The sequence below is a fragment of the Aureimonas jatrophae genome (assembly GCF_900104035.1).
Lineage (GTDB): Bacteria > Pseudomonadota > Alphaproteobacteria > Rhizobiales > Rhizobiaceae > Aureimonas > Aureimonas jatrophae.
The window spans coordinates 1-112408 of the sequence record NZ_FNIT01000009.1 but is presented as its reverse complement, the minus strand read 5'-3'; the positions used below and the strand labels follow the sequence as shown (position 1 = coordinate 112408).

At 69.6% G+C, this 112408-nt stretch carries 104 protein-coding genes, 1 tRNA gene, 1 pseudogene and 1 riboswitch (1 of these 107 cut by a window edge); of the genes and pseudogenes, 51 read left to right on the top strand and 55 right to left on the bottom strand.

The annotated features are described in order from the left end of the window. From BLQ76_RS17510 to BLQ76_RS17485, 6 genes are all read left to right on the top strand, one after another. Positions 1–1104, top strand: partial view of a DUF3772 domain-containing protein gene (locus BLQ76_RS17510; RefSeq protein WP_139184041.1) — the 3' end only. It extends 1230 nt beyond the left edge of the window; only the last 1104 of its 2334 coding nucleotides appear in the window; the start codon falls outside the window, past its left edge; its stop codon occupies positions 1102–1104. A 382-nt stretch (positions 1105–1486) separates the two neighbouring features. Further along, a complete protein-coding gene (locus BLQ76_RS17505; RefSeq protein WP_090676014.1) occupies positions 1487–2806 on the top strand; it encodes an NAD(P)H-dependent oxidoreductase in 1320 nt (439 codons plus the stop codon). Positions 2807–2835: 29 nt separating this feature from the next. After that, entirely contained in the window at positions 2836–3888 is a 1053-nt protein-coding gene (locus BLQ76_RS17500) for a thiamine pyrophosphate-dependent dehydrogenase E1 component subunit alpha (protein ID WP_090676012.1), read from the top strand. 27 nt (positions 3889–3915) lie between these two features. After that, positions 3916–4929, top strand: coding sequence for an alpha-ketoacid dehydrogenase subunit beta (locus tag BLQ76_RS17495; protein ID WP_210285955.1), 1014 nt, complete (start codon positions 3916–3918; stop codon positions 4927–4929). A 3-nt stretch (positions 4930–4932) separates the two neighbouring features. Continuing rightward, positions 4933–6351 carry an acetoin dehydrogenase dihydrolipoyllysine-residue acetyltransferase subunit gene (locus tag BLQ76_RS17490; protein ID WP_090676010.1) on the top strand — a complete coding sequence of 473 codons (1419 nt, stop codon included), beginning with the start codon at positions 4933–4935 and terminating at the stop codon, positions 6349–6351. A gap of 50 nt (positions 6352–6401) precedes the next feature. Then, positions 6402–7061, top strand: coding sequence for an HAD family hydrolase (locus tag BLQ76_RS17485; protein ID WP_090676008.1), 660 nt, complete (start codon positions 6402–6404; stop codon positions 7059–7061). 381 nt (positions 7062–7442) lie between these two features. On the opposite strand, the gene BLQ76_RS17480 is transcribed toward BLQ76_RS17485, so the two are convergent. From BLQ76_RS17480 to BLQ76_RS17450, 7 genes are all read right to left on the bottom strand, one after another. Further along, positions 7443–8585 carry a helix-turn-helix domain-containing protein gene (locus tag BLQ76_RS17480; protein ID WP_090676006.1) on the bottom strand — a complete coding sequence of 381 codons (1143 nt, stop codon included), beginning with the start codon at positions 8583–8585 and terminating at the stop codon, positions 7443–7445. Positions 8586–9070: 485 nt separating this feature from the next. After that, entirely contained in the window at positions 9071–11047 is a 1977-nt protein-coding gene (ptsP, locus tag BLQ76_RS17475) for a phosphoenolpyruvate--protein phosphotransferase (protein WP_210285954.1), read from the bottom strand. A 28-nt stretch (positions 11048–11075) separates the two neighbouring features. Further along, positions 11076–11456 (bottom strand): PTS glucitol/sorbitol transporter subunit IIA, encoded by a 381-nt coding sequence (locus tag BLQ76_RS17470; RefSeq protein WP_090676002.1) that lies wholly within the window; start codon positions 11454–11456, stop codon positions 11076–11078. 143 nt (positions 11457–11599) lie between these two features. Continuing rightward, positions 11600–12655, bottom strand: coding sequence for a PTS glucitol/sorbitol transporter subunit IIB (gene srlE, locus BLQ76_RS17465; protein ID WP_090675999.1), 1056 nt, complete (start codon positions 12653–12655; stop codon positions 11600–11602). Positions 12656–12680: 25 nt separating this feature from the next. Further along, positions 12681–13424 carry a PTS glucitol/sorbitol transporter subunit IIC gene (srlA, locus tag BLQ76_RS17460; protein ID WP_210184190.1) on the bottom strand — a complete coding sequence of 248 codons (744 nt, stop codon included), beginning with the start codon at positions 13422–13424 and terminating at the stop codon, positions 12681–12683. Positions 13425–13587: 163 nt separating this feature from the next. After that, the gene (locus tag BLQ76_RS17455; RefSeq protein WP_090675997.1) at positions 13588–14040 is read right to left on the bottom strand and encodes a transcriptional regulator GutM; all 453 of its coding nucleotides are present in this window, start codon (positions 14038–14040) and stop codon (positions 13588–13590) included. Positions 14041–14117: 77 nt separating this feature from the next. Beyond that, positions 14118–15131, bottom strand: coding sequence for a sugar-binding transcriptional regulator (locus tag BLQ76_RS17450; RefSeq protein ID WP_090675995.1), 1014 nt, complete (start codon positions 15129–15131; stop codon positions 14118–14120). A gap of 209 nt (positions 15132–15340) precedes the next feature. Here BLQ76_RS17450 and BLQ76_RS17445 point away from each other — a divergent pair, with 209 nt between their 5' ends. Both BLQ76_RS17445 and BLQ76_RS17440 read left to right on the top strand, forming a co-directional pair. Continuing rightward, complete coding sequence (locus tag BLQ76_RS17445) at positions 15341–16042, top strand: hypothetical protein (protein WP_090675992.1); 702 nt, start codon at positions 15341–15343, stop codon at positions 16040–16042. 20 nt (positions 16043–16062) lie between these two features. Further along, entirely contained in the window at positions 16063–16710 is a 648-nt protein-coding gene (locus BLQ76_RS17440) for a hypothetical protein (protein ID WP_090675989.1), read from the top strand. A gap of 6 nt (positions 16711–16716) precedes the next feature. Here the strand turns inward: BLQ76_RS17440 and BLQ76_RS17435 are convergent, their stop codons facing one another. The 3 genes from BLQ76_RS17435 to BLQ76_RS17425 are packed head-to-tail and all read right to left on the bottom strand — an operon-like array spanning position 16717 to position 19260. Next, positions 16717–18108 carry an FGGY-family carbohydrate kinase gene (locus BLQ76_RS17435; RefSeq protein ID WP_090675987.1) on the bottom strand — a complete coding sequence of 464 codons (1392 nt, stop codon included), beginning with the start codon at positions 18106–18108 and terminating at the stop codon, positions 16717–16719. Next, positions 18105–18419 carry an L-rhamnose mutarotase gene (locus BLQ76_RS17430; RefSeq protein WP_090676059.1) on the bottom strand — a complete coding sequence of 105 codons (315 nt, stop codon included), beginning with the start codon at positions 18417–18419 and terminating at the stop codon, positions 18105–18107. The genes BLQ76_RS17435 and BLQ76_RS17430 overlap by 4 nt, the downstream gene beginning before the upstream one ends. Before the next feature lie 37 nt (positions 18420–18456). After that, on the bottom strand, positions 18457–19260 hold the full coding sequence (locus BLQ76_RS17425) for a DeoR/GlpR family DNA-binding transcription regulator (protein ID WP_090675984.1): 804 nt from the start codon (positions 19258–19260) through the stop codon (positions 18457–18459). A 189-nt stretch (positions 19261–19449) separates the two neighbouring features. Here BLQ76_RS17425 and BLQ76_RS17420 point away from each other — a divergent pair, with 189 nt between their 5' ends. From BLQ76_RS17420 to BLQ76_RS17405, 4 genes are all read left to right on the top strand, one after another. Further along, the gene (locus tag BLQ76_RS17420; protein WP_090675981.1) at positions 19450–21546 is read left to right on the top strand and encodes a bifunctional rhamnulose-1-phosphate aldolase/short-chain dehydrogenase; all 2097 of its coding nucleotides are present in this window, start codon (positions 19450–19452) and stop codon (positions 21544–21546) included. Positions 21547–21589: 43 nt separating this feature from the next. Further along, positions 21590–22885, top strand: coding sequence for an L-rhamnose catabolism isomerase (gene rhaI, locus BLQ76_RS17415; RefSeq protein WP_090675979.1), 1296 nt, complete (start codon positions 21590–21592; stop codon positions 22883–22885). 81 nt (positions 22886–22966) lie between these two features. After that, entirely contained in the window at positions 22967–23683 is a 717-nt protein-coding gene (locus tag BLQ76_RS17410; protein ID WP_090675976.1) for a GntR family transcriptional regulator, read from the top strand. Between the two features lie 84 nt (positions 23684–23767). After that, on the top strand, positions 23768–24739 hold the full coding sequence (locus BLQ76_RS17405; protein WP_090675973.1) for a dihydrodipicolinate synthase family protein: 972 nt from the start codon (positions 23768–23770) through the stop codon (positions 24737–24739). Between the two features lie 23 nt (positions 24740–24762). Here BLQ76_RS17405 and alr read toward each other — a convergent pair whose 3' ends face one another. The 7 genes from alr to BLQ76_RS17375 all read right to left on the bottom strand — a co-directional run bounded on the left by alr (position 24763) and on the right by BLQ76_RS17375 (position 33166). Further along, positions 24763–25890, bottom strand: a complete 1128-nt coding sequence (gene alr, locus BLQ76_RS17400; RefSeq protein WP_090675970.1) for an alanine racemase — start codon at positions 25888–25890, stop codon at positions 24763–24765. Between the two features lie 215 nt (positions 25891–26105). Further along, a complete protein-coding gene (locus BLQ76_RS17395; protein ID WP_090675968.1) occupies positions 26106–27137 on the bottom strand; it encodes an aldo/keto reductase in 1032 nt (343 codons plus the stop codon). A gap of 94 nt (positions 27138–27231) precedes the next feature. Further along, entirely contained in the window at positions 27232–28518 is a 1287-nt protein-coding gene (locus BLQ76_RS17390) for a c-type cytochrome (protein ID WP_090675966.1), read from the bottom strand. Beyond that, the gene (locus BLQ76_RS17385) at positions 28515–29183 is read right to left on the bottom strand and encodes a cytochrome c oxidase assembly protein (protein ID WP_244519705.1); all 669 of its coding nucleotides are present in this window, start codon (positions 29181–29183) and stop codon (positions 28515–28517) included. The genes BLQ76_RS17390 and BLQ76_RS17385 overlap by 4 nt, the downstream gene beginning before the upstream one ends. Next, positions 29180–29560 carry a hypothetical protein gene (locus BLQ76_RS22565; protein WP_244519704.1) on the bottom strand — a complete coding sequence of 127 codons (381 nt, stop codon included), beginning with the start codon at positions 29558–29560 and terminating at the stop codon, positions 29180–29182. The genes BLQ76_RS17385 and BLQ76_RS22565 overlap by 4 nt, the downstream gene beginning before the upstream one ends. A gap of 7 nt (positions 29561–29567) precedes the next feature. After that, on the bottom strand, positions 29568–32129 hold the full coding sequence (locus BLQ76_RS17380) for a cbb3-type cytochrome c oxidase subunit I (protein ID WP_090675961.1): 2562 nt from the start codon (positions 32127–32129) through the stop codon (positions 29568–29570). Continuing rightward, positions 32126–33166 carry a cytochrome c oxidase subunit II gene (locus BLQ76_RS17375; RefSeq protein ID WP_090676057.1) on the bottom strand — a complete coding sequence of 347 codons (1041 nt, stop codon included), beginning with the start codon at positions 33164–33166 and terminating at the stop codon, positions 32126–32128. Before BLQ76_RS17375 ends, BLQ76_RS17380 begins: the two co-directional genes overlap by 4 nt. Before the next feature lie 195 nt (positions 33167–33361). Here BLQ76_RS17375 and BLQ76_RS17370 point away from each other — a divergent pair, with 195 nt between their 5' ends. Both BLQ76_RS17370 and BLQ76_RS22190 read left to right on the top strand, forming a co-directional pair. Further along, a complete protein-coding gene (locus BLQ76_RS17370) occupies positions 33362–33808 on the top strand; it encodes a DUF2383 domain-containing protein (protein WP_090675958.1) in 447 nt (148 codons plus the stop codon). A 121-nt stretch (positions 33809–33929) separates the two neighbouring features. Beyond that, entirely contained in the window at positions 33930–34079 is a 150-nt protein-coding gene (locus tag BLQ76_RS22190; protein WP_170842637.1) for a hypothetical protein, read from the top strand. A gap of 142 nt (positions 34080–34221) precedes the next feature. Here BLQ76_RS22190 and BLQ76_RS17365 read toward each other — a convergent pair whose 3' ends face one another. Next, complete coding sequence (locus BLQ76_RS17365; RefSeq protein ID WP_090675956.1) at positions 34222–34365, bottom strand: DUF1127 domain-containing protein; 144 nt, start codon at positions 34363–34365, stop codon at positions 34222–34224. 188 nt (positions 34366–34553) lie between these two features. Between BLQ76_RS17365 and ybaK the strand changes: the two genes are divergently transcribed. Next, the gene (gene ybaK / locus BLQ76_RS17360; protein ID WP_090675953.1) at positions 34554–35027 is read left to right on the top strand and encodes a Cys-tRNA(Pro) deacylase; all 474 of its coding nucleotides are present in this window, start codon (positions 34554–34556) and stop codon (positions 35025–35027) included. Positions 35028–35234: 207 nt separating this feature from the next. Continuing rightward, positions 35235–36668 carry an aldehyde dehydrogenase family protein gene (locus BLQ76_RS17355; protein WP_090675951.1) on the top strand — a complete coding sequence of 478 codons (1434 nt, stop codon included), beginning with the start codon at positions 35235–35237 and terminating at the stop codon, positions 36666–36668. A gap of 4 nt (positions 36669–36672) precedes the next feature. On the opposite strand, the gene BLQ76_RS22185 is transcribed toward BLQ76_RS17355, so the two are convergent. Continuing rightward, a complete protein-coding gene (locus BLQ76_RS22185; RefSeq protein ID WP_170842636.1) occupies positions 36673–36831 on the bottom strand; it encodes a hypothetical protein in 159 nt (52 codons plus the stop codon). A gap of 88 nt (positions 36832–36919) precedes the next feature. Then, positions 36920–37420 carry a DUF2726 domain-containing protein gene (locus tag BLQ76_RS17350; RefSeq protein ID WP_090675947.1) on the bottom strand — a complete coding sequence of 167 codons (501 nt, stop codon included), beginning with the start codon at positions 37418–37420 and terminating at the stop codon, positions 36920–36922. A gap of 204 nt (positions 37421–37624) precedes the next feature. Between BLQ76_RS17350 and budC the strand changes: the two genes are divergently transcribed. After that, positions 37625–38395: a meso-2,3-butanediol dehydrogenase gene (gene budC / locus BLQ76_RS17345; protein ID WP_090675945.1), complete on the top strand. Its 771-nt coding sequence runs from the start codon at positions 37625–37627 to the stop codon at positions 38393–38395. Between the two features lie 46 nt (positions 38396–38441). Here the strand turns inward: budC and BLQ76_RS17340 are convergent, their stop codons facing one another. From BLQ76_RS17340 to BLQ76_RS17325, 4 genes are all read right to left on the bottom strand, one after another. After that, entirely contained in the window at positions 38442–39443 is a 1002-nt protein-coding gene (locus tag BLQ76_RS17340; protein WP_090675943.1) for an SDR family oxidoreductase, read from the bottom strand. A gap of 96 nt (positions 39444–39539) precedes the next feature. Then, on the bottom strand, positions 39540–39728 hold the full coding sequence (locus BLQ76_RS17335) for a hypothetical protein (RefSeq protein ID WP_090675941.1): 189 nt from the start codon (positions 39726–39728) through the stop codon (positions 39540–39542). A 288-nt stretch (positions 39729–40016) separates the two neighbouring features. After that, the gene (ltnD, locus tag BLQ76_RS17330; RefSeq protein ID WP_342028265.1) at positions 40017–40949 is read right to left on the bottom strand and encodes an L-threonate dehydrogenase; all 933 of its coding nucleotides are present in this window, start codon (positions 40947–40949) and stop codon (positions 40017–40019) included. Positions 40950–41326: 377 nt separating this feature from the next. Then, the gene (locus BLQ76_RS17325) at positions 41327–42316 is read right to left on the bottom strand and encodes a sugar-binding protein (protein WP_090675935.1); all 990 of its coding nucleotides are present in this window, start codon (positions 42314–42316) and stop codon (positions 41327–41329) included. 490 nt (positions 42317–42806) lie between these two features. Between BLQ76_RS17325 and BLQ76_RS17320 the strand changes: the two genes are divergently transcribed. From BLQ76_RS17320 to BLQ76_RS17305, 4 genes are read left to right on the top strand one after another with little or no spacing between them, the layout of a single operon-like run. After that, positions 42807–43547 (top strand): ATP-binding cassette domain-containing protein, encoded by a 741-nt coding sequence (locus BLQ76_RS17320; RefSeq protein ID WP_244519703.1) that lies wholly within the window; start codon positions 42807–42809, stop codon positions 43545–43547. Positions 43548–43592: 45 nt separating this feature from the next. Then, on the top strand, positions 43593–44591 hold the full coding sequence (locus tag BLQ76_RS17315) for an ABC transporter permease (RefSeq protein WP_090675931.1): 999 nt from the start codon (positions 43593–43595) through the stop codon (positions 44589–44591). Positions 44592–44594: 3 nt separating this feature from the next. Next, complete coding sequence (locus BLQ76_RS17310; protein WP_090675929.1) at positions 44595–45158, top strand: SDR family NAD(P)-dependent oxidoreductase; 564 nt, start codon at positions 44595–44597, stop codon at positions 45156–45158. An 11-nt stretch (positions 45159–45169) separates the two neighbouring features. Continuing rightward, positions 45170–45967, top strand: a complete 798-nt coding sequence (locus tag BLQ76_RS17305; protein WP_090675927.1) for a hypothetical protein — start codon at positions 45170–45172, stop codon at positions 45965–45967. 322 nt (positions 45968–46289) lie between these two features. On the opposite strand, the gene BLQ76_RS17300 is transcribed toward BLQ76_RS17305, so the two are convergent. Further along, the gene (locus BLQ76_RS17300; RefSeq protein WP_090675924.1) at positions 46290–47093 is read right to left on the bottom strand and encodes an endonuclease III domain-containing protein; all 804 of its coding nucleotides are present in this window, start codon (positions 47091–47093) and stop codon (positions 46290–46292) included. 189 nt (positions 47094–47282) lie between these two features. Here BLQ76_RS17300 and BLQ76_RS17295 point away from each other — a divergent pair, with 189 nt between their 5' ends. Next, positions 47283–48821, top strand: a complete 1539-nt coding sequence (locus BLQ76_RS17295) for a UxaA family hydrolase (protein WP_090675921.1) — start codon at positions 47283–47285, stop codon at positions 48819–48821. 31 nt (positions 48822–48852) lie between these two features. Here BLQ76_RS17295 and BLQ76_RS17290 read toward each other — a convergent pair whose 3' ends face one another. Further along, positions 48853–49116: a DUF3297 family protein gene (locus BLQ76_RS17290; RefSeq protein WP_090675918.1), complete on the bottom strand. Its 264-nt coding sequence runs from the start codon at positions 49114–49116 to the stop codon at positions 48853–48855. A 63-nt stretch (positions 49117–49179) separates the two neighbouring features. Further along, positions 49180–49761 (bottom strand): GcrA family cell cycle regulator, encoded by a 582-nt coding sequence (locus BLQ76_RS17285; RefSeq protein ID WP_090675915.1) that lies wholly within the window; start codon positions 49759–49761, stop codon positions 49180–49182. Positions 49762–50156: 395 nt separating this feature from the next. On the opposite strand from BLQ76_RS17285, the gene BLQ76_RS17280 reads away from it, so the two are divergent. The 5 genes from BLQ76_RS17280 to BLQ76_RS17260 are packed head-to-tail and all read left to right on the top strand — an operon-like array spanning position 50157 to position 54268. Continuing rightward, on the top strand, positions 50157–51359 hold the full coding sequence (locus BLQ76_RS17280) for an aspartate aminotransferase family protein (RefSeq protein ID WP_090675912.1): 1203 nt from the start codon (positions 50157–50159) through the stop codon (positions 51357–51359). Then, positions 51356–52312, top strand: coding sequence for an ornithine carbamoyltransferase (argF, locus tag BLQ76_RS17275; RefSeq protein ID WP_090675910.1), 957 nt, complete (start codon positions 51356–51358; stop codon positions 52310–52312). The genes BLQ76_RS17280 and argF overlap by 4 nt, the downstream gene beginning before the upstream one ends. Next, positions 52305–53306 carry an Hsp33 family molecular chaperone gene (locus BLQ76_RS17270; protein WP_244519702.1) on the top strand — a complete coding sequence of 334 codons (1002 nt, stop codon included), beginning with the start codon at positions 52305–52307 and terminating at the stop codon, positions 53304–53306. Before argF ends, BLQ76_RS17270 begins: the two co-directional genes overlap by 8 nt. Before the next feature lie 48 nt (positions 53307–53354). After that, the gene (locus tag BLQ76_RS17265; protein WP_280140078.1) at positions 53355–53822 is read left to right on the top strand and encodes a DMT family transporter; all 468 of its coding nucleotides are present in this window, start codon (positions 53355–53357) and stop codon (positions 53820–53822) included. Next, complete coding sequence (locus BLQ76_RS17260; RefSeq protein ID WP_090675906.1) at positions 53819–54268, top strand: DMT family transporter; 450 nt, start codon at positions 53819–53821, stop codon at positions 54266–54268. The genes BLQ76_RS17265 and BLQ76_RS17260 overlap by 4 nt, the downstream gene beginning before the upstream one ends. A 7-nt stretch (positions 54269–54275) precedes the next feature. On the opposite strand, the gene apaG is transcribed toward BLQ76_RS17260, so the two are convergent. Together apaG and BLQ76_RS17250 are read right to left on the bottom strand one after the other, a co-directional pair. Continuing rightward, positions 54276–54671 (bottom strand): Co2+/Mg2+ efflux protein ApaG, encoded by a 396-nt coding sequence (gene apaG, locus BLQ76_RS17255; protein ID WP_090675904.1) that lies wholly within the window; start codon positions 54669–54671, stop codon positions 54276–54278. 103 nt (positions 54672–54774) lie between these two features. Beyond that, positions 54775–55971 (bottom strand): O-succinylhomoserine sulfhydrylase, encoded by a 1197-nt coding sequence (locus BLQ76_RS17250; protein WP_090675901.1) that lies wholly within the window; start codon positions 55969–55971, stop codon positions 54775–54777. A gap of 56 nt (positions 55972–56027) precedes the next feature. Continuing rightward, a riboswitch (SAM riboswitch) is annotated at positions 56028–56105 on the bottom strand. A gap of 88 nt (positions 56106–56193) precedes the next feature. Here BLQ76_RS17250 and BLQ76_RS17245 point away from each other — a divergent pair. Then, positions 56194–57276 (top strand): 2'-deoxycytidine 5'-triphosphate deaminase, encoded by a 1083-nt coding sequence (locus BLQ76_RS17245; RefSeq protein WP_090675899.1) that lies wholly within the window; start codon positions 56194–56196, stop codon positions 57274–57276. Between the two features lie 4 nt (positions 57277–57280). Continuing rightward, positions 57281–58327, top strand: coding sequence for an acyltransferase family protein (locus BLQ76_RS17240; RefSeq protein WP_090675897.1), 1047 nt, complete (start codon positions 57281–57283; stop codon positions 58325–58327). Between the two features lie 13 nt (positions 58328–58340). Here BLQ76_RS17240 and BLQ76_RS22180 read toward each other — a convergent pair whose 3' ends face one another. From BLQ76_RS22180 to BLQ76_RS17215, 5 genes are all read right to left on the bottom strand, one after another. Continuing rightward, complete coding sequence (locus BLQ76_RS22180; protein WP_170842635.1) at positions 58341–58511, bottom strand: hypothetical protein; 171 nt, start codon at positions 58509–58511, stop codon at positions 58341–58343. A 107-nt stretch (positions 58512–58618) separates the two neighbouring features. Further along, on the bottom strand, positions 58619–59389 hold the full coding sequence (locus tag BLQ76_RS17230) for an ABC transporter ATP-binding protein (protein ID WP_090675892.1): 771 nt from the start codon (positions 59387–59389) through the stop codon (positions 58619–58621). 5 nt (positions 59390–59394) lie between these two features. Next, on the bottom strand, positions 59395–60372 hold the full coding sequence (locus BLQ76_RS17225) for an iron chelate uptake ABC transporter family permease subunit (RefSeq protein WP_090675890.1): 978 nt from the start codon (positions 60370–60372) through the stop codon (positions 59395–59397). After that, positions 60369–61352 (bottom strand): FecCD family ABC transporter permease, encoded by a 984-nt coding sequence (locus BLQ76_RS17220; RefSeq protein WP_090675888.1) that lies wholly within the window; start codon positions 61350–61352, stop codon positions 60369–60371. The genes BLQ76_RS17225 and BLQ76_RS17220 overlap by 4 nt, the downstream gene beginning before the upstream one ends. Then, complete coding sequence (locus BLQ76_RS17215; RefSeq protein ID WP_090676051.1) at positions 61349–62392, bottom strand: iron-siderophore ABC transporter substrate-binding protein; 1044 nt, start codon at positions 62390–62392, stop codon at positions 61349–61351. Before BLQ76_RS17215 ends, BLQ76_RS17220 begins: the two co-directional genes overlap by 4 nt. A gap of 288 nt (positions 62393–62680) precedes the next feature. Between BLQ76_RS17215 and yihA the strand changes: the two genes are divergently transcribed. Continuing rightward, complete coding sequence (yihA, locus tag BLQ76_RS17210) at positions 62681–63373, top strand: ribosome biogenesis GTP-binding protein YihA/YsxC (protein WP_090675886.1); 693 nt, start codon at positions 62681–62683, stop codon at positions 63371–63373. Positions 63374–63392: 19 nt separating this feature from the next. On the opposite strand, the gene BLQ76_RS17205 is transcribed toward yihA, so the two are convergent. After that, complete coding sequence (locus tag BLQ76_RS17205; protein ID WP_244519701.1) at positions 63393–64055, bottom strand: TetR/AcrR family transcriptional regulator; 663 nt, start codon at positions 64053–64055, stop codon at positions 63393–63395. Positions 64056–64195: 140 nt separating this feature from the next. Between BLQ76_RS17205 and BLQ76_RS17200 the strand changes: the two genes are divergently transcribed. Both BLQ76_RS17200 and BLQ76_RS17195 read left to right on the top strand, forming a co-directional pair. Further along, the gene (locus BLQ76_RS17200) at positions 64196–65401 is read left to right on the top strand and encodes an HlyD family secretion protein (protein ID WP_090675881.1); all 1206 of its coding nucleotides are present in this window, start codon (positions 64196–64198) and stop codon (positions 65399–65401) included. Positions 65402–65479: 78 nt separating this feature from the next. Further along, positions 65480–67075 (top strand): DHA2 family efflux MFS transporter permease subunit, encoded by a 1596-nt coding sequence (locus BLQ76_RS17195; protein WP_090675878.1) that lies wholly within the window; start codon positions 65480–65482, stop codon positions 67073–67075. Positions 67076–67088: 13 nt separating this feature from the next. On the opposite strand, the gene BLQ76_RS17190 is transcribed toward BLQ76_RS17195, so the two are convergent. The 5 genes from BLQ76_RS17190 to BLQ76_RS17170 all read right to left on the bottom strand — a co-directional run bounded on the left by BLQ76_RS17190 (position 67089) and on the right by BLQ76_RS17170 (position 70887). Further along, on the bottom strand, positions 67089–67526 hold the full coding sequence (locus tag BLQ76_RS17190) for an arsenate-mycothiol transferase ArsC (protein ID WP_090675875.1): 438 nt from the start codon (positions 67524–67526) through the stop codon (positions 67089–67091). Positions 67527–67561: 35 nt separating this feature from the next. Next, complete coding sequence (locus tag BLQ76_RS17185) at positions 67562–68029, bottom strand: UPF0262 family protein (RefSeq protein WP_090675873.1); 468 nt, start codon at positions 68027–68029, stop codon at positions 67562–67564. Between the two features lie 4 nt (positions 68030–68033). Beyond that, positions 68034–69335 carry a histidinol dehydrogenase gene (hisD, locus tag BLQ76_RS17180; protein ID WP_090675871.1) on the bottom strand — a complete coding sequence of 434 codons (1302 nt, stop codon included), beginning with the start codon at positions 69333–69335 and terminating at the stop codon, positions 68034–68036. Positions 69336–69372: 37 nt separating this feature from the next. Continuing rightward, a complete protein-coding gene (locus tag BLQ76_RS17175; protein WP_090675868.1) occupies positions 69373–69822 on the bottom strand; it encodes a DUF2948 family protein in 450 nt (149 codons plus the stop codon). Between the two features lie 72 nt (positions 69823–69894). After that, positions 69895–70887 (bottom strand): glycosyltransferase family 2 protein, encoded by a 993-nt coding sequence (locus tag BLQ76_RS17170; RefSeq protein WP_090675866.1) that lies wholly within the window; start codon positions 70885–70887, stop codon positions 69895–69897. A gap of 150 nt (positions 70888–71037) precedes the next feature. Between BLQ76_RS17170 and BLQ76_RS22690 the strand changes: the two genes are divergently transcribed. The 3 genes from BLQ76_RS22690 to BLQ76_RS17155 are packed head-to-tail and all read left to right on the top strand — an operon-like array spanning position 71038 to position 73963. Next, on the top strand, positions 71038–72261 hold the full coding sequence (locus tag BLQ76_RS22690; RefSeq protein ID WP_090675863.1) for a glycosyltransferase: 1224 nt from the start codon (positions 71038–71040) through the stop codon (positions 72259–72261). Further along, positions 72258–73085 carry a WecB/TagA/CpsF family glycosyltransferase gene (locus BLQ76_RS17160; RefSeq protein ID WP_090676048.1) on the top strand — a complete coding sequence of 276 codons (828 nt, stop codon included), beginning with the start codon at positions 72258–72260 and terminating at the stop codon, positions 73083–73085. The genes BLQ76_RS22690 and BLQ76_RS17160 overlap by 4 nt, the downstream gene beginning before the upstream one ends. Next, complete coding sequence (locus BLQ76_RS17155) at positions 73085–73963, top strand: DUF6492 family protein (protein WP_090675861.1); 879 nt, start codon at positions 73085–73087, stop codon at positions 73961–73963. Before BLQ76_RS17160 ends, BLQ76_RS17155 begins: the two co-directional genes overlap by 1 nt. A gap of 52 nt (positions 73964–74015) precedes the next feature. On the opposite strand, the gene BLQ76_RS17150 is transcribed toward BLQ76_RS17155, so the two are convergent. Next, positions 74016–75305 carry a lipopolysaccharide biosynthesis protein gene (locus BLQ76_RS17150; RefSeq protein ID WP_244519700.1) on the bottom strand — a complete coding sequence of 430 codons (1290 nt, stop codon included), beginning with the start codon at positions 75303–75305 and terminating at the stop codon, positions 74016–74018. A 44-nt stretch (positions 75306–75349) separates the two neighbouring features. Here BLQ76_RS17150 and BLQ76_RS17145 point away from each other — a divergent pair, with 44 nt between their 5' ends. From BLQ76_RS17145 to BLQ76_RS17120, 6 genes are all read left to right on the top strand, one after another. Continuing rightward, positions 75350–76459 carry an endo-1,4-beta-xylanase gene (locus BLQ76_RS17145; RefSeq protein WP_244519699.1) on the top strand — a complete coding sequence of 370 codons (1110 nt, stop codon included), beginning with the start codon at positions 75350–75352 and terminating at the stop codon, positions 76457–76459. A gap of 130 nt (positions 76460–76589) precedes the next feature. Then, positions 76590–78590, top strand: a complete 2001-nt coding sequence (locus BLQ76_RS17140; protein ID WP_090675859.1) for a GumC family protein — start codon at positions 76590–76592, stop codon at positions 78588–78590. 309 nt (positions 78591–78899) lie between these two features. Beyond that, positions 78900–80099, top strand: coding sequence for an ABC transporter substrate-binding protein (locus BLQ76_RS17135; protein WP_244519707.1), 1200 nt, complete (start codon positions 78900–78902; stop codon positions 80097–80099). 87 nt (positions 80100–80186) lie between these two features. Then, the gene (locus BLQ76_RS17130; protein ID WP_090675855.1) at positions 80187–81188 is read left to right on the top strand and encodes a carbohydrate ABC transporter permease; all 1002 of its coding nucleotides are present in this window, start codon (positions 80187–80189) and stop codon (positions 81186–81188) included. Continuing rightward, the gene (locus BLQ76_RS17125; protein WP_090675853.1) at positions 81185–82027 is read left to right on the top strand and encodes a carbohydrate ABC transporter permease; all 843 of its coding nucleotides are present in this window, start codon (positions 81185–81187) and stop codon (positions 82025–82027) included. Before BLQ76_RS17130 ends, BLQ76_RS17125 begins: the two co-directional genes overlap by 4 nt. Before the next feature lie 46 nt (positions 82028–82073). After that, on the top strand, positions 82074–83177 hold the full coding sequence (locus BLQ76_RS17120; protein WP_090675851.1) for an ABC transporter ATP-binding protein: 1104 nt from the start codon (positions 82074–82076) through the stop codon (positions 83175–83177). A gap of 6 nt (positions 83178–83183) precedes the next feature. Here BLQ76_RS17120 and BLQ76_RS17115 read toward each other — a convergent pair whose 3' ends face one another. The 8 genes from BLQ76_RS17115 to BLQ76_RS17080 all read right to left on the bottom strand — a co-directional run bounded on the left by BLQ76_RS17115 (position 83184) and on the right by BLQ76_RS17080 (position 95590). Then, on the bottom strand, positions 83184–85142 hold the full coding sequence (locus BLQ76_RS17115; RefSeq protein ID WP_244519698.1) for a polysaccharide biosynthesis protein: 1959 nt from the start codon (positions 85140–85142) through the stop codon (positions 83184–83186). 82 nt (positions 85143–85224) lie between these two features. Further along, complete coding sequence (gene edd / locus BLQ76_RS17110) at positions 85225–87045, bottom strand: phosphogluconate dehydratase (RefSeq protein WP_090675845.1); 1821 nt, start codon at positions 87043–87045, stop codon at positions 85225–85227. A gap of 62 nt (positions 87046–87107) precedes the next feature. Next, a complete protein-coding gene (gene pgl / locus BLQ76_RS17105; RefSeq protein ID WP_090675842.1) occupies positions 87108–87806 on the bottom strand; it encodes a 6-phosphogluconolactonase in 699 nt (232 codons plus the stop codon). An 11-nt stretch (positions 87807–87817) separates the two neighbouring features. Next, positions 87818–89296, bottom strand: coding sequence for a glucose-6-phosphate dehydrogenase (gene zwf, locus BLQ76_RS17100; RefSeq protein WP_090675839.1), 1479 nt, complete (start codon positions 89294–89296; stop codon positions 87818–87820). Between the two features lie 131 nt (positions 89297–89427). Continuing rightward, positions 89428–92025 (bottom strand): HWE histidine kinase domain-containing protein, encoded by a 2598-nt coding sequence (locus BLQ76_RS17095; RefSeq protein ID WP_090675837.1) that lies wholly within the window; start codon positions 92023–92025, stop codon positions 89428–89430. After that, a complete protein-coding gene (locus BLQ76_RS17090; protein WP_139184040.1) occupies positions 92022–92636 on the bottom strand; it encodes a biliverdin-producing heme oxygenase in 615 nt (204 codons plus the stop codon). Before BLQ76_RS17090 ends, BLQ76_RS17095 begins: the two co-directional genes overlap by 4 nt. 117 nt (positions 92637–92753) lie before the next feature. Next, positions 92754–94046, bottom strand: coding sequence for an NAD(P)/FAD-dependent oxidoreductase (locus BLQ76_RS17085; RefSeq protein WP_090675832.1), 1293 nt, complete (start codon positions 94044–94046; stop codon positions 92754–92756). Between the two features lie 17 nt (positions 94047–94063). Then, on the bottom strand, positions 94064–95590 hold the full coding sequence (locus BLQ76_RS17080; RefSeq protein ID WP_090675829.1) for a glutamine synthetase family protein: 1527 nt from the start codon (positions 95588–95590) through the stop codon (positions 94064–94066). 205 nt (positions 95591–95795) lie between these two features. Here BLQ76_RS17080 and BLQ76_RS17075 point away from each other — a divergent pair, with 205 nt between their 5' ends. The 6 genes from BLQ76_RS17075 to BLQ76_RS17050 all read left to right on the top strand — a co-directional run bounded on the left by BLQ76_RS17075 (position 95796) and on the right by BLQ76_RS17050 (position 101229). Next, on the top strand, positions 95796–96584 hold the full coding sequence (locus BLQ76_RS17075; protein WP_090675826.1) for an aspartyl/asparaginyl beta-hydroxylase domain-containing protein: 789 nt from the start codon (positions 95796–95798) through the stop codon (positions 96582–96584). Beyond that, positions 96581–97111: a GNAT family N-acetyltransferase gene (locus BLQ76_RS17070; protein ID WP_210184188.1), complete on the top strand. Its 531-nt coding sequence runs from the start codon at positions 96581–96583 to the stop codon at positions 97109–97111. Before BLQ76_RS17075 ends, BLQ76_RS17070 begins: the two co-directional genes overlap by 4 nt. 125 nt (positions 97112–97236) lie before the next feature. Further along, positions 97237–98325: a polyamine ABC transporter substrate-binding protein gene (locus tag BLQ76_RS17065; RefSeq protein WP_090675821.1), complete on the top strand. Its 1089-nt coding sequence runs from the start codon at positions 97237–97239 to the stop codon at positions 98323–98325. Between the two features lie 5 nt (positions 98326–98330). Next, on the top strand, positions 98331–99500 hold the full coding sequence (locus BLQ76_RS17060; protein ID WP_090675819.1) for an ABC transporter ATP-binding protein: 1170 nt from the start codon (positions 98331–98333) through the stop codon (positions 99498–99500). Then, the gene (locus tag BLQ76_RS17055; RefSeq protein WP_090675817.1) at positions 99497–100411 is read left to right on the top strand and encodes an ABC transporter permease subunit; all 915 of its coding nucleotides are present in this window, start codon (positions 99497–99499) and stop codon (positions 100409–100411) included. The genes BLQ76_RS17060 and BLQ76_RS17055 overlap by 4 nt, the downstream gene beginning before the upstream one ends. Further along, the gene (locus BLQ76_RS17050; protein WP_090675814.1) at positions 100408–101229 is read left to right on the top strand and encodes an ABC transporter permease; all 822 of its coding nucleotides are present in this window, start codon (positions 100408–100410) and stop codon (positions 101227–101229) included. Before BLQ76_RS17055 ends, BLQ76_RS17050 begins: the two co-directional genes overlap by 4 nt. A gap of 4 nt (positions 101230–101233) precedes the next feature. On the opposite strand, the gene BLQ76_RS17045 is transcribed toward BLQ76_RS17050, so the two are convergent. The 3 genes from BLQ76_RS17045 to BLQ76_RS17035 all read right to left on the bottom strand — a co-directional run bounded on the left by BLQ76_RS17045 (position 101234) and on the right by BLQ76_RS17035 (position 107430). Beyond that, positions 101234–102451, bottom strand: a complete 1218-nt coding sequence (locus BLQ76_RS17045; protein ID WP_090675811.1) for a hypothetical protein — start codon at positions 102449–102451, stop codon at positions 101234–101236. A 56-nt stretch (positions 102452–102507) separates the two neighbouring features. After that, complete coding sequence (locus BLQ76_RS17040; RefSeq protein WP_090675808.1) at positions 102508–104388, bottom strand: AsmA family protein; 1881 nt, start codon at positions 104386–104388, stop codon at positions 102508–102510. 114 nt (positions 104389–104502) lie between these two features. Then, a complete protein-coding gene (locus tag BLQ76_RS17035; RefSeq protein ID WP_090675806.1) occupies positions 104503–107430 on the bottom strand; it encodes a PAS domain-containing protein in 2928 nt (975 codons plus the stop codon). 196 nt (positions 107431–107626) lie between these two features. On the opposite strand from BLQ76_RS17035, the gene BLQ76_RS17030 reads away from it, so the two are divergent. Then, a complete protein-coding gene (locus BLQ76_RS17030; RefSeq protein ID WP_090675803.1) occupies positions 107627–108151 on the top strand; it encodes a phasin family protein in 525 nt (174 codons plus the stop codon). A gap of 128 nt (positions 108152–108279) precedes the next feature. Next, positions 108280–108356, top strand: a tRNA-His gene (locus tag BLQ76_RS17025). A 290-nt stretch (positions 108357–108646) separates the two neighbouring features. Here BLQ76_RS17025 and BLQ76_RS17020 read toward each other — a convergent pair. Beyond that, the gene (locus tag BLQ76_RS17020; RefSeq protein WP_090675801.1) at positions 108647–110293 is read right to left on the bottom strand and encodes a flagellin N-terminal helical domain-containing protein; all 1647 of its coding nucleotides are present in this window, start codon (positions 110291–110293) and stop codon (positions 108647–108649) included. 138 nt (positions 110294–110431) lie between these two features. Beyond that, entirely contained in the window at positions 110432–110632 is a 201-nt protein-coding gene (locus BLQ76_RS17015; RefSeq protein ID WP_090675798.1) for a hypothetical protein, read from the bottom strand. A 303-nt stretch (positions 110633–110935) separates the two neighbouring features. Between BLQ76_RS17015 and BLQ76_RS17010 the strand changes: the two genes are divergently transcribed. Continuing rightward, complete coding sequence (locus BLQ76_RS17010; RefSeq protein ID WP_244519697.1) at positions 110936–111223, top strand: TM2 domain-containing protein; 288 nt, start codon at positions 110936–110938, stop codon at positions 111221–111223. A 581-nt stretch (positions 111224–111804) separates the two neighbouring features. Here the strand turns inward: BLQ76_RS17010 and BLQ76_RS17005 are convergent. Continuing rightward, positions 111805–112082 (bottom strand): annotated as a pseudogene (locus tag BLQ76_RS17005) (integrase core domain-containing protein); the annotation flags it as partial. 60 nt (positions 112083–112142) lie between these two features. Between BLQ76_RS17005 and BLQ76_RS17000 the strand changes: the two are divergent. Then, a partial coding sequence (locus BLQ76_RS17000) for a transposase (RefSeq protein WP_139184039.1) occupies positions 112143–112408 on the top strand: 266 nt, incomplete at its 3' end.

The window sequence follows — 112408 nt, the reverse complement described above, 5'->3', positions numbered from 1 at the left end:
ATCAGCCTCGTCGCCGCACTCCAGGGCTATGCGAACCTCGCGCTCTTCGTCAGCCGTCAGACGATCTGGACTGCCGTGGTCGCGGCCGCGACCTATCTTCTGCTGGTCGTGGCGGACGACCTCTGCACCACGCTGTTCGCGCCCGAAAGCCGGCTCGGCCGCTCGCTCCATGCAAGTCTCGGCCTGCGCAAGTCGCAGGTGCGCCAGCTGGGCGTCGTCCTGTCGGCGCTCCTGCGCATCGCGATCCTGGTGCTGGCGGCCCTTCTCCTGTCCGGGCCGCTGGGCCCCGGCGCCTCGTCGATCTTCTACCAGTTCGGCTCGTCGGCCGAGATCCGCATCGGCGGCTTCACGATCGTGCCGGGCGCGATCCTCAAGGCGGCGATCGCGCTCGCCATCGGCATCACGCTGATGCGCGGCGTCCGTCGCTGGCTGGACGAGCGCTACCTGCCGGCCACCGACCTCGATCCCGGCGCGCGCAACTCGGTGTCGACCATCGTCGGCTATGCCGGCATCATCCTGGCTAGCTTCTGGGCGCTGACCTCGCTCGGCATCGGCATGGAGCGCATCGCGCTTGTGGTCTCGGCCCTGTCGGTCGGTATCGGCTTCGGCCTGCAGGCGATCACGCAGAACTTCGTGTCGGGCCTGATCCTTCTCGCCGAGCGGCCGGTGAAGATCGGCGACACGGTGCGCATCGGCACCGACGAGGGGGACGTGAAGCGCATCTCGGTGCGCTCCACCGAGATCCAGATCGCCGACCGCTCGACGCTGATCGTGCCGAACTCTGAACTCATCACCAAGCCGGTCCGCAACATGACCATGGCGAACCCGCTCGGGCGCATCCAGGTCGCCTTCTCCGCCCCGCTCGACGTCGATGCCGAGGCGGTGCGCCGCACCGTGCTGGCGATCTTCGAGGCCCACGAGGCGGTGCTGGCCGAGCCGGCGCCCAGCCTGTTCATCGACGGGATCGAGAGCGGTCAGGTCCAGTTCAAGGCGTTCGCCTTCGTGTCCGGGCCGCGCCTCGTTTATTCCACGCGCTCGGCGCTCCTGTTCTCGATCCTCGGGCGCTTCCGCGAGGAAGGCATTCCGATCGTGAAGCCGGCCTGAGACGCCGCTTCGCGGTCTCGCCGAGGACATCAGGGAAACCGACCGAAGCCTGCCGCTTTGGCCACGCCCGCGGGGAGGGGGCGTTCGAGAACGCGTGACGGCCAAGGCTCCGGGCGTAGCGAGCATCCTTGCGGCGCGCCTTCGAGCAGAGGGCCGAACGCGTCCGGTCGATTCACGCTCCTCATGCGTCACCCACGGCACCGCATCGACCCGGAGAAAGGCCGGTGGGAGGACGGCGCGACCCGGGCAGCGGTCGCCCCTTCCCAGCGGGTGTCTCGTCGCCGCCCGTCATCCTGGCCTGACCGATCGGCGTCAAATCCCGAGTTTGAACTCTTGTCGTCGATGGAAGACAAATGTATCTAGGTGGTGTGGAGGACAACCGATGAGCATTCTGCAGGTGGGCCTGGCGGCCGAGCTTCAGGCGTATGCCGACCGGTACGGTCCCGTGACGGTGGGCCTGGCCGGTTCGGGCCAGATGGGCACCGACATGGTGGTGCAGCTGACCTTGATGCCGGGCGTGCGTCTGGGCGCCCTGTCGGAGCTCAACATCGCCGGAGCGGAAAGCGCGCTGCGCATGGCGGGGTCCGAGTTCGCGCGCGCCTCGAGCGCGGTCGACGTCGACCGCGCCATCGAAGGCGGGCGCGTGGCGCTTACCGAGGACTACAAGGCGCTGTGCGCGTCCGGCCGGATCGACGTCGTCATCGACGCCACCGGCAATCCCAACGTCGGCACGCTGATCGCGCTGGAAGCCTTCCGCAACGGCAAGCACGTCGTGATGCTGAACGTCGAGGCCGACATCACGATCGGCCGCTTCCTGCGCGAGGAGGCCGCCAAGGCCGGCGTCGTCTATACCGGCGCGGCCGGCGACGAGCCGGCAGCCACCGTCGAGATCATCGGCTTCGCGCAGTCGCTTGGCTTCGACATCGTGTGCGCTGGCAAGGGCAAGAACAATCCCCTGCGCTTCGACGCGACCCCCGACGCCTACGAGGAGGAGGCGCGCCGGCGCAACATGAACGCGCGCATGCTGGTGGAGTTCGTGGACGGCTCCAAGACCATGATCGAGATGGTCGCCGTCGCCAACGCGACTGGCCTCGAACCCGACGTGCCCGGCATGCACGGCCCCGCCGCCACGCGCGACGAGCTCGCCTCCGTGCTCTGCACGAACGAGGACGGCGGCGTCCTGTCGGGTCCCGGCAAGGTCGACTACTCCATCGGCAAGGGCGTCGCGCCCGGCGTCTTCTGCGTCGTGAAGCCCCGCCACGATCGCGTGCTGGAGCGCATGAGCGATCTCAAGATGGGCCCCGGGCCGAACTACACGATCTTCCGACCCTATCACCTGACCTCGCTCGAGGTGCCGCTGTCGGCCGTGCGTGCGGTGGTGAAGGGCGCGCCGGACCTCATCCCCGCCGACCGTCCGGTCGCCGAGTGCGTGACGCTCGCCAAGCGCGATCTGAACCCCGGCGATACGCTCGGCAAGATCGGCGAGTACGACTATCGCGGCTTCGCGATGACCTGGGAGGGCGCGCGCAACGAGGGCGCCCTGCCGCTCGGCCTTGCGGAGGGAGCCCGCGTCATCCAGCCGATCCGGGCCGGCGAGAAGCTGACCTACGCCAACTGCGCGCCCGACGACAGCCTCGTGATCACCCAGATCCGCCGTCGTCTCGACCAGGCCGACGGGCGCTTCGCCACGCAGGCCGCGTAGCGAAGACATCATCCGCTAGGAGCCGTTCCATGTCCGCCATCCCGCGCAGCTCCGAGGTCGCCGACGCCGCCCCTCCGGGCGCTGCCGCGCGAAACGGCGACAACCGGCCCTTCGCGTTCCGGCACTTCGAGCCGGCCGTCCTGAAGGATGCGCTGCGCCAGATGCATCTCATCCGCCGCTTCGAGGAAGGGGCGGAGGAGAGCTACATGCGCGGCCTCATCCACGGCACCATGCATCTCTCGATCGGCCAGGAAGCCTCGGCGGTGGGCATCTGCTTGACCCTGACCGATACCGACCAGATCACCTCCACCCATCGCGGCCACGGCCACTGCATCGCCAAGGGCGCGGAGGTCGGGCGCATGTTCGCCGAGTTCTTCGGCAAGGAGACCGGCTACTGCCGGGGCAGGGGCGGCTCGATGCACATCGCCGATGTCACCAAGGGCAATCTGGGCGCCAACGGCATCGTGGCGGGCGGCATACCGATCGCGGTGGGCGCCGCGCTTTCCATGAAGATGCAGCGCCGCCCCGACGTCGTCGTCTCCTTCTTCGGCGACGGCGCCAACAACGAGGGCGCCTTCCACGAGGCGCTGAACATGGCCTCGATCTGGAAGCTGCCGGTCGTGTTCGTGTGCGAGAACAACAAGTACGGCATGTCGGTCTCGACCGAGCGCTCCACCGCCGTGCGCAACGTCGCCGAGCGCGCGGCGGCCTATGCGATGCCGGGCGTCACCGTCGACGGCAACTCGCTGTCGGAGGTGTCGGAAGCCTCCGTCGCCGCCGTGGAGCGCGCGCGTCGCGGCGAGGGGCCGACACTGATCGAGTGCAAGACCTACCGCCACCGCGGCCACTCCAAGAGCGATCGCAACCGCTACCGCACCAAGGAGGAGATCGACGATTGGATCGCCAAGGATCCGATCGGACGCTTCGAGGCGGAGATGCTGGAATACGGCGTGGTGAACGCGGCCGAGATCGACGAGATCCGCGCCGGCGTCGAGCGCGAGATCGCGGACGGCATCGAGTTCGCCAAGAACTCGCCCGCGCCCGACGTCAGCCAGGCCACGCGCTTCGTCTACACGGTCTAGAAGGGCCGCAGACAGGGAACCGAACGGATGAGCGAGACCATCGACGTGGCCGCCGGTCGCGAGCTGTCCTATGCCCAGGCCATCCAGGAAGCGATCAGCATCGCCATGGAGGAGGACAGCCGCGTCTTCATCATGGGCGAGGACATCGGCGTCTACGGCGGCGCGTTCCAGGTGACGGGCGACCTCGTGCACCGCTTCGGCACTGAGCGCGTGATCGACACGCCGATCGCCGAGCTCGGCGGGGCGGGGGTCGCGGTGGGTGCCGCGCTCACCGGCATGAAGCCGATCTACGAGTTCCAGTTCTCCGATTTCGCGACGCTCGCGATGGAGCAGATCGTGAATCAGGCGGCCAAGCTCCGCTTCATGCTCGGCGGCAACGTGTCGGTGCCGCTCGTCATGCGCTTTCCCGCGGGCTCGGGCACGGGCGCGGCAGCCCAGCACTCCCAGAGCCTGGAAGCCTGGCTCGGCCACGTACCCGGCCTCAAGGTCCTGCAGCCCTCGACGCCGCACGACGCCAAGGGCATGCTGCTCGCCGCGATCGACGATCCTGATCCGGTGATGATCTTCGAGCACAAGATCCTCTACAAGATGAAGGGGATCGTGCCGGAAGGGCGCTACACCGTGCCGATCGGCCAGGCCGCCGTGGTGCGCGAGGGGCGGGACCTGACGATCGTGGCCAGCGCCATCATGGTCCACAAGGCGCTGACGGCCGCCGAGGAACTGGCGCGAGACGGCATCGACGTCGAGGTCGTGGACCTCAGGACGATCCGCCCGATGGACCGCGAGACCATCACCCGCAGCGTCATGAAGACCGGCCGCCTCGTCTGCGTCTACGAGGGCGTGAAGACGCTGGGTGTCGGCGCCGAGATCGCGGCCATGGTGGCCGAGAGCGAGGCCTTCGACTATCTCGACGCGCCGATCCTGCGCCTCGGCGGCGCCGAGTCGCCCATTCCCTACAACCCCGAGCTGGAAAAGGCGGTGGTGCCGCAGGTTCCCGACATCGTCGCGGCCGTGCGACAGCTGTACAGGCGGGAGCGCTGAGCCATGCCGACCGAGGTGATCCTGCCCAAGGTCGACATGGACATGGCGACCGGCCAGATCTCGCGCTGGTTCCGCAAGGAGGGCGACCAGATCCGGAAGGGCGAGCCGCTCTTCGAGATCGAGACCGACAAGGCGGCCATGGAGGTCGACGCGCCTGCCTCCGGCACGCTGCGCAACGTGACCGGGGCCGAGGGCGTCGACATCGCGGTGGGCGCTCCGGTCGCCTGGATCTACGCCGAGGGCGAGCGCTTCGAGGCCGCCGCGCCCACGGCCGATGCCGGCCGGCCGGACGTCGAGGTGGATTCGGGATCCGTTACGCCGAACGACGCGGCGATGCTCGCCGGCCGTGCCGAGGACATCCTGCAAGAGACACCGGTTGTTGCCGGTGGCGAGCGTCGCGGCGTTCGCGCCACGCCGCTCGCCCGGCGCCTCGCCCGCGAGGCCGGGCTCGACCTGTCGACCCTGACCGGCCGCGGCCCGTGCGGCCGCATCGGGCGCGAGGAGGTCGAGGAGGCGGTTGCCTCGGCGCGCCGGGGTGCCGCTGCGCCGAAGCCGGAAGCCGCGGCCAAACCCGCTCTGGCCGCGGCCCTCCCGGCGCCCGCGTCCGTCCCGGCCGGCCTGGCCGAGCAGCCGAGCACAGCATCCGCACCCCGCACCGTTCCCACCGATGCCCCGCTCCACGCCGCATGGCTGCGCGAGGGGGCGGGAACGCCGGTGATCCTGATCCACGGCTTCGGCTCGGAGCTCGCGAGCTGGCGTCCGATGCTCGCCGAGATCGCGGAGGCCATGCCGGTCCTTGGCCTCGATCTGCCGGGCCACGGCGGCTCGGTGGACCGAGTGGCATCGGGCTTCGACGATCTCGTCGCAGCGGTCGAGGAGACGATCCGCGCCCACGGCATCGCATCGGCCCATCTCGTCGGGCACTCGCTCGGCGGCGCGGTGGCGGCGGCGGTGGCCTCCGGCATCACGCTCGACGCCCGCTCGCTGCTTCTGGTCGCGCCCGGCGGCTTCGGACCCGACATCGACACCGGCTTCACCGACGGCTTTGCCCGCGCGACGCAAGAGCCGGCGGTGCGCGCCTGGCTCCACCATCTCGTTGCCGATCCCGCCGCGCTCTCGGACGGTTTCGTGCGCGCCACTGCCCGGGCGCGCGCCGACGGGCGGCAGGCGAGCGCGCAGACGGATCTGGGGCACCGGCTCTTCTCGAACGGCACGCAGCACTTCGACGTGCGCCGGCTCGTGGGCGAGCTGTCGATCCCGGTGAAGATCGTGGTCGGCGCCGAGGATCGCGTCGTGTCAGCGCGCCACTTCGCCGGACTGCCCGGCCGCATCGCCTTGCACATCTTCGCCCGCACCGGCCATATGCCGCAGATCGAACAGCGGGCCGAGGTCGCCCGGCTCCTGCGCGAGCTCGTTCGCTAGACCGACGCCGTCCGGCCCGATCGGACGGCACGACAACCGAAAGACGCGGCATGGCGCAGTTCGACCTCATCATCTTCGACTGCGACGGGGTGCTCGTCGACTCGGAGATCCTGGCGCGCCGCGCGGTGCAGTCCGTGTTCCGGCAGGCCGGTATCGAGATCACCGCCGAGATGGTGGATGCCGTGGTCGGCATGAAGTTCGCCGACCTTCTGGCGGGTCTCGAGGCGCGCACGGGCCGCAGGCTGTCGGAGGACTACCATCCGCGCTTCTGGACCGAGACCAAGGCGATCTTCTCGACCGAGCTACTGCCGGTGCCGGGCGTGGTGGACTTCCTGGAGCGCTCGGACCTGCCGCGGTGCGTCGCCTCCTCGTCGGATCACAACCGTATCCGCCACAGTCTCAGCGTCACGAAGCTCGACCGCTTCTTTCCGCGCGACGCGATCTTCTCCTCGCACGACGTCCAGCGCGGCAAGCCCGAGCCCGACCTCGTGCTCTATGCGGCCGCCCGCATGGGGGCAGACCCCGCACGCTGCCTCGTGATCGAGGACTCGCGCTTCGGCATCCAGGGCGCCAAGAGCGCCGGCATGACCGCTTACGGCTTCCTGGGCGGCGCGCATCTCCTGGCCAACACGGGCGAGACCTTGCGGGCGGCGGGCGCCGACTTCGTTGCCCGCACCTGGGACGACATCTCGGCCGAGATGCGCCGCTGACGACCTGTCGAGCGCACCTCACCGGTTCAGCGAGGCCATGGTCGAACGAGGCAGGGCGTTCGACGGCTGCCGGTTGCTCTCGACCCGAAGACGACCCATCCCCGGTCCCTTAGGACCACCTCGCAAAACCCGGCAGCGGACGGTGTCGCACCCGGCTTGCCGACGGGGCTGCCATCACGGCGGCGCACGCTTGCGCCGCTCTCGTCGCGGATCGCACGGTCGCATGGAGCATTGCATCGGCCTGGCGCAGGCGCGTGTCACGATCGTCCTTCGCATCGCCCGATCCAGCGATGTTGACCGGCGGTCTCGCTGGACGTCAACGGAGTTCCCGGCGCGACCCGCCTCTGCTCCAGCCGGAGCGGCCGAGCTCCAGCAAAGCGGTCATGGGAACTCGCTCATCAGGCGCAGCGCGAGTTCCGTCTGCCCATGTGTGCCGGTCTTGGCGAACAGGGCCTTGAGGTGGGAGCGCGCCGTCTCGCGGGTGATACCCAGACGCTGGGCCGCTTCCGGAAGGGAGAGGGGTTCGAGCAGGAGAAGGGCCAACCGCGCCTCGGCTGCTGTCAGGCCCCAGGCCTGGCGAAGCCGAGCGGGATCGCGAGGGGAGAGCACCGGCAGGTGCAGAAGCAGAATGGCCGAGCCGTGCCGGTTCGGACCGAACCTGGCCCGGTGCGCTCCGACGCGGAGGCCTTCGACATGGAGCGACGGGCGCCCGGGTGCGCGCCGCAGGGCGATCTCGGTCCGGTCTGCGGACAGAACGGGGTCCTGCTTCAGAAGGCCGTCGACGAACCGCTGGAAGACCGACTGGTCGGCGGGCACGAGCGCTTCCAGTCGGCCGCCGCGCAGAACGAGCCCGTCCCGGTCCGCAAGACAGGCGTCCGCCGCGGCATTGCAGTCCGTCACCCGTCCGTCCGCCGCCAGGACGATGACGCCGACACCCTGCATTCCCAATTGCGCAGCGGCTGCCGAGAAGGCGGTCTCGGCGGTATGGAGGCGCTCCGCGACTTGAATGGCTCGATCGGTTGCGCGCGAAACCCGATTGAAGAGCTGCTTCTCGCCCTCACTAAATCGTCCCACGTCACTCCCGCGCCACGTGACGAGGAAGAGAGCGCCCGCCGCCCGTTGGTTCAGGATCTGTCCCATGACATGACGCACACCCTGCGGCCGCACCCAATCTTCCATGTACTCCCTCTCTTCACCAGACAGGTCGCTCGGCAGCCAGTCGTCAGTGACGATCTGGTTTGGTACTGCGAGTTCCGGTCGACGGTGATAGGGATTGAGGGCGTAGTAGTGGCTCGCGTAGCTATCGATCGTGCTGCTGTCGTAGCCATCGGTGACGGCGGTCTCGACCCGTTCCAGCCGTCCGGATCTTTGGCGTGCGTCCTGGAAGTAAAGCGAGACGGTCTTGGCCCGAAAGAGCCGAGCGAGAGCATTCGGGACCTTGTCCCACAAGTCGTCCCGCAGCGCTGCCTCGGCGATCAGCTCGAGCGCGTCATCAAGGTCCCGTCCCAGTTTGCCATGCTCCATGAACAGGCTCCACGTCCCGGCAAGTTTGCATCGAGTCATGTGTCGTTGGCAAAGCAATGTCTCACATTGCGAAGCAGAACGGCGATCGCCTGCGCCGAGAGTTTCTTTGGGAGTTAATATCGATAATTCGTCTGGAGCGTCCGGCGATCGCCCGCCGGTCCCCTGTGTTGTCCTGACGCCGCGGTCGAACCCATGGGATTTGGCATGATCCCGGCGGCTTCGTGCAGGTCGAGGCTCCCATCTTGCCGGGCCGGGTCCACGATCTGACCGCAGGTAACGGGTCGTGGACGCTTCGGTTGGCCGGCAGGACGTCATCATCGTGCCGGCCGCGGCGAGACCCGGTTCTCGGGCAGCGACGTCGTCTGACGACGAAGGGCCACGGAAAGCCCATCGTCGCATCGGAAAACAATGCCCGCTTCACGCCATCTCGGCCGAAGGCGGACGGAGCGCACACCGCTCGGAACGGCCTCGACCGTCCCTATCTCCTAGAGCTCCGTCACGCAGCGCTTGGCGCGGCCGATCGAGGCCGGGCTCATGGAGAGTTCGGTGATGCCGTTTTCCACGAAGAAGGGGATGAGGTCGGCGCGGGCCGCCGCCTCGCCGCATACGCCGATCCAGATATTCGCCTCGCGCGCGGCACGGGCCGCCATGCGGATGGCCTCGAGCACCGCCGGGTGCTCGGTGCGGTTGAGCTTGGCGACGCGCGGGTTCAGGCGGTCGGCGGCCATGACGTACTGCGTCAGGTCGTTGGTGCCGACCGAGAAGAAGTCGACCTCGCGCGCGATCGCCGGTGCCAGGAACACGGCGGCTGGCGTCTCGATCATGACGCCGAGCTCGAAGGGTCCGTGGCCCCGTCCTTCGGCGTCGAGCTCGGCGCGGCATTCGTCGAGCAGCGCCCGCACGGCCCGCACCTCGGCGACGTCGGCGATCATGGGCAGCAGGATCTTCACGTTGCCGACCACGCTGGCGCGCAGAAGCGCGCGCAGCTGCGGCTTGAAGACGTCGGGCCGCTCCAGGCACATGCGCACCCCGCGCCAGCCGAGAAACGGGTTGTCCTCGTGCTCGAAGTCGATGCCGGCCACCGGCTTGTCGCCACCGATGTCGAGCGTGCGGATCACCACCGGATGGGGCGCGAAGGCGTCCGCCAGCGCGCGGTAGGTCTCGGCCTGCTCGTCCTCGCCCGGCAACGTGCGCCGCTCCATGAACAGGAACTCGGTGCGGAACAGGCCGACGCCCATCGCGCCCGCCTCGATCGCGCCCTCGATCTCGCCGAGCGAACCGAGGTTCGCCGCGATCTCGATGCGGCGTCCGTCGCGCGTCGTCGGCTCCACCGTGCGGTAGGCGATGAGGCTTTCGCGCTCCGTGCGCTCGCGCGCGATGGCCTCGCGCAGCCGTGCCTCGTCGGCGGCGCCGGGATCGATCACGACCTCGCCGCTCGCGCCATCGAGCCCGACGACGCGGGCGGCCCGCAGCGCGTCTTCCGACACGGGCGCGCCGAGCACGGCCGGAATGCCGTGCGCGCGGGCCATGATCGCGACGTGGCTGGTGGCCGCGCCCTTGCGGCAGACGATGCCGGCCATGTCCTTGAGCGTCGCCTTCGCAAGGTCGAGCGCGGCGATCTCGTCGGCGACCACCACGGAGCCCGGCGGCATGTCGGCGAGCGAGGCGTCGCGCTGCCCGAGAAGCGCCAGCGCCACCGATCGCGTGACCGAGCGGATGTCCTCGGCGCGCGCCCGCAGATACGGGTCGCTCATCGCCTCGAAGCTTCCCGCGATCTCGGTGCCCGCCTGCATGACGGCGGCCGGTGCGTTGTGGCCCTCGTGGATCGCGCGCTCGACGTCGGCGATGAAGTCGGCGTCCTCGGCGACGTCCACCAGAGCGTCGATGATCGCCGCGTCGTCGCGCTTCAAGCCGGGTCGCGCCTTGGCCTCGCGAAAGCTCTGCGTCGTCGCGGCCAGGGCTGCGCGGTAGCGCGCGACCTCGACGTCCCGATCGGCCGGCTCGATGCGATCGGATGAGAGCTGGAGCGCAGCCGGAAAGAAGTGGAAGGCCGGGCCGATCGCCGTGCCTTCGCTGGCGGCAACGCCGCGCGACGGGGGCGCGACGCTGGAAAGGGGAAGGGGCGCCAGGCTTGCGGCGGCCGCGACGTCGCCGGCTGCGGAGGTCGCGGTGCCGGGAGCGGGGGGCGCCAGCTCCACGTCGCCCGCGCCCGGAGTCTGGAGAAAGGTCGCGAGCGCCGAGACCGCCTCGGCCGCGTCCTCGCCCTCGGCGCGCAGCACCGCCTCGTCGTGTTCCTTGACGCCGAGCAGCATGAGCTTGACCGCGCTCTTGGCGCTGGCGCCGCGCCCGTTGCAGCGAATCTCGACGTCGCTCGAGAAGCTCTTGGCGAGTTTCACGAACTGGGTGGCCGGGCGGGCATGCAGCCCTTCGTGCACGCGCACGACGACGGAACGCTCGATCATGGGAAGTCCGGTCCGTTGGAAGGAAGCGTCAGCCGCCGATCACGATCTCGGCGCCGCTTCGCAGGGCGGCGGCCAGCTCGTCGCCGGAAACGGCGGTCGCGGTCATCTCGCCCGGCCGCGCCGGCTCCGCCTCGCCGTTGAAGTTGATCACGACGTGACCGATGTCGCGCACCTTGGCCCAGGCGAGCGGGCCGATGCCGGTAAGGCTGCCGAGCACCGGGCCGATGCGGATCGGCGTGCCGATGGCGGGCGGCTCGTCGCTCGGCCCCTCCACGACGCTATGCAGCACCGAGACCTCGGCGAGCTCGGGCGGGGCCCCGTCCGCGAACAGGATCAGGACGCCACCCTCCAGAAGGTCCGGCACGTCGGGGCCGACCGCGGTGACGGTGGTGCGAAGATGGGCGGCCATGGGCACGGGTCTCCTGCGGCGCCGGGCGGGTGCGGCTCCGGTAGCGGGAAGAAAGGGGACCGCCGCCTTCGGCCGCGGCGGCCCGGGTGTGCGTCAACGCACGATGCGGGCGAACGCTGCCGTGCCCGCGTCGTGCTCGCGGATCACAGGAGGAAGCTCGCGCCCCAGGCGATCAGCACCGAGACCGGACCCATGACCTGGCGGCTGATCAGCACCGCCGGCACGCCGATCTCGATGGTCTTGGGCTTGGCCTCACCGAGCGCCAGGCCCACCGGCACGAAGTCGCAGCCGACCTGCGTGTTGTAGGCGAACAGGGCGGGCAGGGCCATGGCGGGGGCGATCGTGCCGTTGGCGATCTGCGGGCCGATGATGGCGACGCCGATCACCTGCGCGATCACCGCGCCAGGGCCGAGGATCGGCGACAGGAACGGCAGCCCGCAGATCGCGGACAGCACGATCAGGCCGATGATGTTGTTGGCGAGCGGGCCCATCGGGGCCGCCAGGAGGTCGCCGACGCCGGTATAGAGGATGATGCCGATCAGCATGGTCACGAAGGCCATGAACGGCAGGACGTTGCGGATCACCATGTCGATGGTGCGCCGCCCGGCGTTGAAGAAGATGCCGACCGCGCGGCCCATGACGCGGCCGACGCTCGTGATCGCGCCGATCAGGCCGCCCTTGTCGGTGGCCGGCATCGCGTGGCCGAGCGCGGCGGTGGCCTCCGCCGCCGAGGAGAAGGAGCGCGGCGCGGCGGTCGGCTGGCCCATGGCGGCGGGCGAGGCGGCGCTCTGGCCGCTTGCGGCCCCGGCGGGCGCGGCCGAGCCGTCGGCCGGAGCCATGTCGTCCACGGTCACGCCGGACACGTAGATGTCCTCGGTGATGAACTGGGCGAGCGGTCCGGACTGCCCGACCGGCATGATGTTGACGGTCGGGATGCGCTTGCGCGCATAGACGCCGCAGCGCGCCGTGCCGCCGCAGTCGATCACGACGGCGGCCATCTCCGACTCCAGCGGCGGGTTGCGGAACCCGTCCACCACGGTGGCGCCGGTCAGCTCGGCCAGGCGCTGGGCGACCGCGGGGATGCCACCGCCCGTCACCGCCACGATCTTGTCGCGCTCCGGCGTCGGCTGGATCACCAGCGGGCCGCCCCAGCCGCCCTTGCCCTGCGAGACGCGGATCGCCTTGAAGGTCTTGTTCATGTGCGTGTCCTCCCCAGGCCGATCGTCAGAGCGTCACCCCCTCGCGCGCGGCGAGGAAGCGGGTGATGCGCTCGGTGACGATGCCCTTCAGGAGGATCACGACGACGCCGACGATGAAGTAGTAGATCGCGAGGTTGATGTGGTAGCCGGCCGGCACCACGCCCCGGTTCTCCAGCTCCAGGAGCGCGACCAGAACCCCGCCCCAGACGAAGTATTCGCCGGCGTTGGCGTGCGGAAAGAGCCCGAGGATCGGGTGGCAGAAGGAGACCGCCGAGTCGTAGAAGGCGGGCTTGTGCTTCTCCTCGAGGAAGGTCCCGAACGTATAGGCCATCGGGTTGGTGAGGAAGAACATGGCGAGCACGGGCAGCACTGTGTAGCGCGTGAGCGCGTAGCGGCCGGCGCGCCGCGCCAGGCCGTGGACGCGCTCCTCGCCGATCATTCCGGTCAGCGCGTAGAAGGCGGTCATCAGGACGACCAGCGTCGGGATGATGCCGGTGACGAAGCCGAGGAAGACCTCGCCGCCCTTCTGGAAGACGCCGATGAAGTGGCGCCCGATCGTGGCGAGCCAGCCGAGCTGCTCCTCCTGGTTGGCGCCGGTGGAAAGCTGCTGGACGCGCCGGGCGTATTCCTCGGCCGAGATCGCGCCGCCGCCGGTCGCGGGCGCGGTCGCCTGGGCGGTGCCGGCCGCCCCGGGCTCGGCGGCCTGGGCGAGAAGCGTCGCGCTGTGGTGGCCCGCATCCGCGAGCGTGCCCGCATGGTGGCCCGCCATGTCGGCGAGCGGCGCGGCCAGAGCCGGGTCGCCCCAGGCCTGGGCGTAGGCGGCGCCGTGGGCGGCGATATCAGCCGCTCCCTGCGCCATCAGCATCGTCAGCATCATGGGCCCCTCCCGGCCTGTCGAATGGGATCGATTCCTGTTGTGCGGCCGGAAGCGCCTAGGCCGGCGCGTCCGCCCAGTTCTCGCTGTGGGAGACGTGCGCGCTCGTTTCGGCGCGTGCCTCCTGGGCGGCTCGTACGGTTGCGATCTGGTCGAGCGCCGACAACAGCGCCGCCTGAACGGCGTCTCTCGGCGCCTGCCCGGCGGTCTCGCGCAGCGTCGCGGTGGTCATGCCCTCCAGGTGCGACAGGCGCTCGGCCCGGGCGAAGACGGTGCGGCCCCGGATCGTGACCGCACGGCGAACGCGCTCGTCGGGCCCCACCACCACCATGGCCAGTGCCGCGCCCCGCCAGGCGCTGCCGCCCTTGCCGGCACCCATCCACCCGTCCGACCAACCGTTCGACAGCTCGCGGAACGCGTCCCTGTAGCGGCGGACCTGAACCAGCGTGCCGGCGCACTGAAGCGTCCACGCGATTGCCAGAAGCGCCAGGATGCCTTGCCAACTCCCCATCGGACGCACCTCCCGTCGGCACCCATCCCGTGCCGGCTTCCTTTAAGGAACATTTGACTGTCACTGTGTCAATATGTTCAGTCTCGATCGTCGGCTGTCGCCTCGTCGCTTAAGAGGTGCGTGGCGCTGCGCTCGTCGGTGATCAGGACCGTGGGCTGCACGAAGCGGATCGCGGCGCGCAGGACCGCCACCTTCTCCGGGCCTCCGGAGGCGACGACGCGGGTGGGGGCGCGGCGGATCGCGGCGATGTCCGCCGACATGATGCGCGAGTTGATGGGATGATCGATCAGGGCGCCGCGACGGTCCATGAAGTGGAACAGGAGGTCGCCCACCGCGCCCGCCCGTTCCAACGAGTGCCGATCGTCTTCCGCGATGAAGCCGGTGCGGTAGGTCGTAGCGTTGGCGGCGATGCCGCCGACCGAAAGCACCACGAGATCCAGCGCTTCGGCCATGTCGAGCACGGGCTTGAGGCCGCAGCGTTCCACCAGCGCGCGCTTGGTCTCGACGCTGTCGACGATCGCGGGTGCCGCCAGCAGAAACGCGTCGCCGTTGAAGATCTGCGCGAAGCGCCAGGCGAACTCGGCCGGGTTGAAGCGGTGGGCCTCTGCGATGCCGCCGAGCAGCGAGACGACGCGCAGGTCGTCCAGCGCCCGCGCCTCGATGAAGGGCAGGGAGTCGAGAAGCGTGCGGCCCCAGCCGAGACCCACCGTCATGCCCGAGCGCACGGCTTCCGACAGGTAGGCGCCGATCGCCGCGCTGATCACGGGAGCGGGGTCCTCGCCCGACCCGGGGGCCGGCACCACGATCGCCCGCTGCAGGCCGTGCCGTCGTTCCAGCTCGCGCTCGATGCCGACGAGTTCGGCAAGCGGCCCCGTCACCGAGATGCGGACCTCGGCTCGCGCTCGCGCCTCGGCCAAAAGACGCACCACGCTGACCCGGCCGATGCCGAGCGCGGCGGCGATGTCGTTCTGGGTCATCTCCTCGACGTAGTACATCCAAGCCGCCCGAACCCGCAGGCGCTCGCTGCGCGAGCCGGATTCCGCGGCGGCCGGCTCGCTGGCGGCGGGCCGGGCGGTTCGCGTCACCGGCATGCGATGCCCCCCATCGTCGGCACGTCGACGGGGGAGGGGCGTGGCACCGGTCCCGTCCCGTCGCGGCGTCTCGTAGCCAGAACCGGGATCATCGATACCCTCATGATTCGGATCAGAACATGCTAGGGTCGAACGCAACCACCGGACAAGGTCCGGCATTCCCGCGCATCGGCCCAAACGGCCGGGTCGGGAAACGGAGGAGAGACCCCATGCTGCCCCATCCCGAGGGCCTGACGCTGCCGCTCAAGGAAGGAATGCGCGACCTGCGGTCCTCGATCCGGCTGGAAGCGCGCTCGGGGCTCGTGTCGAGCCATCTGTTCGGTACGGCGGAGCCCGTTCGCCACCTGGCGCGGCTTGCCGATGGGGTGCTCACGCGAGCCGAGCGGGCGGCCAGCCGCGTGCGCCCGCGCGAGGACCGCGATCTCGGCCACCGGCTCGACCGGATGGCGCAGGCGCTTGGCGGGTCGGGCTTCGAGCCGGGCGCCGACGACCTCTATGCCGTTTGCCGCGAGGTTCTGGAGCGCGAGGGGCGCGGCGGCGTTCTCGTGTCGGAACTTGCGCTGGCGACCGCGGACGCGCGGCGTGGGCGATGGCTGGACGGCGACGACGCGCTTCGCGCGGCACGGGCAGCCTGGCGTCTCCTGGCAACGGGCGCGATACGCCCCTGCCTGTCCACGGTTCTTCTTCCCGCCGAACGGGACGCCGTCGCGGAGGTGGGAGCGCGCGTTGCGCTGGGGTGCTGGCTGGCGGTGCTGGTGCGTCATGCGAGCCGTCGGCCGGGCGCCGAGGTGCTGGATGCCGTGGCGCTCGCTCTCGAGGCGGAAGGCGACGAATGGGCTCGTCTGCTGCGCGGGGAGCAACTGGACGCGCTGGCGGCAAGTTGGCGTCGCACCGTTCCCTACCTGCCCTGACGAACCGGAGACGGCGACCCATGACCGAGGCCGCGACCGACGCGCTGAACCTGCCGCTGCCGGGCGCATCCCAGTGGAAGCGTTCGATCCGTCGCCTCGGCGACTTCTCGCGCAGTGTCGAGTTCGCGCTCGCCGAGTTCAACCGGCGCTACGGCACGCAGCTGGAGCTATCGCGCCGCGACCTGACGCGCGCCTTCCTGGAATGGGTGCGCCGCTTCGATGCCCAGCGCGAGTTGGCGGTGCGGAACCCGCGCGACTTCAGCCATTTCTCGGCCGGGCTGCTTCTGGGAAGCCTCGTGCGCAACCGCCCCGCGCGCCAGCGTGCGGACGTGCGCTCCCTGGCCGCCGCATCCTCCACGGGACCGGAGGAACGGCTCGTCGCCTTCTGGCCGGAGGGCGTCTTCTACTTCGAGTTCTGCATCACGGTTCTCGACCGGGTCCTGGCCGAGCAGCGGTTGGAGGGCATCCATCTGGCCCCGGAAGCGCTGGAGCTGCGCAGCTGGTGGTCGTTCCGCGAGAACGTCGCCAACGATCCCGACCAGGCCGTGGCCTTTCTCGACCTCTTTCTCCAGGGCGATCCGGTCTGGGACATGCCGACCGCCGCTCGCTTCCGCCGGGCGATGCGCGACCACCTGCTCCAGTCGGACCGGCAACTGGCCAGAGGCTGAGACGTCTCAGGCCTCCGCCTGCCGGCGCCACGCCTGCGCGTAGCGGCGCAGCACGGGCCCGTCGAGGCCCGACACGTCGCCTGCCGCGGCATGGGCGGGAACGGGCGGCGGGGCTTGCGTGCCCAGCGCCAGAAGCGCCGCGCCCGCCGTCGTGCCGGTCGCCCCTTGCGAGGCAAGCACGGGGCGCGCGGTCAGCGCCTGCAGGGCTGCGAGATAAAGCGGGTTGCGCGCGAAAGGTCCCTCGACGATCGAGGGGCCGCCGGCCCCGATCAGGGCGAGCACCCGCTCCGTCATCAACGCGGCGTAGAGGCTGGCGACCGTGGTCCGCTCTTGCGGGCTCAGCGTCTCCGGAGCCACGCTCCAGCGGCCCTGTGCGCCGGGGAAGGGTCCCGTGCCGGGCGCAAAGCTCGGAACGGCCATGACCTCATTTTCGAGAACACGGGCCAGGTCGGTCGCGCTCGGCTCGGCCGGGGCGTTCTCCGTCAACCGGTCGAACTCGCGCCCGCCCATGAAGCGCCCCGACGGTACCGGTCGGCCGAGCGCGTCGACGTTGGCGAGCGTGTCGCGCGCGGGATCGAGCCCGTCGAGCCGCCCGCCGACCGCCATCGCAACCGTCCAGGTGCCGGTGGACAGGACCGTGAACGGCGCGGGACGCGACAGGAGGTGGGGCAGGAGCGAGGCGTTGGAGTCGTGCAGCCCGCAAAAGACGGGGATCGGCTCCGCGAGCCCGACCTGCGCCGCAAGCTCCGGCCGCAGCGGTCCGAGCGTGTCGAAGGCGGAGCGGAGCGACGGCAGGAGCCGATCCCAGCCGCGCTCGCGCGCAAGCCGCGACGGGCGGCCTGTGCCAGGCTCCCAGAGGTCGGTGTGGCAGCCGAGCGAGGTGACCTCGGCCGCCGCCGTGCCCGTCAGGCGCCAGGCCCAGTATTGCGGATAGGGGAGGAGGTGACGGGCGCGCGCGAACGCCTCGGGAAAGCGAGCCTCCAGCCAGAAGAGCTGCGCCCCGACGTTGAGCCCGCCCGGCAGGCGCGGCGAGGCCGTCTCGGCGAAGGGCGGGCGCGCACGATCGTAGTCGCCCGCCAACTCGTCCGGCAGCGGGCTCTCGTAGTCGAGGATCGGCAGCACGAGGTCGTCGGCGTCGACCAGCGCCGCGCAGGCGCCGTGCGTCGTCACCGACAGGGCGTCGACGGCATGCAGGCCGGCGCATTCGGCAAGCGCCTCGAGCAGGAAGCGCCAGAGACGGTCGACGTCGAAATGGGGATAGGGCGGCGCTGCGAGAACCGTGTTGGGCAGGGTGCGCACGAAGAGGTCGCGGCCCTCGACGAGGTCGTGCAGCGCGAGCTTGGCGTTGGTCTTGCCGATGTCGACCACCGCGATGCGGCGGGGCGCAGCATGGCTCATGCGAGGTGGAACACGGTCTCGAGCGGCCGGACCACCGGCTCGTTGCCCGGGCCCACCTCCATCAGGTCGGCCATCATGTCCCACCAACGGCGCATCACGGGATGGGCGGGCAGCGCGTCCATGTCGTGGTCGACCGGGCGCCACAGGACCGCGAACAGGTGATGCGTCTCGCTGTCGAGATGGATCGAGTAGTCGCGCACGCCCACCTCGCGCAGGAGCGCGACGAGCTCCGGCCAGATCGCATCATGGCGCCGCCGGTAGTCCTCGGCCATGCCCGGCTTCAGGATCATGCGGAAGGCGATCTTCTCCAGCGCGCTCATGCTTGTCTCCCCAACCCGTCGGCCGACCTCAGGCGGTGGCGGCCTGCGACCCCGCGCCCGGCGCCCGTGCCACCACGAGGCGCACGCCGGCATTCTCGACCATCTGCGCGGCGGCGTCCTCGATCCCCTCGTCGGTGACGATCGCCGAAACGCGCTCGAGCCGCGCCACCACGAGCGAGGAGCGGGCGCGGAACTTGGTGGAATCGGCCAGGACCACCAGCTCGTCCGCCTGGCGCATCAGGCGCTGCTCGCTCTGGACGATCAGCGGGTCACCTTCCGCGATGCCGAGCGCGGAGATGGCCTGGGCGCCCATGAACATGCGCTGGGCGGCGAAATGGGCGATGCCGTCGGCCTCGAAGGGGCTGAGGACGAGCCCCTGCTCGCGGTAGACCGCGCCGGCCGGGAGGAGCACCGTGCACCGGGAATGCTTCACGAGGTGCTCGGCGACGAGAAAGGAGTTGGTGAAGACCTGGATCTGCCGCTCGCCCAGGGCATGCACCATCTGGAAGGTCGTGGTGCCGCCGTTGATGATGATCGAGTCGCCCTCAACGCACATCTGCGCCGCGGCCTGGGCGATAGCGCGCTTCTCGCTGCGGCGCCGCGCTTCGCTGGCCAGGATCGAGGGGCCGCCGATGCGCCCGTAGGGCGAGGCGTTCAGCGCCTCGGCCCCGCCGCGCACCCGCCTCAGGCGCTTGGTGAGCGCGAGCGCGGCGATGTCGCGCCGGATCGTCGCCTCCGAAGCGCCGGTCATTTCGACGAGCTCGGGCACGGCCACGACCGAGCGGCCCTGGACGGCGCTCAGGATCAGGCGATGACGCTCCAGTTCGTGCATTCCGGCTCCTCCAACCGCAGCTTCGCCGGTGCCGAGCACCCTTGTCAATCATTGCCGATCATATCCGATCATCCGATGGCACCAAGAGAGCGGTCCTGATCGGAATCGTTGACGGACAGCGCGGTTTGGTTCATCCAGAGGACCGTCGGCGCCGCGCATTCCGGGCGCCCATCCTGGGGAGGACGTGCGATGGCCGAACAGGGCGAGACGCGCCTGCGCAACCTGTGGGACGAGGCTCGTGCGAGCGGCCTGGACGAGCCCGGCAAGCTTCTCTACCGCTCCAACCTTCTCGGCTCCGACAAGCGCATCACGAACTACGGCGGCGGCAACACGTCCGCCAAGGTCGAGGAGCGCGATCCGCTCACCGGCGAGAGCGTCACGGTGCTCTGGGTGAAGGGCTCGGGCGGCGACGTCGGCTCGATCAAGCTCGACGGCTTCGCGACGCTCTACCAGCGCAAGCTTGAGCAGCTGCGCCAGATCTACCGGGGCGAGGCGCACGAGGACGAGATGGTGGGCTACCTTCCCCACTGCACCTTCAACCTCAACCCGCGCGCCGCCTCGATCGACACGCCGCTCCACGCCTATCTGCCCTACGCCCACGTCGACCACATGCATCCCGATGCGGTGATCGCGATCGCCGCCACGCGGAACGGACGCGAGATCACGGCAAAGGTCTACGGCGACGAGATCGGCTGGCTGGAATGGCGCCGCCCGGGCTTCGAGCTCGGCCTTGAGCTCTCGCGCTTCGCCGCCGAGCATCCGCAGGCCAAGGGCGTGGTGCTCGGCAGTCACGGCCTCTTCACCTGGGGCGACACGGCGGAGGACTGCTACGCCACGACGCTGCGCATCATCAACCGCGCGATCGAATGGTTCGAGGGCGCGCTTGCCGGCCAGCCGGCCTTCGGCGGCGAGGCGGTCGCGCCTCTGGATGCGGCCGCGCGCCGCGAGGCGGCGGCCCGGCTCATGCCTGCGATCCGCGCCCGCATCGGGCGCGACGAGGCCAAGATCGGCCACTTCGACGACTCCGACGCCGTGCTCGAATTCGTCGGCTCGCGCGATCTCGAATCGCTGGCCGCGCTCGGCACGAGTTGCCCCGACCATTTCCTGCGTACCAAGATCCGCCCGCTCGTCCTCGCCTTCGATCCCGCCACCGGCCTCGAGCCGGTGATCGAGGGGCTGGACGCCGCGATCGAGCGCTACCGCGCGGACTATGCCGGCTACTACGAGCGCTGTCGGCATCCCGACTCGCCGGCCATGCGCGACCCGAACGCCGTGATCTACCTCGTGCCCGGCGTCGGCATGATCGCGTTCGCCAAGGACAAGGCAACCGCGCGCATCGCGGGCGAGTTCTATCGCAACGCCATCAACGTCATGCGCGGCGCATCGGGCGTCGACACCTACCAGGGCCTGCCCGAGCAGGAGGCCTTCGACATCGAGTACTGGCTTCTGGAAGAGGCCAAGCTCCAGCGCATGCCCAAGGCCAAGCCGCTTCAGGGCCGCGTCACGCTGGTGACGGGCGGGGCGGGCGGCATCGGCCGCGCGATCGCCGCGCGCCTCCTTTCGGAGGGCGCCTGCGTGGTGCTGGCCGATATCGACGAGGGCGCGCTTGGGGGAGCGATGGCCGACTTTGCCAAGGGCTTCGGCGCCGACCCCGTGCGCTCGACCCGCATGAACGTCACCAGCGAGACCGATGTCGCGCAGAGCTTTCGCGACGCGGTGGTGGAATACGGCGGGCTCGACATCCTCGTCTCCAACGCCGGCATCGCGTCGGCGGCGCCCGTCGAGGATACGACGCTGGAGGTCTGGGACCGCAACATCTCGATCCTCGCCACCGGCTACTTCCTGGTGTCGCGCGAGGCCTTCCGCCTGTTCCGCCGCCAGGAGCTCGGCGGCTCGGTGATCTTCATCTCGTCCAAGAACGGCCTGGCGGCGTCCGCCGGGGCGTCCGCCTACTGCACCGCCAAGGCGGCCGAGATCCATCTCGCCCGCTGCCTGGCGCTGGAGGGCGCGGAGGCCGGCATCCGCGTCAACACGGTGAACCCCGACGCGGTGCTGCGCGGCTCGAAGATTTGGTCGGGCGAGTGGCGCGAGCAGCGCGCGGCCGCCTCGCGCATCGGCGAGGACGAGCTGGAGGCGCACTACCGCAACCGCTCGCTCCTGAAGCGCTCGGTCTACCCGGAGGACATTGCGGAGGCCGTGTACTTCTTCGCCTCAGACCAGTCCGCCAAGTCCACCGGCAACATCGTCAACGTCGACGCCGGCAACGCGATCAGCTTCACGCGCTGACCGGCGTCTTGCGCCGAAACGAGCCTTGGGAGGGGCCCGCATCATGACATCGCCCATCGAAGCCGGCGTGATCGAGCGCCACAACGCGAGCCTTCGCGCCGACCACGAGGCCGACTTCCACTCGCTCGGTGAGCGCCTGGCGCGGCGGGGCCTCGATGCCGACGCGCTGGTCGACAAGGTCGCCCGCTTCACGGTCGCCGTTCCCTCTTGGGGCACGGGGACCGGGGGCACGCGCTTTGCCCGCTTTCCAGGTCCCGGCGAGCCGCGCGGCATCTTCGAGAAGCTCGACGACTGCGCGGTGATCCAGGCGCTGGGGCGCGCCAGTCCCGCCGTTTCGCTCCACATTCCCTGGGACAAGGCCGACCCGGCCGAGCTCAAGGAGCGGGCGGACGCGCTGGGCCTGCGCTTCGACGCGATGAACTCCAACACCTTTCAGGACCATCCCGGCGACCCGAACCAGCCGCTGTCCTACAAGTTCGGCTCGCTGAGCCACGCCGACCCGGCGGTGCGCGACCAGGCCGTCCGGCACAACGTCGAGACGATCCGCATCGGCGAGGCGATCGGCTCCCGGGCGCTGACCGTCTGGATCGGCGACGGCTCGAACTTCGCGGGACAGAGCGACCTGTCGCGCGCCTTCGACCGATACATCGAGAGCATGAAGCGGATCGTCGAGGCGTTGCCCGAGGGCTGGCGCGTCTTCTCCGAGCACAAGATGTACGAGCCGGCCTTCTACTCCACCGTGGTGTCGGACTGGGGCACGAGCCTGATGGCCGCGCAGGAACTCGGGACCAAGGCCTTCTGCCTCGTCGACCTCGGTCACCACGCGCCCAACACCAACATCGAGCAGATCGTCGCGCGCCTGATCCGGGCCGAGAAGCTCGGCGGCTTCCACTTCAACGACTCGCGCTACGGCGACGACGACCTCGACGCCGGCTCGATCGACCCGTTCCGCCTGTTCCTGGTCTTCAACGAGCTGGTGGAGGCGGGCGAGCGGCTGGATCGGCTTGAGCCCGCCCACATGATCGATCAGTCGCACAACGTCACCGACCCGATCGAGAGCCTGATCCGCTCCGGCGCCGAGATCCGCCGCGCCTATGCGCAGGCGCTGCTCGTCGACCGCGCCGAGCTTCGCGGCCTGCAGGACGAGGGCGACGCGCTTCTCGCCTCGGATCGGCTGAAGGCGGCCTTCCGCACCGATGTCGAGCCGTTGCTCGCCGAGGCGCGCCGTCGCGCGGGCGGGGCGATCGATCCGATCCGGGCCTATCGCGCGAGCGGCTACCGCGCGCGTGTCGCGGCCGAGCGTCCTGCGGTTGCGGGTTCGGGCGGCGGCATCGTCTGACGCCGGCGCCACTGGCGCCCGGACGCCGTGACCCCTACACAGCAGGGACGGCTGCGAACCGGGCTGCGACGGGACACCACGATGAGCGATACAGCGGACCGCGTCCTCGAGGAGCGACGGCGCGGCTCGGGCGCGAAGATGGTCTACGATCTCCTGCGCGACGAGATCCTCAGTCTCGGGCTGGCACCCGGCAGTCCGATCGACGAGGTGCATCTGGCCGAGCGCTTCGGCATGTCGCGCACGCCGATCCGCGAGGCGCTGGTGCGCCTCAGCGGCGAAGGTCTTGTGCAGACCCTGCCGAATCGCTCGACGCTGGTCTCTCCGATCGACGCGATGAATCTCGGACCCTACTTCGACGCGCTCGTTCTCATGTATCGCGTGACGACCCGTCTGGCCGCCGAGCACCATCGCGAAAGCGACCTGCCGGCCATTCGCCGTCACCAGGCGGCCTTCGGCCGGGCGGTCGAGGCGCAGGACGCCTTCGCCATGATCGCCACCAATGCCGCCTTCCATTCCGCGATCGCGGAAGCGGGGCGCAACCCCTACTTCCATGCGCTCTTCGGGCGCCTTCTCGACGAGGGTCGGCGGATCCTGCGCTTGTATTACGACAGCTACGACGACCGCCTGCCGCAACGCTTCGTGGACGAGCACGAGGCGTTGATCCGGGCCGTGGAGGAGCGGGACCTCGAACGGGCGGATCGACTGGCGCGCGAGCACGGCGAGCAGATCGCCGACCAGGTTCGCGGCTTCCTGATGCGACGTTCCGCGCTCGCCATCGATTTTGATGTCGACAAATAAAATACAAGATGCGATAGGTGAGGCGATCGAGGCCTGCGGCGCTGGATCCGCATGAGCCCGACGGCCGAGCCGTAGGAGCCCGCCATGACCGCATCCATCTTTTCCGGCGTCATCCCGGCGCTGATGACGCCCTGCCGCGCCGATCGCACGCCGGACTTCGACGCCTTGGTCGCCAAGGCGCGCGAGCTGATCGCCGCCGGCATGTCGGCCGTCGTGTATTGCGGCTCGATGGGCGACTGGCCGCTGCTCACCGATGCGCAGCGCATGGAGGGCGTCGAGCGCCTCGCCAAGGCCGGCATTCCGGTGATCGTCGGCACGGGCGCGGTGAACACCGCCTCGGCCGTGGCGCATGCGAGCCACGCCGCGCGCGTCGGCGCCAAGGGCCTGATGGTGATCCCGCGCGTCCTGTCGCGCGGCTCGTCGGGAGAGGCCCAGCGCAACCACTTCAAGGCGATCCTGGCCGCCGCCCCCGAGCTTCCGGCCGTCATCTACAACAGCCCCTACTACGGCTTCGCGACGCGCGCCGACCTGTTCTTCGCTCTGCGCGCGGAGCACCCGAACCTCGTCGGCTTCAAGGAGTTCGGCGGCAAGGCGGACCTGCGCTATGCCGCCGAGACCATCACCAGCCGCGACGACGAGGTCACGCTGATGGTGGGCGTCGACACGGCGGTCGTGCATGGCTTCGTCAACTGCGGCGCCAAGGGCGCCATCACCGGCATCGGCAACGTCCTGCCGCGCGAGGTCCTTCATCTGTGCCGACTGGCGGAAGCGGCGGCGGCGGGCGATGCCACGGCGCGCCGGCAGGCGGGCGAGCTGGAGGAGGCGCTGGGCGTCCTGTCCTCGTTCGACGAGGGCGCCGACCTCGTCCTATTCTACAAGCACCTCATGGTGGAGAAGGGCGACCGGGCCTACGAGCTCCACTTCAACGAGACCGACGCTCTCAGCGCGTCGCAGCGCGGCTACGCCACCGCGCAGCTCAAGCTCTTCGATGCTTGGTATCGCGACTGGAGCCGCGACAACGCCGACACGCACCGGGCTCGCGCCCAGGCGGCCTGACGACGGGACGTGCGCGGGGGCTCTTAGCCCTCGCGCACGATCCGCCGCTCGAAGCGGTCTCCGAGCGAGGTCAGGATCTCGTAGGAGATCATGCCGGCAAGCTCGGCCACCGCGTCCAGCGTCTGGTGCGGACCGATGAGGTCCACGAGCGCGCCGGGCTGCGGCATCGCGGTGAGGTCCGTGACGTCGAGGATCGTCGAGTCCATCGAGACGCGGCCCGCGATCGGCAGGCGATGGTCGCCGAGATACGCCGCCGCCCGGTTCGAGAGCGCGCGCGGCCATCCGTCGGCATAGCCGACGCCGACCGTCGCTAGGCGCATCGGACGATCCGCCACGCGACTGAAGCCGTAGCCGATCCCCGCGCCCGCCGGCACGTCGCGCGTCTGGACGACGCGCGCCTGGAGGCGGACGACGGGCTGCATCGGGTTGGCGCGACCGTCCGCCACCGGGTTTCCGCCGTAGAGCGCGATGCCGGGGCGCGCGAGGTCGAAGCCGTAGTCCGGGCCGAGGAACAGGCCGGCGGAGTTGGCGAGCGACAGGCGCGTGTGCGGCAGCCGGGCGACAAGCTCTCGGAAGGCTGCTCGCTGGTGGGCGCTGGCCGGGTGCGCCGGCTCGTCGGCGCAGGCGAGGTGACTCATCACGAGAACGGTCCGGATACCCGCCAAACGCGCGGGCTCGGCGGCGATCGCCTCGACCTCGGCCGGCGACAGGCCGAGGCGCGACATGCCGGAATCCACCTGAAGCGCGGCGGGAAGCACCGCGCCGCGCCGCGCCGCCTCGGCGCCCCAGCGCCGGATCTGGTCGAGCGAGTTGAGAACGGGAACCGCGCCGATCGCGGCGCAAGGCCCTTCCGCGCCTGGCGACAGGCCGTTCAGAACGAAGAGTTCGGCATCGGGCGGCAGGAGCGATCGGAGCGCGGTGGCCTCGCCAAGCTGCGCCACGAAGAAGCTTCGGCAGCCCTCCGTCAGAAGTGCCGGGACGACCACGGCCGCGCCGAGCCCGTAGGCGTCGGCCTTCACCACGCCCGCGACCGCCGCGCCGCCGGCCAACGCCCGCAGTTGCCGGTAGTTGGCACGCAGCGCGCTGAGCGAGATCTGCAGGACGCCGCCGGCGGGCGCCTCGGCGTCGAGGGTTTCGTCCGACGACGCCATCGAGGTTCGATCCACCAACAAGCCTCCGGTTCGGCCCGGTCGGCACCAGGTCGCCGGCGCCGGGTTCGCCTCAGGGCTTAGGATATGGCGCGGCGGGCAGCAACTCCCCGCGACAGGGGGCGAAAGACGCAGAATCCCATCCGGTTGGCCGGACGCGCTCCTGCGTCTGGCGTCGTCCTATGCCAAGGCCGGTCGGGCTTTGGCCGGAAAGCGCTCTAGCGACCGCCCTCCATCTTGCGGTGGCGCTGGGCGATGCCGGCCCGGCCGTAGGGATAGTCCGGCATCTGGCGCGCGCTGGCCCCGTCGAGCCGTTCGGTCTCCTCGAGGGAGAGGACGAGGTCGGCTGCGCCCATGTTGTCGTCGAGCTGGCGCGTGTTGCGCGCGCCGAGGATCACCGAGGTGACGGCGGGCCGGGCGGCGAGCCAGGCGAGCGCGACCTGCGCCATGGTGACGCCGCGCGCCTCGGCGATGGACCGCACGGCCTCGATCGCCGTCCAGGTCGCCTCCTCGCTGTTGCGCGGGCCGAAGGCCTCCATGCCGCGTTCGGGATTCTCGCCGAGCCGGGTCGAACCCGTGGGCCGCTCGTCGCGGCGATACTTGCCGGTGAGCCAGCCGCCGGCCAGCGGCGACCAAGGCAGGAGGCCGATCCCGGCATCCAGGCAGGCGGGCACGATCTCGTGCTCGATGTCGCGCACAAGGAGGTTGTACTGCGGCTGGAGCGTCGCGGGCGCGGCGAAGCCGTGGGCGCGCGCCACGTGCACCGCCTTGGTCAACTGCCAGCCGAGAAAGTTCGAGAAGCCCCAATAGGCGATCTTGCCTGCGCTCACCGCGTCGTCGAGAAAGCGCAGCGTCTCCTCGATCGGCGTCAGCGCGTCGAAGGCGTGGAGCTGGTAGAGATCGACGCGCTCCAGCTGGAGGCGGCGCAGCGAAGCGTCGAGTGCCCGGCCGAGGTGGCGGCGCGACAGGCCGAGGTCGTTCGGCCCCGCGCCCATGGGGAAGCGCCCCTTGGTGGCGACCACCATGCGGTCGGCCTCGTCCGGGTTGGCGCGCAGCCAGCGGCCGACGATCTCCTCCGAGACGCCTCGGCTGTAGACGTCGGCCGTGTCCAGGAACGTGCCGCCGGCTTGCGCGAAGCGGCCCATCATGGCGTGCGAGGCGGCCTCGTCGGCCTCGGCGCCGAAGGTCATCGTGCCTAGGCACAGGTTCGAGACCACGGTACCCGTGGTGCCCAGCGTCCGGTATTGCATGGCATGTCCTCCCAGCGGTCGCCGCAAGGCCCGACCGTCGGACCTCATCTGTCGGTCGGGCGGCGATCCGCAAGGGGTGCTGACATATGGGCGGCTACCGGCCGCCCGGCGGCTGCGAGGCGTACCACAGGGCAAGCGAGTCGATCTGCTCGGTGGTGAGGTTGATCGCGATCGGCTCCATCAGGTGGTTGAAGGGGGTGCCGCCGCGCTTGTGGTCGCGCCAGAGTTGGAGCTGCGCCGCGATGTACCATTCCGGCAGTCCGGCGAGGCGCGGGTAGTTGGCGCTGTCGGCGGCGCGGTTCGCGCCGTGGCAAGTGTCGCACGCGGCGAGCTTGCGCGCCGGCAGCCCCTCCTGCGCGATGCGCCGTCCGAGGTCCAGAAGGCCCGGCGGGCTGACCGGGGCACCGTGCGCGGCGGCCGGGTCCACCGCAGCCGCCGGTCCTTGCGGCGTTGGCTCGGCGGCGGGGGCGTCGGCGTCGAGAGAGTTGCGCGGCAGACGCGCGGCGCCCTCGTAGCCGATCGTGGCACCGGCTGCCGGTTGGGCGGGACCGGTGGGGGCGGGCGCGCCGGCGGGATCTTGCTCGGCGTAGTGGGCGGCAAGGCGACGCAGCGTGGCGTCGTCGTGGATGCCGGCGGCCGGCGTCATGATGCCGCTCTCGCGCTCGTTCGAGGCAAAGGCCGCGAGCGTCGCGTAGAGATAGGCTTCCGGCTGACCGGCGATCACCGGAAAGGCCCCGGTCGGCCCGCGTCCGCGCCCGTCATAGCCATGGCAGCGCGCGCAGTCGGCGAGCGCCGGATCGGCAGCCTGGCCGAGCCCTTCGAGCGCCAGCGCCGGCGCGGCCGGCGGTCCGCCCGACGTGTCGAGCGCGAGCTCGCGATAGGCCTCCGGCGTCAAGTCGGGCAGCCTGCGCAGGAAGGCGACCATCGCCCAGACCTCGTCGGGCCGCGTTTGCGTGGTCCAGGCCGGCATGCCGGAATATTTCACGCCGTGCAGGCCGATCCAGTAGAGCTCGCGGTCGCGCCAGTCGCCGACGTTCTCCTCCAGCCGGGGCGGCCAAGGCATCATGGCCTGCGTGACGGGCGACTGCTTCTGCCCCGGCGCGCCGTGGCAGGGCGCGCAGCCGCTGGCGAAGTGGCCCGCCGCGCGCTGAACGAGGAGCGGGTCGGCCAGGTCGACGCCCTCGGGCACCGAGATCGGCATGGACTGCGTCTCCACGGCGTTGATGAAGGTCCAGTGCAGGAACCATTCCACGACCTTGAAGTGGCCCGAGGAGGCGGCGATCGACACGAGGCCCGACCAGCCGACGAAGAGCGCGAGCGCCAGGCCGGCGACCGGAAGCAGCGCCAGGCGGCGCCAGGTGATCGTGATGGTCCGCTTCATGCCCGCGCCTCCGACGCGTCGAGCTTCAGGACCCCGTACAGAAGCACGAGGCCCCCGACGAGGTAGGTCGAGCCACCGACGATCAGCATGATCGTGCCGCCGAGCTGCTGATCCTCCAGCGGCGTCAGCGTGCTGAGGGGCGAGCAGAGGTCGCCGCAGGCGTAGAGCGGCCGGGGGGCGAGGAGAAGCAGCGCGCCGAGCAGCGTCATGTGCATCGAGGTGACGAGAAGGCCGGCGGCGCCCGCGGCCCGCGTGGCCATGCCGCCCGGCTTCAGCGTGCCGAGCGCCGTCGTCCAGAGAAGAAGGCCCGCCAGCAGGAACGAGCCCTGTTCGAGCACGAGAAGGGCCAGGCTTTGCCGCGCGGCGTCGTGAAGCGCCGGCGCGTGCCAGCCCCAGATCAGAAGGAACTCGGCCAGCGCGGCCAGAAGTACGAACCGGCCCGAGCCGCCGCGTGGCAGGAGGTCCGCGCGCGACAGGCCGAACGCGAGGAGCGGCGTCGCAAAGGCGACAACGCCCATGTGCATCACCATGTGGGCGGCGAACGAGGTCTCGGCGCGCGTAGGCAACGGCCCGGCCCACAGGACCGCCAGAAGCAGGAGGCCGAGCGCGAGCGGCGCGTAGCGGCGCCAGCCGGGTTCCAGGGTGGAAGAGGGGATCGCGCTCACCGGCAGTCCCACACGAGCAGCACCGGCAGGGCGGTGAAGACGATGGCGAGGAACGACAGGCCCGACAGGAGCACGGAGGCCAGCTCCATCTGGCGCTCGCGGTCGTGGTCGGTCGGCTGGTCGTGCGGTGGCTCGCCGCCGGCCTCGCGCCATTCGCGCCAGGCGCGAAGCCCTGCGAAGAAGCAGAAGGCGAGCGCGAGGACGGTCGCGACCGCGACCCCGATACGGGCCGGGGTGATGGACTTGAAGACGTCCTGGTTGGGTGCGCAGGCGCTCGCCACCCAGATGTAGCAAAGGAGGAAGTGCAGCGCCCAGACCGTGGGCGTCGCAATCATGGTGATGAGACTGTCGCGCGTGCCGCGCCGCAGACCGAGCATGGCGGGATCAGCCTCCGGCGACCAGCGGGAACCAGCCGATCGTCAGGACGGTGACGAGGCCGGTGGCCGCCGCGAAATGGGTGTAGAGCGCGACGTTCGAGAGATCGATGTCGTAGCGCGGCGTCAGGTGCCCGGCGAGCGAGCGCACGAGGCAGTAGGCGAGCATGAGGGCACCGACGCCGGCATGGATCGCGGTCCAGATCGCGATGATCCAGACGATGGCCGGGTAGGCGTGGACGGTCGGCTGGAGGCCGGTCGCGTGCGGACCCCACAGGAGGGCCGCGCCCGCCGCAAGAAAGGCGACCAGCGCGCCCGCCATGAGGAGTTGCGCTCCCCGGACGTTGCCGCCCTTCAGAACGCGGTGCGACAGGAGCGTGCCGCCCCAGGCGAGCGCGAAGAGAGCCAGCGACGCCGTCGGCCAGAACTGGCCCGGCCCCGCGGTTCCGGCGGGCGGGAAGTCGGCATGGATCGTGAAGAAGAAGTAGTAGCCGAAGACGAGGCTGAGGAACGCGGTGGCATCGCCGATCATGGTGATGAACATCGCCCACCACGAGACCGAGTGCGGTCCCGAGACGTAGGTCGGCAGCGTCAGGCCGAGGCCGACATACTTCTCGTCCTTCTCCGGAATCACGGCGGTGGCGCGCCAGAGCCAGAACATGATCACGAACACGGCGACCGCGAGCGAGGCGAGCGTCAGCGTCCAGTAGTGGAAGGTCGCGGCGATGAAGCAGGCGCCCAGGAACACCGCCGCGATCATCGGCACGAAGGAGGGGCCGGGCACGCGCAGGCACTGCACGGGCTCGGCGTCGAGCACGCTCGTCACCAGCGTCTCGCGCTTCCCCTCCTGCGCGTCCGGCAGGTAGAAGCGGCCCTTGTCCAGGTCGTCCAGGAAGTTCGGCTGGTCCCAGATCGGGTAGCGCGAGCGGATGATCGGGATGGATCGCACGCCCCAGGGCTGGTCCGGCACCTCGCCCGACCATTCCAGCGTGCCGGCGTTCCAGACGTTGCGGCTGGCGTAGGGGTCCTTGCGCGGCCGCAGCATGTCGGCGACGACGATCAGGAAGCCGCTCGCGAAGATAAAGGCGCCGACCGTGGAGACGAGGTTCGGCAGCTCCAGCCCGAGCGCCGCCGGGTAGGTCCAGACGCGCCGCGGCATGCCGATCATGCCGGAATAGTGCATCGGGAAGAAGCCGATGTTGAAGCCGGCGAACATCAGCCAGAAGGCCCACTTGCCGGCCCGGTCCGACAGCTTCCGCGAGGAAACGATCGGCCAGTAGTAGTAGAGGCCCGCCACGATCGGAAACAGGACGCCGCCGATAATGACGTAGTGGAGGTGGGCCACCACGAAGTAGGTGTCGTGGACCTGCCAGTCGAAGGGCGCGAGCGCCACCATGACGCCGGTGAGGCCGCCGAGCACGAAGATGCCGAGCGAGCCCGACACAAAGAGCATGGGAACGGAGAAGATGACGCGGCCCGCCAGGCAGGTGGCCAGGAACACGAAGATCTGGACGCCGGTCGGGATGGCGACCGCCTCGGAGGCGGCCGAGAAGAAGCCAAGCGACATGGCCGGCAGGCCCGTCGCGAACATGTGGTGGACCCACAGGCCGAAGGAGAGGAAGCCGGTGCCGACCGCCGCCAGCACGATCCAGGAGTAGCCGATGAGCGGGCGGCGCGCGAAGGTCGGGATGATCATCGCGAACAGCGCGATGGTCGGCAGGAAGATGATGTAGACCTCCGGATGGCCGAAGATCCAGAACAGGTGCTGCCACAGCATCGGGTCGCCGCCGCGCGTGGGATCGAAGAACGGCCAGTCGAACAGCCGCTCCATCTCGAACAGGACGTCGCCGGCGATCAGCGGCGGGAAGGCGAACAGGATCATCGCCGCGACCACCAGGACGTACCAGGCGTAGAGCGGCATGAGGTTGAGGCGCATGCCGGGCGGCCGGCACTTCAGCGTGCCCACGATGAGCTCGACGGCGGCCGCGATCGAGGCGACCTCGATGAAGGATAGGCCGAGCAGCCAGATATCGGCGCCGTAGCCGGGGGTGAAGCGCTCCTGCGTGGTGAGCGGCGGGTACATGAACCAGCCGCTGTCGGGCGCCTGCCCGAAGAAGATCGAGCCGCACACGAAGATGCCGCCGATCAGGAAGCACCAGTAGCCGAAGGCCGACAGGCGCGGGAAGGGCAGGTCGCGCGCGCCGAGCATCTGCGGCAGGAGGATGACCGCCACCGCCTCGAAGATCGGGACGGCGAACAGGAACATCATCACCGTTCCATGCAGCGTGTACACCTGGTTGTACATCGTCGCTGTCAGGAAGTCGTTGTCGGGCGCGGAGAGCTGCACGCGGATCAGGAGTCCGAGCACGCCCGCAAACAGCATGAAGGCGAAGGCGGTCGCGGTGTACCAGACGCCGACCGTGGTGTTGTTGACGTCACTCCAGTAGCGCCAGCCCTTGGGGCTGTCCCAGACCGCGATCAGGCGCTCGGCCTGCGCCTTTCGGACGGCCTCGTCGTTCTGGTCCGGATCGCCCGGGCGGCGCAGGGCGTCGAGTTCGGCGGCCATGCTCATCGCAGCGCTCCCAGCCAGGCGGCGATGGTCTCGAGTTCGGCGGGCGGCAGCATGCTGTAGGCTGGCATCTGGACGCCCGGCTTCTCGTGCTCGGTGAGCGCGACGAAGCGCGCGATGTTGTCGGGGGTGACCGGGAGGATGCCGGCGCCCAGCGTCTGGCGGCTTGCCAGATGCGTGAGGTCCGGACCGACGAGACCGTTCGACCCCGTGCCGCGCACCGCGTGGCAGGCGCCGCAGCCGGCCTGTTCGAAACTCGCCCGCCCCGGATGGTCGAGCACGGCGGCATCGGAGGCTTCCAGCGCCACCCGTGCGTCGTAGTCGGCTTGGCTGACGACGCGCACGCGAAAGCCCATCTGGGCGTGGGCGGTGCCGCAGAATTCAGCGCAGATGCCGTTGTACGTGCCCAGCCTCGTCGGCTCCAGCACGAGCCGGTTGATGCGCCCGGGAATGGTGTCGGTCTTGCCCGCGATATTGGGCACCCAGAAGGAATGGATGACGTCCGGGCTTCCTAGAAGGATCTCGGACCGTCGGCCAACCGGCAGCCAGACCTCGTTGGCCGAGGGCGTGCCCTCCATCGAGAGGGCCTTGGCGACGCCGGGCGTGTCGGGCGTGTCGTAGTGGATGCGCCACCAAAAGCGCTCGCCGGAAACCGCGATGCGCGGGCCGTCGGCGGGCGCGCGGAACCCTGGCATCAGGCGCAGGCCGAAGACGAGCAGCGCGGTCAGCACCACGACCGGGAAGACCACGCCGCCCCAGAAGATGAAGCGATTGCCGGTGCGCTCGCTATGGGCGCCCGGCTGGACGCGTGTGGCATAGATCGAGATGCCCATGACGAAGAGCCAGATCAGCGTGGCGCCCACCGTCATGACCCAGAACAGATCGATGACGCTGGCCGCCTCGGTGCCCGCCGGGTCGAAGGTCGACTGCGGCCCGCGGCAACCGGCCAGGGCGACAACGGCAGCCAGGGGCGCGAGACGCGCCAAACGGGCGCGCCGACGCCCGTGGCGCCCGACGGTCGCCGCGATTTCCCCTTGCATGGTCCCCATTCGCATCCCGTATCGGCACCGGTCGCCCCGGTTCCATGATCCCCATCAAGATATTAGCGCACAAACTTTCCGCGGCGATGGGCGAGAGTAACGAAGCGGGCCGTGGTGCCAGCTAAGTGAAAAGGTCGGAACGGCACCGGCGAGCCTTCCCTTTCCCCAACCTGTTCAACCCAACGGAGAGACCCCATGGTCACCACGGTCGGAACCGAGACGACGTTCGAGAAGCTCGTCCAGAACCTTCTCATCCTGGAGCACGACGCCATCGCCGCCTATGACGCGACGATCGAGCGGCTGGACGACCCCGGGCACAAGCAGCGGATCGCCGAGTTCAAGCGCGACCACGAGAGCCACGTGGCGGAGTTGACGCGCATGGCGGGAGCGAGCGGGACCGAGGCGCCCCAGGAAGGCGACGTCAAGCAGTACCTCACCACCGGCAAGGTGGCACTCGCCTCGATTGTGGGCGACCGGACGATCCTGAAGGCCATGTCGACCAACGAGATCGAGACCAAGATGGCCTACGATCAGGCCTCCCGGAACGGCGTCGCCACCGGCGAGGCGCGCGCCTTCTTCCAGAAGGCCTTTGTGGACGAGTCGCGCCACAAGGACTGGATGGACGCCACCGCCGCCGCGTGACGGATATCCGCGCGCCGGACGCTCCGAAATCCGGCGCGCGGCCTGACGGTCGGGCCAGGGGGCAGGCGGCGCGGCGACGGGCCGCGTCCTCGTCCCCGTCCCGCCAACGGAAGGATCACCCATGGACAGCATCAAGCCGGGCGACGGTCCGGGCATGGCGCTTTGGAAACGCCTCTTTGGCGGTACGCAGATCGAGGGGCGGCTCAAGCTGACGCTGTTTCTCGCCGCCTATCTCCTGATCGGCGGTTTGACGCTCGCCCAATGGGCATGAGGCGGATCGAGCGGCCCGAAACAGAAACGCCCCCGCCGGGGGAGGACCGGCGGGGGCGTATGGGTGGCCTCAGGTGGGAGGAACCTTCGGCCGATCCACTGCGACGTCTGGGAGGAGTTGTCGCAGCGAAACCGTGAAACTGTTAGCGCGAGGCCTGACGGGCGACGGCCGGGATGTCGGCGCGGCTGATGCCGAGATCGGCGAGCTCGCGGTTCGACAAGCGGTTCAGCTCGTTCGAGGTCTGGCGGTAGGAGCGGTAGGCGCGGAAAGCGGAGGTGATACCCATCGGTCTGGTCCTTGGTAGTTCGAAGCGGCCTCTCGTCGGTGGTGGCCGCTGGCGTCTGGTTTCTTTCGACACCCGGAAGATAGGCGATCGAACCGATTTAAAGGAGCGCAAAACCTGCAAGGGAGCCTTGCATCCGGCGCGGCCCTGGTTAATGCCGAAGGGCGTCCAGCCGGAGGTGCGAGGGGCCGATGTCCAGAACGACCCGGGCGACACAGGCCTTGGAGAAGGCCGGCATCGCCTTCACCGTCCACGCCTATCTCTACGATCCGGAGGCCGCCTCGATCGGTCTCCAGGCCGCCGAAGCCCTCGGCGAGCCGCCGGAGCGTGTCCTGAAGACGCTCATGGTGCTGGCCGACAACCGTCCGGCCTGCGTGATCCTGCCGTCCGATCGCGAATTGTCCATGAAGCGGGTGGCCGCCGCGCTGCATGCCAAGAGCGCGCACATGATGCCGCCGGCCGACGCCGAGCGCCTCACGGGCTACAAGGTCGGCGGGATCAGTCCGTTCGGGCAGAAACGCCGCGTGCCGGTTCTCATGGAGGCGGCCGCGTTGCGGCATGAGCTCGTCTTCATCAACGGTGGTCAGCGGGGCCTTCAGGTTCGCCTGTCGCCGGGCGATGCCGCGACCTTTCTGGACGCGCTCGCCGAGCCGGTTGTCGCCTGACGGGGGGCATCGCCGCCGCCTCGCGCGAGAGCCGCAAGACGCCCGCATCGTGAGCCGTGTGTCGGGAAGGCGAGGGGGACGCTGCGGCCGAACCCGCTCGGCCGAGTGCCGGCTTCCGGTGCGGGCGAGCCTTGCGCTATCGTCGCGGCGCCCGGTGCCACGAAGCGGACCCGGGCGCACCCGGGGCGGGTGGAGCGGGGAGATGCGATGCGCACGCTGCAGTTCTTTATCGACGGGGCCTGGGTCGATCCTGCCGGTCCGATCCGGCGCCTGCCCGTGGTCGATCCCGCAACCGAGGAACCCTTCGCGGAGATCGCGCTCGGCGACGCGGCCGATGTGGATCGCGCCGTGCGTGCCGCGCGCCGTGCGTTTGAGACGTTCTCGCTCGTGTCGCGCGAGGAGCGCCTCGATCTGCTTCGCCGGATCCTGGTCGTTTATCGCCGGCGCATCAACGAGATGGGCGAGGCGATCAGCCGGGAGATGGGCGCCCCGCTTCCCTTCGCCGTCTCGAACCAGGCCGGCAGCGGAGCGGCCCACCTGCAGACGATGATCCGAACGCTGGAGCATTTCGCCTTCGAGGAGTTGCGCGGCTCGACGCTCGTGACGCGCGAGCCGATCGGGGTCGTGGCGATGATCACGCCCTGGAACTGGCCGATGAACCAGATCGTGTGCAAGGTCGCGCCGGCACTGGCCGCCGGCTGCACCATGGTCCTGAAACCCTCCGAGATCGCGCCGATGAGCGCGCTGCTGTTTGCCGAGATCCTGCAGGAGGCCGGCGTGCCCGCCGGTGTCTTCAACCTCGTGAACGGGGACGGGCCGACCGTCGGCGAGGCGCTGGCGCGGCACGAGGGCGTCGACATGGTGAGCTTCACCGGCTCGACGCGGGCGGGTGTCGCCGTCGCGAAGGCCGCCGCCGACACGATCAAGCGCGTCCACCAGGAGCTCGGCGGCAAGTCCGCCAACATCCTCCTGCCCGACGTCGACCTCACGGAGGCGGTCACGCGCGGCGTCGCCGAGTGCTTCGGCAACACGGGACAAAGCTGCAACGCGCCGACGCGCATGTTCGTGCCGGCCGAGCGCGAGGACGAGGCCGCCGCCATCGCGGCACGCGCCGCCGCCCGCTTTCGCGTCGGCGCCGCGCCCGGCGAGGGCCCGGTTCTCGGTCCGGTCGTGAGCGAGGCGCAGTTCGGCAAGATCCAGGATCTGATCGAGTCGGGTCTTCGCGAGGGCGCCGAACTGGTGGCCGGCGGCCCCGGACGCCCGGACGGGCTCAACCGAGGCTGGTTCGTGCGTCCCACGGTCTTCGCCAAGGTCTCGCCCGAGATGCGCATTGCGCGCGAGGAGATCTTCGGGCCGGTCCTGTCGATCGTCTCCTACGAGAACGAAGACGAGGCGGTGCGGCTCGCCAACGATACGGTCTACGGCTTGGCCGCCTACGTCCAGTCGGCCGATCTCGATCGGGCGCGGGCGCTGTCGCGGCGCCTGCGGGCCGGCAACGTCTACCTCAACGACCCGGCCTGGGACACCGGAGCCCCGTTTGGCGGTTACAAGCAGAGCGGCAACGGTCGCGAGTACGCCGAGTTCGGTCTGGCGGAATTCCTCGAGATCAAGGGTATCGTGGGCTGGGGGGCGGCGCCCTAAGCCCTCAGCTCGGGTTGCCGGGCGGTACCGTGGTGCCGGGGGCCATCTCCGTCCCCATCAGCCCGAACCAGTCCGACCAGAGGCCGATCAGAAGCAACGCCACGACGATGGCGCCGATCACGATGAACGTGGCGGCGGAGCGGTTCTTGGCTTTTTCCTGCATGGCGGGTCCTCGCAGCATCCCATGATGCGGGGGCAACGGGCGGAACAGGACCAAGGTTTCGCGCTTCCTCATGCGACCAAGCGACTTTTCAGCGCTCGAGGCTCGCGAGGTAGGGGCGCACGGTCTCGGCGGTCGGGCGGGGTCTGGAGGGGATGCGGATCACGCGGTAGCGGCCCTGCGCGAGCAGCCTGTCGCGCGCCGCGTCGCGCCGCGCATCGTGCGTCGAGTCGTCGAGCTCGATCAACGCCTCCACGAAGCCGGTCGCCGGGTCGATCACCGCGAAGTCCACGACCTTCTGGCTGATCTTGTTGCGCGCGAGCGAGGCCGCCCGTCGGTTGATGCCGCGCCGGGGCTGGAGAAGGGCGCCCATCGAGACCTGACAGCCGATCAGGCGAGAGGGCAGGGCGGCGCGCAGGATCGCCAGTAGCTCGAGTTCCGCCTTTGTCAGAAGCGGCCGGCGCTCCAGGCGCACGCGCGAACGCCACCACCGCCGAAGCACCAGCACGATCGCGAGCAGCACGAGCAGCCCGCCGCCGAGCGGCACGAAGCGCGAGGGATCGCTGCTGATCGATGCGAACCATGATCCCATGCGGCAGGCCTTTCGTTCGAGCCGGAGCGCGGCGCCGTTCGGCAGTGTCCCGACAGGAAACGGCCCCCCCGCGCAGCGTCAAGCCGCCGCGGCCTCGCCGAAAAGCGTCCGGCCCTGCAACTCCCGGGCCTGCCCCGCCTTCTCCCGACCAACAAGGCCGGCGTCCGCCGGCGCTTCCACAGGCATATAATCGGAACAACCGGCATGAAACGTTTCACAGGCAAGGTCGTCATCGTGACGGGCGCGGGATCGGGCATCGGCGAAGGTGCGGCCAGGCGCTTTGCGGCGGAGGGCGCCTATCTGGTCCTCAACGACAAGGACGGGGACGGCCTCAGGACCGTGGCCTCGTCGCTCGGGGGCGGCGAGGGCCGGATCGAGACACAGGTCTGCGACGTCAGTCGCCGCGAGGACTGCGAGGCGCTGGTGCGTCTCGCGCTGGAACGCTTCGGCCGGATCGACGTCCTCGTCAACAACGCCGGCGTCGATCATCTCGGCCGGATCGACGAGGGTGACTTCTCGGAGTTCACGAAGGTCATCGAAACCGATCTCTACGGTGTCGTTCAGCTGAGCCGGGCCGCGATCGCGGCGCTGCGGCAGTCCAGGGGCTCGATCGTCAACGTTTCCTCGGTGTCGGGTCTGGGCGGCGACTGGAACCACAGCTTCTACTGCGCGGCCAAGGGCGCGGTGACGAACTTCACCCGTGCGCTCGCCCTCGACGAGGCGCAGAACGGGGTGCGCGTCAACGCCGTGAACCCGTCGCTCGTTTACACGAAGCTGACCGCCGGCATGCAGGACCAGCCGGATCTCATCCGGGAGTTCGAGGAGCGCATTCCGATGGGCCGCGGTGCCAAGCCCGATGACGTGTCGGGCGTGATCGCCTTTCTGGCCAGCGAGGACGCCCATTTCGTCACGGGCGTGAACCTGGCGGTGGACGGCGGCCTTTCCGCCTCGAACGGGCAGCCCCGCCTGCGGTGACGAAGGCTTGTGGCGCCCGGACAAGGGTTCGGGCGCCGCCCTGTCTTCAAGCGAACGGGTCGGTGCGCCGCCGCCGCCGGGCGGCGAGCGCGCCCACCAGCGCGGCTCCCAGGAGAACGGTGAGTCCGGGGCGCTTCTGCATCTCGGTGTAAGGGCTGAACGGCAGGCCCGGCGCATGGGCGTAGTGGACCCGCGCCTCGCCCGTCGGCGTATCGAGATTGTCGTTCGCCGTGCGTGGGTTGCCGGATTTCGACAGGGGTGGAACCGCTGCGGCAAGCAGACGATCCATGAGGCGCGGGAACACCGCCAGCGGCACGGCCAAGGCGGGGCCGACCGCGCCTACCACGATCTCGCGACGGGGATGACGGACCGCATCGAGGATCGCATCCGCGACGATCTCCGGTGCATAGAGCGGCGGCACGACGCGCGGCTCCTCCCGAAGATGGTTGCGGGCATGTTGGGGAAAGCCGGTCGCGATGCCGGACGGCTTGATCAACGTGACGGTGATCGCGGGATCGGAGGCGAGGAGCTCGCGTCGCAGCGCGTCCGTGAAGCCCTTCACCGCGTGTTTCGAGGCCGAGTAGGCGCTCAGCAGCGGAATCGCGACATCCGAGTTCACCGAGCCGATGTTGACGAGCCGTCCCCCGCCCGGTCGCGAGCGGAAATGCCGGATCGCCGCAAGCGACCCGTGGACGAGACCCCAGTAGTTCGTCTCGAAGATGCGCCGGTGCTCGTCGAGCGGCAGCGCGTCGAGGGTCGAATAGGCGGCAACGCCCGCGTTGTTGACGAAGGCGTCGACCCGGCCGAAGCGCGCGACGGCCTTGTGGATGAGAGCCTCGACCTCGGCTTCCACGGAAACATCCGTCGCGACAGCCAAGGCCCGGCCGCCGTCGGTCTCGATCTCGCGAGCCAGACGCTCGAGGAGCGGGCCGTCGCGCGAGGCGAGAACGACGCTGGCGCCAGCGCGCGCGGCGCGCCGCGCGGTCGCAAGGCCGATGCCGGAACTGGCACCCGTGATGACGATGACTTGGCCCGCGACTGACGGCATGGCGGCATGGCGCTCCGGTTGATGTCTTCGGAGCGCAAGTTCCCGAGGCGCCGGATCGTTCGCATCGTTGCGCCGGCTAACGGAAGATGTCGGGTTTCAGCCCGCGACCCAGGCCCAGAACGCCTGAAGAACGGTGACGCCCGCGAGCGGGGCCACGAACAACGCCACGACGTTCAGCCCGATCGCCCACAGCAGCACCTTTTCCTGGCGTCGCGTGAGCTTCGGGGGAAGGGGCCGTTCCGGCAGCGGCTCGGGCGGGCGCCAGTTGCGATAATCCACGAACATCGATCTCGGCTCCGTGCCGGGGAGGGGCGACGCCGCCCCGCTTCGATTCTAGCTGTCGCAACGCCGTCGTGTCGGAAAGAGGGCGTGCGCCCATCGTCGCACCCGAAGCGGCACGATGGACCACACGCGATCCGAACAGCGGGCAACCGATGGGTTTCCGTTACCGCGCGCCTGTCCGCCCCGCTGGGATCTGCGGCATCAAGGGAACCGTGGCCTCGTCCTCGAACCGCCGCCGTCGTCGCGCCGGGAAACGGGGTGATCCGCCGTCCGGGGTCCTGGCCGCTCCGGTCAGGTCCCGGACGGCAGCTTGACGTTGGCCAGGTCCGCCAGGAGGCGCGCGACCGAGGCGTCGTCGTCGCGGCCCATGCCGGCGGCGCTGGTCATCACGAACATCTGCATCGCGAGGGCGGCCAGCGGCGTCGGGAAGCGGCTCGCCCGGCCCATGTCGGTGACGATGCCCAGGTCCTTGACGAAGATGTCCACCGCGCTGCGCGGCGCGTAGTCGCCGTCCAGGATGTGCGGCACCCGGTTCTCGAACATCCAGGACGTGCCGGCCGAGACGCGGATCACGTCGTAGACCGTTTGAAGGTCGAGCCCGAGCCGGGCGGCCAGCGCCACCGCCTCGCAGGCCGCCGCGATGTGGACGCCGGCCAGAAGCTGGTTGACCATCTTGAAGGCCGATCCGATTCCCGCCTCGTCGCCCAGCCGGTGCAGCGTCGCCGCCATCGCATTCAGCGCCGGCTCGGCCCGCGTGAACGCGTCCGGGTGGCCCGAGGCCATGAAGGACAACTCGCCCGAGGCCGCCCGTCCCGTCCCCCCGCTCATCGGCGCGTCGACATAAAGAAGGCCGTGCTCGCGCGCCCTGGCCTCGAGACGCCGCGCGTCGTCGGGCGCCATGGTCGCACACGACACGACCACCGCGCCGGGCGCCAGGCGCGCGGCCGTACCATCCGGCCCGAACAGGATGTCCTCGGTCTGCTGCGCGTTCACCACCACCATGACCAGGATCGCGGCGTCCTGCGCCGCCTCGCCGGCACTGGACGCGGGCGTCCCGCCGAGCGCGGCCAGGTTCTGGCGCGCCGTTGGCGACAGGTCGAAGCCGCGCACCGCGAGCCCGGCCGCCAGAAGGGCGCGCGCCATGCCGCTGCCCATCGCTCCCAGCCCGATGATGCCGACCGTTGTCCGGTCCCGTTCGGTCATGCGCTTCCTCCCATCCCGCACAGGTCCCCGACACGTCCCGCGCCGTCCCGCAAGGCCGGCCGGGTCGCCCGCTTAAACCATTGACCGCGCAAGCGTAGACGCGTTCCGGCGACGCCGACAGTGCGGTGTCTGACGGAGCCGGTGATCCGAGATACCCGGATCGAAGATTCCGGATCCTGCGAGCGACCCGACGATCGCAAGGCCGGAACGCGATCCGACAGCCGCCACGATCGCCCCGACCTTTCTGGAGACAGGCTCGAAGAACCGAGCGTCGTCGCACGCTGTCCGGCGACAAGCCGCCGACGCGCTTCGATCGCAGGGTTCCGGCGAACCGATCGCGCGAAGGCGATGCAGTGGCCAACGGGCCGTACGCACCGCCTTCCGGTCGACCGCCGAGCCTACTTCTGGATGCAGGTGTCGACGGTTTCCTTCGTGCACTCGTCCAGTCCGGTGAAGACGGGATCCGCGACCGGCTTGCCCTCGATGAGATCGATCATGACGCTGGGGGCCTTGTAGCCCATCTCGAACGGGCGCTGGCCGACGAGCACGTTCACGAGACCTTCCCGGGCGATCGCGACCTCGTCGCCGATCGTGTCGGCGGCCGCGACAACGAAGTCACCCGTGGCGATGCGGTCGGCCAGCGGCTTGAAGAGGTTGCGATAGGGCTGCGGGGCACCGAAGAGGGGCCATCCCCCCTCGATCGCGAAGGCGTCGAGATCGGGATTGGCGGCCAGGATGTCGGTCATCGCCTGAACGCCGACGGCGCCGTCGTCGTTGGTGAAGACGGGGCAACCCGCCACTTCGGTCCATCCGCCTTCGCCTGCCAGGGCCGCGTTGCCCTTCTGCCCGCTGAGCGCGTCGCGCGTTCCCTGCGCGCGGCGCAGGATGTTGTCGGCTCCCGGATTGCCCTGGATCGTGCAGATCTTGCCGCCGTTCGGCTTGGCCTTCTTGATGTACTCGCCCAGCTTCTGGCCGAGCAGGTAGTTGTCGGTGCCGAGATAGGTCTTGCGCAGCATCGCGTCGTCGGTCGCCAGATCGGCGTCCAGCGTCATGATCGGGATCGTCGGCGCAGCGGTCTTCAGGGTCTGGGCGATCAGCTTGGCGTTGGAGGGCGAGATCGCCATCGCGACCGTATCGGCCCTGCCGAGCAGATCCTGGACGATCTGCGCCTCGCCGGCCTCGTCCGAGGTCGAGGCGGGACCGGTGTAGAAGCATTCGTACTCGGACGAGGCGTTTTCCGAGTTCCACTTCTCGCAACCCTGATGGATCGCCTCGAAGAAGGGGTTGTCGAGCCCCTTCACCACGATCACGAGTTGCTTCTTGGCGAAGGCAGGGCCGGCACCGAGCGCCAGCACGGCGGCCGTCAAGAGAAGCGCGAGTTTGTTCATGATGGTCCTCCCAGACATGCGGCGGCCCGGATGAGCCGCTCGTCGCGAACCGGCCCGTTAGCCCGTGGCCCGTTCTGAGGAGCCTTGCGGTTGGGCCGGATGGTCGGATGCAAGGAGGGCGCATCGTGCGCGATCCCCATCCCCATTCGTTGGATCGTTTCGAAGGAGGCAGCCGAGGCGGCAAACCCGCGTTTTGGCCGGCGCCGGAGCGTTTCCGGTACCAATCTGATGCGGTCTGCTGGATCCGCGTTCCATCGTTGCGTTTCGAAGCGGAAGCTAAGCCGGGCCGCTTCGGGCGGTCAATATTCTTGCGGGTACCCGCAAGAAATTTGGAAGATCGGCCGGATTGACGGTCTTCCCGCCGTTTGCACAAATGAGCGAAAGACCCGGACATCAACCGGGATGGGAGGAACCGCTCGAACTCCGTTCAACGCCGGCCCCTGTAGCCTCAGGCGTTGAAGCGCGTCGCGCGGGTGGGAGGCGTGCGGCTTTGGCGGTTCTTGAGCTCGACCGGGTGTCCAAGCACTTCGGTGCCATCCAGGCGTTGAACGACGTGTCCTTCTCACTGGAAGCGGGCGAGGTCGTTGGATTGATGGGCGACAACGGCGCGGGCAAGTCGACGCTGGCCAAGATGATCGCCGGCAACTTCCGGCCGAGCGAAGGCTCGCTCCGCATGGACGGGAAGGATCTCGTCATGACGCGGCCCGTGGATGCGCGTCGGCACGGGATCGAGATCGTCCATCAGGATCTGGCGCTCTGCAACAATCTGAGCGCCGCCGCCAACGTCTTTCTGGGTCGCGAGCTGCGGCGCGGGATCTTTCCGTTCAGCGTCCTCGACTACGGCCGCATGTACCGCCGGGCGGGCGAACTCTTTGCCGAACTGAAGTCGGAAACGCGACCGCGCGATCTGGTGCGTCAGATGTCGGGCGGGCAGCGGCAGGCGGTCGCGATCGCGCGAACGCGCCTGTCCGACGCCAAGATCGTGCTCATGGACGAGCCGACGGCGGCCATCTCCGTGCGGCAGGTCGCGGAGGTTCTCAACCTCATCCGGCGCCTGCGCGACCAGGGCATCACTGTCGTCCTGATCAGCCATCGCATGCCCGACGTGTTCGACGTCGCCGACCGCGTGATCGTGATGCGGCGCGGCCGCAAGGTCGCGGATAAGCGGATCGCCTCGAGCTCGCCCGAGGAGGTCACCGGCCTCATCACGGGCGCGATCCAGGAAGCCTGAAACCGGCCGTCCCGACCGCGCGGCAAACCTTCAAGGGCGTCAAGCATGGCCATCACCCTCGACCAGACCATCCAGCAACGCGAACGGAGCTGGCTGTCCCAGCAGATCGGAAGCCAGACCTTCTGGGTGCTGCTCGCCGTGATCGGCGCTTGCCTCTTCCTGTCGTTCGCGACCGATAGCTTCGCCACCACGAAGAACCTCTACAACATCACCCGCAACGTGACCTTCGTGGCGATCGTGGCGCTCGGGATGACGCTGGTGATCATCTCCGGCGGCATCGACCTGTCGGTCGGCTCGACGCTGTGCCTGGCCTCGATGGTGCTCGCCGTCACGATGCACGCGGGATACGGGATCGGCACGGGCATCGCCGCCTCGCTGGCGACGGCGCTTGCCATCGGGGCCTTCAACGGCATCCTGATCGCCTATCTAGGGTTTCCGCCCTTCGTGGTCACGCTCGGCATGCTGTCCGTGGCGCGGAGCCTGGCGATGGTGGCATCCAACAACACCGTCGTGTTCGAGTTCGGGCCGGACCACCAGACGCTGCTGTCACTGGGTGGCGGAGCCTACGTCTTCGGCATCGCCAATCCCGTGATCTACATGATCGTCCTGGCGCTGATCACGGGCTACGTCCTGCGCTGGACGCGCTTCGGGCGATACGTCTACGCGATCGGCGGCAACGAGCACGCCGCAACCCTCACCGGCGTGCCGGTGAAGCCCATCAAGGTTGCCGTGTACATGATCTCGGCACTGGCCGCCGGTATCGCGGGCATCATCCAGACCGGTTGGCTCGGCGCCGTCACGACCAATATCGGCGCCGGCATGGAGCTTCAGGTCATCGCGGCCGCGGTGATCGGCGGCGCCAATCTGGCCGGCGGCATCGGCACGGCCGCCGGTGCGCTCGTCGGCGCGGCGCTGATCGAGGTCATCCGCAACAGCCTCGGGCTGCTCGGCATCAACGCCTTCTGGCAGGGAACCTTCATCGGCGGGGCGATCATCCTCGCGGTGCTGTTCGACCGCATCCGCACGCTGCGCCTGAAGAACTGACCGATCGAGGCGCTTCGACGCCGGCTGGCGGCGGAGTTTCCGGAGCTCAACGTCTTTTTCAACAATGCCGGCATCTCGCGTCCGGAGACGCTGACGCCCGGCGAGCGGAATTCCCCTGTCTGGCGCTCGATCCTCGCGACGAATGTCGCGAGCGTGCTTCACCTCAACGAGGTCGTGCTGCCGACGCTCGCGCAAAACTCGAGCGCCACGATTGTCGTCACGACGTCGGGCCTCGTCTTCGTGCCGCGCCACACCTTCCCGACCTACTGCGCCACGAAGGCATTCCTGCATGCCTGGGCTCAGTCCTTGTGCTTCCAGCTGCGGGCCGTTGGCATCGAGGTGCTGGAACTCGTGCCTCCCTACGTGCAGACCGAGCTCGGCGGTGGGCGGCCGCTTTCGGACCCCGACGCCATGCCGCTCGCCGACTATGTCGACGAGGTCATGGGTATCTTGGAACGGGGCGAGACGCCGGAGGGAGAGATCCTGGTCGAGCGTGTGAAGGCGCTGCGCTTTGCGGATCAAACGGGTACCTACGCCCAGACCCATGCCCTTTTGAACCCGAACTGACGGAGCGCGACATGACCGGCTTCGTCCCGATCCCGCGGAACGGAGCGCCCGAAAGCCCCGATCCGTCCTGGATATCGGATCTGCGAGACGCCGAGCGCAGCGGTTTCCAACTGCAGCTCAAGGTCCGAGCTACGGTTCTTGCGCTTCTGACCGGCGTGTTCGTCCTGACCACGACGCTCGAACGGGCCCTGACCTATGCGGCATTCTTCGCAGCCCTTGTGCTGGTGGGCTGGATCGTGGACCGTCTCGTGTCGCGCCTGCCCGCAACCCTCTGGCGTGTGCCAGCCGCCATTCTCATCGTCCTCGACGTCGTCGTCCTCAGCGTGACCCTGGCATCGCCGAACCTGCTGCCGGACTACGAATGGCCGCCGCAGGTGGCGCTGCGGTTCTCCAGCTTCCTGTATCTGCCGCTCTATGTCATGGGATCGGCGCTGACGACGTCGCCGTTGCTGGTGCTCTGGACGGGTATGAGCGCAGCGTTCGCATGGAGCGTCTGCGTCTGGTGGACCGTCCGGCTGCCGGACACCGTCACGGTTGGTAGCGCCCGCATCGTCGACACCGATCTCGCGCCAGCGGACCAGTTGCGGATCTGGCTCGATCCTCATTTCGTGAGCGAGGTCGGCTACCAATCGCAGGTGCTGGACCTGCTCGTCAGCGAGGCCGTGTTTCTTGCCGCGCAAGCGCAGGGCGTCCCACGCGAGACACTCGAAAGGTTCGCCCCGCCCCGCGCCGTGCCCATCCGTGGGCGCTTGGGCAGCATCTCCGTATGCGCCCTGCGATCCTCGGACGGGTCGCCGGATCGTCCATAGGACGATTGCCAGGCCTCATCGGGCGACGATACGGGGCGGCCCTGCTGAACGAGTTGCCTATGGCACCATGGCGGCCAGCTGCTCGCGGCGCCGACGCCGACGGGGCCCAGGACGGAGATCGCGCAGCGCGGCCGTCGAACGCGACGAGCGACGCTGCAAGCACTGCAACCGCATCGCGATCACGGTCGGGAGTTTGAACGGCCGACGACGGGCGACCACTCGGCTCACGCTCGACGCCCAGCCGTCTTCCTCTGCGCCATCGCCCTCGCAGCCACCGTCCTCTTCTGACTTTGAGCGGCGAGTTCGGAGCCTGGGGTGGCGCTCAACCCACGTGGTCGGCGCTCGGGCAGATGTCGCGCACAACGCAGGCTCCGCAGCGCGGCGCGCGATGGTGGCAGACGCGCTGCCCGTGCAGCATCAGGATCTCGTGGTTGTCGTAGAGCGTCTGCGCGTCCCAGTCCCCGGGAAGCTGGGCGCGCAGGACCGTGTGGCTGGGACCGACCGCCACCTTGGCGCCGATCAGTCCGAGCCGCTGCGCGACGCGGTGATGATGACTGTCGACCGGTAGCGCCGGCATGCGGAGGCGCGAGAAGGACAGAACGGCCGCGCTGGTCTTGGGACCGATGCCGGAGAGTTCCTCCAGCCACGCGCGCGCCCGATCCACCCCCATCTCGGCCAGGAAGTCGAGATCGAGGTCGCCGACGCGCGCGAGCACCTGGGCCAGGATCTCCTGAATGCGCGGCGCCTTGAGTTCGGGCCAGCGCACCCCGTGGATGGCTTCCTCCACCTCGGCCGTGGGCGCCTCGATCACGTCCTCCCAAGTGGGAAACCGCTCGCGCAGCCGCTTGAAGGCCGCGCCCGAGTCCGCGTTGCGCGTGCGGTGCGACAGAAGCGAGGAGACGAGTTCGCTCACCGGGTCGAGGTTGTGGAAGTAGCTGATCGGACAATGGTACTCGGCGCACAGGCGCTTGTGCACCAGAAGCGCCTTGGCGCGGACTGCGGCCTCCGGATCGCCGGCGGGCTCTGCTGCGGGGCGAGCGGGCTCGCGCGTGCGCGCCTTGCGCCGGGACGGTGCGGACGAGGGAGCAAGGGGTGCGGCGAGGCCGCCGAGCGGAAGCTGGGCCATGAGGCTGCCAATCGTTAACGAATTTCTCCGGTTCCATCGTTGGCGCTGCCTGCGGCGATTTGGTGCCGCCCGGATCGCCACCCATATGCGGAAGACACCTGCGGCCTTGACTTCGCCAGTCCCGCGACACGAAGGTGACCGCGCGCCCGGCCGGGGGAGGATCCGGCTTTTCGCCAGAAAGTGCCTGCGATGCTGACCCGACCCGACGCCGCCCCCGTGATCGTGCTCAACCCCGACGATGACGTGGCCGTCGCGCGCCGCGCGGTCGCGCCCGGCGAGCCGCTCGGCGTCGAGGCGATCGCGGCGCGAATGGAGATTCCGAGCGGCCACAAGGTCGCGATCCGGGCGGTGCCCGCCGGCGGCCGGGTTCTGAAATACGGTCAGGTGATCGGTCTGGCGACCGCGGACATCGCACCCGGCGACCATGTCCACCTTCACAACCTCGCCATGCAGGACAGTGCGGTCCGGCACGAGTTCTGCGCCGACGCACGTCCGACCCCGCTCCTGCCGGAGGCCGAGCGCCGCACCTTCCAGGGCTTTGCGCGCGCCGACGGACAGGTCGGCACGCGCAACTACATCGGCATCGTGTCCTCGGTGAACTGCTCGGCCACGGTCGCCAAGGCCGTCGCCGACCACTTCAACAACAAGGGCGGCCTGGAGGGATTTGCGAACGTCGACGGCGTGGTGGCGCTGACCCACGGGCAGGGCTGCGCGCTCTCGGTGAAGTCGGAGGCCTACGACTACCTGACGCGCACGCTGTCCGGCTACGCACGCCATCCGAACTTCGCGGGCATCCTGATGATCGGGCTCGGCTGCGAGTCGAACCAGATCTCCTTCATCCAGAGCCGCTACGGGCTGGAAGAGAGCGCACGCCTGCGCACGATGACGATCCAGGATCGCGGCGGCACCCGGCGTACGATCGAGGAGGCCGTCGCCATCATTCGTGGCATGCTGCCCGAGGCCAACGCCGCCCAGCGCACCGCCCAGCCGCTGTCGGGGCTGAAGCTCGCGCTCGAATGCGGCGGCTCGGACGGCTATTCCGGCATCTCGGCCAATCCGGCGCTTGGCTACGCCTCGGATCTTCTGGTGCGCCATGGCGGCACGACGTGCCTCGCCGAGACGCCGGAAATCTATGGCGCCGAGCATCTGCTGACGCGCCGCGCCGCGACGCCGGCCGTCGCCCGGAAGCTCATGGACCGCATCGAATGGTGGCAGTCCTACACCGAGCGCCATGGGGCGGAGCTGAACAACAACCCCTCGCACGGCAACAAGGCCGGCGGGCTGACGACGATCCTCGAGAAGTCGCTCGGCGCCGTGGCCAAGGGCGGCTCGATGCCGCTGGAGGCCGTCTACGAGTATGCCGAGACGATCGACCGGCCCGGCTTCGTGTTCATGGACACGCCGGGCTACGACCCGGTGGCGGTGACGGGGCAGGTGGCCGGCGGCTGCAACATGCTCGTCTTCACGACCGGCCGCGGCTCGGTCTCGGGCTGGAAGCCGGTGCCCACCATCAAGGTCGCGACCAACACGCCCATGTTCGAGCACATGAGCGAGGACATGGACTTCGACTGCGGCGGCATTGTCACCGGTGCCGAGACGATCGAGGCGGCGGGCCGGCGCATGTTCGAGCAGATTCTGGCCACCGCCTCGGGCGAGCGCACCCGAAGCGAGATCTATGACTACGGCGACAACGAGTTCGTGCCCTGGCAGCTCGGCGCGATCACGTAAGCATCGCGCCGGCCGCGGGGCGGGGGAGGGCTCAGCCCTCCTCGCCGTCGTCCTTGATGTAGGGCTCGACGGGGCCGCGCAGCTTCAGGAGGAGCGGCTTGCCGTGACGGTCGCGCGCCGTGCCGGCCGCAACCCGGATCCAGCCCTCGCTGACACAGTATTCCTCGACGTTGGTCTTCTCCGCACCCTTGAAGCGGATGCCGATGCCGCGCTGGAGGAGCTCGGCATCGTGGTAAGGGCTGTCGGGATCGATCGCGAGGCGATCGGGCAGCGTGACGGACTTCGGATCGCTCACGGGCGGGCTCCTCTTGTGTTTGGAGCCCCCTCTAGCGGAACCGGAGCCGCCCTGCCAACGGCCTCAGCGAACGCGGCGTCGCTCGGAAGCCGGCTGGAAGGCCAGGCGCGCGTGGTAGGCGCAATAGGGCGAAGCATCGCGCGAGTGGTTGCCGCAGAAGCGGAACTCGTCGCTGAGCGGATCGCCGAGCGGCCACTTGCAGGTGCGCTCCGACAGCTGGATCAGCGTCAGGTTGCGCGTCGCGGGCGCGGCCTCCACGACGCCGGCGGACGCTTGCACCTCCGCGACGGCACCGAGCGCGGAGCCGTCCGGCTCGGGCATCTCGATCGCGGGGGCGACGAAGCGGGGCAGGGGGGCGGGAGCCGCCGGGGCCGGCGTCGAGACCACGAGGCGCGGCAGCGGCGGCGGGGCGGGAGGCGCGACCTCGGCTGCCGCCACGGCCTGCATCGCGGCGCCCTCCAGAAGCGCCTCGCGCTTCAGGGTTTCGACGGGCGGCTTGATGCGGCTTTCGAGCTTCAGGCGGTGCACCTTGCCGATCACCGCGTTGCGGCTGACGCCGCCGAGCTGCGAGGCGATCTGGCTGGCACTCAGCCCGTCGCCCCACAGGCGCTTCAGGGAATCGATCCGTTCGTCGGTCCAACTCATGCGGTCGAACACTCCTTGCAACTGCCGGGCACGTGGGAGCGGCCCGAAAAGGAATGCGGGCGTCGGAAGCGTCGGGGACGGCGATGTCCCCCGCCCGGCTCGGCCTTGAAACGCAAGGCCGTTCGCCACGCCCGCCGGGTGTTGCTCAGTCTGTTAGCGTGCTGACGCTTCGCAAGGCAAGGTTGCGGCCAGTTTCGCGCCTCCGCGCGCTCGCTTATCAACAGGACAGAGAAGGCCCCGGACGTAGGCCCGGCGGCCGCTCTTGATTGACAATGCGCGGTCCGGCCATGGTATAGCCGGGTCTCGCGCTCCGTTGAGGCCTCGTTCTTTCGCTCGATCCGCCACCACGGCCGCGAGCCTCGCCCCTCCCGTTCCTCCACAAGCCGAAGCCCGTCATGCACCAGGCCGACGATCCGCTGTTTTCGACCTTTGCCCGAGCGAACCTCAGCGTCGAGCGAGGCGAGGGCGTCTGGCTGATCGACACCGAGGGGCGACGCTACCTGGACCTGACCGGCGGCATCGCGGTGAACTCGCTCGGCCACGCGCATCCGCACCTGGCCCAGGCCCTGGCGAACCAGGCCGGCAAGCTGTGGCACGTCTCGAACCTCTTCGAGATCCCCGACCAGCGGCGCCTCGGCCAGCGGCTGGTGGACGCGACCTTCGCCGACAAGGCCTTCTTCACCAACTCCGGCGCGGAAGCGCTGGAATGCGCGATCAAGACCGCGCGGCGCTACCACTACGTCTCGGGGCAGCCCGAGCGCTTTCGCGTCGTGACCTTTACCGGTGCCTTCCACGGCCGCACGCTCGCCACCATCGCGGCCGGCGGGCAGGCCAAGTATCTCGAGGGTTTCGGCCCCAAGGTCGAAGGCTTCGACCAGGTTCCCTTCGGCGATCACGACGCCCTGCGCGCCGCGATCACGCCCGAGACCGCCGCGGTCCTCGTCGAGCCGATCCAGGGCGAGGGGGGTATCCGCGCGGTGCCCGACGTGTGCCTCAAGGGCCTGCGCGAGCTGTGCGACCGCGAGGGCATCCTCCTGATCTACGACGAGGTGCAGACCGGCGTCGGGCGTACCGGCACCTTCTTCGCCTATGAGCGCTCCGGCGCCGCGCCCGACGTCCTGGCCTCGGCCAAGGGCATCGGCGGCGGCTTCCCGATGGGCGTGTGCCTCGCCACCGCCGAGGCGGCCAAGGGCATGACGCCCGGCACGCATGGCACGACCTTCGGCGGCAACCCGCTCGCTATGGCGGTCGGCAATGCGGTGCTCGACGTGGTGCTGGCCGAGGGCTTCCTGGAGGAGGTGCGCCGCACCGCCTCGCTCTTCCGCCAGGGCCTCGCCTCGCTGCAGGATCGCTACCCCGACATGGTGGAGGCGGTGCGTGGCGAGGGACTGCTGATCGGCCTCAAACCGACGGTTCCGAACGGCGAGCTGATCACGGCGCTGCGCGAGGAGAGCGTTCTCGCCGCGCCCGCCGGCGACAACGTGGTGCGCTTCCTGCCGCCCCTCACGATCACGGCCGACGAGGTGCGCGAAGGCGTCTCTCGCATCGACGACGCTCTGGCCGCGCTGCGCGCCAAGAGGCAGGGAGCGGCGGCATGAGCGCGCTGGAGAAGACCCGGCAGGCCGGGACGGACGCGCCGCGCCACTTCCTCGACCTGTCGGCGGTCTCGGCCGGCGACCTTCGCGCCATCCTCGACGACGCCGGCGCGCGCAAGCGCCAGGGCCGCTCAGGCCCGCGTCCGCTCGAGGGGCGCACGCTCGCCATGATCTTCGAGAAGCCGTCCACGCGCACCCGCGTCTCGTTCGACGTGGCCATGCGCCAGCTCGGCGGCGAGACGCTGTTCCTGTCGGGTTCCGAGATGCAGCTCGGCCGCGCCGAGACGATCGCCGATACGGCGCGCGTCCTGTCGCGCTACGTCGACGCCATCATGATCCGCACCACCGATCACGCGCGCCTCATCGAGATGGCCGAAAGCGCCACCGTGCCGGTGATCAACGCGTTGACCGACGACACCCATCCCTGCCAGATCATGGCCGACATCCTCACCTTCGAGGAGCATCGCGGTCCGGTGAAGGGGCGCACCTTCGCCTGGACCGGCGACGGCAACAATGTCCTGAACTCCCTGATCGAGGCGGCGGGCCGCTTCGACTTCACGCTGCGCATCGCGACCCCCGAGGGCTCGGACCCCGACCCGCGCTTCGTCGAGCGCGCCCGGGCGGCCGGCACGCGCCTCCATCTCACGCGCGACGCCGCCGAGGCGGTCGCGGGTGCGGACTGCGTGGTCACCGATACCTGGGTCTCGATGGGCCGCGAGGACCAGGCGCGCGGCCACAACGTGTTCCAGCCCTACCAGGTCAACGAGCGTCTCATGTCCCAGGCCGCGCCGGACGCGCTCTTCATGCACTGCCTGCCGGCCCATCGCGGCGAGGAGGTCACCGACGCGGTGATCGACGGGCCGCAGTCCGTGGTCTTCGACGAGGCCGAGAACCGCCTCCATGCCCAGAAGTCGATCCTGGCCTGGGCCTTCGGCGAGGTCGCGGCGCGTGGCTGAGGGCGGCGTGCGCGAACTGGGCGAATTCGGTTTCGCCGGCGACGATGCGGTGGTGCCCTACGCCGTGGAGGCGCTGGACGCGCGCGGGCGCGCCGTGCAGCTCGGCGAGATGGTGGATGCCATCCTGGCGCGCCACGCCTATCCCGCGTCTGTCTCGCAGCTCCTCGCCGAGATGGTGGTGCTGACGGTCCTGCTGGGGACGTCGCTGAAGTTCAGCGGCAAGTTCTCCGCCCAGACGCAGACCGACGGTCCCGTCGACCTCCTGGTCGTGGACTTCACGACGCCCTCCTCGGTGCGCGCCTACGCGCGCTTCGACCCCGAGCTCCTGGCCGCTGCCGAGGCGCAAGGGCGCACGCAGGCGCCCGACCTTCTCGGGCGCGGTGTCATGGCGCTCACGATCGACCAGGGACCGCACACCCAACGCTACCAGGGCATCGTCGAGCTCGACGGCGCGACGCTGGAGCAGGTCGCCGAGACCTACTTCCGGCAGAGCGAGCAGATCCCGACCGTGGTGCGCCTGGCGGTCGCGCGCATCGCGCGCCGCATCGAGGGCGAGGGCTTTCGCGAGACGTGGCGGGCCGGCGGCCTGATCGCCCAGTTCCTGCCCGAGGCGCCCGAGCGCCTGCGCGTGATCGACCTTCCTGGCGGCGACGCGCCGGAGGGTACCGAGATCGCCGCTCCGCCCGAGGACGACAGCTGGACCGAGGTCCAGGCGCTGGTCGGCACGGTGGAGCCCTCCGAGCTGGCCGACCCCGAGGTCGGCGTGGAGCGCCTCCTGTTCCGCCTCTTCCACGAGCGCGGCGTGCGCGTCTTCGAGCCGATCCCCGTGCGCGACGACTGCTCCTGCACGCGCGAGAAGATCCGTGGCGTCCTGTCGAACTTCTCCGCCGAGGAGATCGCGGAGAGCGTCGAGGACGGGCGCATCAGCGTCCAGTGCGAGTTCTGCGGCGAGCGCTACGATTTCGCGCCCGAGGAGTTCGAGCCGAAGGCCTGACGGGCTCGAGGCTCGAGACCGGACGCGGTGAGACACGAGGGCGGGCCGTTGGCCATCGGCGCGGCGCTGGGCACCGGCGCGCTCCTCACCGTCATGGTGCAGCTCAACGGCGCGCTCGGGGCGGCGGCGGGACCGGTCTTCTCGTCCTGGGCGGCGCACGGCACGGGAACGCTCGCGGCGATCCTCTTTCTCGTCCTGCTGCGCGGCCGACGCGCGGCGACCCCACAGGGCGACGCCGCACGACCGCGGGCCCGCGCGCCCCTGTGGGCCTACGCCGGCGGCCTGTCGGGCGCGCTCACCGTGATCATCACCTCACAGGCCGTCAACAGCGGGCTCGGCCTGGCCGGAACGCTGGCGCTCGGGCTCCTCGGCCAGGTCGTCTTCGCGCTCCTGGCCGACCGCTTCGGCTGGTTCGGCCTGCCCGCGCGTCGGCCCGACCGTCGCGACGGCGCGGCGCTCCTCCTGATCCTGTCGGGCAGTGCCCTGATCATCCTGTTTGCCGGCGCCGAGCCGTGACGTTCCTTGTTCTCGCCACGCTCGCCGGCATCCTGGTCGGGCTCAGCCGACAGCTGAACGGTCGCCTCAGCCTGTCGACCTCGCCGCTCGAGGCCTCGTTCTGGAACCATGCGGTCGGCTTCGCGGCGTTGACGCTCGGCGGCCTGGTGGCGGGCGGCCTCCTCGTGCCGGAGGCGCGCCTGGCACCCTGGTGGAGCTATCTCGGCGGCCCGGTCGGCGTCGTGTTCGTGGCGGCGGGAAGCTGGGTGATCGCCCGGCTCGGCGCCGCGCGCACCGCGCTCCTGATGATCGCGGGGCAGATGGTGTCGGGCGTCGCGCTCGACTGGACGCTCGGCCGCCCCTTGCGCCTGTGGGCGGCGCTGCTCGGCATCGCCTTGATCCTGGCCGGCGCCGCGCTGACGCGCCGCCCTCAGCCCTCGACGAGCGCGGCTCCGCGCGACGCCTGAGCCGTTGTCAGTTCAGGGTGCGCGGTCGGTCGCTGGGGGCATCCAGCGAGAAGGCCGGTACCTCGATCTCGAAGTAGGTGCCGTCGACGCCCTGCATGCGGAAGCGCCCGCGCATGATGCCGGACGACGTGCCGAGCGGGCAGCCCGACGTGTAGGTGAAGCTGTCGCCGGGCGACAGGATCGGCTCCTCGCCGACGACGCCCGGTCCCCGCACCTCCTCGACATGGCCGTGCGCGTCGGTGATGTGCCAGTAGCGCGAGCGCAGCTGCACGGTCTCGCGCGAGCCGTTCTCGATCTCGATCCGGTAGGCGAAGACCCAGCGGTTCTCGTCGGGCTCCGACTGCTCGGGCAGGTAGGTCGGGGTCACGCTGACGGTGATGTGGCGCGTGGTGGCCGTGTACATCGCTTCTCGGGTCTTCGGCAGGCGCGCCCGGGAACAAAGGGCGTCCAGGCGCTTGTCGCCCGGACGCCCCGAAAGGTCAAATCGCAAGGTGCGGTCGGGACCCTCAGGCGAGGCGCAGCGCCCGCTCGAAGTCCTCCAGAAGATCGTCGCCGTCCTCGATGCCCGCCGACAGGCGCAGGAGGCCCGGCCCGATGCCGAGCTCGGCGCGCGCCTCTTCGGTGAGGCTCTTGTGCGTGGTGGTGGCGGGATGGGTGATCAGGCTCTTGGCGTCGCCCAGATTGTTGGAGATCTTGACGATGCGCAGCGCGTTGGAGACGCGGAACGCCGCCTCCTTGCCGCCCGCGAGCTCGAAGGCCACCAGCGTCGAGCCGCCCTTCATCTGGCGCGCGATGATCGCGGCATCGGGATGGTCGGCCCGTCCGGGGTAGAGCACGCGGCTGACCTTCGGCGAGCCGGCCAGAAAGTCGGCGAGCTTGGCGGCGTTCGCACTCTGCTGCGCGACGCGCAGCGGCAGCGTCTCCAGGCCCTTGAGCAGCGTCCAGGCGTTGAACGGCGAGAGCGAGGGACCGGTGTGACGGAAGAAGTCCTGCAGCGTCTCGTCGATCCACTGCTGGTTCGACAGGATCACGCCTCCTAGGCACCGCCCTTGGCCATCAATGTGCTTGGTGGCGGAATAGATGACGACGTCGGCCCCGAGCTCCAGCGGCTTCTGCTGGAGCGGTGTCGCAAACACGTTGTCGACGATCAGGATCGCGCCCGCGGCGTGGGCAATCTCGGCCACCGCGGCGATGTCCACCACCTCCAGCGTCGGATTGGTGGGCGACTCCAGGAAGAACACCTTGGTCTCCGGCCGCACGGCGGCGCGCCACTGGTCGAGGTCGCGCCCGTCCACCAAGGTCGACGCCACGCCCGCGCGGCCGAGCACCGTCTCGATGATGTAGCGACACGAGCCGAACAGGGCGCGCGCGGCCACCACGTGGTCGCCGGCCTTCACCGAGCACTGCAGCGCCGAGGAGACGGCGGCCATGCCGCTGGCGGTGGCGCGCGCGTCTTCGGCGCCCTCCAGCGCGATCATGCGCTCCTCGAACATGCGCGTCGTCGGGTTGGCGTAGCGCGAGTAGACGAAGCCGGGCTCCTCGCCCTTGAAGCGGCGCTCGGCCGCCTCGGCCGTGTCGTAGACGAAGCCCTGCGTCAGGAAGAGCGCCTCGGAGGTCTCGCCGAAGGGCGAGCGCATGGTGCCGCTGTGGACGAGGCTGGTCGCAGGCCGCAAGGGGCGGTGTTCGGCGTTGGTGGTCAGCATGACGGCTACTCCGAGGCCGGCTTCGAGGATCGAGAACTCGAGGGACAGCGCGCGCGATCGGGCGGAAAGCGGCTCTTAGCGAGTTGTTTTACGTGGCTGCAAGCCGGCCGGCCAAAATCACCACGGGATGGCGACGAGCCATAGTCCTCCGCCGGGCCAATGGCAACCGGCGCGCGGCCGCTTTAACCTTGCGGAAGTCAGGCTTGTGGGAGAAGGAGTGTCATGACCGCCGGCATCCTTCCCGACCGCGAGATCGCGCGCCTTCATCAGTCCGGCGCGATCGCGAGCGCGCGCCCGCTCGATCCCGACCAGATCCAGCCGGCGAGCCTCGATCTGCGCCTGGGCCCCAAGGCCTACCGGGTGCGCGCGAGCTTCCTGCCGGGGCGCGGGCGCACGGTCGCCGAGAAGCTCGAGCGCTTCTCCATGCACGAGATCGATCTGACGGTCGGCGCGGTTCTCGAAACCGGCTGCGTCTACGTCGTGCCGATTCTGGAAAGCCTAGCGTTGCCGGCGGACCTTCGCGCGGCCACCAACCCCAAGAGCTCCACCGGCCGGCTCGACATCTTCACGCGCGTCCTCACCGACGGGGCGCCGGAGTTCGACAAGGTCGCCGCCGGCTACCACGGGCCGCTCTTCATCGAGATCTCGCCGCGCACCTTCCCGATCGTCGCGCGCGAGGGGTCGCGCCTCAGCCAGATCCGCTTCCGCACAGGAGATGCCGTGCTTGGCGGCGAGGCGCTCGAGGCGCTTCATGCGGCCGAGCAACTCACCAGCGCCGCGCGGCCCGACATCTCCAACATGGGCATCGCCGTTTCGATCGATCTCAAGGGCGATGCGAGCGGGCTCGTCGGCTATCGTGGCAAGCGCCACACGGGCGTCGTCGACGTCGACCGGCGCGCCGCGCACGACGTTCTCGACTACTGGGAGCCGATCCGGCGCTCGGGCACGGGCGAACTCGTGCTCGACCCCGACGAGTTCTACATCCTCGTGTCGGAGGAGGCGGTCCACGTGCCGCCGGACTACGCGGCCGAGATGACGCCGTTCGACCCGCTGGTCGGCGAGTTCCGCGTCCACTATGCCGGCTTCTTCGATCCCGGCTTCGGCCACGGCCGGGCCGGGGGCACCGGCAGCCGCGCCGTGCTGGAGGTGCGCTCGCACGACGTGCCCTTCATCCTGGAGCACGGTCAGACGGTCGGTCGCCTCGTCTACGAGCCGATGGCGAGCCGCCCCGACCGGCTCTACGGCCTCGACCTCGCCTCGAACTACCAGGCGCAGGGGTTGAAGCTGTCGAAGCACTTCCGCTAGGCGCTTGCGGCTCCGACCTCCACCGCTACTTGCCGCGACGCCCCTCTCGCACTTCGACGGGCGACGGGACAACAACTTCACGCTGATCCGTCTCGTGTTCTCGCTCGCGGTCCTGTGGGGGCATGCCTGGCCACTGACGGGATCGGGCTTCGATCCCGTATCGCGCATGATGATGCCGGGGACCTGGATCGGCGCGATTGCGGTGACCGGCTTCTTCGCGATCAGCGGGTTCCTGGTGACCGCGAGCTTCGAGAACCGTCCCTGGCGCGACTTCGTTCTCAGCCGCGTCCTGCGGCTGTATCCGGCGGCGCTCGCCTTCTTTGCGCTGATGATCCTGGTTCTGGGCCCCATGCTCTCGACGCTCGGCACGGGCGAGTTCTTCCACTCGCCGCAGACGTGGTCCTTCGCCTTGGGGGCCCTGCTTCTCGATCTGCGAACCCAGCTTCCCGGCGTGTTTGCGGACCGACCCTTCGGCGACAGCGTCAACGGCTCGCTGTGGACCGTCATTCTGGAGCTTCGATGCTACGGGGCCGTGCTGGTTTTCGGGCTCGCGGGCGGCTTTCGCCGGCGCGCCGTCGCCAACGCGGTTCTGGGGGCGGTTCTGATCGGCGGCTATTGGCTGCAGCCCTACCTGCCGGCGATCGGCGTCGCGCCCCATCACAACCGGCAGTTCGCCTACTTCGTGATCGGGTCGCTGTTCTGGATCAACCGGGACCATGTGCCCTTGAACGGCCCGGCCGCGGTTGCGGCGGTTCTCCTGCCCTGGCTCGTCTGGGGAACACCGTTGTTCCCGATCGTCCTGGCGTTCGGCCTCGTCTACGCGATCTTCGTTGCCGCCTATCTCGCGCCGCATGTCGATCTCGACCGGATCGGCGACTTCTCCTACGGGATCTACATCTATGCCTGGCCGATCCAACAGGCGGTCTGGCGTCCGACGCAGTCACCGTGGGAGAATGGTCTCCTGGCATCGGCGATCGTCGTGCCCCTCAGCATTGCCTCCTGGTACGGCATCGAGAAGCCGGCGCTGGCCTGGCGCCGGCGCCGGCGATGACGTCACAAGAACGCTAGATCAACAACCAGAGCACGAGCAGGACCAGCCACAGGACGCCGGACAGCATCAGTCCGAGGATCAGTCCGGAAGCCGGTTGCAGCGCCTCGGGCGTCCTGCGCGGCGGCGGGGCGACCCGGCGCGCCGCGATGGGTTCTCCTGCTTGTCTCCCCGCATCTGCCGTCATGGAGGCGGCCTCCCGTCCGCACAACCGAAGATAGCGGCTGGCGAACCGTTCGTCAGGGCGGCAAACGATCGCTCACGAAGGCGTGAGGGAAGATTTCCGGCCTGCCCTCAGAGCGGGACCACCATCGGCGTGCCGGTCACGGGATCGGGCAGGACGCGCGATGCGAGGTTGAACGCCCGGCGAAGGTTTTCCTCGGTGAGGACCTGTTCCGGCGCTCCGGTGGCCACGAGGCCATCATCCCCCAGAAGAACCAGGTAATCGAAGAAGCGCGCGGCTAGGTTGAGGTCGTGGAGAACGCTGATCACGGTCGTGCCCGCGCTTCGGTTGCGTGCCTGCAGGAGCTTGAGAACCTCCAGCTGGTGCGGCAGGTCGAGCCAGGTGGTCGGTTCGTCGAGAAGCAGGATCGGCGTATCCTGTGCGAGCACCAGAGCCAGCCAGACGCGCTGGCGCTGGCCGCCCGACAGCTCGTCCACGCGCCGGTCGGCCTGCTGGGTCATCGAAACCGCATCGAGCGCCCGTCGCACCGCCTCGTTGTCGGACTCGCTCCAAGGGGCCAGCAGCGCGCGCCAGGGCGCGCGGCCCCGTCCGACCAGTTCCGCGACGGTGATGCCGCTCGGGGCCAGCGGCGCCTGCGGCAGGATCGCCAGCTGGCGCGCCAGCTGGCGCGTGTTCTCGCGGCCGAGATCCGCGCCGTCCAGCGTCACGCGCCCCGCCAGGGGCTCGATCAGGCGCGCCAGCGCGCGCAAAAGCGTGGACTTGCCGCAGCCGTTCGGGCCGAGGATCGCGGTCATGCGACCAGGCGGCAGGTCGAGCGACAGGTTCTCGACGACGCGGCGCCCGCCGTAGCCGAGCGATACGCCCTCCGCGCGCAAGATCATCCCGCTCAAAGCTCCCCCCGGTCCATCTCGCGCGCCAGGCGCCATAAAAGATAGGGGGCGCCCAGCGCCCCGGTCGTCACGCCCACCGGAAGCTGGACGCCCGGCAGCGCCACGCGACCTGCGAGATCGGCCAAGACCATGACGAGCGCACCGCCGCCGGCCGCCGATAGGAGGCGCCCCGAGGTGCCGCGCGCGCCGGTGATGCGCCGGCCGAGCGGCATCGCCATCAAGGCCACAAAGGCGACGGGACCCGCCACCGCCACACCCGCGGCCGCGAGCAGCACCGCGGTGCCGACAAGCGCGAGGCGGGCCGCCTCCACCCGAAGGCCGAGACCGCGCGCCAGCTCCGGCCCGAGCTCCAGAAGCTGGAGCGAGCCGACCTGCAGCGCGAGAAGCAGCGCCAGCGCGAGCCCGGGCAGCCAGACCTGCAGCGCGTGGCCCCAGTTGCGCGCGGCCAGCGATCCGGTGACCCAGCGCTGCGCCTCCGCGGCCTCCGTCGACGGCAGGCGCAGCGACAGGAGATTTGTGAGCGCCGCCAGCGTGAAGCCGACGCCCAGACCCACCAGAACAAGCACCAGCGTCGCGTCGCTCCGGCCCGGACGGTGGGCGAGCGCCGCCACCAGCAGCGCGCTCGCGATGCCGCCGAGCGCCGCGACGAGCGGCGGTGGCAGCGTCCAGCCGAGCGTGATCGCGGCGACCACGGCCAGACCCGCGCCGGCGTTGAAGCCGAGGATGTCGGGCGAGGCGAGGGGATTGCGCAACAGCGTCTGGAGAACGGCGCCCGACAGGCCCAGCGCCGCGCCCGCCCCGAGCGCGGTGGCCAGGCGCGGGCCCCGGATGACCCGGATCGCGAGCGCGCCCGGTCCCTCGCCAAACAGGAGCCCGCGCCCGAGCGCGCCCAGGCCGATCAGCGTCTCGCCCATCGCAAGCGACACCAGAACCGCGACCAGAAGCAGCGCGAGAAGCCGGATCGAGCCGCTCACGCGCGGGATCCAAGCGGGAGGCGACGCACGAGAAGCACGAAGATCGGTCCTCCCACCAAGGCGCTCATCAGCCCGACGCGCAGCTCGGCCGGGGCGATCACGAGGCGGCCGAGCGTATCGGCCAGAAGAAGAAGCGCCGCGCCCAGAAGCGCCGATGCGACGAGCTCGGCGCGCAGCGCGTGGCCTGCGAGGCGGCGGGCGAGCGGGGGAACCATCAACCCCAGAAAGGCGACCGGGCCCGCCACGGCCACGGAGGCCCCTGTCAGGAGCGTGACCACGAGAAGCGCGATGCCCTGCGCGCGCAAGAGACGGGTGCCGAGCCCCCGGGCCATCGTGTTGCCGAGCGACAGCGTTTCCAGGACCGGCGCGGCCGCGAAGGCGAGAAGCGACCCGGCGAGCGCCACCAGCGCCATGGATGCGAGCGGGCGCTCGCCGGCTTGGGCCAGCGAGCCGTTGACCCAGAAGCGGAAGACCTCGAGCGAGTCGGAGCGCGTCAGCACCACGGCCGAGACGAGCGACAGAAGCAGCGCGTTGAGCGCCGCGCCGGCGAGAACCAGGCGGACCGGCCCGGCATCGCCCCGCAGCGCACCGCCCAGCGCGAACACGGCGACCGCGGCCAGCGCCGCACCCGGAAAGGCCAGAAACGCCAGCGATCCGCTGTCGGCGCGCGCCAGAAACAGCGAGCCCAGCACGACCGCCAGCGCCGAGCCGGCGCTGACGCCGAGAATGCCGGGATCGGCGAGCGGATTGCGCGTCAGCCCCTGCATCACCGAGCCGGCGATGCCGAGGCCCGCGCCCGCGATCAACCCGGCCACGACGCGTGGAAGGCGCACGAGGCGCACCGCGACGTGGTCGGGGTTTCGGGGATCAAAGGCCGCGATGGCGTGCCAAACCTCCGCCAGGCCCAGCGGTCGCACGCCGAGCGACAGCGCCAGGAGCGCCGCCACGACGAGAAGCGCAGCGGCGAGCGCGAGCCTCAAGGCGCCAGGCCCGCCCGGTCGGCCGAGGAAACCCGCGTCGAGGGATCGCCGTCGAGCGCCAGGGCGATGTCGCTTTCCAGCTGCGACAGCGCGAAGGGAAGGGACAGGACGCTGCCGAACGACAGGGCACCGGCCGTGAGCGCGCCCGCAAAAACCTCGCGTCCCTGCGCGTGCGCCCGAAGGAGACGCCGCATGGGCAGGGCCGCCAGGTCCGGAACCGCATCCAGCGACGAGACCCAGACCAGGAGATCCACATCCAGCGGCGACAGGTCCTCGGGCGACAGTCCCGCATAGAAGTTGCCGCCGCCCAGGCGGGTGATGGCTTCCGGCGTCCGGAAGCCGAGCTCGGTCAGGAAGCGGCCGCGCGTATCCTCTGCCGTGAAGGCACCGGTCTCTCCGCCGAAGTGGTAGGCGGCGATGGCGCTGCGACCTTCCCAGTCGGGATGGCGAGCGCGCGCTTCCGCAAAGAGCTGGCGTGTCTGCGCCACACGCTCCTCGGCCAGCGTCTCGCGGCCGAGCGCACGGCCCAGAAGACGCGTCGTCTCGTCCCAGGGCAGCGCATAGGTCGCTGCGCCCGGCGGCTGCATCAGGGTCGGCGCGATCTGCGAGAGGATCGCGTATTCGTCCTGCGTGATGCCGGATCCGATCGCGACGATCAGGTCGGGCTGGAGCGAGGCGACGGTTTCCATCGCCACCTCGCCGGCGATCACGGTGGGCGTCGCCCCGTCTAGGAACGGCTGGGCCCAGGGCCAGATCGAGTTCGGCTGGTCGCCGAACCAGGCGCGCACCGCGACCGGCGGGACGCCCAGCGCCAGAAGCGGATCCTGCGTCGTGAAGCCGAGCGAAACCACACGCGTGGCGGGCCGGGCCAGAACGGTCTCGCCGAATACGTGCTCGAAGCGGATGTCCGCCGCGCGGGCGGGTGCGGCGACCAGCGCGGCGGCGAGGCCGCCGAGAACGGCACGGCGCGTGGGGCCGCGATCGTCGCTGGCCGAAGGGGTGCGCGCCGTAGGCCGGCCATGGGAAAAAAACGGGGTCATCAAGCGCAACTCGCGGCGGCCGGCGGATCGGCCCGACGTCGCAAACTTGACGGCGGTAGTCAACTAAACGCCCCTCGCGCCGCCGGACGACGAGGCATGCGGGCAGCCCGCGCAGATGCCGCGGATACCCGCCCGCTGGCGCCGTCGCCATGTTTCCCGTAAAGCCGGACCCTTCCCATCCCGTGGGGCCTCGCGTCCCGCCCGATCCTGAGAGCCAGGAGCCGCCATGCCCGCCGGGCCCCGACCCTTTTCGAACCCGCCAGGACCTGTCGCGGCGGAGCAGGCCGCATGAACGAGGCGACACCGGATACGGCGGCGGCCGCCGAAGCCGCCCGGCTGGAATCGGCGCGTCTCTTCTTTGCCAAACCCTGGGTGTTCATCCGGGGCGTGCCGTCCATGAAGTTCCTGCCGCCCGAGGGGCCGCCGGAGGTGGCGTTCGCGGGACGCTCCAACGTCGGCAAGTCGTCGCTGATCAACGGGCTGGTGGGTCAGAAGGGCCTGGCGCGCACGTCCAACACGCCGGGGCGCACGCAGGAGCTCAACTACTTCGTGCCGGACGGCTATTCCGGCGAGGGGAGCGACCTGCCGCCGCTCGCGCTCGTCGACATGCCGGGCTACGGCTATGCCAAGGCGCCCAAGGACCAGGTCGACGCCTGGACGAAGCTGGTCTTCGACTACCTGCGGGGACGCGCGACGCTGAAGCGCGTGTTCGTGCTGATCGATGCGCGCCACGGCATCAAGGGCAACGACATCGAGGTTCTCCAGCTCCTCGACAAGGCTGCCGTGTCCTATCAGATCGTGCTGACCAAGGCCGACAAGATCTCGAACCTCGCCCTGCCCAAGCTGGAGGCCGCGACGCGCGAGCTGATCCGCAAGCGGCCCGCCGCCTATCCCGCGATCCTGTCGACCTCGTCCGAGAAGGGCTGGGGCATGGCCGAGGTCCAGGCGGCGATCGCGGATTTCGCCACGCCCGGACGCTGACGCGCACGGGCCGGAGGCCTCAGTCCCGCCGGTCGGGTCCGTAGGCCGCCATGAACACGCGCACCGCCGAATCGACGATGCGGTCGCGCTCGGCCAGCGACAGGGGCGGTGCCTGGTCGTCGAAGAAGCGGCGCCGCAAGACGCCGGCGGTCGCCAGCTCGATGAACTGGGAGGCCGCTAGGTCGGGATCCTCGGCCCGCAGCGAACCCAGCTCGCAAGCCCGCCGGACGTAGTCCGACACCAGCGCCAGGCCGCGCATCGGCCCGCGCCGATAGAACTCGCGTCCGAGCTCGGGCATGCGGCTCGCCACCGCGATCACCGTGCGCTTGGCGGTCATCGCCTCGGGCGACAACATCAGGTCGAAGAGCCGCCGTGCGAAGCGCCCGAGCGTCACGGCCGGTGCCTCGGCGTCCAGAAGAAGCTCCTCGATATCCGCGAAATATGCTTCGCGCTCCTCCGCGATCAGCGCGTGGAAGAGTTCCTCCTTGGAGCGGAAATACACGTAGAGGGTCGACTTCGAGACGCCGCTCTCGCGCGTGATGTCGTTCATCGAGGCGGCGTCGAAGCCGGTCGAGACGAAAACGCGCTTCGCGCCTTCCAGGATCTGGCGGCGCTTGGCCGGATCCTCGCCGGCTGCGCTGCGACCTTCGCCAAGGCCGATCCGCGCCAAGGTCTCGCTCAAGGACAGCTCCGTTCAAACGATCTTCACGGTAAGGTGAACTTTCTTTTTGCAGTGCACCTCGACCCGCTTGAAATGCTCGCGCGAGCGCGTTACGTCAAGATCGAACTGAACGGTTCGGTTCGATTTTCCCCGAGGTTGTCATGTCCCAGTCCGTCACCGAGAAGGTCGGAGAGCCCGGCGAACGCGCGCAGCCCCGTCTTGAGGTCGTCGGCCGCAAGACGTCCGAGACCGCGCCCGTTTCCGCGCCGGCACAGGCTGCGGCGCCGCAGAAACGCAAGGGCGGGGGCTTGCGCAAGCTGGTCCTGTCCGGCGTGCTTCTGGCGGCGGTGGCAGGCGGCGCCTGGTTCGGACACCAGTGGTGGATCGACGGTCGCTTCATGGTGACGACCGACGATGCCTATGTCTCGGCCGACATGGCGATCATGACGCCGAAGATCACCGGCTACATCGCCAGCGTTCCCGTGGTCGAGAACCAGACCGTGAAGGCCGGCGATCCGATCGTCGAGATCGATCCGGGCGACTACCGGCTGGCCTTGCGCTCGGCCGAGGCCAAGCTTGCCACCCAGAACGCCACGATCGATAGCGTGCGCGCCCAGCGCGAGGCCGCCGAGCGCCAGGTCGGCGAGGCGCAGGCCAACCGCACCGCGCTCCAGAGCACGGCGGATCAGGCCGCGCTCGACCTCCAGCGCGCCCAGCGCCTCGTCCAGTCGGGCGCGGGCACGCAGGTCGTGCTCGACCAGGCCCGTTCCGCCAAGGCGGCGGCCGACGCCCGGCTTGCGGGCGCCGACGCCACGATCAGCGCCGCACAGGCGCAGGTCGGCGTGCTCGATGCACAGATCAAGGAAGGCGAGAGCAAGACCGGCGAGCTCGAGGTCGACCGCGACCAGGCGGCGCGTGACCTGTCCTTCACGACGCTGCGCGCGCCCTACGACGGCATCGTCGGCAACCTGGCGGCGCAGCCGGGCGACCTCGTGTCGCCAAGCCGGCGGCTCGCCGCGATCGTCCCGCTCGACAAGGTCTTCGTCGACGCGAACTTCAAGGAAACGCAGCTCGGCGAAATCGTCGCCGGCGAGCGGGCCCGCATCGAGGTCGATGCGCTGCCGGGCGTCGAGGTGACGGGTACGGTGGAGTCGGTCTCGCCGGCCTCGGGCTCGGTCTTCTCCCTGCTGCCGGCCGACAACGCGACCGGCAACTTCACCAAGATCGTGCAGCGCGTGCCGGTGCGCATCGCGATCGACCCTGCAGACGCCCATTCCGGCAAGCTGCGGCCGGGCCTTTCGGTCACCGTGTCGGTGGACCGGCGCACCGCGCCGGGCGCCACCGAGACCCAGGCCGCCGCCCACTGACGACGCCGCGCGCAAGACGCTCTTTGAGCGTCCTGCGCGCGTGTCCCGCGCCACCCTTCTCGCGAAAGGCGGGATGCCATGTCCTCCACGACCCTCACAGCCGGCGGCCCCCCGCGCGCCGCAGCGCCTCCCGCCGCGCCCGATGCCGTGCCGCTGCGCCGGATGCTCGCCTTCATGGCGATGGTGTTCGGCATGTTCATGGCGATCCTCGATATCCAGATCGTGTCGGCCTCGCTCGCCGAGATCCAGGCGGGCCTGTCGGCCTCGACCGACGAGATCGCGTGGGTCCAGACGGCCTACCTGATCGCCGAGGTAATCATGATCCCGTTGTCCGGGTTTCTGGCCCGGATGCTGTCGACGCGCGTCCTGTTCACGCTGGCGGCGGCCGGCTTCACGGCGTCGTCCGCGCTCTGCGCGACCGCCACCAACATCGACCAGATGATCTTCTACCGCGCGCTGCAGGGCTTCATCGGCGGCGGCATGATCCCGAGCGTGTTCGCGGCCGCCTTCACGATCTTCCCGCCCTCCAAGCGCGCCGTGGTGTCGCCGATGATCGGCCTCGTGGCCACGCTCGCGCCCACGATCGGCCCGACCGTGGGAGGCTATCTCAGCCATGCCCTGTCCTGGCACTGGCTGTTCCTGGTCAACGTGCCGTTCGGCATCGTGGTCGCGATCGCGGTCTGGAACCTCGTCGACTTCGATAAGCCCAATCTCGGGCTCTTCAAGGACTTCGACTGGTTCGGCCTTCTCGGCATGGCGGCCTTCCTCGGCTCGCTGGAATACGTTCTCGAGGAGGGGCCACTCGACGACTGGTTCGACGACGACGTGATCGTCGTCATGACCGTGATCCTGGTGATCGGCGCGCTTCTGTTCCTGTACCGCGCCTTTACGGCCAAGCAGCCGATCGTCGACCTCACGGCCTTCACCAACCGCAACTTCGCCTTTGGCTCGCTCTTCTCGTTCATCATGGGCGTCGGGCTCTACGGCCTGACCTACCTCTACCCCGTCTATCTCGGCCGCATCCGGGGCTACGATTCGCTGATGATCGGCGAGACCATGTTCGTGTCGGGCCTGGCCATGTTCGCGACGGCGCCGATCTCGGGCAAGCTGTCCACCAAGCTCGACCCGCGCGTCATGATGCTGATGGGTTTCACCTCGTTCGCGCTGGGCACGTGGCTGATGAGCGGCATCACCCACGACTGGGACTTCCGCGAGCTCTTCGTGCCCCAGATCCTGCGCGGCTTCGGCCTCATGATGGCGATGGTGCCGATCAACAACGTGGCGCTCGGCACGCTGACCCCCGACAAGATGAAGGGGGCGTCCGGCCTCTACAACCTGACGCGCAACCTCGGGGGCGCGGTAGGGCTCGCAATCATCAACACGATGATCAACGACCGCACGGCGCTGCACTACGACCGTCTGGCCGAGCGCGTGCGCTGGGGTTCGCAGATCGCCGAGGATCGCCTGTCGCAGATGGCCGCCAGCCTCTCGGCCGGCGGGCTGGATGGCTCGAACGCCGCGATCGGCCAGCTCACCAGCCTCGTGCGGCGCGAGGCGAGCGTCATGGCGTTTTCGGACGTGTTCCTGTTTCTGACCGCGCTGTTTGCGGGCCTGTGCGTCATGACGGTCTTCATCGCCAAGCCGAAGTCCGCCGTGAAGGCCGACGCCCACTGACGGGCGACCGACGCTAGGGGCGCTCGCCGAACTCGGCGAGCCGCCGACGCATGCGCCGGTAGAGGTCGCGGTAGGCGTCGAGGATCTGGTCCCGGCTGCCGTTCACGACGGAGGGGTCGGGCATCGGCCAGAACTCCACCGCCGTGGCGTCGGCGCCGGTCGCGTCCATCACCGCATGGTGCGCTTCCGGCGAGAGCGTCACCACGAGGTCGAAATAGCCGTCCGCCAGATCCTCGACGGTCTGGGGCTTGCGGTCGCCGAGCGACAGGCCCTCTTCCGCCAGCACCACGTCCACGAAGGGGTCGCGCTCGCCTCCCTTCACGCCCGCCGAGGCGACGTAGGTACCCGGCAGCACGGCGCGTGCGATGGCCTCGGCCATGGGCGAGCGGATCGAGTTCTGCCCGCACACGAACAGGATCGAGCCGGGCGCGCCTGCCGGGGTCTCGCTCATCTCGCCGCTGCCTCGTGCATGCGCGTCCCCATCCCTCATGAGCGCCGATGCAGCACGCAGATCAGCGTGAACAGGCGCCGCGCCGTGTCCTTGTCGAGCGCGATCTTGCCCTCGAGCCGCTCGCGCAGGAGGTCGGACCCGTCGTTGTGGATGCCGCGCCGGCCCATGTCGATCGCCTCGATCTGCGAGGGCGTGGCGGTGCGGATCGCCTCCTGGTAGCTGTCGCAGATCAGGAAATAGTCGCGGATCACGCGCCGGAAGGGCGTGAGCGACAGGATGTGGGTCACGAGCACCTGATCGCCGTCCGAGCGGATGTCGAAGACGAGGCGCCGGTCGGCCAGCGAGAGCCGCAGCCGCAGGGGACCCTCGGGGGCGCCCGCCGGCTCGAAGCGGTTCTCCTCCAGAAGGTCGACGATCGCCACGCGCCGCTCGTGCTCGACGTCGGGCGAGGCGCGCCCCACCGAGGCGTCGAGCTCCACCGCGACGAGGCGACCCGTGCCCATCGCGTCAGGCGCCGGGATTGAGGCGGATGGCGACCGAACGCGCGTGGGCGTCGAGCCCTTCCACGCGCGCCAGCTCGATCGCGGCCGGCGCGAGCGCGCGCAGCGTATCGGCCGACAGGCGCAGGATCGAGGTGCGCTTCACGAAGTCGAGCACCGACAGGCCCGACGAGAAGCGCGCCGAGCGCGCGGTCGGCAGGACGTGGTTGGAGCCGCCCACATAGTCGCCGATCACCTCGGGCGTATGGCGGCCGAGAAAGGCGGCACCCGCGTTGCGGATGCGCGAGAACACGGCGTCCGGGTCGTCGGTCGCGATCTCGAGATGCTCGGCCGCGATGCGGTCGGCGAGCGCCGGCGCTTCGGCGAGAAGATCGCGCACCACGATCACGGCGCCGAAGGTCTCCCAGCTCTCGCGCGCCGTCGCCGAGCGCGACAGCGTGGCGAGCTGGCGTTCCACCGCCCGCTCGACGGCATCGGCGAGCTCGGCGCTGTCGGTGAGAAGGATCGATTGGGCCGCCGCGTCGTGCTCGGCCTGCGCCAGAAGGTCGGCGGCCAGCCAGTCCGGGTCGTTCTCGCCGTCGGCGATCACCAGCACCTCGGAGGGGCCGGCCACCATGTCGATGCCGACGCTCCCGAAGACCTGCCGCTTGGCGCTTGCGACATAGGCGTTGCCGGGGCCGACGATCTTGGCGACGGCGGGAATCGTCTCGGTGCCGTAGGCGAGCGCCGCGATCGCTTGCGCTCCGCCCACCCGGTAGATCTCGGTGACGCCCGCGACCGCGGCGGCGGCCAGAACCAGCGGGTTCAGCGCGCCCCGCATGGCCGGCACCACCATGGCGATGCGCTCGACGCCCGCGACCTGGGCCGGAACGGCGTTCATCAGGACGGACGAGGGGTAGCTCGCGGCTCCCCCCGGCACGTAGAGGCCGACCGACTCCACCGCCGTCCAGCGATGGCCGAGTTCGGCGCCGAGCGCGTCGGTGTAGCGCTCGTCGCTCGGACGCTGGCGGGCGTGGTGGCTGCGGATGCGCTCGTGCGCGAAGCGCAGCGCCTCCATGGTCTCGGGCGGCGTCGCCTCGGTCGCCGCCGCGATCTCCGCCGCCGACACGCGCAACGTCTCGGGCGTGAGTGTCAGCGCGTCGAAGCGCTGCGTGTATTCGATCAACGCCGCGTCGCCCCGCGCGCGCACGTCGTCGAGGATCGCGCGCACCGCCGCCTCGACATCCACCGAGGCTTCGCGCTTGGCGGCCAGCAGATCGCGGAAGTGCCGCTCGAAGTCGGTGTCGGCGCTGTGGAGCCGTTGGGGCAAGACGGGACGGACCTTATGGACGGATGGCCCGCCGCGCTCAGCCCCGGTCGTGGTCGGGACGCGCCAGCGTGTCCCAGGCCGGGCCGAGGTCGGCGAGCTGGGCCTCGATGCACTCGACGTCGAGCCTTATCGCGCCCTGGCCGGCGAACACAAGCTCCACCGTGCCGGACGGGGCCTCGCCGGCGTGCCAGCGGATGGCCAGGAGCGCCAGGACGGCGTCGGGATCGGCCGGCAGGTTCTGGCGCCGCACGGCGAGCACGCGGTCGAAGTGAAGCGCGGAGCGCCGCCGCTCGAAGGCGACGGGCCGCCCGAACCAGCGCCGGCGCGGGGCGGCGCGCTCCCAGACGAAGCGGTTGAAGCCGACCGCGAACCGTTCCTCGCCCGGCAGGTAGACGAGGTCGCCCATCCGCGCCACCCCGTCCTGCGCATGGGCCGAGAGGATGGCGAGATCCTCGTCGTCGAGCGCCATCAGGCGGAGAAGGTTCATGCGCAGCCTCGCGGGGGTCGGGCGTGTCCGGTCGCCCGCCAACTAGGGCGCTCCCGGCGCCCGTGCCATCCGTCAGTTGCGCTCGGGCTGGCGGTACTGCTCGCCCACCCGCCCGAATTCGGCCTGGAAGCGGCCGAGCGCGACCTGAAGGGGATACAGCGCGGCCACCGGTGAGCGCAGGCGCCACCCGAGGCGCAGGCCACGCGCCGGCGCCGAGGCGAGCAGCGCCGCGCTCTTCAAAAGGGTCCGCGCGCGCCCGGCCGCGTCCGGCCGACGCCGGTGCTCGATCAGCGACGAGATCGCACCGTTGCGCAAGGAGCGGGCGTTCACCCAGTCGAAGCGCGTCCGCCGTTCCGGCACGGTCTCGAACACCGGTGCCTCCTCGCACCAGCCGAAGCGGAAGCCGCGCTCGCGCATGCGGGAGTAGAAGTCGCTGTCGCCGCCGCCGATGAAGTTGAACGCCGTGTCCAGAACCGGGTCGCCGGCCGCTTCCAGGACCGTGCGCGAGATCAGGACGTTGCCCGACGAATACAGGATCGGAACCGGGCCGGAGCGATCGTAGTGCTGCCGGAAGACGGGATGGCGCTCGAAGCGTCCGTTGCCGCCGCGCTCGAACACGGGCATCTGCGGCCCGCCGACGATGTCGACGCCGCTGCGCTCGGCTTCCGCGGTCATCCGCTCGATCCAGTCCGCGCCGGCGAGTTCGTCGTCGTCGATCACGAGGCAGCGGCGCATGCGGGGAAACTCGGCGAGCGCCGCGCGAAAACCCGCATTGTAGGCGGAGCAGTTGCCCCGCTCCCGCGCCACAAGCGCCATGCCCGGCACCTCGTCCGACAGGAGGAGGGGACGCACGGCCTCCAGGCCCTCGCGCGCGTCGTCGTCGTTGTCCATCACGATCACCGCCGCCCGGTGCCGGTGGAGCTGCGCCGCAAGCGAGCGCAGCGTGGCCACGACCTGGGCAGGCCGACGGAAGGTCGGCAGTACGACCACCGTCTCGCAAGCGTCGGCCTCGAGGCAGGGCGCGCGGAACTCGATCGGATCGGGAAGGGAAGCGGAGCGGGTCATGCGGGCGACTGTGGCGCACGAGCGGTGAAGGATCGGTCAAGCCGGGCGGTGAAGCGAAGGTGTTGGACAGACGGGGCCTTTGGGCCGGCCGTTTGACTCTTTTGTAACCCACGACGGCTAACCTAACGGTATCCTTGGGAAAGTCCGTCCATGCGTGCTCTCTTTGTTTCCTCCTGGCTGCCGGAGGCCCAGACCGCAACCGGGTTCGAGATCGCCAACCGTGCGATCGCGCGGGGGTTCGAGGACTGCGGCGTCGAACTGGTGCCGGTGGGTTTCCGCCGGCCCGGCGCCGAGCCGCCCGAGGGCCTGCATGTGGATCTCGGACCGCTTGCGATCGAGAACAGCAGCGCCTCGCGCTCGCAAAAGGTCGCCTGGGTGCTGCGCGCGCTGCGACAGGGCCTGACGGTCTCGTCCGCCAAGCTGCGCGTGATGAGCGACGCGGCGCTCCGGCACCGGCTGGAGGCCGCGGGACCGGTGGATGCCGTGATCCTGTCCTCGGTCCAGATGCCGATCGCCTATCGCGTTCTGACGCAGCTCGCCCCGACGATCTTCATCGCCCACAATGTCGAGCACCTGACGGCGCGCGAGAACGCCGCCCATGCGCGCTCGCCCGTGGCACGCCGCCTCTACGCCCGCGAGGCGCGTCTCCTGGAGCGCGGCGAGACGCGCCTGTGCCGCGAAGCCGCCGTGGTGCACACGCTCGCTCACGACGACGCGCGGCGCCTGGGGCTGGAGGGCGATCCGCGGAGCGTGACGTTGAGCCTGGCCACCGGGCGCGAGCGCCGATCCGCCGAGGACAACCGGGAACCCGCCTTCGACGTCGCGATGATCGGCACCTGGAGCTGGGCGCCGAACCGCGTCGGCATCGACTGGTTCCTGGAGACCGTCGTGCCGCACCTGCCCGCCGACATCACGGTTGAGATCGCCGGCGTGTTCGACGGCCCGCCGCCGGCCGCACCGAAGCAGGTCCGCTTCCGGGGCCGCGTGCCGGACGCCACGGACTTCGTTCGTTCGGGCCGCGTGGTCGCGATCGCCACGCGGGGGGGCACCGGCGTGCAGCTGAAGACCATCGAGACGCTGGAGGAGGGCATGCCGGCGGTCGCCACCCCGGCGGCGCTGCGCGGCATCGGCGCGGTGCTGCCCGCCAACGTGCGCATGGCCGACGATCCGGCCGCCTTTGCCCATGCGCTCGCGTCGCTGGTTGCAGCTGTCCGGGCGGGGGAGGTGTCGCGTCTCGACGGAGGCGCGTTCGCCCGGCGGCAGCGCGAGGGACTGCTGGCCGGCCTGGCTGCGGGACTGTCCCGCCTGGCGCCCGAGGCGGGCGCGGGCGAATGGGACGGGCGCGAGCGCCGGCGCGGCGGCGTGGCCGCATGACGGGCGCCCTGGTCAACGCGCGCGTCGCCCCGCCCCGGGCGACGGAGGGCAGCCGGGAGCATCCGGACCTGTCGCGCTTCGTGCTGCGCCGGATCGGCGCGCTGTCCGTGGCGGCGGTGGACGGAAACACGGCGGTCGCCGCGATCCAGGAAGCCATGCGCACGCGCATGGGCCTGTGCGTGACCTTCGCCAACGCCCATTGCGTCAACGTCTCGCTGGAGGACGCGACCTATCGCGAGGCGATGGAGGGCACGCTCTGCCTTCCGGACGGCATCGGGGTCGATCTCGGCTCGCGCCTCCTGTTCGGCGAGCCGTTTCCCGAGAACCTCAACGGGACGGACTTCGTGCCGCGCCTCCTGGATGCGACCGCCGAGCCGCTGCGCGTGGCGCTGGTGGGCGGCGAGCCCGGCGTGGCCGAGCAGGCCGCGATCCGCTTCGGCGAGCGCTTCGCGCAGCACCGCTTCACGGCGGTCTCGCACGGCTACTTCGACGGGGACGACCAGGCCGAGGGCGTAGCCGCGCTTCTGCGCGCGCTGAGCCCCGATCTCCTGCTGGTGGGCCTCGGCGTGCCGCGCCAGGAGTTGTTTCTGCGCCGTCATGTCGGCGCGCGCGAGGCCTCGGTGGCCATGGGCGTCGGCGCGCTTCTGGACTTCACGGCCGGAAAGGTCGTGCGCGCGCCCCCGCTGATGCGCCGCCTTCGTGTGGAATGGGTCTGGCGCCTGATGCAGGAGCCGCGCCGACTGGCCCGGCGCTACCTGCGCGGCAATCCCGCCTTTCTCCTGCGCGTCGCCCGGCAGAAGATCATGCGCCGAACCAGCCCTTGATGCGCGTTGCCCTCGTCACCTCGAGCTATCGCGGCGACTTCGAGCGCTGCCGACTCCTGTGCGACTCGATCGACCGCTTCGTCACGGGCCACGCGGTCCATCTGATCCTGGTCGCGCGGCGCGATGTCGCCCTGTTCCGGGCCCTGGAAGGACCGGGGCGCCGGATCGTCTGCGAGGACGAGATCCTGCCCGCCTGGCTGCGGCCCGTCCCCACGGTCCTGGGCCGGCCGCGCCGTTCGCTCTGGTTGACGCCCTTCGGCCCGCCCCTTCGCGGCTGGCACGTCCAGCAGCTGCGTCGCATCGCCATGGCCGCCGCGCTGGACGAGGACGTCCTGGTGTCGCTGGACTCCGACGTCCTGTTCGTGCGTCCCTTCGCGGTCGGCGCCCTGATCCGCGGCGAGCGGGTCGCCTTCTATCGTCGCCCCGACGCGATGCGCTCGGTCGTGACCGACGCCCTGCGGATCGAGCACGAGGCCTGGTCCCGGCGCGCCGGCGCGCTGCTCGGTATCGCGGCGCCCGCGCAGACCGAGACCGGCTATATCGCGACGCTGATCGCCTGGCGGGCCGACACGGTGCGCGACATGCTGGCGCGGATCGCGAAGGCCACCAGCCGAGCGCCCCTGCGCGCCCTGGTCGGATCGGCCGCCCTGTCGGAGTGCACGATCTACGGTCGCTTCGTCGACGAATGCGAGAACCGGCCCGATCGGCACGAGCCGACCGACCGCATGCTCTGCGCCGTCTACTGGATCGGACCGCCGCTCGACGAGCGCGGCGTGCGCGCCTTTCTGGACGGGTTGGAGCCCGATCAGGTGGCGATCGGCCTCCAGTCCTTCACGGGCACCAGTCCCGACCTGATCCGCTCGGTGATCGGCCTCTAGCGGCTCGGCGGCGGCGAGGCCTCGACCGCCGGGGCGGCCGGGAGGGGGAGCGTCAGGCGGTGCGCAGGCGGGCGGGTCGCCGGCGTGTTTCCGACAAGGCCGCATAGGTCGAAACGAAGGACAGGCCCCAAAGCAGCGCGAAGACCGCGTTCAGGCCGCCGACCCAGGTCGTGGAGCCGTCGCCCGCATCGCGCAGGAGCCAGGTCAGGAGCGCCGCCTTGGCCGCGCCCAGCAGCGCCAGGAGCCCCGCACGGATCGTGGTGCGGCCGCCGGCATACAGGAGCTCGCTCTCGTACTCCACGAGGTTGCGGAACGCCGGCACCAGGATCACGAGCGGCATCAGCGGCACGGCCTGCGCGACGTTGCCGCCCAAGAGGCCCGGCGCGAACAGGAGAACCAGCGCGAGCGCGCCCGCGCCCGCCGCCGAGACCAGCGCGATGCCGCCTTCGAGGCCGAGCCGCATGCGCCACGAGGCGAGCCAGTCGGGCGTGCGCATCAGCTTCTGGACCACCATCATGTTGAACGAGCGCACCGGCAGCGCGGTAAGGTCGATCAGGCGCATCAGAAGGGCGTAGACGCCCGCGGTCTGGGGGCCGCCCACCGAGAGCACCAGGAGCTTGTCGAGCTCGGACTGGAGGTAGAACAGGATCTCCGCGCCCGCCACCGCGAGGCTGTCCTGCAGGCGCCGGCGGTACAGGCGCAGGTCGACCCGCAGGCGCTGGCGCGGGTAGAGGAGGGCTATGCCGACCATCGCCGACAGCGTGTTGGCGCACAGATACAGAAGGCCCCAGAGCCAAAGGCCGCCGTCCCGGCCGGCGAGCGCCAGGAACAGAAGCGCCGCCAGGGCCTTCGCGAGCGTTCCCCCCACAACCAGGAGCGACGAGCGGCCGAAGCGGCCGAGACCGTTGTTGACGATGCATACGACCTCGAGCGTGCGCCAGGCCAGAACCTCGGCGGCCACGATCAGCGCGAAGGGGCCGGGACCGACGTCGCCCCGGAACACCGCGAGGTAGAAGGCGACGGCCGCCAGCACGACGAGCGGCAGCGAGACGGCGGCGGCCAGGAGAAGGCCCGCCGTGTAGACCCCGATCAGCCGGGGCCGCGCCGCGGAGGTGCGATAAAGCGGCGACACGAAGCCGAGACCGAAGATGCGCGACAGGACGATGCCGGTCGCCGACGCAGTGGCGAAGAGGCCGTAGTCCGCGACGCTGAGGGCGTTGGCGATCGCGGCGAAGTAGGCGAGCGACAGGACGAGGCGGCCGCCCGAGCCGCCGAGCAGCTTGGCGTAGTCGAGGGCGAGCTTCAGCTTCCCTTCAAGTGTTGGGTTCATCATCGAGCCCATGGATGCCAGCTCTTTTCTGATCCGAGCCCCGAGGAGCGTTCCGCATGATGCCCCAGACCCGTTCCGCCCACCGGTCGCACCGCTCCTCTTCTAGCAGGACGGACTTAACGCGCCGTTCGCTTCTGGCAGGCGGCGCGGCGACCCTGGGCGCCTCGGCTCTGCCGCCCGGCGCGCGCGCGGCGGCGCCGGTTCCCTTCGGAGCGGCGATCCAGTTCAACCTGTTCGAGAGCGACCCGGACTACCGGCAGAGCTTTCTCGACCGGTGCGACCTCATCCTGCCGATGAACGAGCTGAAGTTCCCGATGCTGCGCCCGACGCGCGACAGCTTCGAGTTCGGACCGGCCGACCAGCTGGTGGACTGGGCCCGGGCGAACGGTCGGACCTCGCGCGGTCACACCTTCGTCTGGCACGACGGCAATCCGGACTGGCTGGAGCGGATCAGCGACCCGGTCGAGGCCGAGATGGTGTTGCGCGAGCATATCCAGCGCACCGCCGGCCATTTTCGGGGGCGGCTCCAAAGCTGGGACGTGGTGAACGAGGTGATCGCGCACGAGCCGCGCGAAAGCGGCGGTCCGTTGCGCGACACGTGGTGGCGGCGCACGCTCGGGCCGCGCCATATCCCGATCGCCTTCGCGGAAGCCGCCCGCGCCGATCCCGACGCGCGGCTCGTCCTCAACGACTACGACCTCGAGTTCCGGGGCGCGCGCTACGACGCGCGGCGCCGCGTGGCCCTGGACCTCGTGCGACAGCTTCAGGACGGCGGCCTGCGGATCGACGCGGTCGGCATCCAGGGGCATCTCTACTCGCATTTCGAGATCGACCCCGAGGCGATGGCGCGTTTCGGACGCGACCTCAAGGCGCTCGGCGTCGGGCTTCTTGCCACCGAGATCGACGTCATCGACTTCCAGGTTCCCGGCGGGCCGGAGGAGATCGACCGGGCGGCGGAGACGGTCGTCGGCGACTTCCTGGACGGGCTCTTCGCGGGCCAGCGCCCCGAAGCCGTGATCACTTGGGGCCTGACCGACCGCTACAGCTGGGTGGGCGATACGATGCCGCGCACCGACGGGACCCCGGTGCGCCCCCTTCCGCTGGATGCGGCCTACCGCCCCAAACGCTGGTACGACCTCCTGCGCCAGCGGCTGTCCCAGGCCTGACGCGACCGGGCGCGGGGGCGGCTCGGGGGTGCTCTGCAGGAGGATGCGTTAACCCTTTCTTTGCCATGATGACGCAAGGTCATCGCGGGAGCCCAGCCGGGGCTCGACATCCTGTCACGAAGGCCTGTCCATGTTCTACGAGAGCCGCAGTCCGGCGCAACCGGCCGCCGTCTCGCCGGCGGGCGAGAGGATGTCGGGCGGCCTCTTCGACCCCGTGATGCTGTTCTCCTCGGTGTGGCGCGCGCGCTGGCTGATCGTGCTCTTCGCCCTGGCCGGCGCGGGACTGGCGCTCGCCAGCGCCCTGTCGACGCCCAAGCAGTTCACCGCCGTCAGCCGCCTCGTGCTCGATCCGCGCGACCTCAACATCGTCCAGAACGACGTCACGGTGACGCCGGCGGGCCTGTCCACCGATGCGACCCTGGCGCTCGTGGAAAGCCAGATCGCGGTGATGACCTCGGACCGCGTGCTCGGCCGCGTCATTTCGGAGGCGACGCTCACCGCCGACCCCGAGTTCAACGGCACGCGCACGAGCCTTCTGGGCAACCTGTCCGCCATGCTCTCGGTGTTCGGCTCCGACGATGCCGAAGCGCTGGTGCGCGACCGCGAACTGGTCACGCTCACCGAGTTTCAGAAGCATGTCGCGGCCGCACGCCAGCCGAACAGCTTCGTGATCGACCTGGCCGTGCGCTCAGAGGACGCGCAAAAGGCCGCGCGTCTCGCCAACCTCGTTACCGAAACCTTTATCGCCGAACAGGGGCGCGCCCAGGCCGAGATCGCCCGGCGCGCGACGCAGGCCCTGTCCTCGCGTCTGGCGGAGCTGCGCCAGCGCGTCGTCGACACCGAGGAGGCCGTCGAGACCTACAAGGCCGAGAACCGCCTGGTGGGCGTCGGCGGCCGGTTGATCGACGACGAGTACATCACGCGCATCAACAACCAGCTCGCCGACGTGCGCGCCCAGATCACGGCGCTCAACGTGCGCGCCGAGTCGCTGCGCCGCGCGAGCGTCGACGACGTCGTGGAGGGATCGTTCCCGGAAGGGCTGAACTCGGAGTCGCTCCAGCGCCTGCGCCAGACCTACGCGGAAGCCGCCCAGAACGAGGCGCTGCTGGCCTCGCGCCTCGGACCCCGCCATCCCCAGCGCATCGCTTCCGAAGGCGCGCTCGCCTCGGCCCGCCGCGCGATCCAGACCGAGCTGTCGCGCATCGTCGCCTCGGCCCAGACCGAACTCGCCCGCGCCCAGGCGACCGAGCGCGACCTGAGCGCGCAGATCGATACGCTGCGCTCGCGCCAGATCGAGACCAGCGGTTCGTTCGTGCGCCTGCGCGAGCTGGAGCGTGAGGTGGACGCCTCGCGCGCCGTCTACGAGGCGTATCTCCTGCGCGCCCGCCAGACCAGCGAGCAGGAGTCGCTCAACACCACCAACGTGCGCGTCATCTCCGACGCCACCGTGCCGCTCCATCCCTCCAGCCTGTCGCGCAAGGTCGTGGTCGTGGCGGGCGGCATCGCCGGCGCGGGCCTCGGCGTGGCGATCGTTCTTCTGGCCGCGATCGTACGGGCCCTGCGGGGCGTGCGTGCGCCGGGCGAGGCCGCGAGCGAGGCGCCGGTGCGGGACGTGGCCGCCGCGCGGCTGGCGCGCGAGGTGCTGGACCAGGACCGCGCCGAGACCGTCGCCGAGCGCGAACCGTCCGGCGATGTCGACGCCGCGCCGTTCGGCACGGGTTGGCAGCTGCGCGGCGCCAGCACCGGGGAACACGACGAGCCGGACGAGGCCGCGCCGGATACCGCGCCGCGCGACCTACCGGCGCCTGCGACCGACCCGGCGTCCGAGCGCGCGCACGACGCGGACCTGCCGCAACCGGAATGGACGGTGGCGCAGGCAACCGGCGAGCCGGCCGACGGTCGCGACGCGCCCGAGACGGCGGACGATCTGGAGCAGCGGCGCGACGCCCTGCGCGAGCGGATCCGGGCCCTTGGCGCCGCCCGCCGCGCGCCCCTCGCCGGGCAGCCCGAGGCCGATGGCGAGGAGGCCCCGCCGGTGGTCGAGGCGTCGACGCAGGACGCGGCGCGCGAGCGCGTCAGCCTGCGCCTGGCGGCCCTGCGTCGGCGTCGCATGGACACGGCCGGTCTCTGACGGCCCTTATGATCGGTGCGGCCGGCAGGCGTCCTGCCGGTGCCTCCCGTTCCCTGCGCCTCGTGGCGTGCCGCGCTTGTGAGACGACTTGCGTCTTGCGTCCCGGTTCCTGAACCGCTTCACTCGCCCTAGATCCACGGCATCGGACCGTTGCTCGCCCCGCCGATCCGGCCGGGGAGGGTGGCGGTCCGGGCCGGGCCGACCCCGGCAAACGGGGCGACGACAAGGGGAGGATACATGACGACCAGCAACGTGCGCCGGTTCGCGGCGGTTCTGGCGACGGGACTCGCGCTGGCCGGCACGCCGGCCATGGCCGAGGAGCTGTCGATCGTGCTCGGCTCGATCGGCAAGGACGTCGAGGAGATGCGCGCGCAGCTCGACGCCTTCCAGAAGGCGAGCGGTCATACCGTCAAGATCGTCACCATGCCGGCCTCGACCTCGGACCAGTTCGGTCAGTACCGCCTCTGGCTCTCGGCCGGCAACAAGGACATCGACGTCTATCGCACCGACGTCATCTGGGCACCGCAGCTGGCCACCAACTTCATGGACCTCACCGAGGCGATGAAGGACGTGGTGGGGCAGCACAACCCCTCGGTGGTCGCCTCGCAGACGGTGGACGGCAAGCTCGTCGCCATGCCGCTCTACGCCGACGCGCCCGCCCTCTACTACCGCAAGGACCTCCTGGAGAAGTACGGCAAGCCCGTGCCCCAGACCTGGACCGAGCTGACCGAGACCGCCAAGGCCGTTCAGGACGGCGAGCGCCAGGCCGGCAACGCGCAGATGAACGGCTTCGTGTTCCAGGGCGCGGCCTACGAGGGCCTGACCTGCGACGCGCTGGAATGGGTCGCCTCCAACGGCGGCGGCCAGATCGTGGACGCCGACGGCAACATCACCATCAACAACCCCAAGGCCGCCGAGGCGCTCGACATGGCCAAGGGCTGGGTCGGCACGATCGCCCCTCCGGGCGTGCTCGGCTACATGGAGGAAGAGTCGCGCGGCGTCTGGCAGACCGGCAATGCCGTGTTCATGCGCAACTGGCCCTATGCCTACCCGCTGGCCAACGGAGATGACTCGCCGATCAAGGGCAAGTTCGACGCCGCACCCCTGCCGGCGGGTGCGGGCGGCAACTCCGCCGCCTGCCTCGGCGGCTGGAACCTGGCGGTCTCGAACTTCTCGGAGCACAAGGAGGCGGCGGTGGAACTCGTGCGCTTCCTGTCCTCGGCCGAGTCGCAGAAGGCGCGCGCGCTCGGCACCGCCCGCCTGCCGACCATTGTCTCGCTCTACGAGGATCCCGAGATCGTCGAGAAGCAGCCGCTGGTCGCCAAGTGGAAGACCGTGTTCGAGAACGCCACGGCCCGTCCCTCCGCTCCCACCAAGGGCAAGTACAACGAGGTCTCGCAGCAGTTCTGGACGGCCGCCAACAAGACCCTGTCGGGGCAGGGCACGGCGGCCGACAACCTCGATGCGCTGGAGAAGCAGCTGCGCCGGCTGAAGCGCAGCGAGTGGTGAGACCCGCGGGGCCGCGCTGAGCGGCCCCGGACCCGCCCCCGAAGGCCGGCGACCCTCGCCCGGCCGCCCGCTCTCCCGAGGCAGTCCATGGCCAACGTCTCGCTCGGCGTTCCGCCGACCCAGTCCGCCCTCGAGGCCGAGGCGCCCGCACCCGTGCGCTCGGCGCTGAACCGGCAGCGCCGCCGTGCCGCCTGGCTCTTTCTTCTGCCCATGCTCGCCGTTCTGGCGCTGGTGGCCGCCTGGCCGCTCGCCCAGACGATCCGCTTCTCGCTGACCGACGCGACCTTGAGCGATCTGGCGGGCGCCGAATTCGTGGGCCTGCGCAACTACTACGAATGGGTGGACTACGGCGACGGGGAGGGCGAGGCCTTCGGCCTGCTCGTCGACCCCGTCTGGTGGCAGGCCGTGTGGAACACGGTGCGCTACACGCTGATCTCGGTGTCGATCGAAACCGTCCTCGGCCTCGTCTTCGCGCTCGTGCTGAACGCCGAGTTCCGCGGCCGCGCGATCGTGCGCGCCGCCGTCCTCATCCCCTGGGCCATTCCTACCATCGTCTCGGCCAAGATGTGGGCCTGGATGATGAACGACCAGTTCGGCATCCTCAACGACATGCTCCTGCGCGTGGGGCTGATCTCGGCCCCGATCGCCTGGACCGCCTCGCCCGATACGGCGATGATCGCCGTGATCATCGTGGACGTCTGGAAGACGACCCCCTTCATGGCGCTCCTGATCCTGGCGGGCCTCCAGATGGTGCCGGGCGACGTCTACGAGGCGGCCAAGATCGACGGCGTGAACCCGGTCAAGGTCTTCTTCCGCGTGACGCTGCCCTTGATCCGCCCGGCGATCCTGGTGGCGGTGATCTTCCGCGCGCTGGATGCCCTGCGCGTCTTCGACCTCATCTACGTGCTGACGCCCAACAACGCGCAGACCAAGACCATGAGCGTCTACGCCCAGGAGAACCTTTTCCAGTTCGACAACTTCGCCCAAGGCTCGGCGGCGTCGACGATGCTCTTTCTCGTGATCGCGATGATCACACTCCTCTACATCAAGACCGCCCGGCTCAACCTCGAAGGGGGAGAGGGGCGATGACCGCCCGCACGCTCCAGCGCACGGCCGGCAACATCGGCTTCTACGCCCTCGTCGTCGCCATCGTCCTGTTCTCGGTGTTCCCGTTCTACTACGCGATCCTGACCTCGCTGAAGTCGGGCACGGACCTCTTCCGCATCGACTACCTCCCGCGGGTCTTCAGCCTCGTGAACTACGAGACCGTGCTGACGTCCGGCACCTTCCTGCGCAACGTCCTGAATTCGGTGATCGTCGCCTTCTCGGTGGTCGCCATCTCGCTGTTCCTGGCGGTGACGGCGTCCTACGCCCTGTCGCGCGTGTCGTTCCGGGGGCGGGGGCTGCTGCTGCTCACGATCCTGGCGGTCTCGATGTTCCCGCAGATCGCGGTGCTGGCCGGCCTCTTCGAGATGATCCGCTCGCTCGGGCTCTACAACACGCTGTTCTCGCTGATCTTCGCCTACATGATCTTCACGCTGCCCTTCACGGTCTGGGTGCTCACCACCTTCATGCGCGACCTGCCGGTGGAGATCGAGGAGGCGGCGATCGTGGACGGCGCCTCGCCCTTCACGATCATCCGCCGCGTCTTCCTGCCGCTCATGTGGCCGGCGCTGGTGACGACGGGGCTTCTCGCCTTCATCGCGGCCTGGAACGAGTTCCTGTTCGCGCTCACCTTCGTCGCCAACAACGAGACGCGCACCGTGCCGGTCGCGATCGCGCTCCTGTCGGGCGCCTCGGAGCAGGAGACGCCCTGGGGCACGATCATGGCCGCGTCCGTCGTGGTCACCGTGCCGCTGATCGTCCTGGTCCTGATCTTCCAGCGCAAGATCATCTCGGGCCTCACCGCCGGCGGCGTGAAGGGCTGAGCGCCCGGTACCGCCGATCCCCTCGCGTCCTCCAAGGAGTCGACCCATGGCCAACCTGAAGCTGACCGGCGTGCGCAAGAGCTACGGGGCGGTGGACGTCCTGCACGGCATCGACCTCGACATCCGCTCGGGCGAGTTCGTGGTCTTCGTCGGGCCGTCGGGCTGCGGCAAGTCCACGCTCCTGCGCGTGATCGCGGGACTGGAGGAGATCACCGGCGGCACGATGACGATCGACGGGCGCGTGGTGAACGCCGAGAGCCCCAAGCAGCGGGGCATCGCCATGGTGTTCCAGAGCTATGCGCTCTACCCGCACATGACGGTCTACGACAACATGGCCTTCGGCCTCAGCCTCGAGAAGGGGACGCCGAAGTCCGAGATCGACCGCCGCGTGCGCCACGCCGCCTCGATCCTCCAGCTCGAGCCCTACCTGGAGCGCCTGCCCAAGGCGCTCTCGGGCGGCCAGCGCCAGCGCGTGGCGATCGGGCGCGCCATCACGCGCGACCCGAAGATCTTCCTGTTCGACGAGCCCCTGTCGAACCTCGACGCCGCGCTGCGCGTCCAGACCCGCATCGAGATCGCGCGCCTGCACGAGCGGATGCACGGCACGACCATGATCTACGTCACGCACGACCAGGTGGAGGCGATGACGCTCGCCGACCGGATCGTGGTGCTGAACGGGGGCCGCGTCGAGCAGGTCGGGCGTCCGCTCGACCTCTACGCCGACCCCGACAACCTCTTCGTCGCCCGCTTCATCGGCTCGCCCGCCATGAACATCCTCTCGGCGCAGGGCGAGGCGGCGGGTCGCCTGCGGCTCGGGTCCGCCGGCTCGATCGCCATGCCGGTGGCGGGCGCCGCAGTCGCGCCGGGTGCCAAGCTCCATCTTGGCGTCCGGCCCGAGGACATGCGCCTTACCGACGATGCCTCGCAGGCGCTGGTCTCCGGCAAGGTCACGCTGGTGGAGCCGCTCGGCGAGGTGACCCTGGTCTATGTCGATCTCGGCCACGAGGGCGAGCCGCTCGTCGCCAAGCTGCCGGGCGCCGTGCATCTGGAGCGCGGCACGGTGGTGCACCTCGCCGCAGATCCGGCCTCGCTGCGCGTCTTCGACGAGGCGGGCCGCGCCGTGCGGGCCGAGCGCCGCGCGGCGGCCTGATCGCGCTCAGCCCTCCGGCGGGGCGATGAGGCGGGGCGTGGCGCCGGTCTGGCCGATCAGCGCCGGCTCGCGGCGCGAGCGCGCGAATTCCGGCACGATATGGGCGAGGAGTTCCACCGCTCGGTCGCCGTCGCCCTCGCTCAAGCCTTGCGCCAGCGCCTCGAAGTTGCGCCGGAGGAAGCCGAGGTCGGAGACGCGCGAGCGCGCGATGCGCAAGCCCGCACGGCCCGTCGGCTCGACGCTCTCGCCCTCGCCGAACAGCTCCTCGAACAGCTTCTCGCCGGGACGAAGCCCCGTGTACTCGATCGCGATGTCCTCGTGCGGGCGCAGGCCCGCCAGCTGGATCAGCCGCTCGGCGAGCTCGCGGATCGCGATCGGCTCGCCCATGTCGAGAACGAAGATCTGCCCGCGCGCGGCCTGCGTGCCGAGCCCGTGGCCCGCCGCATGGAGGATGAGGCGCGAGGCCTCGGGGATCGTCATGAAGAAGCGCGTGATGTCGGGATGGGTGACGGTGAGCGGCCCGCCGCGCTCCAGCTGCGAGCGGAACAGCGGAATCACCGAGCCCGCCGAGCCCATGACGTTGCCGAAGCGCACCGTCATGAAGCGCGTCGCCTCCTGCGACAGGTCGAGGGCCTGGCAGTAGGCCTCCGCCGCGCGCTTGGTCGCGCCCATCACGTTGGTCGGGTTCACGGCCTTGTCGGTCGACACCATGACCATTGCCGCCGCGCCGCAGGCTAGCGCCGCGTCCGCCACGTTGCGCGAGCCGATCACGTTGGTCTCGATGCCCTCGATCGGGTTCTCCTCCACGATCGGCACGTGCTTGAGCGCGGCGGCGTGGAAGACGACCTCGGGGCGGAACGCGGCGAAGAGACGGGCGACGCGCTCGCCGCGCCGCACGTCGAGGATGCGCTCCTCGCGCGGCACATGGGGGTGCTGGTCGCCCATGCGGCGGCCGATCGAGTAGAGGTTGAACTCCGAGGCGTCGATCAGGAGCATGCGCTCGGGCGCGAAGCTCGCGATCTGGTTCACGAGCTCGGAGCCGATCGAGCCGCCAGCCCCCGTCACCGCGATGCGCCGGCCACGGATGAGGCGCGCGACCTCGTCGACGTCGAGCGCGATCTCGGTGCGCCCGAGGAGGTCCTCCAGCGAGACCGGCAGCGTCTCGATCGGCCGGTCGCCGTCGACGCCGTCGGCGCGCGAGATGTCAGGCAGGCGCTTCACCGCGATCTTGAGGGGGGCCGCGGCCTCCACGATCTCGGCGAGCTCGCGCGGGGACAGGTGCGTCTCGGTCACGATGAGCTGGGTGACCGGCGTCGCCCCGTGCTCGGCCTGGCGCGCGACGGCGGGAAGGTCGGCGAGCGAGCCGAGGACGCGCAGCCCATGGAGCTGGCGTCGGCGGTTCTTGGCGCGGCGGTCGATCAGTCCGAGGATGTGGACGGGCGTATGCGAGCGCCGCGCGTTGCGGATGAAGAGGTCGGCGTTGTCGTTGAACCCGTAGAGCACGACATGCTCGCCGCGTCCGCCCTTGAGGCCCGACGCCAGCCCGTCCGACAGGCCACGCTCCTTGTAGAGGCGGTAGGCGAGGCGCGGACCGCCGAGCGCCACGATCATGATGAACCACGTCATCACGACGGCCGAGCGCGGCAGGTACTCGCCCCGGAACAGGATGAAGTTGGCGATCAGGAAGACGACGTTGACGGCGGTCACCGCCTTCACGATGGACACGACGTCGAGCAGCGAGGCGTAGCGCCACGCGCCGCTGTTCAGCGAGAACATCGGAAAGATCAGCGCCGACAGAAGCGTGAAGGCGCCGATCAGCGCGAGCGGCTGCCAGGAATAGGTGAGCGGCGCGAAGCCAAAGGCGAGACCGAGCGAGAGCGTGATGGCGAGCGCGGCGACGAGGACGTCGTGGACGATGCCGAAGGAGCGCAGCGATCCGCGCGGCAGGCGGGGAAGACGGGACACGCGCGGCACTCTCCAAAAGGCGACGGGCCGGTTGCGCGTGGCAACCAGCCCGTCCGGTTCTATCCCAGGCGTGCCGGAGGCGTCAAAAGACGCTGGCGCCCGCGTCCGCCGTGCCCACCATGCGGCGGAACACCGAGAAGAGCTCGCGCCCCGTGCCGGCCTCGTTGGCCGAGAGGTCGGCGGTGGCGGGCGGCCGGGCGGTGAGCTCGGCCTCGTCCACGAGGATCTCCAGACGCCCCGTGTCGCCGTCGACGCGGATCATGTCGCCCTCGCGGATGCGCGCGATCGTGCCGCCGTCCACGGCCTCAGGCGTCACGTGGATCGCGGCCGGGATCTTGCCGGACGCCCCCGACATGCGCCCGTCGGTGACGAGCGCGACGCGCTGGCCGCGGTCCTGCAGGACGCCGAGCGTGGGAGTGAGCTTGTGCAACTCCGGCATGCCGTTGGAGCGCGGCCCCTGGAAGCGCACGACGGCCACGAAGTCGCCGACAAGCTCGCCCGCCTTGAAGGCGGCCTGGAGCGCGTCCTGGCTCTCGAAGACGCGGGCCGGCGCCTCCACGACGCGGCGCTCGGGCTTCACGGCCGAGACCTTGATCACGGCGCGGCCCATGTTGCCCTCCAGGACGCGCAAGCCCCCCTCGGTCGAGAAGGGCGCGTCGGCGGTGGCGAGCACGCGCGGATCGCCGCTGACCTCCGGCGCCGGCACGCGCTCGACGCCGAGACCGTCCGCCGACAGCCGCGCCTCCACCGTGTAGCCGCGCAGGCCCGTGCCCCAGCTCGTGCGCACGTCGTCGTGGAGCAGGCCACGGTCGAGAAGCTCGCGGATCAGGAAGCCCATGCCGCCGGCGGCGTGGAAGTGGTTCACGTCGGCGAGGCCGTTCGGATAGACGCGGGCGAGAAGCGGCGTCGTGTCGGACAGGTCCGAGATGTCCTGCCAGGTGAGCTGGATGCCGGCCGCCGCCGCCATCGCGACGAGATGCAGCGTGTGGTTGGTGGAGCCGCCCGTGGCGTGGAGGCCGACGACGCCGTTGACCACGGCCCGCTCGTCCACCACGAGGCCGACCGGCGTGTACTCGTTGCCCTGCGCGGTGATGGCGAGCGCGCGGCGCGTCGCCTCGCGCGTCAGCGCGTCGCGCAGCGGCGTGCCGGGGTTCACGAACGAGGAGCCGGGCGTATGGAGGCCCATGATCTCCATCAGCATCTGGTTGGAGTTGGCGGTGCCGTAGAAGGTGCAGGTGCCGGGGCCGTGGTAGCTCTTGGACTCGGCCTCGAGCAACTCGGCGCGCCCGACCTTGCCTTCGGCGTAGAGCTGGCGCACGCGCGCCTTTTCGTCGTTCGGCAGACCGCTCGTCATCGGCCCGGCCGGCACGAAGATCGCCGGCAGGTGGCCGAAGGCGAGCGCGCCGATCACGAGGCCCGGCACGATCTTGTCGCAGACGCCGAGGTAGAGCGCGGCGTCGAACATGTCGTGGCTGAGGCCGACCGCGGTCGCCATGGCGATGACGTCGCGCGAGAAGAGCGACAGCTCCATGCCGGTCTGGCCTTGCGTCACGCCATCGCACATGGCCGGCACGCCGCCCGCGACCTGCGCGGTCGCGCCCATCTCGCGCGCCACCTGCCGGATCATCTCGGGATAGGTCTCGAACGGCTGGTGGGCCGAGAGCATGTCGTTATAGGCGGTGATGATGCCCAGATTCAGCGTCCGGTCGCCGGTCAGCCGCTCCTTGTCCACCGGGCCGCAGGCGGCGAACCCGTGCGCGAGGTTGCCGCAGTTGAGGCGCGCGCGCTGCGGACCCTTCGAGGCGTTCGCCGCCTGGAGACGGGCGAGATAGGGCTCGCGGGTCGGGCGCGAGCGCTCGCGGATGCGGTCGGTGATGTCCTCGATGCGGCGGTCGGCGGTCATGGGTCGGCGTCCTTCAAGGGGCTGCAGGCACCATCAGGCGTGCCCGCGGCATCGGCCGGGCGTCAGGGGGCCCAGAAGAGTTCGATCGGCGTCTCGCGCTCGAGCCCGAACACGGCGCGCACCGGCATCTCCGCCGTGTCCGTGCCGCCGAGCGCCCGCTCCAGCGTCGCGCGCTTGTTCTCGCCCTCGATATGGACGGCGAGAAGGCGGGCGTCGGCAAGGCGCGAAAGCGTGAGCGTGACGCGCGGCTCGGTCGCGCCGGGCGCGCGCATCGGCACGACCGCGGCCGGGTTGGCCGGGTCGATCGCCTCCGGCAAGCGGTCGCCGCCCGGGAAGAACGAGGCGGTGTGGCCGTCGTCGCCCATGCCGAGAACGACCACGTCGAGCGGACGGGGGAGGGCGGCGAAGCGGCGCGACAGCGAGGCTTCGGCCTCTTCCGCGCTCTCGCCTTCCTGAAAGAAGAGCTCGGTGCGTGCGGCCCCGGCCGGCCCTTGCAGGAGGTTCTCGCGCAGGAGCCGGGCGTTGGAGCGATCGCTCGTCTCGGGAACCCAGCGCTCGTCGACGAGGAGAACCGTGACGCGGCTCCAGTCGATCTCGGTTCTGGAGAGATGCTGGAAGAAGAGCTTCGGCGTCGAGCCGCCGGAGACGGCGAGCACCGCCTCCCCGCGCGTTGCGATGCCGCCGGCCAGCACCGCGGCGACGCCCGCCGAAAGAGCCTCCGCCAGCGCCTCGCGCGTCTCGTATTCGTGCCGCTTCAGCATCCGCTCCCCCTTCAGTCCGGCTCGTGCCAGGTGCGGCCGTCGCGCTCGATCAGGGCGATCGAGGAGGACGGGCCCCAGGTGCCGGACGTGTAACCCTGCGGGCGCACCCCGATCTCCTCCCAGCTCTTCAAGATCGGGTCGACCCATTCCCAGGCGGCCTCGACCTCGTCGCGGCGCATGAACAGGGTCTGGTTGCCGCGGATCACGTCCATCAGGAGGCGCTCGTAGGCATCGGGATTACGCACGCCGAAGCTCTCGGCAAAGCTCATGTCGAGCGGCACGTGGCGCAGGCGCATGCCGCCGGGACCAGGGTCCTTGATCATCAGCCACTGCTTCACGCCCTCGTCGGGCTGCAGGCGCACGACGAGCTGGTTGGCCGCGATATGGCCGGCGGTGCCGCCGAAGATCGAATGCGGGATCGGGCGGAAGGTGACCACGATCTCGCTGACCCGCTCGGCCAGACGCTTGCCGGTGCGGATGTAGAAGGGCACGCCGGCCCAGCGCCAGTTGTCGATCTCGGCCTTGATGGCGACAAAGGTCTCGGTGTCGCTCGTTCCGTCGTTCAGGTCGTCGATATAGCCCTTCACGGCTCCGCCGTTGGAGGCGCCGGCCTTGTACTGGCCGCGCACCGTGACCTGCTCGACATTAGCCGTGGTGATGGGTTTCAGCGAGCGCAGGATCTTCAGCTTCTCGTCGCGCAGCGCGTCGGCGCTCAGCGAGGACGGGGGCTCCAGCGCCACCAGGGTCATCAGCTGCAGGATGTGGTTCTGCACCATGTCGCGCAGGGCGCCGGCCTTGTCGTAGTAGCCGGCGCGGCCCTCGAGGCCGACGCTCTCGGCGACCGTGATCTGGACGTGGTCCACGAAGGCCGAGTTCCAGAGCGGCTCGTAGAGCATGTTGGCAAAGCGCAGAGCCATGAGGTTCTGCACGGTCTCCTTGCCGAGATAGTGGTCGATGCGGAAGACCTGACTTTCCTCGAAATGCTCGCCGATCAGGGCATTGAGCGCGCGTGCCGAGGCCAGGTCGCGCCCGACCGGCTTCTCCACCACGAGGCGCGTCTTCTCGTTGGCAAGGCCGAGCGTGCGGATGCGCGTGGCCAGATCGCCGAACAGCGCGGGGCCGACCGCGAGGTAAAAGGCGCGAATGCGGTTGTCGCCGGCCTCCTCGAGAAGGCTCTTCAAGGCCTCCCATCCGTCGTCGGAGCGCGCATCCACGGCGCGGTAGGACAGGCGGGCGAGGAAACGGTCGACCGCGGCGGGCTCGCGGTCCTTCTCGGCCACGAAGTTCTCGAGCGCCTCGCGGGCGAAGGCACGGTACTCGTCGTCGGTCAGCGCCGTGCGCGAGGCGCCGATGATGCGCGAGCCTTCCGGGATCTGCCCGTCGTGGTCGCGGTGGTAGAGGGCGGGTAGGAGCTTGCGCTCGGCCAGGTCGCCGTTGCCGCCGAAGACGACGTAGTCGAAGAGTTCAACCGGTATGATCTGACTGGACACGGGCTTTCCTCTGCCACCTCAGGCTCACCGGGCTCGACGCACGGCGGGGAGGCGCCGTCCGGCCCGGTATAATTCAATCGATTGAAATGGGGAAGACGGACCGTTGCCGACCCGTCCAGCCCCATTCCGGCTCAGTCCGACGATCGCTTCGCGACCGCGCGGGCGATGGCGCCCACGAGCTGGTCGTTGGCGAACGGCTTCTTGATGGCGCTGGCCTCCTCGGCGTCGGGCGGCAGCTCCACGTGCTCGCCGTAGCCGGTCACGAAGACGAAGGGGATGCCGCGCTGGTTGAGGTTTCCCACCAGCGGGAAGCTCGTCTCGGTGCCGAGATTGACATCGAGAAGCGCGACGTCGATCGGCTGCGTCTCGATGATGCGCCGCGCCTCGGCGACGCTCGCGGCGATGTGGACCTCCGCCATGCCGTTGTCGATCATCAGCTGCTCGGCATCGAGCGAGATGATCATGTTGTCCTCCACGATCAGGCCGCGCAGGCCCTTGAGCGACGCGGGAACGGGGGCAGGGGGCATATCGGACGTGTCCTTGGGACCGGTCTGAGCGCCGGCGGGCCTGGGGGGCTGGAGGTGGAACACCTGCTGGGGAAGCGTGAAGCGCGCGATCAGGCCGGCGAGCCGGTAGTCGAGCGTCGCCTCGCCGCCGAGGTCGTGCGGGATCGAGCGCTCGATGATGGTGGAGCCGAAGCCGCGCCGCGAGGGCGGGGCGACCGGCGGTCCGCCGCTCTCGGTCCAGGTGATCCGGCAGCTGTCGTCGTCGGGATCGATATGCCAGCGCACATCGATCGAGCCCGAGGAGTCCGACAGGGCGCCGTACTTGGCCGAGTTCGTGACGAGCTCGTGGAACACGAGGGCGAGCGTCGAGAACCCGACGGCCTCCACGAAGATGTCGGGCCCGTCCATGTGGACGCGCTGGATCTTCGAGCCGATATAGGCCGAGACCTCGGTCTGGATGATGCTCGCGAGCGAGGTGGCCTTGAACTCCGCGCCGGTGATCTGGTCGTGGGCACGGGCCAGCGCCTGGATGCGGCCGCCGATGATGCGGGCGAACTCGTCGACGTCGGTTGCACCAGGCTTGGATTGGGCCACGAGCGCGCGGATCAGCGACAGGATGTTGCGGACGCGGTGGTTGAGCTCCGCGATCAGGAGTTCCTGGCGCTGGGTGGCCAGGTTCGCCTGGCGCTCGGACTCCTCGTTGAAGCGCAGGAGCACCTCGAGGATCGACACGCGCAAGGCCTCCGCGGACTTGCGCTCGGAATCGGTCCAAGGCAGCGAGCGACCGTGCACGGTCTCCTTCCAGGCCTCGAAGCTCTTGCGCGGCGTCAGGCGCACGCCGTGCGGCCCGATCATGCGCTCCTTGGTCTTGGGGTCGCCCGCCCAGGTCACGGTCTGGACGATCTCGCGGCGGAAGAAAAGGATGTAGTCGCGCGGAGCCCGCGAGATGGGAATGGCGAGGACGCCCGCCGCGCGGTCCATGAAGTCGGCCGCCGGCGGATGGAGTGCGGAGATCTCGTCGGTCGCATAGACGCGGCTCGACCCGGCGCGGTTCAGGAAGCGGGCCAGGCCCGGCAGCTCGTCGGGCGAGGGCGTCGAGCCGAAGCAGCGCCCCTCGCCCTTGGCCCAGACCGCGAAGCCGTCGCACGGGATGATCTCGCGCAGCTCGTCGGCGAATTCGACGATGGATTCCAGCGTCGTCGCGACCGAGGCCATCTTGGCCACGAACTTGTCGTGCAACGCGCGCGCAGCCTCCTCGACGCTCTGACGCTCCTTGTAGAGCCGGCCCTCGACGATCAGCGACACCATCTGCCCGAAGAGCTCGGTGGCGTTGCGAATCTCCATGGGCAGATGGCGCGGCGCGTAGTGATGCAGCGCGAACAGGCCCCAGAGCTGACCGTCGATCACGATCGACACCGACATGGACGCCGAGACACCCATGTTGCGCAGGTACTCGAGGTGGATCGGAGAGACCGAGCGAAGGGTCGAAAGCGACAGGTCGAGCGGTCGGCCGTGCGGGTCGAGCTCGGGAAAGACGCCGACCGTCGGTGCGTTGACGTCGGCGATGATGCGGATCTGGTTGCGCACGTAGAGCGCGCGCGCCTGGGAGGGGATGTCGGTCGCCGGGTAGTTGAGACCGAGAAACGCGCCAAGCCCCGAGCGGACCGACTCGGCGATCACCGAGCCCGCGCCCGACGAGGCGAAGCGATACAGCATCACGCGGTCGAAGCCCGTGATGCCGCGCAACTGGCGCACGCATTCGCGAAACAGCGTATCCAGACCGTCGGTCTTCTGAACGCGCGAGATCATGCTCTTGACCAGCGCGCCGGGATTGATGTTCGGCCGCTCGGAGGCGAGCTCGGCCTCGATCACGATGGAATGACCCGACACGTGGACCGCGACGTCGAAGCGCCCGCCGTTGTTGAACAGGTCGAAGCCGAAGATGCGCTCGGCGCCCTCGTTGGCCGACAACACCTGGAGACGGCCGCGGATCGCATGAACCGCCGACTCGGGCAGGATCTTGAGGACAGGCTCGCCCGGAAGGTCGTGCACGTCGCAGCTGACGTAGTCGGCCAGGTTCTCCGACACGCGCTCGATCAGCCAGTCCATCGAGACCGCGATCAGAATGCCGAAGTTCTGGATCTGCCCCAGGAACTGGATCGGCTCGCGGTCGCAGTTGGTGAGATCGACGTCCGAGCCGTGGGAGGGAGGGCTAATGTTCAAGAGCCAAGCGTTCCTGCGGTCTCGTGTTCATCGGCCAGGCGTCCGAAGAAGCGGAATGTGTGGCGAGCGACTTCGGTGGACCGCGAGAACTCGGCCGGCGAGAAGCTCTCTCGCGCCATGTCTCGCATCAGCCCGGTGAAGGGGCCGGCATCGCTCGACACTTCTAGATAATGCGTCGGAAGGGGATTGCGAGCGGGCGCACGCGCCAGCGCGCGCAGGAGATACTTGGCGCCGAGCCGCGAGCCCTCCAGGACATAGGCAAGGCCGAACGCGGCCGCGCGCGAGCCGGCGTCGAGCCCGAAGCGCGGCGGCTCGGCCCGCTCCTCGCCGAGCCCGAGCACCTGGCAGTCGCGCCGCGCGGCCTCGAGGCGCCCCGTTGCCTGCCACGCGCCCGCCAGCGGTCCTGCCGCCAGAAGCGGCTCGATGGCGGCATGGGCATCGCGGTTCATCACGAGAAACAAGGCGTAGCGGTTCGTGTCGCCCGCCATCATCGTGGCGAACCGGGCGTCCAGCGCCTCGTGGGCCTCGCGCGTGTCGGCCCGCAACCGGTCGCGCAGCGTCTCGCCGGCGGCGGCCGGATCTGCGCCGGGCGAGGTCAAAGCATGGTTCACGTCGACAAGCCTCCGTCGCGCGGGGTCACGAGGCCCGCCCGGCTGCCGGATGCAGCCGTATTGAGGGCTTAACGATCTGATCGCGCGAGACAAGAGGGTAGGCCCTGCAACCGTCGCCTACAAACGATCGCGCAGGGCAAACCAAGTCATGGCTAGGAAAAGCAGCGGCGCGCGCAGACGGTCGCCGCCGGGAAAGGCGGGAACGCGTAAGGACTCGAGCTCGGCGAGCCGGTCGCGGTTGCCGAGCACCCGCTCGGCGTAGAGCCGTCCGCTGAAGTGGGACAGCATGACGCCGTGGCCGGAATAACCACCGATCGCCGTGATGCCGGGTTCGGGCGTGTCGACATAGGGCATGCGCGTCGTCGTCACGGCCACGGAGCCGCCCCAGGCATGGGTGATCGCGACGTCCGCCAGATGCGGGTACACGTCGGCGATCTGCCGGCGGATCGCGCCCGCGATGTCGCCGGTGCTCGAGCCATAAGCCTCGCGTCCACCGAACAGGAGCCGGTGGTCGGCGCTCTTGCGGAAGTAGCGCACCACGAAGCGCGAGTCGTCGGCCGCCTCGTCGCCGGGCAGGACACGGTGCGGCTCGGCGAGCGGAGCGGTGGCGGCGATAAAGGAGCGGATCGGCATGACATGGGCGGCGTTGCGCCGCTCCAGCCGACCGCCGTGGGCGTTGGTGGCGAGCAACAAGCGGTCGGCGCGCACCGTGCCTCGCGCCGTTTCGATCTCGACGCGCCCGTCGCGCCGTCCGATCCGCCGGGCCGGCGTGCCCTCGAACAGGAGCGCGCCGGCCCGCGCGGCCGCGCGAGCGGTGCCGACCAGGAGCTTCATGGGGTGGATATGGCCGGTGCCCGTATCGAGCAGCGAGGCGCGGTAGGTGCGCGAACCGGTCCGCTCGAACGTGTCCTCGGCTTCCAGAAAACGGATCGAGGTGTAGCCGAAGCGCTCTCGCATCATGTCCGCGTGGCGTCGGAAGGGCTCGTGAAAGCGCCTGCGGTGGGCGAGCGAGATCTGGCCCGGCCGGTAGTCCGCCTCGATCGCGTGGGTCGCCATGAGGTCCATCAGGTGGCTCTTGGCGTCCTCGGCGAGCGCGAAGAGGGCGCGCGCGCGCTCCAGCCCGAAGGCCGCCTCGAGCTCTTCCGGCCACAGCCGGTGGCCCGTGCCCAGCTGCCCGCCGTTGCGGCCCGACGCGCCGTCGCCGAAGCGCGCCGCCTCCAGGACGCAGACCCGGGCGCCCCGTTCGGCCAGGTGCAGCGCCGCCGAAAGTCCCGTGAAGCCGCCGCCCACCACCGCCACGTCCGCCTCGAGCGAGCCGTCGAGCGCAGGGTAGCGCGGGCGGTCCGGTACGGAGTCCTCGTACCAGGAACGGCCCGGCGAGATGGGCGACTGGTAGGGAGCGGCGTCCATCCCCGCGTTCGGTTCCGCTAGACGTTGAGGAGCAGGAACTCCCGCTCCCAGGGGCTGATCACCTGCATGAAGGTTTCGAACTCGCCCCGCTTGATGCCGGCATAGGTGCCCACGAACTCCCGGCTGAGAACGTCCTGGAAGGCCTCCTCCGCCTCGAAGGCGGCGACCGCCTCCAGAAGGCCGCGCGGCAGCGAGATCGCGCCGTCCTCGTTGGCGGTCTTGTCGGTGGGCTGGTCGGGCTGCGCCTCGTTGACCATGCCGAGCCAGCCGCAGGCGAGCGAGGCGGCGAGCGCGAGATAGGGATTGGCGTCCGAGGAGGGCAGGCGGTTCTCGACGCGCCGCCCGGCCGCATCCGAGGTCGGCACGCGAAAGGCCGTGGTGCGGTTGTCGTAGCCCCAGGCGTTGTTGGTGGGCGCCGACATGCCGTAGGTCAGGCGCCGGTAGGAGTTGACGTAAGGCGCCATCATCACGAGCGCCGCCGGAACGTAGCGCTGCATGCCGCCGATGAAGTGGAAGAAGAGCGGCGAGGGGGAGCCGTCCGGCAGGGAGAAGACGTTGCGTCCCCGCACGTCGACCACGGACTGGTGTATGTGGAGCGCCGAGCCCGGCTGGCCCTGGATGGGCTTGGCCATGAAGGTCGCGTAGATGTCGTGCTTGAGCGCCGCCTCGCGGATCGTGCGCTTGAACATGAAGACCTGGTCGGCGAGCTGGATGGGGTCGCCGTGGCGCAGGTTGATCTCGAGCTGCGCCGCGCCGTCCTCGTGGATCAGCGTGTCGATCTCCAGCCCCTGCGCGTCCGAGAAGTGGTAGATGTCGTCGATCAGCTCGTCGAACTCGTTGACGCCGCCGATGGAATAGGCCTGGCCGCCCGAGATCTGACGGCCCGAACGCCCGACCGGGGGCGTCAGGGGGTAGTCGGGGTCGACGTTCTTGGACACAAGATAGAACTCGATCTCGGGCGCCACGATCGGCTGCCAGCCGCGCTCCTCGTAGAGCGACACGACACGCTTCAGGACGTTGCGCGGCGTGTAGCCCACCGCCTGCCCGCTCGTGTCCACGAGGTCGCAGATAACCTGCGCGGTAGGATCGGTCTCCCAGGGCACCTCGGCCAGCGTCGAGAGATCGGGCACGAGCTTGAGGTCGCCGTCGTTGGGCGAGTAGCGGAACGTGCCGGTCTCGTCGGGATACTCGCCCGAGATCGTGTGCATGAAGAGGGCCGAGGGCAGGGCCAGCGACGTGTTGCCGGTGAACTTCTTGGCCGGCATCATCTTGCCGCGCGCCACGCCGGCCAGATCCGGCGTGATGCACTCGATGTCCTCGATCCGCCGAGCCTGCAGCCATTGCGCCGCCTCGCCCATGGTGGCGACGCCGCGCCGCGCGTCCAGAAAGGCGCGGCGGCCCGCCTCGCGCGGCTGCGCGAACCGTCCGGTTGCCGGGCTCCCGGCGCCTCCGGGTTCGGTGCTCGCACGCTTCTTGGGCTTGTCTCGTCGGATCTTCGCCAGCGAGGCGTTGTCCGGCTTGGGCGGTCTGGCTCGTTCCGACATGCGGTCCTAGGCTTGGCGCAGCTTCCTGGGATCGACCATAGCCCGGCCGCACGCGGGGCGGAAGGCGGCTACGGAACCGCGATCGGCCCGCGTCGCGATGGGTGTTGACGAGAACAGGCTTGTCATCGAAACGCCGCGATCAAGGTTCGGTGAACCTCCAAAGCTCGGGTGACGATCATCGGCCCGAGAGTCCAGGATTCATGACATGGCGCAGGCGGAACAGAAGACCAAGACGACGGGGCTCGAGGACACGATGAGCCGGCAGGGAGCCGTCGCGCGCGGCGTCCAGCGCCTCGTGGACGGGGCCGAGCGGCTGAACCTGCGCTATGCGGCGGACGGCAACCTGCCGGTCTACCCGACCGATGCCTTCCCTTGGGCGCGCGAGGTGGAAAGCGAATGGCGCCTGATCCGCGCCGAGCTCGACAAGGTCCTGGTGCGCAAGGGCGACCTTCCGGCCTTCCACGAGATCTCCTCGGAGGTGCGCTCGATCTCGTCGGACCAGAACTGGAAGACCTTCTTCTTGTGCGGCTACGGCATCAAGTCGGAGGAGGCCATTCGCCAGTGTCCCGAGACCTGGCGCATCCTCCAGAAGATCCCAGGCCTGAAGTCGGCGATGTTCTCGATCTTCGAGCCGGGCAAGCACCTGCCGCCCCATCGCGGTCCCTATAACGGCGTCCTGCGCTTCCACCTCGGCCTCGTGGTGCCGGACCAGCCCGACCGGATCGGCATCCGCGTCGCCGACCAGACCTGCCACTGGGAGGAGGGCAAGGCGCTGATCTTCGACGACGCCTACGAACACGAGGCCTGGAACCACTCCGACCAGGTGCGCGTGGTCCTGTTCGTGGACTTCGAGAAGCCGCTGCGCTTTCCAGCCTCCCTCACCAACAAGGCAGTGCTCAACATGGCTGTCTTCACGCCCTTCGTGCGCGAGGGCTACAAGGCTCACAAGGCCTGGGAGCGCATGTTCTACGGCGCGGGCCAGAAGCACCGGTGAGCGCCGCGCCCGGTCCGGACAGCTGGCGGCCGATGCGCGCCGCCGACGTTCCGGCCGTGATGCGCCTGGCCGACATCGTTCACCCGAGCTTCTTCGAGGGCGCGAGCGTGTTCCACGACCGCCTCGCGCTGTTTCCGGAGGGCCAGTGGGTCCTGCCGGGCGGCCCCGGTCTCGATCTCGCCGGGTATGCGGTGAGCTATCCCGCGCGCCTCGGCGCGCCGCCGCCGCTCGATACCGTGCTCGGTGCGCTGCCGCGCGATGCCGACAGCCTCTACATTCACGACGTCGCGCTCGCCCCCGCCTTCCGCGGCCGTCGCCTCGCCGAGCCGGTGATCCGCCGCCTCCTGGCCCTGGCGGGCCCTCGGCCCGCGATGCTCGTTTCCGTCTACGGGACGGCGCCCTTCTGGGAACGCTTCGGGTTTGGCGAGCGCCAGGACCCGAGCCTGCGCGCCAAGATCGCATCCTATGGCGCGGACGCGGTGTTCATGACGCGCGGCTCTGGCCAGGAAAAGATGGCGCGGGACTAGGCGGACGCGAAAGCCTGCGCATAATGAGCGCAGAAACGAACCCTTCCTCCCCAGGGCCCGTCCGTGCGAGCGGTCGGGCCACTCGCCCGTCGCACGACGACGCGATCCCACGAAGGACGACGCCGATGCGCTCCACCTCCCTGCTTCTCGCCGGCGGGCTCGCCCTCCTGACCGTTGCCGCATCCGCGCAGGAACGCGTCGTCAACGTCTTCAACTGGTCGGACTACATCGACGCCTCGCTGATCGACCAGTTCACGAAGGAGACCGGGATCCGGGTCGTCTACGACACCTACGACTCCAACGAGATCCTGGAAACGCGCCTTCTGGCCGGCGGCAGCGGCTACGATGTCGTGGTGCCCTCGGCCGAGTACCTGTCGCGCCAGATCGAGGCGGGCGTCTTCCAGAAGCTCGACGCCTCGAAGCTGCCGAACTCGAAGAACATGTGGCCGCTCGTGAGCGAGCGCGTCGCCGCCTACGATCCCGGCAACAGCTACTCGCGCAACTACATGTGGGGCACCACCGGCGTCGGCTACAATTCCAAGAAGGTGGCCGAGCTCCTGCCGAATGCCCCGCTCGACAGCTGGGCGCTGGTGTTCGACCCCAAGAACGCCGAGGCCCTGTCGAAGTGCGGCATCGACATGCTGGACGCGCCGGGCGAGATCGTGCCGGCCGCGTTGCGCTATCTCGGCCTCGACCCCAACTCGTCGGCGCCCGAGGACCTGAAGCGCGTCGAGGACATGCTCGTCTCGATCCGCCCGTTCGTGCGCAAGTTCCATTCCTCGGAATACATCAACGCGCTCGCCAACGGCGACATCTGCGTGGCGGTGGGCTTCTCGGGCGACGTCTTCCAGGCGCGCGACCGCGCGAGCGAGGCGCAGAACGGGATCGAGGTCGCCTACGCCATCCCCAAGGAGGGCGCCATGATGTGGTTCGACCAGATGGCGATCCCCGCCGATGCGCCGCACGTGGCGGAGGCGCATGAGTTCATCAACTTCATGATGCGGCCCGAGGTCATCGCCAAGGCATCCGACGTCACGAGCTACGCCAACGGCAACCTCGCGTCGCAGCCCCTGATCAACAAGGAGATCCTGGAGGATCCCGCGATCTACCCGAACGAGCAGACGCTGGCCGTTCTCTTCACCAAGGCCCCCTACGACAGCCGCGCCCAGCGGCTCGTGACGCGGCTGTTCACCACGGTGAAGACCGGCCAGTAGACGGCATGGCGACCGCAGCCTCCGCCACCAAGTCCCTCGGCAACATCCGCCGCGCCTTCGAGCCCTGGAACGATCCGTCCGCCCGTCCGCTGATCGAGTTCGACCGCGTCACCAAGCGCTTCGGCACCGCCACCGCGGTCGATGACCTGTCGCTCGGCATTTATCCGCGCGAGTTCTTCGCGCTGCTCGGGGCATCCGGCTGCGGGAAGTCGACGCTCCTGCGCATGCTGGCCGGCTTCGAGGAGCCGACCGCGGGCGACATCCGCTTGGGGGGCGAGAGCCTTCGCGGCGTGCCGCCCTACCGGCGACCGCTCAACATGATGTTCCAGAGCTACGCGCTGTTTCCGCACATGAGCGTGGAGCGCAACGTCGCCTTCGGTCTGCGCCAGGACGGCATGGCGCGCTCCGAGATCCGCGACCGCGTGGCCGAGATGCTCAAGCTCGTGAAACTCGAGCCCTACGCCAAGCGACGGCCGCAGCAGCTGTCGGGCGGCCAGCAGCAGCGCGTCGCGCTCGCCCGCTCGCTCGCCAAGCGCCCGAAGGTCCTGCTTCTCGACGAGCCGCTCGGCGCGCTCGACAAGAAGCTGCGCGAGGAAACGCAGTTCGAACTGATGGACCTCCAGCAGGAACTCGGCCTCACCTTCGTCGTGGTGACCCACGACCAGGAGGAGGCGATGACCATGTCGGACCGCATCGCGGTCATGCGCGAGGGACGCATCCTGCAGGTGGCGGCGCCCGCCGTCGTCTACGAGGCGCCCACCAGCCGCTATGTCGCGGACTTCGTGGGCAACGTCACAATTCTCGAGGGCGACGTCGAGACCGCGGCGAACGGTGTCGTGCGCCTGCGCACGGCGGCCGGCCTTGTCGAGACGCGCTCGGGCGCGGCGCTCGCGCCGGGCGAGCGCGCGAGCTTCGCGATCCGTCCCGAGAAGCTCGAGCTCTCGCGCCGGGCGCCCCTCGATCCCTCGGTCAACGCCTTCCGGGGCCTGGTCTGGGACATCGCCTATCTCGGCGACGTCACGCTCTTCAACGTGCGCCTGCCCGCCGGCGAGACGGTGCGTTCGACCGTGGTCAACCGGCAGCGCGAGAAGAGCGAGCAGATCGGCTGGGAGGAGGAGGTCTGGCTGACCTTCGACCGCGAGGCGGGCGTGATCCTGGAAGGGGACGCCCGATGAGCGCCGGGCGCGTGCGACGCGGCTTCGACGCGTGGCGCGCGACGGTGATCGGCATTCCGTATCTCTGGCTCCTCGCGCTCTTCCTGGTTCCCTTCCTGATCGTGCTCAAGATCTCGTTCTCCGAGAGCGCGATCGCGATGCCGCCCTACCTGCCGGTCTTCGACCTGGGCAGTGGGGTCGGATCCGTCGCCGCGTCGGCCCGCGAGCTCGGCGTCCAGAGCTACACGTGGCTCGCGGGCGACCCGCTCTACCTCAACGCCTACCTGTCGAGCCTGCGCATCGCGGCGATCTCGACCGCGCTGACGCTGCTGGTCGCCTATCCGCTCGCCTACGGCATGGCGCGCTGCGGACCCTCGACACGTCTCGTCCTCGTGATGCTCACGGTCCTGCCCTTCTGGACGAGCTTCCTGATCCGCGTTTACGCCTGGATCGGTATCCTGAGGCCCGAGGGCTATCTCAACCAGGCGCTCCTGGGTCTCGGGCTCGTCGATCAGCCGCTTCAGCTCCTCAACACCGAGACCGCCGTCTTCATCGGCATCGTGTACTCCTACCTGCCGTTCATGGTGCTGCCGATCTACGCCTCGCTGGAGCGGCTCGACGGACGGCTCCTGGAGGCTGCGGCCGATCTCGGCTGCCCGCCGCTGCGAGCCTTCTGGAGCATCACCTTCCCGCTCTCGCTGCCGGGCGTCGTCGCGGGCTCGTTTCTCGTCTTCATCCCGGCGGTCGGCGAGTTCGTGATCCCGGATCTTCTCGGCGGCTCGCAGACGCTGATGATCGGCAAGACGCTCTGGGACGAATTCTTCGCCAACCGCGACTGGCCCGTGGCCTCGGCGGTGGCGATCCTGCTCCTGCTCGTGCTGGTGATCCCGATCATGCTGTTCCAGCGCCTCCAGGCGAGGAACGCGGCATGAACGGGCGCGGTCCCTCTGTCTTCAACCTCGTCTCGCTGGCGCTGGGCTTCGCGTTCCTCTACCTGCCGATCCTGATCCTCGTGGTCTACTCGTTCAACGCCTCGCAGCTCGTCACGGTCTGGGGCGGGTTCTCGACGCGCTGGTACGGGGCGGTGTTCCGGAACCAGCAATTCCTGGACGCCGCCTGGGTCACCCTGCGCGTCGCCGTCCTGTCGGCGAGCGCGGCCACCGTTCTCGGCACGCTCGCGGCGCTGGCGCTCGCCCGCTACAACCGCTTTCCGGGTCGCACGCTGTTTTCGGGCATGGTCGCGGCGCCCCTCGTCATGCCCGAGGTGATCACCGGGCTTTCCCTGCTGCTCCTGTTCGTGGCGGTCGGCTTCGATCGCGGCTTCTGGACGCTGACGATCGCCCACACGACGCTGACGCTCTCGTTCGTCGCGGTGGTCGTGCAGTCGCGTCTCGTTTCGGTGGACCCGCGCCTGGAGGAGGCGGCCCAGGACCTCGGCTGCACGCCGGCCCGCGCCTTTTTGCTCGTCACCCTCCCGGTGATCTGGCCGGCGGTCGCGGCGGGCTGGATGCTGGCCTTCACGCTCTCGCTCGACGACCTCGTAATCGCGAGCTTCACCTCGGGGCCGGGCGCCAATACGCTGCCGATGCGCATCTATAGCCAGGTCCGCCTCGGCGTGACGCCCGAGATCAACGCTGTCTCCACCATGCTGATCTCGGTGGTCGCGCTCGGCGTCATCGCGGGCGCGGTGGTCACGCGCCGGCGCGAGCGCCGACGGATCGCCGACGAGCGGCTGGCCGCCGGCGCCTGAGGCATCAGGGCGCTAGGCGCCCGCTCTCCTCGCGCGCCGTCTCGATCGCCCGGAACACCGCCTCGAAGGCCGCCGGCAGCGGGTCGGCCGGCTCGGCGGCGGCCAGCCGAAGCGTGTCCAGCACCTCCAGGCTCGACAGCGCGGCCACGAGGTCGGACCGCAGGAGGCCGTCCGTCCGCAGCGACGGCGATCCGGCCACCGCATCGCGCAGGACCAGCAGGCGCGCGGGAACGGCACGCTCGGGCGCCGCCGCGGTCGTGATCGCGCCCGTGGTGATCGTGTCGGCCCCGCCCGCCTCCTCCGGTGCCAGCAGGCCCGCAACGCGTGCCTCGTCGGCCAAGCGGTCGATCGCGGCCAGGATGTCGCCTTCGGACTCCAGACGCCATTCCGGCTTGTGGCCGAGCGGCGGCAGATCCGTGTCGAAATCGCCTTCCGAGATGCGGGTCGCGCCATGGCTCGCGGCGACCAGCATCGAGGGCGCTGGCGGCCCCACGGATTCGGCCTCCATCCCCACGCTCCGGCGCAGCGCCTCGCCGCTCGCCACGGCCGGCATCTCGCGCTCCGGGGCGGCGGTGGGGACGGGCGCGGGCTCCATCAGGCGGCTGGCCTGGGCGACAAGGCGCCGAGCCGCCTCACGCTGGACCAGGAGATCGTCGCCGCGGCGATCGCCCGAGGGACCGATGCGCTCGGCCTGGCGCCGGAGGATCGCAAGGTACTCGGCCGTGCCGGAACAGAGATAGGTCGTCTGCGACTGCGTGAGGAAGTCGGCGAGGTCCTCGCGCAGCCGCGCGGCGACCCAGCGGCCATCGCTGGTCAGGGGCATCGGAGCCGCGCCCGGGCCGCGCCGGAGAAACGCGGCCGCCGAACGAAGCGCGCGCGTTTCCGCTTCGGTGCGGGGCCGCGACGAGGGAGGAAACAGGAAGGTCGTGTCGACCATCGCGGGCGAGGCGGCGTCGGCGAGCGGCGCGCCGAGCGCCTTGAGCGCGGCGTAGGGTCCCTCCCGCACCGCCTTGAGGCGCTCGTGGAAGGCGGCGGCGCATTGCTGGGGATCGCTGGCTCGCGGCGCGGCCACGGCCGGCTGCGCCCGGCTGACCGATCCGCCGCCCTTCGAGGCGCCCTGCACGATCACCGATCCGGCCGCCAGCGCGGTGCCCGGCAGAGCCGCCGCCGACAGAAGAAGGGCAACCAGAAGGAGGCTTGGCCGGGATCGGGCGGGTTGCATCGGCGTGGCTCCGTTCGCGCGGAAACATGGGAAGCGACCCGGGAGCGGGCGCACCGTCAGATCGGCCGGCCGGGAGGACCGACGGTCATCTCCGGGCTGGGCCATTCGCCGCCGATCCTGAACGGTATGGGTTGCGAAGGGATGAACGCATCGCCCCGACCCGACGCTTCGACCTGCACCGGATCGAAGAGACCCGTCGCCTCGACATCGGCCGTGCGCAGGTCGTAGCGGCCCGACAGGGTGGTCGCGCCCTCCTGCGTTTCGATCCGGGCCGCGTCGAGGCGCAACGTACCGCCCGTGCCGTCCAGCCGGGCCGACAGCGTGCGGAAGCCGGCACCGGCCTCGGCGGCGGACAGCGTGTGGGGGCCCCCGTCGCGCAGGAGGCGCAGGTCGAGACCCGCCAGCGTCCCGTCGCGCGCGTTCAGCTCGATGCGCGTCCGGTTGGCGAGCGCCACGTCGCCCCAGTTGCCGGCGGGCGTGTCGACCTCAAGCTCGAGGTTTGCCGTGCCGGAGTTCACGGGCAGGAGCATCAGGGTCGTTTCGCGCAGCGCCGAAAGATCGATGCCGCGCAGGCTGGCCGAGCCCGACAGGCGGCTCGGCGGCCGGGCGTCGAGCGACAGGCGCATCTGCCCCCGGCCGCCCAGGATCGCCATGTCGCCGACATCGAACACGGCGCGCCCGTCGGTCACCTTCACGGCGGCGGCGAGTTCCCCGAGGCGCAGCCGGTCGAGCGTGGCGCGCGCGGCCGACAAGCGCAGGTCGATGTCGATGTCGCGCAGGAAATCCGTGCGCAAGGGGCGCTGGAAGTCGATGATGGTGCGCGGCGGCGGGGCCATGGCGCCGCCGAACGCGGCGAGATCGATCGTGTCGAAGGCGAGCGTACCCGAAACGGCGGGGCGGCCCCGGTCGTCGCGCGCCGCTTCCAGCGCGCCGCGCGCCTGGTTGCCGCCGAGGTTGATCTCCAGTGCGCCGAGGCTGGCCCGCTGGCCGAACACCTTGAGCTGCGTGTCGAAGGCGAGCGCCCCGAAATCGGGCAGGGTCAGCGACCGCTCGCCCAGCCAGCGCACGGTGCGCGACAGCGAGGGCGTGGACAGCTGAAGGCGGCCCGCCAGCTGCAGCCGGTCGCCGGCCGAGCCCTCGCCCGAGAACAGGACGGCGAGTGGGGGAGCGTTCAGAGTGACGCTGAGTGGCGAGGCCGTACCCGCCAGAAAGGGTCGGGGCCGTTCCACGACGAGGCTGATCTGGGTCGGCTCGCCGTTCCAGACATAGGAGCCCGACAGCGTGGCCGCCTCGTCCTCGCCGGGCCAGCGGAACACGAGATTGGCGTTGCTGAAGCCGCCGGCCTGCCCGGGGATGCGCAGAAGTCCGTCTCGCACGCGGATCTCGTTGATGCCGGAGAAGCGCAGGAGAAGATCGTCCAGGCGGCGAGAGGCCTCCGGGGTCTGCGCCGCGAACGGGATCGGAAGGGTCGGGGAAGCGGGACCCGGTTCGGGCTCGGGGGGCAACGCCACCGCATCCGTCGTGATCTCGGGACGCAGAAGCGTGACGCGCTTGATGGCGACCCGGCCCAACAAGGCCGCCACCACGTCGAAGTCGGCATCCACCTGGTCGACGTCGACGGCGACGGGGTCCTCGCCCGGCCGTGCCGCCAGGATGCGCACGTCCCGCAGGCTGGCGCGCGGCAGGGGAAGCAGCGAGAAGCTGGCCTGCCCGTCGACATGGACCGGCCCGTCAAGCAGGCGCGACAGGCGGGTCTCGACCTCGCGCCGCGCGTCGGGCAGCGCCAGCGCGATCTGCGAGACCACGAGCGCGATCGCCGCGCCCGTCACCGCCAGCCCGGCCAGCGCACCGAGCATCCGACGGCGCGGACGCGCGCCGCCCCCGCCGGCGAACCGGCGCGAGGCCCAAGCGGCGACCGGGCGGAGAGGGTTCGGCAACGCAGATCCTTCGGGCCGAACGGCCGGTTGGGAATCGGGCAGGGCCCAAAGGGGATATCGTGTCACGCGGCCTGTCGCAGGACAATGCGTCCGCTGCAAGGCGCGCGGCGTCGATCAGTGGGCGAGAACGCGCTGGGCCGGAAAGACGATCTCTACGAGCGTTCCCTCGCCGGGTGTCGAGGAGATCGTGAAGACCGCCTGGTTCGCCTCCGCCATGGCCTTGGTGATGGGCAGGCCGAGACCGGTTCCCTCGCCCCGGCCGCCGCTCTTGACCTGCTGGAAGGGGGTGAGGGCGATGGCGATCTCATGCTCGCTCATGCCGATCCCGGAGTCGCGGAAGCGCAGCGCGACCTCGCCGGCCTCGCCGTAGGCCGTGGAGGCGATGATCTGGCCGCCGGGCGGCGTGAAGCGCACGGCATTGGCGAGAAGGTTCAGCGCGATCTGCCGAACCGAGCGCCGATCGGCCACCACGGGCGGCACATCCGGCGGCAGAACCGAGCGCACGATCACGCGCTCGCGGTTGGCCTGGGGCTGCATCAGCGCCACCACCTCGGCCACGATCTCGTCGAGCGCCACCGCCTCGAAGCTCAGCTCCATCTTGCCGGCCTCGATCTTCGAGATGTCGAGAAGATCGTTGACGAGGTCGAGCACGTGGTGGCCCGAACGCTTGATGTCGCCGAGATACTCCAGGTAGCGCTCGTGACCGATCGGCCCGAAGCATTCCGAGGCCATGACGTCCGCAAAGCCGATAATGGCGTTGAGCGGCGTGCGCAGCTCATGGCTGATGTTGGCGAGGAAGCGGCTCTTGTGGAACGAGGCGTCCTCGGCCTGGCGACGGGCGGCCACCAGATCGCGCTCGACCCCCTTCCAGTGGGTGAGGTCGCGCACCACCACGCACCAGCCGCGCCGACCCGCAAGCGCACCGAGCGTGACGAAGAGGGGGGTGGTCGCCGCGCCTCCATCCACCAGCGCCTCGACCTCGCGCCCGTCGTTGAGCACGGCCGCCATGCCCTCGTCGCGCAGCGTCTCGATGTATCCCTTGGCGAGCGCGCGGCTCGCGGGCGCCAGGAGTTCCGTGAAGGGCAGGTTCAGGTAGCGGTCGGGCTCCAGGCCGAACAGCGCCTCCGCAGACCCGTTCATGCGGCGCACGCGCGCGCCCTCGTCCAGAAGCAGGATGCCGTCGGTGGCCGTGTCGAGCACGGTCTGCAACTCGGCGACCTCGACTTCCAGCTCGCGCGCCTGGGCGCGTTCGCCTTCCCGCGCGGCGGGGTCGTCGGCCAGCGGTGGGAACGACAGGAGGAGACAGTTATGGGCGGCGAGCGTGATGCGCTGAAGGTGGAGCCCGGTCTCGACGATCGAGCCGTCGGCCCGGCACAGGCGACTTTCCTCGCTATCGGATCCGCCGCAGGAAACGACCAGCCGGTCGAGGCCGCCCGCCGCCTCCAGATCCGCGACGCTCTCGTAGCCCGTCACGGCGAAGAAGCGGTGGTTGGCATAAACGAGACTGTCGTCATGGAGCGCCACGACCGCGAGCGGCAGGGCATCGAACACGGCGGCCAGGGCGGACGCCGGCGAGCCCGCCGCCGCTTCGGAGACAACCGGAACCGCTGCGGGGCGGGGTGCGAGTTCGGCGCCGATTGCGCGAAACGCGGCTTCCTCGGCGCTGGACAGAACCTGCTCGCGCAGGCGCCGACGCTCTTCGAGGGCGACAACACCACCGGACGCGGGCGACGTGCGCTCCGGCGCGCCTGTTCGCCGGCCGAAGGGGCGGCTGGGTGGCGGTTCGTCCGCCAGCGTCGCGGTCGGCGATCCGTCGGGCTCGGATTCCGGCGTGGAGTCGGGCGAGAGGGTGGAAAGGCGCGGCTCGGGCGCCGACAAGGCGAGGCCGATCGCATCGGGGTCGGCGACGCTTTCGGCGGGGCGCACGACGCCGAAGCCCCGGAAGCCCTCGAACCGGCGCTCGCGGCTGAACACGGGCAAGGCCGCCAGATCCACCGGTGCGCGCCGGTCGGTCCCCTCCACGGGCCACAGGACGGAGCGCCCGCTCCAAGTGTCGCGCCGCTCCAGGAGGCGTTCGATCTCGTGGCCCGTGTCGAAGCCGAATACTGCGGCAACATCCGAGAAAGCCCGGCCGATCACGTCGGCCGCATGCGGGCCAACCACGGCCGCAAATTCCGGCGAGAGCTGCGAGAAGCGGCCGTCCGCGTCGATCTGCCAGACGAAGCGGACCGGGTCGGCGTCGAGTCGCGCCCGGAACGGCTCCTGTAACGGGGCCACGACGGGCTCGGGCTCAACCACGCTGTCGGTCGCCGCCGGCACGCCCTCGGGGCGTTCGGCGTCCGCAGTCGCTTCCGCGTCGGGCGCCGGCTCGCCGTCGGCGATCGGCTCGGGTTCGGCCGCCACCGTCTCCGCCTCCGCGACCGCCGCGTCCGCTTCCCCGTCCGCATCGCCCGGTACCGCCGTTGGATCGGGCATGCGATCGCATAGGTGGACGAGCACGAGGTCGTCGGCGACGCGCGCGAACACCAGCGACCCCGCCTCGTCCTCGATCGTCAGATGGTCCTCGTCGGATTGCAGGAACTCCGCGCCCTGCAGGCCGAGAAGGCTGCGCTCGGCGGCGGGCAGGGATGGGGTGCCTGCCAGAAAACCGTCCGCCGAAGCGATGCAGGCTTGCGAGTCCTCGACGCCCGCGTCCGCGAGGAGGCGCGCGGCGCGCTGCTCCACCGTCTCGTCCGCCGCACCGAGGCGCGCGGTCAGGAGGACGCCCAAGGCCTCGTCGCGCTCGAGGCGAACCAGCAGGGCGCGGCCGAGCGTCGAGTCCGCCGGACGCAGGAGCAGCTGGGTGCGGCCACGCTCGGCCAGCGCCGCGGTTGCGGCCTGGAGACTGCGCAGGTGCAGCGAATCATCTCCCAGAAGCCGCCGGCCCGCCCGGTTCGCCCAGACGATGCCGCCCAGATCCGCCGACAGGACGGCCAGCGCCGTGTCGGCGCCGTTGAGGCGCCGAACCGTGTTCCGGCTCATGATGTCGAGAATGGAAGCCAAGAAAGAAACGTCGCGGGCACGAGGACAAGGTTACCGCGACGTTAATAAGGGCTGAAGCGGACCAAATCCAGAACAGGAGGGTCCAGCTCCACGATCAGCCGTTGGGACGGTTAACGGGCCCGCCCCGCAAACGCAACCGGGACGGGGGGTGTCGTGTTGTCGGGGTGCCGGATGCAACGCGCCAGGGAGGACAGTCATGAGCGACGCCAACACGCCATCGGGAGACGCGCCGCGCGATCCCTTCGAGGAAACCCGCCGCGCCTTCGATGCGATGCCCGGCGCCGATGCCATGCGGGGGGCGCAAGCCGCCATGGGCCTTGATCCGGCGCGCCTCGGCGAAGCGTTCCGCACCATGACGCATTCGTCGCTGGAACAGTCGCGGGAGGCCTATGGCCGCATGCGCAGCGCAGCCGACGAGGCGACGCGAACGCTGGAGGCGACGATCGACCAGGCTCACAGCGGATCGCTGAACCTGTCGAAGCGCGCCATCGAGGGCTTGCGCGCGCAGGCCGAGATGAACTTCGAGCATCTGCAGAAGCTGTCGACCGTCAGCTCCTTCTCGGAGTTCATGGAGATCCAGACCCGCTACCTGCGCCGCCAGATCGAGCTGGCGACCGACCAGGCCCGCGCCATGCAGGAGATGACGCGCTCGGCAGGCGAGGACCTGATGCGGCCGGCGCGCGATGCGGCGAAGCGTTCGGACGGTGGCGAGAACCCCTAGAGCTCCAACGGAAGGCCGCCGGTGGCGGTGGCTTTCCGCTTCGTGGCCCTTGCAAAGGGTTGCGCGACACGGCGAATGCCTTTACTACGCATCGACCACGCTCGGCGCGATGCCGGGTTGGTTTTCGTGCGGTTGTAGCTCAGCTGGTTAGAGCGTCGGATTGTGGCTCCGAAGGTCGGCGGTTCGAACCCGCCCAACCGTACCACCCATTCTTCCAATGATAACAGCGACATAAGCCCGAAAGGGTAGGGGCGTTCAGCCTCAACCATGTCGCGTCCGTGTTGCAGCTATTTCCCCTGGTTTGCAGGGGTTTCCTGTCAGCCCCGGCTACTCCGTGCGACATGGAATGCAACATGGCAGACGTGTCGCAGCGGCTTCAGCTGCCACCGAATTAACCCGGCCCAAAACGAAACACCCCCCGGACCTTTCGATCCGAGGGGCGCCTCCCCGTATGGGTGTCCCGCGAGGCGGACCTCGCGGGGATTGCCGTTCCGCTTACGAGCGGAAGAGCGACAGGACGTTCTGCGCCGACTGGTTGGCGATCGAGAGCGCCTGCACGCCGAGCTGCTGCTTGACCTGCAGAGCCTGGAGCTTGGTCGACTCTTCGTTCATGTCCGCATCGACGAGGCCGGAAATGCCCTTCTCGATTGTGTCCATGAGCGTGCCGACGAAGGTCTTCTGCAGATCGATGCGGGCAGAGATGCCACCCAGCGTCGCTGCTGCGGAGGTAACTTGCTTCGAGGCAGCGTTGACTGCTTCCGTCAGCGAGCTGAGTTCCTCGCTCGTCGCGTTCGTGATGTTGAACGTAAGGAGGTTCGTACCCTGGCTGGCGTTGACATTCGACACAGCAATCGAGGCCTTGCCCGCCTGCAGCGTGATCGAGTCGGTATCGTCACCAACCACCACGTTCTGCAAACCTGCGTTCTTCAACGCCTCACCAAGTACCAGCTTGTAGTCGCTCGTAGAAGCGATCTTCCCATCGCTCTTACCAAGCACGCTGTCGACCAGCGTCTTGGTGATCGTCACCCGGGTCGCAGCACCCGAGTCGATCGTGACGTCAAACGAGAAGGTATCGTTGGCGTCCAGAGTGAGGGCATTGGCCGTCGCGAAATCCGTGCCGGCAGTGAACTTGGCGTTGACGCCGTCAGTCTTCGTGCTGGTTGCAATAGTGTTCGCGGTGGTCGTGCTCGCGCTCGTATCGGTGTACGAGAGGCTGACGAGTTCGATGGTGCTGCTTGCACCCTTCGTGTCCGAGGTGAAGGTGAACTTGTCAGTGGTGAAGCTGACGTCTGCCAGAGCGGCAAAGTTCGCATCAGCAAGAAGTCGGTTTTTTACAGCAGCGCCATACTCGGCGAGCGTCGACGTTCCAGAGAACGTTTCCCCGGTGAACAGGCTGGAGAAGGTCTTGGTAACACCGTCGATCTTGAAGACGGCGGTAAAGCCGTCGGCTGCGACAACACCAGTACCCGGGTTGGTTACAGCACCGGTGACGTAGGTGCCGCTCGTAGCAGAACCAGTTCCCGACGAAGGGCTGGTGCCGGCGGCGATACCGCCGGTATTTGTGTTACCCGAAACGCCGCCATCGAGGATACCCTCAGTGCCGGTCTTGGCATCGATCAACACCATTGCCGATGTATCGACCGAAATCGTGCCGATGGAAACGGCACCAGTTGCCGAACGGGTGTACGAGGAAACGATCTCCTTGACAGCCGAGTAAGCAGAGGAGGAAGAGTTGACCGAGAGCCAATTCTCGCCCGAGAAAGCTGCAGAGTTGGCAATCGAGCTAAGCTGCTTCTGAAGCTCGGAGATTTCGCTCTGGATCGCCTTCTTATCAACGCCGTCCTGGGTCGCAGCAACCAGTTTGGTCTTGATCTGATCCAGAACGTCGAGGGTCGAGTTCATCGCTTGATAAGCGACGTCCACGGTCGCGGCGCCTAGACCCAGCGCGTCCTTGACGGTCGACAAGGACTTGTTGTCGGACTTCATCGTGGTCGAGATCGACCAATACGCAGCGTTGTCCTTGGCTTCACCGATCTTCAGGCCCGTAGAGATACGGTTCTGCGTGGCATCGAGCGAAGAGTTCGTGTTCTGCAGCGTACGAAGAGCGCTCGTCGCGGCGGCATTGTAGTTCACAGAGGTCATTGGGTTCGTCCCGTACAATAGATACAAGGGGACATGACAAATTTAATTGTCGTACAGTACAGTCCGGCGTCATGCCGCCAACGTTGTTGTCGTCGCTGTCTGCAAGACGAAAACTAGACCGATCTCGTTGAAAGATCGCTAACGCCAGCGCTTCGCGTCGATCGTTTTTCGCAGATCGTCTAGGCCGCTGGCCCATGCCTCCATGACAGCGATATGCGCAACGTCGGGAGCGACTTTGGAAAGGCCAACCACCCAACTGGCGATCGGCCGCAACGGCTCGCCCTGAGCGCCCGCGCTAGTCGAGAAGGCGAAGGCGCCGATCATCCGAAGCTTGCGCATACCGAGTTCTAAAGTGCGACTGCTTGGCGTTGGATGTCTGCGAGGGGCTTCGTCGATGTATCGGCGTTTCAATCCATCTTGCGACGGATCACATGATGGCCGGACGCCGATATCACTTCTGAAACTTGCTAATCCGTGCAGGACGGAGCGACCGATTTATCGTCCGGTAGCCATACAGCCAGACGTAGAGATCGAACCGTCGACGACAACTTGCCGACTTTGATGGCCGGCGACTACGGTCACTTCATTGCGGCGACTCACGCCGCGTAGGGGATGACGATGTCGTTGGATGCGCATGAACGTTTGATCATTGAGACACGCGTCGGAAACGACGGCCCGAGCGTGATGCTCGCCTACTTCCTTTGGTTCTTTGTCGGCATCCTTTCGGCCCACCGATTCTACCTTGGCAAGCCGGTCTCCGCGATCCTGCAGATCCTGTCCTACGTGATCCTGGTTGGGTTCATTTGGCTGTTGGTGGACGCGTTCCTGATCCCAGGAATGGTGCGAGCGAAGCAGGAGAAGATCCGCCGCGATCTGACGTTGGACGCGATCTCGAACGGCCGGTCTCTGCCGGCTATGCAGATGGCCTGAACAAGCTCAGTGGCGCGTCTGAATTTGCAGGCGCGTCACATCCGACTCCTATGCTGGCACTCGCCGCTCCTAGGCGACGCGTTTGAGCCGGAGTGGTAGCGGTCGAGTATCTGGCCAAGGGTGACGATGGGCGTAAGCTGTGTTCATCCCACCTTTGTCGCTGGGGCAGTCAGCAGATGGAATCTGGATTCACTCTTGGGTTCATCCTTGTCATCCTCGGCGCGTTCGTAGCGGTCGCTGTCGCCGTGCGGCTGGTTCTCGGCCCAGGAAAACCTCGAAAGACCGGGTATGGCGACGATTGGCGAGGTCCTGCCATGCCCGATCATCCGCCACCGCCGCCTCCACCACCCATCAGTCACACCTTCGACTGACGCCACTATCTTGTGATGCGTCTGGCAGACGGACGCTAATTGCGACCTCCAACACGTCGATAGATCAATAGTGGGGTAAGACTGTAGGCGGAATGCGGACGACCGGCCTGCTCCCGTACCAAAGGGTATCACGAGTGGGATGACCGCTCGCATTCCCAAACTCGCGCCAGGTATCGGCCTGCCCCCGTTAGGTGACCCGTTTCGAATCTAATGCATGATGGTTTTGTCGGCGACGTTTGAGATGGCCGGCGGAGCGGGGCGGGGGCGGCGCAGCCGGCCACGGCACGGCAGCCGGTGCCGGTGGACGGTAGCCCAGGCTCGAGTGGGGTCGCTTGGTGTTGTAGTGCTGACGCCCGCTCTCGATGACGATTCGTGCCCTGGCCAAGGCTGTAGAAGATCTCGCCGTTCACGAGTTCGTCCCTGAGCTTTGAGTTAAAGCTCTCGCAGTACCCGTTCTCCCATAGGCTGCCGGTTCCGATGTACGTGGTCTACCCCCTGAAAAGTGGTCCTCCCTGAAGTAGGCTTTCGAGCCGATGGAGGATGCCCAAATGGGACAGAAGAAGCACAAGCCGGAAGAGATCGTTGCCAAGCTGAGGCAGGTGGACGTTCTGCTGTCTCAGGGCCGCCCGGTAGCCGAGGCGATCCGCACGATCAGCGTGACGCCTTTCACGTATTATCGGTGGCGCAAGGAGTTTGGCGGGCTGAAGTCGGACCAGGTGAAGCGTCTGAGGGACCTGGAGAAGGAGAACGAGCGCCTGCGCAAGGCGGTCTCGGATCTAACGCTGGAGAAGCTGATCCTGAAAGAAGCTGCATC

Excerpts from the sequence above, each read along its gene's own strand:
- BLQ76_RS17505 (WP_090676014.1), top strand. The coding sequence starts at position 1,487 with ATGAGCATTCTGCAGGTGGGCCTGGCGGCCGAGCTTCAGGCGTATGCC.
- BLQ76_RS17500 (WP_090676012.1), top strand. The coding sequence starts at position 2,836 with ATGTCCGCCATCCCGCGCAGCTCCGAGGTCGCCGACGCCGCCCCTCCG.
- BLQ76_RS17495 (WP_210285955.1), top strand. The coding sequence starts at position 3,916 with ATGAGCGAGACCATCGACGTGGCCGCCGGTCGCGAGCTGTCCTATGCC.
- BLQ76_RS17490 (WP_090676010.1), top strand. The coding sequence starts at position 4,933 with ATGCCGACCGAGGTGATCCTGCCCAAGGTCGACATGGACATGGCGACC.
- BLQ76_RS17485 (WP_090676008.1), top strand. The coding sequence starts at position 6,402 with ATGGCGCAGTTCGACCTCATCATCTTCGACTGCGACGGGGTGCTCGTC.
- BLQ76_RS17480 (WP_090676006.1), bottom strand. The coding sequence starts at position 8,585 with ATGGAGCATGGCAAACTGGGACGGGACCTTGATGACGCGCTCGAGCTG.
- ptsP (WP_210285954.1), bottom strand. The coding sequence starts at position 11,047 with ATGATCGAGCGTTCCGTCGTCGTGCGCGTGCACGAAGGGCTGCATGCC.
- BLQ76_RS17470 (WP_090676002.1), bottom strand. The coding sequence starts at position 11,456 with ATGGCCGCCCATCTTCGCACCACCGTCACCGCGGTCGGCCCCGACGTG.
- srlE (WP_090675999.1), bottom strand. The coding sequence starts at position 12,655 with ATGAACAAGACCTTCAAGGCGATCCGCGTCTCGCAGGGCAAGGGCGGC.
- srlA (WP_210184190.1), bottom strand. The coding sequence starts at position 13,424 with ATGGCGGGCCACCATGCGGGCACGCTCGCGGATGCGGGCCACCACAGC.
- BLQ76_RS17455 (WP_090675997.1), bottom strand. The coding sequence starts at position 14,040 with ATGGGGAGTTGGCAAGGCATCCTGGCGCTTCTGGCAATCGCGTGGACG.
- BLQ76_RS17450 (WP_090675995.1), bottom strand. The coding sequence starts at position 15,131 with ATGCCGGTGACGCGAACCGCCCGGCCCGCCGCCAGCGAGCCGGCCGCC.
- BLQ76_RS17445 (WP_090675992.1), top strand. The coding sequence starts at position 15,341 with ATGCTGCCCCATCCCGAGGGCCTGACGCTGCCGCTCAAGGAAGGAATG.
- BLQ76_RS17440 (WP_090675989.1), top strand. The coding sequence starts at position 16,063 with ATGACCGAGGCCGCGACCGACGCGCTGAACCTGCCGCTGCCGGGCGCA.
- BLQ76_RS17435 (WP_090675987.1), bottom strand. The coding sequence starts at position 18,108 with ATGAGCCATGCTGCGCCCCGCCGCATCGCGGTGGTCGACATCGGCAAG.
- BLQ76_RS17425 (WP_090675984.1), bottom strand. The coding sequence starts at position 19,260 with ATGCACGAACTGGAGCGTCATCGCCTGATCCTGAGCGCCGTCCAGGGC.
- BLQ76_RS17420 (WP_090675981.1), top strand. The coding sequence starts at position 19,450 with ATGGCCGAACAGGGCGAGACGCGCCTGCGCAACCTGTGGGACGAGGCT.
- rhaI (WP_090675979.1), top strand. The coding sequence starts at position 21,590 with ATGACATCGCCCATCGAAGCCGGCGTGATCGAGCGCCACAACGCGAGC.
- BLQ76_RS17410 (WP_090675976.1), top strand. The coding sequence starts at position 22,967 with ATGAGCGATACAGCGGACCGCGTCCTCGAGGAGCGACGGCGCGGCTCG.
- BLQ76_RS17405 (WP_090675973.1), top strand. The coding sequence starts at position 23,768 with ATGACCGCATCCATCTTTTCCGGCGTCATCCCGGCGCTGATGACGCCC.
- alr (WP_090675970.1), bottom strand. The coding sequence starts at position 25,890 with ATGGCGTCGTCGGACGAAACCCTCGACGCCGAGGCGCCCGCCGGCGGC.
- BLQ76_RS17395 (WP_090675968.1), bottom strand. The coding sequence starts at position 27,137 with ATGCAATACCGGACGCTGGGCACCACGGGTACCGTGGTCTCGAACCTG.
- BLQ76_RS17390 (WP_090675966.1), bottom strand. The coding sequence starts at position 28,518 with ATGAAGCGGACCATCACGATCACCTGGCGCCGCCTGGCGCTGCTTCCG.
- BLQ76_RS22565 (WP_244519704.1), bottom strand. The coding sequence starts at position 29,560 with ATGCTCGGTCTGCGGCGCGGCACGCGCGACAGTCTCATCACCATGATT.
- BLQ76_RS17380 (WP_090675961.1), bottom strand. The coding sequence starts at position 32,129 with ATGAGCATGGCCGCCGAACTCGACGCCCTGCGCCGCCCGGGCGATCCG.
- BLQ76_RS17375 (WP_090676057.1), bottom strand. The coding sequence starts at position 33,166 with ATGCAAGGGGAAATCGCGGCGACCGTCGGGCGCCACGGGCGTCGGCGC.
- BLQ76_RS17370 (WP_090675958.1), top strand. The coding sequence starts at position 33,362 with ATGGTCACCACGGTCGGAACCGAGACGACGTTCGAGAAGCTCGTCCAG.
- BLQ76_RS22190 (WP_170842637.1), top strand. The coding sequence starts at position 33,930 with ATGGACAGCATCAAGCCGGGCGACGGTCCGGGCATGGCGCTTTGGAAA.
- BLQ76_RS17365 (WP_090675956.1), bottom strand. The coding sequence starts at position 34,365 with ATGGGTATCACCTCCGCTTTCCGCGCCTACCGCTCCTACCGCCAGACC.
- ybaK (WP_090675953.1), top strand. The coding sequence starts at position 34,554 with ATGTCCAGAACGACCCGGGCGACACAGGCCTTGGAGAAGGCCGGCATC.
- BLQ76_RS17355 (WP_090675951.1), top strand. The coding sequence starts at position 35,235 with ATGCGCACGCTGCAGTTCTTTATCGACGGGGCCTGGGTCGATCCTGCC.
- BLQ76_RS22185 (WP_170842636.1), bottom strand. The coding sequence starts at position 36,831 with ATGCAGGAAAAAGCCAAGAACCGCTCCGCCGCCACGTTCATCGTGATC.
- BLQ76_RS17350 (WP_090675947.1), bottom strand. The coding sequence starts at position 37,420 with ATGGGATCATGGTTCGCATCGATCAGCAGCGATCCCTCGCGCTTCGTG.
- budC (WP_090675945.1), top strand. The coding sequence starts at position 37,625 with ATGAAACGTTTCACAGGCAAGGTCGTCATCGTGACGGGCGCGGGATCG.
- BLQ76_RS17340 (WP_090675943.1), bottom strand. The coding sequence starts at position 39,443 with ATGCCGTCAGTCGCGGGCCAAGTCATCGTCATCACGGGTGCCAGTTCC.
- BLQ76_RS17335 (WP_090675941.1), bottom strand. The coding sequence starts at position 39,728 with ATGTTCGTGGATTATCGCAACTGGCGCCCGCCCGAGCCGCTGCCGGAA.
- BLQ76_RS17325 (WP_090675935.1), bottom strand. The coding sequence starts at position 42,316 with ATGAACAAACTCGCGCTTCTCTTGACGGCCGCCGTGCTGGCGCTCGGT.
- BLQ76_RS17315 (WP_090675931.1), top strand. The coding sequence starts at position 43,593 with ATGGCCATCACCCTCGACCAGACCATCCAGCAACGCGAACGGAGCTGG.
- BLQ76_RS17305 (WP_090675927.1), top strand. The coding sequence starts at position 45,170 with ATGACCGGCTTCGTCCCGATCCCGCGGAACGGAGCGCCCGAAAGCCCC.
- BLQ76_RS17300 (WP_090675924.1), bottom strand. The coding sequence starts at position 47,093 with ATGGCCCAGCTTCCGCTCGGCGGCCTCGCCGCACCCCTTGCTCCCTCG.
- BLQ76_RS17295 (WP_090675921.1), top strand. The coding sequence starts at position 47,283 with ATGCTGACCCGACCCGACGCCGCCCCCGTGATCGTGCTCAACCCCGAC.
- BLQ76_RS17285 (WP_090675915.1), bottom strand. The coding sequence starts at position 49,761 with ATGAGTTGGACCGACGAACGGATCGATTCCCTGAAGCGCCTGTGGGGC.
- BLQ76_RS17280 (WP_090675912.1), top strand. The coding sequence starts at position 50,157 with ATGCACCAGGCCGACGATCCGCTGTTTTCGACCTTTGCCCGAGCGAAC.
- argF (WP_090675910.1), top strand. The coding sequence starts at position 51,356 with ATGAGCGCGCTGGAGAAGACCCGGCAGGCCGGGACGGACGCGCCGCGC.
- apaG (WP_090675904.1), bottom strand. The coding sequence starts at position 54,671 with ATGTACACGGCCACCACGCGCCACATCACCGTCAGCGTGACCCCGACC.
- BLQ76_RS17250 (WP_090675901.1), bottom strand. The coding sequence starts at position 55,971 with ATGCTGACCACCAACGCCGAACACCGCCCCTTGCGGCCTGCGACCAGC.
- BLQ76_RS17245 (WP_090675899.1), top strand. The coding sequence starts at position 56,194 with ATGACCGCCGGCATCCTTCCCGACCGCGAGATCGCGCGCCTTCATCAG.
- BLQ76_RS22180 (WP_170842635.1), bottom strand. The coding sequence starts at position 58,511 with ATGACGGCAGATGCGGGGAGACAAGCAGGAGAACCCATCGCGGCGCGC.
- BLQ76_RS17230 (WP_090675892.1), bottom strand. The coding sequence starts at position 59,389 with ATGATCTTGCGCGCGGAGGGCGTATCGCTCGGCTACGGCGGGCGCCGC.
- BLQ76_RS17215 (WP_090676051.1), bottom strand. The coding sequence starts at position 62,392 with ATGACCCCGTTTTTTTCCCATGGCCGGCCTACGGCGCGCACCCCTTCG.
- yihA (WP_090675886.1), top strand. The coding sequence starts at position 62,681 with ATGAACGAGGCGACACCGGATACGGCGGCGGCCGCCGAAGCCGCCCGG.
- BLQ76_RS17200 (WP_090675881.1), top strand. The coding sequence starts at position 64,196 with ATGTCCCAGTCCGTCACCGAGAAGGTCGGAGAGCCCGGCGAACGCGCG.
- BLQ76_RS17195 (WP_090675878.1), top strand. The coding sequence starts at position 65,480 with ATGTCCTCCACGACCCTCACAGCCGGCGGCCCCCCGCGCGCCGCAGCG.
- BLQ76_RS17190 (WP_090675875.1), bottom strand. The coding sequence starts at position 67,526 with ATGAGCGAGACCCCGGCAGGCGCGCCCGGCTCGATCCTGTTCGTGTGC.
- BLQ76_RS17185 (WP_090675873.1), bottom strand. The coding sequence starts at position 68,029 with ATGGGCACGGGTCGCCTCGTCGCGGTGGAGCTCGACGCCTCGGTGGGG.
- BLQ76_RS17175 (WP_090675868.1), bottom strand. The coding sequence starts at position 69,822 with ATGAACCTTCTCCGCCTGATGGCGCTCGACGACGAGGATCTCGCCATC.
- BLQ76_RS17170 (WP_090675866.1), bottom strand. The coding sequence starts at position 70,887 with ATGACCCGCTCCGCTTCCCTTCCCGATCCGATCGAGTTCCGCGCGCCC.
- BLQ76_RS22690 (WP_090675863.1), top strand. The coding sequence starts at position 71,038 with ATGCGTGCTCTCTTTGTTTCCTCCTGGCTGCCGGAGGCCCAGACCGCA.
- BLQ76_RS17160 (WP_090676048.1), top strand. The coding sequence starts at position 72,258 with ATGACGGGCGCCCTGGTCAACGCGCGCGTCGCCCCGCCCCGGGCGACG.
- BLQ76_RS17155 (WP_090675861.1), top strand. The coding sequence starts at position 73,085 with ATGCGCGTTGCCCTCGTCACCTCGAGCTATCGCGGCGACTTCGAGCGC.
- BLQ76_RS17150 (WP_244519700.1), bottom strand. The coding sequence starts at position 75,305 with ATGGGCTCGATGATGAACCCAACACTTGAAGGGAAGCTGAAGCTCGCC.
- BLQ76_RS17145 (WP_244519699.1), top strand. The coding sequence starts at position 75,350 with ATGATGCCCCAGACCCGTTCCGCCCACCGGTCGCACCGCTCCTCTTCT.
- BLQ76_RS17140 (WP_090675859.1), top strand. The coding sequence starts at position 76,590 with ATGTTCTACGAGAGCCGCAGTCCGGCGCAACCGGCCGCCGTCTCGCCG.
- BLQ76_RS17135 (WP_244519707.1), top strand. The coding sequence starts at position 78,900 with ATGGCCGAGGAGCTGTCGATCGTGCTCGGCTCGATCGGCAAGGACGTC.
- BLQ76_RS17130 (WP_090675855.1), top strand. The coding sequence starts at position 80,187 with ATGGCCAACGTCTCGCTCGGCGTTCCGCCGACCCAGTCCGCCCTCGAG.
- BLQ76_RS17125 (WP_090675853.1), top strand. The coding sequence starts at position 81,185 with ATGACCGCCCGCACGCTCCAGCGCACGGCCGGCAACATCGGCTTCTAC.
- BLQ76_RS17120 (WP_090675851.1), top strand. The coding sequence starts at position 82,074 with ATGGCCAACCTGAAGCTGACCGGCGTGCGCAAGAGCTACGGGGCGGTG.
- edd (WP_090675845.1), bottom strand. The coding sequence starts at position 87,045 with ATGACCGCCGACCGCCGCATCGAGGACATCACCGACCGCATCCGCGAG.
- pgl (WP_090675842.1), bottom strand. The coding sequence starts at position 87,806 with ATGCTGAAGCGGCACGAATACGAGACGCGCGAGGCGCTGGCGGAGGCT.
- BLQ76_RS17085 (WP_090675832.1), bottom strand. The coding sequence starts at position 94,046 with ATGGACGCCGCTCCCTACCAGTCGCCCATCTCGCCGGGCCGTTCCTGG.
- BLQ76_RS17080 (WP_090675829.1), bottom strand. The coding sequence starts at position 95,590 with ATGTCGGAACGAGCCAGACCGCCCAAGCCGGACAACGCCTCGCTGGCG.
- BLQ76_RS17075 (WP_090675826.1), top strand. The coding sequence starts at position 95,796 with ATGGCGCAGGCGGAACAGAAGACCAAGACGACGGGGCTCGAGGACACG.
- BLQ76_RS17065 (WP_090675821.1), top strand. The coding sequence starts at position 97,237 with ATGCGCTCCACCTCCCTGCTTCTCGCCGGCGGGCTCGCCCTCCTGACC.
- BLQ76_RS17060 (WP_090675819.1), top strand. The coding sequence starts at position 98,331 with ATGGCGACCGCAGCCTCCGCCACCAAGTCCCTCGGCAACATCCGCCGC.
- BLQ76_RS17055 (WP_090675817.1), top strand. The coding sequence starts at position 99,497 with ATGAGCGCCGGGCGCGTGCGACGCGGCTTCGACGCGTGGCGCGCGACG.
- BLQ76_RS17050 (WP_090675814.1), top strand. The coding sequence starts at position 100,408 with ATGAACGGGCGCGGTCCCTCTGTCTTCAACCTCGTCTCGCTGGCGCTG.
- BLQ76_RS17045 (WP_090675811.1), bottom strand. The coding sequence starts at position 102,451 with ATGCAACCCGCCCGATCCCGGCCAAGCCTCCTTCTGGTTGCCCTTCTT.
- BLQ76_RS17030 (WP_090675803.1), top strand. The coding sequence starts at position 107,627 with ATGAGCGACGCCAACACGCCATCGGGAGACGCGCCGCGCGATCCCTTC.
- BLQ76_RS17020 (WP_090675801.1), bottom strand. The coding sequence starts at position 110,293 with ATGACCTCTGTGAACTACAATGCCGCCGCGACGAGCGCTCTTCGTACG.
- BLQ76_RS17015 (WP_090675798.1), bottom strand. The coding sequence starts at position 110,632 with ATGCGCAAGCTTCGGATGATCGGCGCCTTCGCCTTCTCGACTAGCGCG.